At 71.0% G+C, this 112,796-nt stretch carries 110 protein-coding genes and 1 pseudogene (1 of these 111 running past the window's edge); 60 read left to right on the plus strand and 51 right to left on the minus strand.

Annotated elements, in window-relative coordinates:
* The 3 genes in view from M6B22_RS21245 to M6B22_RS21255 are tightly spaced (at most 13 nt apart) and all read left to right on the plus strand, a layout consistent with a single transcriptional unit that may run on beyond the window.
* Positions 1–1,140: the 3' portion of a choice-of-anchor P family protein gene (locus tag M6B22_RS21245; protein WP_269443565.1), read on the plus strand. The gene continues 396 nt to the left of window position 1, outside the view; the window shows 1,140 of its 1,536 coding nt (coding positions 397–1,536); the start codon falls outside the window, past its left edge; the stop codon is at positions 1,138–1,140.
* Positions 1,141–1,145: 5 nt separating this feature from the next.
* Positions 1,146–1,709, plus strand: a complete 564-nt coding sequence (locus tag M6B22_RS21250; RefSeq protein ID WP_269443566.1) for a hypothetical protein — start codon at positions 1,146–1,148, stop codon at positions 1,707–1,709.
* Positions 1,710–1,722: 13 nt separating this feature from the next.
* Complete coding sequence (locus M6B22_RS21255; protein ID WP_269443567.1) at positions 1,723–2,490, plus strand: glucose 1-dehydrogenase; 768 nt, start codon at positions 1,723–1,725, stop codon at positions 2,488–2,490.
* A gap of 17 nt (positions 2,491–2,507) precedes the next feature.
* Here the strand turns inward: M6B22_RS21255 and M6B22_RS21260 are convergent, their stop codons facing one another.
* The gene (locus tag M6B22_RS21260; RefSeq protein ID WP_269443568.1) at positions 2,508–2,942 is read right to left on the minus strand and encodes a VOC family protein; all 435 of its coding nucleotides are present in this window, start codon (positions 2,940–2,942) and stop codon (positions 2,508–2,510) included.
* A 33-nt stretch (positions 2,943–2,975) separates the two neighbouring features.
* Complete coding sequence (locus M6B22_RS21265; RefSeq protein WP_269443569.1) at positions 2,976–3,416, minus strand: VOC family protein; 441 nt, start codon at positions 3,414–3,416, stop codon at positions 2,976–2,978.
* Between the two features lie 114 nt (positions 3,417–3,530).
* Here M6B22_RS21265 and M6B22_RS21270 point away from each other — a divergent pair, with 114 nt between their 5' ends.
* The 3 genes from M6B22_RS21270 (at position 3,531) to prcA (ending at position 5,481) form a co-directional block, all read left to right on the plus strand.
* On the plus strand, positions 3,531–3,737 hold the full coding sequence (locus tag M6B22_RS21270) for a ubiquitin-like protein Pup (protein ID WP_269443570.1): 207 nt from the start codon (positions 3,531–3,533) through the stop codon (positions 3,735–3,737).
* A gap of 136 nt (positions 3,738–3,873) precedes the next feature.
* A complete protein-coding gene (gene prcB / locus M6B22_RS21275) occupies positions 3,874–4,704 on the plus strand; it encodes a proteasome subunit beta (protein ID WP_269445852.1) in 831 nt (276 codons plus the stop codon).
* Between the two features lie 12 nt (positions 4,705–4,716).
* Positions 4,717–5,481 (plus strand): proteasome subunit alpha, encoded by a 765-nt coding sequence (prcA, locus tag M6B22_RS21280; RefSeq protein WP_269443571.1) that lies wholly within the window; start codon positions 4,717–4,719, stop codon positions 5,479–5,481.
* Positions 5,482–5,491: 10 nt separating this feature from the next.
* Here prcA and M6B22_RS21285 read toward each other — a convergent pair whose 3' ends face one another.
* Positions 5,492–5,923, minus strand: a complete 432-nt coding sequence (locus M6B22_RS21285) for a QcrA and Rieske domain-containing protein (protein ID WP_269443572.1) — start codon at positions 5,921–5,923, stop codon at positions 5,492–5,494.
* A gap of 126 nt (positions 5,924–6,049) precedes the next feature.
* Here M6B22_RS21285 and M6B22_RS21290 point away from each other — a divergent pair, with 126 nt between their 5' ends.
* From M6B22_RS21290 to M6B22_RS21330, 9 genes are all read left to right on the plus strand, one after another.
* Entirely contained in the window at positions 6,050–6,580 is a 531-nt protein-coding gene (locus M6B22_RS21290) for a sigma-70 family RNA polymerase sigma factor (RefSeq protein WP_407935569.1), read from the plus strand.
* A complete protein-coding gene (locus tag M6B22_RS21295) occupies positions 6,577–7,242 on the plus strand; it encodes an anti-sigma factor family protein (RefSeq protein ID WP_269443574.1) in 666 nt (221 codons plus the stop codon). Before M6B22_RS21290 ends, M6B22_RS21295 begins: the two co-directional genes overlap by 4 nt.
* Positions 7,243–7,299: 57 nt before the next feature.
* On the plus strand, positions 7,300–8,661 hold the full coding sequence (pafA, locus tag M6B22_RS21300) for a Pup--protein ligase (RefSeq protein ID WP_269443575.1): 1,362 nt from the start codon (positions 7,300–7,302) through the stop codon (positions 8,659–8,661).
* A gap of 178 nt (positions 8,662–8,839) precedes the next feature.
* Positions 8,840–9,799, plus strand: coding sequence for a helix-turn-helix transcriptional regulator (locus M6B22_RS21305; protein ID WP_269443576.1), 960 nt, complete (start codon positions 8,840–8,842; stop codon positions 9,797–9,799).
* Entirely contained in the window at positions 9,796–10,743 is a 948-nt protein-coding gene (locus M6B22_RS21310) for a helix-turn-helix transcriptional regulator (protein WP_269443577.1), read from the plus strand. The genes M6B22_RS21305 and M6B22_RS21310 overlap by 4 nt, the downstream gene beginning before the upstream one ends.
* 9 nt (positions 10,744–10,752) lie before the next feature.
* The gene (locus M6B22_RS21315) at positions 10,753–10,959 is read left to right on the plus strand and encodes a hypothetical protein (protein WP_269443578.1); all 207 of its coding nucleotides are present in this window, start codon (positions 10,753–10,755) and stop codon (positions 10,957–10,959) included.
* A gap of 12 nt (positions 10,960–10,971) precedes the next feature.
* Positions 10,972–11,862: a twin-arginine translocase subunit TatC gene (gene tatC / locus M6B22_RS21320; RefSeq protein ID WP_269443579.1), complete on the plus strand. Its 891-nt coding sequence runs from the start codon at positions 10,972–10,974 to the stop codon at positions 11,860–11,862.
* A gap of 28 nt (positions 11,863–11,890) precedes the next feature.
* Positions 11,891–14,614: a DEAD/DEAH box helicase gene (locus M6B22_RS21325; protein WP_269443580.1), complete on the plus strand. Its 2,724-nt coding sequence runs from the start codon at positions 11,891–11,893 to the stop codon at positions 14,612–14,614.
* A 153-nt stretch (positions 14,615–14,767) separates the two neighbouring features.
* Positions 14,768–16,210 carry a DUF4333 domain-containing protein gene (locus tag M6B22_RS21330; protein WP_269443581.1) on the plus strand — a complete coding sequence of 481 codons (1,443 nt, stop codon included), beginning with the start codon at positions 14,768–14,770 and terminating at the stop codon, positions 16,208–16,210.
* Positions 16,211–16,276: 66 nt separating this feature from the next.
* Here M6B22_RS21330 and M6B22_RS21335 read toward each other — a convergent pair whose 3' ends face one another.
* Entirely contained in the window at positions 16,277–17,185 is a 909-nt protein-coding gene (locus tag M6B22_RS21335) for a 5'-3' exonuclease (protein WP_269443582.1), read from the minus strand.
* Positions 17,185–18,198: a LacI family DNA-binding transcriptional regulator gene (locus M6B22_RS21340; RefSeq protein WP_269443583.1), complete on the minus strand. Its 1,014-nt coding sequence runs from the start codon at positions 18,196–18,198 to the stop codon at positions 17,185–17,187. The genes M6B22_RS21335 and M6B22_RS21340 overlap by 1 nt, the downstream gene beginning before the upstream one ends.
* A gap of 63 nt (positions 18,199–18,261) precedes the next feature.
* Here M6B22_RS21340 and M6B22_RS21345 point away from each other — a divergent pair, with 63 nt between their 5' ends.
* The 3 genes from M6B22_RS21345 to M6B22_RS21355 are packed head-to-tail and all read left to right on the plus strand — an operon-like array spanning position 18,262 to position 22,242.
* On the plus strand, positions 18,262–19,842 hold the full coding sequence (locus M6B22_RS21345; RefSeq protein WP_269443584.1) for an amidohydrolase: 1,581 nt from the start codon (positions 18,262–18,264) through the stop codon (positions 19,840–19,842).
* Positions 19,820–21,475, plus strand: coding sequence for an apolipoprotein N-acyltransferase (gene lnt, locus M6B22_RS21350; RefSeq protein WP_407935570.1), 1,656 nt, complete (start codon positions 19,820–19,822; stop codon positions 21,473–21,475). The genes M6B22_RS21345 and lnt overlap by 23 nt, the downstream gene beginning before the upstream one ends.
* Complete coding sequence (locus M6B22_RS21355) at positions 21,472–22,242, plus strand: polyprenol monophosphomannose synthase (RefSeq protein WP_269443586.1); 771 nt, start codon at positions 21,472–21,474, stop codon at positions 22,240–22,242. Before lnt ends, M6B22_RS21355 begins: the two co-directional genes overlap by 4 nt.
* 62 nt (positions 22,243–22,304) lie before the next feature.
* On the opposite strand, the gene M6B22_RS21360 is transcribed toward M6B22_RS21355, so the two are convergent.
* A complete protein-coding gene (locus M6B22_RS21360; RefSeq protein ID WP_269443587.1) occupies positions 22,305–22,652 on the minus strand; it encodes an RNA polymerase-binding protein RbpA in 348 nt (115 codons plus the stop codon).
* Between the two features lie 210 nt (positions 22,653–22,862).
* On the opposite strand from M6B22_RS21360, the gene M6B22_RS21365 reads away from it, so the two are divergent.
* Positions 22,863–23,261, plus strand: coding sequence for a hypothetical protein (locus tag M6B22_RS21365; RefSeq protein WP_269443588.1), 399 nt, complete (start codon positions 22,863–22,865; stop codon positions 23,259–23,261).
* Here M6B22_RS21365 and M6B22_RS21370 read toward each other — a convergent pair.
* From M6B22_RS21370 to M6B22_RS21380, 3 genes are all read right to left on the minus strand, one after another.
* Positions 23,245–23,961 carry a thymidine kinase gene (locus tag M6B22_RS21370; RefSeq protein WP_269443589.1) on the minus strand — a complete coding sequence of 239 codons (717 nt, stop codon included), beginning with the start codon at positions 23,959–23,961 and terminating at the stop codon, positions 23,245–23,247. The two genes, M6B22_RS21365 and M6B22_RS21370, sit on opposite strands and share 17 nt — an antisense overlap.
* 28 nt (positions 23,962–23,989) lie before the next feature.
* Positions 23,990–24,733, minus strand: coding sequence for a glycerophosphodiester phosphodiesterase family protein (locus M6B22_RS21375; protein WP_269443590.1), 744 nt, complete (start codon positions 24,731–24,733; stop codon positions 23,990–23,992).
* A 134-nt stretch (positions 24,734–24,867) separates the two neighbouring features.
* Complete coding sequence (locus tag M6B22_RS21380; protein WP_269443591.1) at positions 24,868–25,467, minus strand: hypothetical protein; 600 nt, start codon at positions 25,465–25,467, stop codon at positions 24,868–24,870.
* Between the two features lie 130 nt (positions 25,468–25,597).
* Between M6B22_RS21380 and M6B22_RS21385 the strand changes: the two genes are divergently transcribed.
* From M6B22_RS21385 to M6B22_RS21395, 3 genes are read left to right on the plus strand one after another with little or no spacing between them, the layout of a single operon-like run.
* Positions 25,598–26,206: a TetR/AcrR family transcriptional regulator gene (locus M6B22_RS21385; RefSeq protein WP_269443592.1), complete on the plus strand. Its 609-nt coding sequence runs from the start codon at positions 25,598–25,600 to the stop codon at positions 26,204–26,206.
* On the plus strand, positions 26,190–27,821 hold the full coding sequence (locus M6B22_RS21390; protein WP_269443593.1) for an acyl-CoA dehydrogenase family protein: 1,632 nt from the start codon (positions 26,190–26,192) through the stop codon (positions 27,819–27,821). The genes M6B22_RS21385 and M6B22_RS21390 overlap by 17 nt, the downstream gene beginning before the upstream one ends.
* A gap of 50 nt (positions 27,822–27,871) precedes the next feature.
* Complete coding sequence (locus tag M6B22_RS21395) at positions 27,872–28,603, plus strand: ZIP family metal transporter (RefSeq protein ID WP_269443594.1); 732 nt, start codon at positions 27,872–27,874, stop codon at positions 28,601–28,603.
* Between the two features lie 36 nt (positions 28,604–28,639).
* On the opposite strand, the gene M6B22_RS21400 is transcribed toward M6B22_RS21395, so the two are convergent.
* Together M6B22_RS21400 and M6B22_RS21405 are read right to left on the minus strand one after the other, a co-directional pair.
* A complete protein-coding gene (locus M6B22_RS21400; RefSeq protein ID WP_269443595.1) occupies positions 28,640–28,891 on the minus strand; it encodes a DUF5999 family protein in 252 nt (83 codons plus the stop codon).
* Positions 28,892–29,059: 168 nt separating this feature from the next.
* Positions 29,060–29,527, minus strand: coding sequence for a phosphatase domain-containing protein (locus M6B22_RS21405; RefSeq protein WP_269443596.1), 468 nt, complete (start codon positions 29,525–29,527; stop codon positions 29,060–29,062).
* A gap of 42 nt (positions 29,528–29,569) precedes the next feature.
* On the opposite strand from M6B22_RS21405, the gene M6B22_RS21410 reads away from it, so the two are divergent.
* The 4 genes from M6B22_RS21410 to M6B22_RS21425 all read left to right on the plus strand — a co-directional run bounded on the left by M6B22_RS21410 (position 29,570) and on the right by M6B22_RS21425 (position 34,825).
* Complete coding sequence (locus M6B22_RS21410) at positions 29,570–31,003, plus strand: GuaB1 family IMP dehydrogenase-related protein (protein WP_269443597.1); 1,434 nt, start codon at positions 29,570–29,572, stop codon at positions 31,001–31,003.
* Between the two features lie 201 nt (positions 31,004–31,204).
* Complete coding sequence (trpS, locus tag M6B22_RS21415) at positions 31,205–32,221, plus strand: tryptophan--tRNA ligase (RefSeq protein WP_269443598.1); 1,017 nt, start codon at positions 31,205–31,207, stop codon at positions 32,219–32,221.
* Between the two features lie 64 nt (positions 32,222–32,285).
* The gene (locus M6B22_RS21420) at positions 32,286–33,239 is read left to right on the plus strand and encodes a cation diffusion facilitator family transporter (protein WP_269443599.1); all 954 of its coding nucleotides are present in this window, start codon (positions 32,286–32,288) and stop codon (positions 33,237–33,239) included.
* A gap of 206 nt (positions 33,240–33,445) precedes the next feature.
* Positions 33,446–34,825, plus strand: coding sequence for a WS/DGAT/MGAT family O-acyltransferase (locus M6B22_RS21425; RefSeq protein WP_269443600.1), 1,380 nt, complete (start codon positions 33,446–33,448; stop codon positions 34,823–34,825).
* Between the two features lie 10 nt (positions 34,826–34,835).
* Here the strand turns inward: M6B22_RS21425 and M6B22_RS21430 are convergent, their stop codons facing one another.
* The 3 genes from M6B22_RS21430 to M6B22_RS21440 all read right to left on the minus strand — a co-directional run bounded on the left by M6B22_RS21430 (position 34,836) and on the right by M6B22_RS21440 (position 37,601).
* Positions 34,836–35,630, minus strand: coding sequence for an exodeoxyribonuclease III (locus M6B22_RS21430; protein ID WP_269443601.1), 795 nt, complete (start codon positions 35,628–35,630; stop codon positions 34,836–34,838).
* Positions 35,631–35,680: 50 nt separating this feature from the next.
* Positions 35,681–37,090 carry a peptidoglycan DD-metalloendopeptidase family protein gene (locus M6B22_RS21435; protein ID WP_269443602.1) on the minus strand — a complete coding sequence of 470 codons (1,410 nt, stop codon included), beginning with the start codon at positions 37,088–37,090 and terminating at the stop codon, positions 35,681–35,683.
* Positions 37,091–37,337: 247 nt separating this feature from the next.
* Positions 37,338–37,601, minus strand: a complete 264-nt coding sequence (locus tag M6B22_RS21440) for a helix-turn-helix domain-containing protein (protein ID WP_269443603.1) — start codon at positions 37,599–37,601, stop codon at positions 37,338–37,340.
* 47 nt (positions 37,602–37,648) lie between these two features.
* On the opposite strand from M6B22_RS21440, the gene map reads away from it, so the two are divergent.
* Entirely contained in the window at positions 37,649–38,416 is a 768-nt protein-coding gene (map, locus tag M6B22_RS21445) for a type I methionyl aminopeptidase (protein ID WP_269443604.1), read from the plus strand.
* Between the two features lie 51 nt (positions 38,417–38,467).
* On the opposite strand, the gene M6B22_RS21450 is transcribed toward map, so the two are convergent.
* The gene (locus M6B22_RS21450) at positions 38,468–39,124 is read right to left on the minus strand and encodes a TetR/AcrR family transcriptional regulator (RefSeq protein ID WP_269443605.1); all 657 of its coding nucleotides are present in this window, start codon (positions 39,122–39,124) and stop codon (positions 38,468–38,470) included.
* A 112-nt stretch (positions 39,125–39,236) separates the two neighbouring features.
* On the opposite strand from M6B22_RS21450, the gene M6B22_RS21455 reads away from it, so the two are divergent.
* The gene (locus M6B22_RS21455) at positions 39,237–40,160 is read left to right on the plus strand and encodes an NADP-dependent oxidoreductase (protein WP_407935571.1); all 924 of its coding nucleotides are present in this window, start codon (positions 39,237–39,239) and stop codon (positions 40,158–40,160) included.
* Positions 40,161–40,579: 419 nt separating this feature from the next.
* Here M6B22_RS21455 and M6B22_RS21460 read toward each other — a convergent pair whose 3' ends face one another.
* Together M6B22_RS21460 and M6B22_RS21465 are read right to left on the minus strand one after the other, a co-directional pair.
* A complete protein-coding gene (locus M6B22_RS21460) occupies positions 40,580–41,980 on the minus strand; it encodes an alpha/beta hydrolase (protein ID WP_269443607.1) in 1,401 nt (466 codons plus the stop codon).
* Positions 41,981–42,105: 125 nt separating this feature from the next.
* Positions 42,106–43,149 carry a DUF2156 domain-containing protein gene (locus M6B22_RS21465; protein WP_269443608.1) on the minus strand — a complete coding sequence of 348 codons (1,044 nt, stop codon included), beginning with the start codon at positions 43,147–43,149 and terminating at the stop codon, positions 42,106–42,108.
* A 166-nt stretch (positions 43,150–43,315) separates the two neighbouring features.
* Between M6B22_RS21465 and M6B22_RS21470 the strand changes: the two genes are divergently transcribed.
* Positions 43,316–44,008: a response regulator transcription factor gene (locus tag M6B22_RS21470; RefSeq protein ID WP_407935763.1), complete on the plus strand. Its 693-nt coding sequence runs from the start codon at positions 43,316–43,318 to the stop codon at positions 44,006–44,008.
* A gap of 10 nt (positions 44,009–44,018) precedes the next feature.
* Positions 44,019–45,404, plus strand: a complete 1,386-nt coding sequence (locus M6B22_RS21475) for a sensor histidine kinase (RefSeq protein ID WP_269443610.1) — start codon at positions 44,019–44,021, stop codon at positions 45,402–45,404.
* Positions 45,405–45,453: 49 nt separating this feature from the next.
* Here M6B22_RS21475 and M6B22_RS21480 read toward each other — a convergent pair whose 3' ends face one another.
* From M6B22_RS21480 to M6B22_RS21495, 4 genes are read right to left on the minus strand one after another with little or no spacing between them, the layout of a single operon-like run.
* Entirely contained in the window at positions 45,454–47,865 is a 2,412-nt protein-coding gene (locus M6B22_RS21480; RefSeq protein ID WP_407935572.1) for an ATP-binding cassette domain-containing protein, read from the minus strand.
* Positions 47,844–48,455 (minus strand): VOC family protein, encoded by a 612-nt coding sequence (locus M6B22_RS21485; RefSeq protein WP_269443612.1) that lies wholly within the window; start codon positions 48,453–48,455, stop codon positions 47,844–47,846. Before M6B22_RS21485 ends, M6B22_RS21480 begins: the two co-directional genes overlap by 22 nt.
* A gap of 1 nt (position 48,456) precedes the next feature.
* Positions 48,457–48,867, minus strand: a complete 411-nt coding sequence (locus M6B22_RS21490) for a VOC family protein (RefSeq protein WP_269443613.1) — start codon at positions 48,865–48,867, stop codon at positions 48,457–48,459.
* A 5-nt stretch (positions 48,868–48,872) separates the two neighbouring features.
* Entirely contained in the window at positions 48,873–49,322 is a 450-nt protein-coding gene (locus M6B22_RS21495; protein WP_269443614.1) for a helix-turn-helix transcriptional regulator, read from the minus strand.
* Positions 49,323–49,433: 111 nt separating this feature from the next.
* Here M6B22_RS21495 and M6B22_RS21500 point away from each other — a divergent pair, with 111 nt between their 5' ends.
* From M6B22_RS21500 to M6B22_RS21510, 3 genes are read left to right on the plus strand one after another with little or no spacing between them, the layout of a single operon-like run.
* Positions 49,434–50,009 carry an ArsR/SmtB family transcription factor gene (locus M6B22_RS21500; RefSeq protein ID WP_269443615.1) on the plus strand — a complete coding sequence of 192 codons (576 nt, stop codon included), beginning with the start codon at positions 49,434–49,436 and terminating at the stop codon, positions 50,007–50,009.
* 5 nt (positions 50,010–50,014) lie between these two features.
* Positions 50,015–51,283 carry an MFS transporter gene (locus M6B22_RS21505; RefSeq protein ID WP_269445853.1) on the plus strand — a complete coding sequence of 423 codons (1,269 nt, stop codon included), beginning with the start codon at positions 50,015–50,017 and terminating at the stop codon, positions 51,281–51,283.
* 55 nt (positions 51,284–51,338) lie between these two features.
* Positions 51,339–51,830: an SRPBCC family protein gene (locus M6B22_RS21510; protein WP_269443616.1), complete on the plus strand. Its 492-nt coding sequence runs from the start codon at positions 51,339–51,341 to the stop codon at positions 51,828–51,830.
* Here M6B22_RS21510 and M6B22_RS21515 read toward each other — a convergent pair.
* Positions 51,821–53,404, minus strand: coding sequence for a phytoene desaturase family protein (locus M6B22_RS21515; protein ID WP_269443617.1), 1,584 nt, complete (start codon positions 53,402–53,404; stop codon positions 51,821–51,823). The genes M6B22_RS21510 and M6B22_RS21515 overlap by 10 nt on opposite strands.
* Positions 53,405–53,564: 160 nt before the next feature.
* Between M6B22_RS21515 and M6B22_RS21520 the strand changes: the two genes are divergently transcribed.
* Positions 53,565–54,212 carry a hypothetical protein gene (locus M6B22_RS21520; RefSeq protein WP_269443618.1) on the plus strand — a complete coding sequence of 216 codons (648 nt, stop codon included), beginning with the start codon at positions 53,565–53,567 and terminating at the stop codon, positions 54,210–54,212.
* Positions 54,213–54,219: 7 nt separating this feature from the next.
* On the opposite strand, the gene hsaB is transcribed toward M6B22_RS21520, so the two are convergent.
* The 3 genes and pseudogenes from hsaB to hsaA form a co-directional block, all read right to left on the minus strand.
* Complete coding sequence (gene hsaB / locus M6B22_RS21525) at positions 54,220–54,768, minus strand: 3-hydroxy-9,10-secoandrosta-1,3,5(10)-triene-9,17-dione monooxygenase reductase subunit (protein WP_269443619.1); 549 nt, start codon at positions 54,766–54,768, stop codon at positions 54,220–54,222.
* Positions 54,765–55,679 carry an iron-dependent extradiol dioxygenase HsaC gene (gene hsaC, locus M6B22_RS22035; protein WP_407935573.1) on the minus strand — a complete coding sequence of 305 codons (915 nt, stop codon included), beginning with the start codon at positions 55,677–55,679 and terminating at the stop codon, positions 54,765–54,767. Before hsaC ends, hsaB begins: the two co-directional genes overlap by 4 nt.
* Positions 55,676–56,855, minus strand: a pseudogene (gene hsaA / locus M6B22_RS22325) (3-hydroxy-9,10-secoandrosta-1,3,5(10)-triene-9,17-dione monooxygenase oxygenase subunit). The gene hsaC and the pseudogene hsaA overlap by 4 nt, the downstream one beginning before the upstream one ends.
* 209 nt (positions 56,856–57,064) lie before the next feature.
* On the opposite strand from hsaA, the gene M6B22_RS21535 reads away from it, so the two are divergent.
* Entirely contained in the window at positions 57,065–58,258 is a 1,194-nt protein-coding gene (locus tag M6B22_RS21535; protein ID WP_269443621.1) for a Rieske 2Fe-2S domain-containing protein, read from the plus strand.
* Positions 58,259–58,279: 21 nt separating this feature from the next.
* On the opposite strand, the gene M6B22_RS21540 is transcribed toward M6B22_RS21535, so the two are convergent.
* The gene (locus M6B22_RS21540) at positions 58,280–58,981 is read right to left on the minus strand and encodes a VOC family protein (protein ID WP_269443622.1); all 702 of its coding nucleotides are present in this window, start codon (positions 58,979–58,981) and stop codon (positions 58,280–58,282) included.
* Between the two features lie 170 nt (positions 58,982–59,151).
* Here M6B22_RS21540 and M6B22_RS21545 point away from each other — a divergent pair, with 170 nt between their 5' ends.
* The 3 genes from M6B22_RS21545 to M6B22_RS21555 are packed head-to-tail and all read left to right on the plus strand — an operon-like array spanning position 59,152 to position 63,969.
* Positions 59,152–60,792 carry a serine/threonine-protein kinase gene (locus tag M6B22_RS21545; protein WP_269445854.1) on the plus strand — a complete coding sequence of 547 codons (1,641 nt, stop codon included), beginning with the start codon at positions 59,152–59,154 and terminating at the stop codon, positions 60,790–60,792.
* Positions 60,793–60,826: 34 nt separating this feature from the next.
* Positions 60,827–62,524: a 3-oxosteroid 1-dehydrogenase gene (gene kstD / locus M6B22_RS21550; protein ID WP_269443623.1), complete on the plus strand. Its 1,698-nt coding sequence runs from the start codon at positions 60,827–60,829 to the stop codon at positions 62,522–62,524.
* Complete coding sequence (locus M6B22_RS21555) at positions 62,521–63,969, plus strand: FAD-dependent oxidoreductase (RefSeq protein WP_269443624.1); 1,449 nt, start codon at positions 62,521–62,523, stop codon at positions 63,967–63,969. The genes kstD and M6B22_RS21555 overlap by 4 nt, the downstream gene beginning before the upstream one ends.
* A 6-nt stretch (positions 63,970–63,975) precedes the next feature.
* On the opposite strand, the gene M6B22_RS21560 is transcribed toward M6B22_RS21555, so the two are convergent.
* Positions 63,976–64,257, minus strand: coding sequence for a HesB/IscA family protein (locus M6B22_RS21560; RefSeq protein ID WP_269443625.1), 282 nt, complete (start codon positions 64,255–64,257; stop codon positions 63,976–63,978).
* Positions 64,258–64,404: 147 nt separating this feature from the next.
* Positions 64,405–65,178, minus strand: a complete 774-nt coding sequence (locus tag M6B22_RS21565) for an HAD-IIA family hydrolase (protein WP_269443626.1) — start codon at positions 65,176–65,178, stop codon at positions 64,405–64,407.
* A 59-nt stretch (positions 65,179–65,237) separates the two neighbouring features.
* On the opposite strand from M6B22_RS21565, the gene M6B22_RS21570 reads away from it, so the two are divergent.
* Positions 65,238–65,507, plus strand: coding sequence for a DUF2277 domain-containing protein (locus M6B22_RS21570; RefSeq protein ID WP_269443627.1), 270 nt, complete (start codon positions 65,238–65,240; stop codon positions 65,505–65,507).
* A 15-nt stretch (positions 65,508–65,522) separates the two neighbouring features.
* Here M6B22_RS21570 and M6B22_RS21575 read toward each other — a convergent pair whose 3' ends face one another.
* Positions 65,523–65,984 (minus strand): tRNA (cytidine(34)-2'-O)-methyltransferase, encoded by a 462-nt coding sequence (locus M6B22_RS21575; protein WP_269443628.1) that lies wholly within the window; start codon positions 65,982–65,984, stop codon positions 65,523–65,525.
* Positions 65,985–66,160: 176 nt separating this feature from the next.
* Between M6B22_RS21575 and kstR the strand changes: the two genes are divergently transcribed.
* Positions 66,161–66,814, plus strand: a complete 654-nt coding sequence (kstR, locus tag M6B22_RS21580; RefSeq protein ID WP_269443629.1) for a cholesterol catabolism transcriptional regulator KstR — start codon at positions 66,161–66,163, stop codon at positions 66,812–66,814.
* A gap of 36 nt (positions 66,815–66,850) precedes the next feature.
* On the opposite strand, the gene M6B22_RS21585 is transcribed toward kstR, so the two are convergent.
* The 6 genes from M6B22_RS21585 to arc all read right to left on the minus strand — a co-directional run bounded on the left by M6B22_RS21585 (position 66,851) and on the right by arc (position 75,371).
* Positions 66,851–68,299, minus strand: a complete 1,449-nt coding sequence (locus M6B22_RS21585; protein ID WP_269443630.1) for an HNH endonuclease signature motif containing protein — start codon at positions 68,297–68,299, stop codon at positions 66,851–66,853.
* 330 nt (positions 68,300–68,629) lie between these two features.
* Positions 68,630–70,156 carry a depupylase/deamidase Dop gene (gene dop / locus M6B22_RS21590; RefSeq protein WP_269443631.1) on the minus strand — a complete coding sequence of 509 codons (1,527 nt, stop codon included), beginning with the start codon at positions 70,154–70,156 and terminating at the stop codon, positions 68,630–68,632.
* Between the two features lie 52 nt (positions 70,157–70,208).
* Positions 70,209–72,116: a M48 family metalloprotease gene (locus M6B22_RS21595; RefSeq protein WP_269443632.1), complete on the minus strand. Its 1,908-nt coding sequence runs from the start codon at positions 72,114–72,116 to the stop codon at positions 70,209–70,211.
* Positions 72,117–72,141: 25 nt separating this feature from the next.
* Positions 72,142–72,783, minus strand: a complete 642-nt coding sequence (locus tag M6B22_RS21600; protein ID WP_407935574.1) for a LemA family protein — start codon at positions 72,781–72,783, stop codon at positions 72,142–72,144.
* Positions 72,784–72,790: 7 nt separating this feature from the next.
* A complete protein-coding gene (locus tag M6B22_RS21605) occupies positions 72,791–73,543 on the minus strand; it encodes a sulfite exporter TauE/SafE family protein (protein WP_269443634.1) in 753 nt (250 codons plus the stop codon).
* Positions 73,544–73,601: 58 nt separating this feature from the next.
* Positions 73,602–75,371 (minus strand): proteasome ATPase, encoded by a 1,770-nt coding sequence (arc, locus tag M6B22_RS21610; RefSeq protein ID WP_269443635.1) that lies wholly within the window; start codon positions 75,369–75,371, stop codon positions 73,602–73,604.
* Between the two features lie 131 nt (positions 75,372–75,502).
* Between arc and M6B22_RS21615 the strand changes: the two genes are divergently transcribed.
* Positions 75,503–75,778 carry a ferredoxin gene (locus M6B22_RS21615; protein ID WP_269443636.1) on the plus strand — a complete coding sequence of 92 codons (276 nt, stop codon included), beginning with the start codon at positions 75,503–75,505 and terminating at the stop codon, positions 75,776–75,778.
* Between the two features lie 8 nt (positions 75,779–75,786).
* Here M6B22_RS21615 and M6B22_RS21620 read toward each other — a convergent pair whose 3' ends face one another.
* From M6B22_RS21620 to M6B22_RS21630, 3 genes are read right to left on the minus strand one after another with little or no spacing between them, the layout of a single operon-like run.
* Entirely contained in the window at positions 75,787–77,274 is a 1,488-nt protein-coding gene (locus tag M6B22_RS21620; protein ID WP_269443637.1) for a cobyric acid synthase, read from the minus strand.
* Entirely contained in the window at positions 77,275–78,168 is an 894-nt protein-coding gene (locus tag M6B22_RS21625) for a tRNA (adenine-N1)-methyltransferase (RefSeq protein WP_269443638.1), read from the minus strand.
* Positions 78,165–79,295: a site-2 protease family protein gene (locus tag M6B22_RS21630; protein WP_269443639.1), complete on the minus strand. Its 1,131-nt coding sequence runs from the start codon at positions 79,293–79,295 to the stop codon at positions 78,165–78,167. Before M6B22_RS21630 ends, M6B22_RS21625 begins: the two co-directional genes overlap by 4 nt.
* Before the next feature lie 49 nt (positions 79,296–79,344).
* Here M6B22_RS21630 and lepB point away from each other — a divergent pair, with 49 nt between their 5' ends.
* The 12 genes from lepB (at position 79,345) to M6B22_RS21690 (ending at position 93,610) form a co-directional block, all read left to right on the plus strand.
* Positions 79,345–81,228, plus strand: a complete 1,884-nt coding sequence (gene lepB / locus M6B22_RS21635; protein WP_269443640.1) for a signal peptidase I — start codon at positions 79,345–79,347, stop codon at positions 81,226–81,228.
* Between the two features lie 38 nt (positions 81,229–81,266).
* Entirely contained in the window at positions 81,267–82,130 is an 864-nt protein-coding gene (locus M6B22_RS21640) for a RecB family exonuclease (protein WP_269443641.1), read from the plus strand.
* 459 nt (positions 82,131–82,589) lie between these two features.
* The gene (locus M6B22_RS21645) at positions 82,590–84,074 is read left to right on the plus strand and encodes an HNH endonuclease signature motif containing protein (RefSeq protein ID WP_269443642.1); all 1,485 of its coding nucleotides are present in this window, start codon (positions 82,590–82,592) and stop codon (positions 84,072–84,074) included.
* 172 nt (positions 84,075–84,246) lie between these two features.
* Entirely contained in the window at positions 84,247–85,434 is a 1,188-nt protein-coding gene (locus tag M6B22_RS21650) for an AAA family ATPase (RefSeq protein ID WP_269443643.1), read from the plus strand.
* Positions 85,435–85,578: 144 nt separating this feature from the next.
* The gene (locus tag M6B22_RS21655) at positions 85,579–85,929 is read left to right on the plus strand and encodes a type IV pilin protein (protein WP_269443644.1); all 351 of its coding nucleotides are present in this window, start codon (positions 85,579–85,581) and stop codon (positions 85,927–85,929) included.
* A 77-nt stretch (positions 85,930–86,006) separates the two neighbouring features.
* Positions 86,007–87,119, plus strand: a complete 1,113-nt coding sequence (locus M6B22_RS21660; RefSeq protein ID WP_269443645.1) for a type IV pilus twitching motility protein PilT — start codon at positions 86,007–86,009, stop codon at positions 87,117–87,119.
* On the plus strand, positions 87,116–88,897 hold the full coding sequence (locus M6B22_RS21665) for a GspE/PulE family protein (RefSeq protein ID WP_269443646.1): 1,782 nt from the start codon (positions 87,116–87,118) through the stop codon (positions 88,895–88,897). Before M6B22_RS21660 ends, M6B22_RS21665 begins: the two co-directional genes overlap by 4 nt.
* Position 88,898: 1 nt before the next feature.
* On the plus strand, positions 88,899–90,104 hold the full coding sequence (locus M6B22_RS21670) for a type II secretion system F family protein (RefSeq protein WP_269443647.1): 1,206 nt from the start codon (positions 88,899–88,901) through the stop codon (positions 90,102–90,104).
* Between the two features lie 3 nt (positions 90,105–90,107).
* On the plus strand, positions 90,108–90,527 hold the full coding sequence (locus M6B22_RS21675; RefSeq protein WP_269443648.1) for a type IV pilus modification PilV family protein: 420 nt from the start codon (positions 90,108–90,110) through the stop codon (positions 90,525–90,527).
* Positions 90,524–91,168: a PulJ/GspJ family protein gene (locus M6B22_RS21680; RefSeq protein ID WP_269443649.1), complete on the plus strand. Its 645-nt coding sequence runs from the start codon at positions 90,524–90,526 to the stop codon at positions 91,166–91,168. Before M6B22_RS21675 ends, M6B22_RS21680 begins: the two co-directional genes overlap by 4 nt.
* Complete coding sequence (locus M6B22_RS21685; RefSeq protein ID WP_269443650.1) at positions 91,165–92,793, plus strand: hypothetical protein; 1,629 nt, start codon at positions 91,165–91,167, stop codon at positions 92,791–92,793. The genes M6B22_RS21680 and M6B22_RS21685 overlap by 4 nt, the downstream gene beginning before the upstream one ends.
* Positions 92,794–92,803: 10 nt before the next feature.
* Positions 92,804–93,610 (plus strand): prepilin peptidase, encoded by an 807-nt coding sequence (locus M6B22_RS21690; RefSeq protein ID WP_269443651.1) that lies wholly within the window; start codon positions 92,804–92,806, stop codon positions 93,608–93,610.
* Here the strand turns inward: M6B22_RS21690 and M6B22_RS21695 are convergent.
* The 4 genes from M6B22_RS21695 to metH form a co-directional block, all read right to left on the minus strand.
* The gene (locus tag M6B22_RS21695; protein ID WP_269443652.1) at positions 93,594–94,262 is read right to left on the minus strand and encodes a response regulator transcription factor; all 669 of its coding nucleotides are present in this window, start codon (positions 94,260–94,262) and stop codon (positions 93,594–93,596) included. The genes M6B22_RS21690 and M6B22_RS21695 overlap by 17 nt on opposite strands.
* A gap of 339 nt (positions 94,263–94,601) precedes the next feature.
* On the minus strand, positions 94,602–95,720 hold the full coding sequence (locus tag M6B22_RS21700; protein ID WP_269443653.1) for an alkaline phosphatase family protein: 1,119 nt from the start codon (positions 95,718–95,720) through the stop codon (positions 94,602–94,604).
* Positions 95,717–96,388 (minus strand): HAD family hydrolase, encoded by a 672-nt coding sequence (locus M6B22_RS21705; RefSeq protein WP_269443654.1) that lies wholly within the window; start codon positions 96,386–96,388, stop codon positions 95,717–95,719. The genes M6B22_RS21700 and M6B22_RS21705 overlap by 4 nt, the downstream gene beginning before the upstream one ends.
* A complete protein-coding gene (gene metH / locus M6B22_RS21710) occupies positions 96,389–100,180 on the minus strand; it encodes a methionine synthase (protein WP_269443655.1) in 3,792 nt (1,263 codons plus the stop codon).
* Between the two features lie 157 nt (positions 100,181–100,337).
* On the opposite strand from metH, the gene M6B22_RS21715 reads away from it, so the two are divergent.
* On the plus strand, positions 100,338–101,231 hold the full coding sequence (locus M6B22_RS21715) for a PAC2 family protein (RefSeq protein WP_269443656.1): 894 nt from the start codon (positions 100,338–100,340) through the stop codon (positions 101,229–101,231).
* 10 nt (positions 101,232–101,241) lie between these two features.
* Here M6B22_RS21715 and mshC read toward each other — a convergent pair whose 3' ends face one another.
* Positions 101,242–102,477, minus strand: a complete 1,236-nt coding sequence (gene mshC / locus M6B22_RS21720) for a cysteine--1-D-myo-inosityl 2-amino-2-deoxy-alpha-D-glucopyranoside ligase (RefSeq protein ID WP_269443657.1) — start codon at positions 102,475–102,477, stop codon at positions 101,242–101,244.
* Positions 102,478–102,507: 30 nt separating this feature from the next.
* On the opposite strand from mshC, the gene M6B22_RS21725 reads away from it, so the two are divergent.
* Entirely contained in the window at positions 102,508–102,945 is a 438-nt protein-coding gene (locus M6B22_RS21725; protein ID WP_269443658.1) for an SRPBCC family protein, read from the plus strand.
* 3 nt (positions 102,946–102,948) lie between these two features.
* Here the strand turns inward: M6B22_RS21725 and M6B22_RS21730 are convergent, their stop codons facing one another.
* From M6B22_RS21730 to M6B22_RS21750, 5 genes are read right to left on the minus strand one after another with little or no spacing between them, the layout of a single operon-like run.
* Positions 102,949–103,695 carry an SCO1664 family protein gene (locus M6B22_RS21730; RefSeq protein WP_269443659.1) on the minus strand — a complete coding sequence of 249 codons (747 nt, stop codon included), beginning with the start codon at positions 103,693–103,695 and terminating at the stop codon, positions 102,949–102,951.
* Positions 103,692–104,255 (minus strand): DUF3090 family protein, encoded by a 564-nt coding sequence (locus M6B22_RS21735; RefSeq protein WP_269443660.1) that lies wholly within the window; start codon positions 104,253–104,255, stop codon positions 103,692–103,694. Before M6B22_RS21735 ends, M6B22_RS21730 begins: the two co-directional genes overlap by 4 nt.
* A gap of 21 nt (positions 104,256–104,276) precedes the next feature.
* The gene (locus M6B22_RS21740; protein ID WP_269443661.1) at positions 104,277–104,981 is read right to left on the minus strand and encodes an MSMEG_4193 family putative phosphomutase; all 705 of its coding nucleotides are present in this window, start codon (positions 104,979–104,981) and stop codon (positions 104,277–104,279) included.
* Positions 104,982–105,833: an undecaprenyl-diphosphate phosphatase gene (locus M6B22_RS21745; protein WP_269443662.1), complete on the minus strand. Its 852-nt coding sequence runs from the start codon at positions 105,831–105,833 to the stop codon at positions 104,982–104,984.
* Positions 105,830–106,879, minus strand: coding sequence for an LLM class F420-dependent oxidoreductase (locus M6B22_RS21750; protein ID WP_269443663.1), 1,050 nt, complete (start codon positions 106,877–106,879; stop codon positions 105,830–105,832). Before M6B22_RS21750 ends, M6B22_RS21745 begins: the two co-directional genes overlap by 4 nt.
* Before the next feature lie 60 nt (positions 106,880–106,939).
* Here M6B22_RS21750 and M6B22_RS21755 point away from each other — a divergent pair, with 60 nt between their 5' ends.
* Positions 106,940–107,911: an aldo/keto reductase gene (locus tag M6B22_RS21755; RefSeq protein WP_269443664.1), complete on the plus strand. Its 972-nt coding sequence runs from the start codon at positions 106,940–106,942 to the stop codon at positions 107,909–107,911.
* A gap of 140 nt (positions 107,912–108,051) precedes the next feature.
* Positions 108,052–109,845: an AAA family ATPase gene (locus tag M6B22_RS21760; protein ID WP_269443665.1), complete on the plus strand. Its 1,794-nt coding sequence runs from the start codon at positions 108,052–108,054 to the stop codon at positions 109,843–109,845.
* A gap of 25 nt (positions 109,846–109,870) precedes the next feature.
* On the opposite strand, the gene M6B22_RS21765 is transcribed toward M6B22_RS21760, so the two are convergent.
* Positions 109,871–110,089 (minus strand): hypothetical protein, encoded by a 219-nt coding sequence (locus tag M6B22_RS21765; protein ID WP_269443666.1) that lies wholly within the window; start codon positions 110,087–110,089, stop codon positions 109,871–109,873.
* 103 nt (positions 110,090–110,192) lie between these two features.
* On the opposite strand from M6B22_RS21765, the gene M6B22_RS21770 reads away from it, so the two are divergent.
* From M6B22_RS21770 to M6B22_RS21780, 3 genes are read left to right on the plus strand one after another with little or no spacing between them, the layout of a single operon-like run.
* A complete protein-coding gene (locus tag M6B22_RS21770) occupies positions 110,193–110,432 on the plus strand; it encodes a DUF5703 family protein (protein ID WP_269443667.1) in 240 nt (79 codons plus the stop codon).
* Between the two features lie 39 nt (positions 110,433–110,471).
* Complete coding sequence (locus tag M6B22_RS21775; protein ID WP_269443668.1) at positions 110,472–111,014, plus strand: RNA polymerase sigma factor; 543 nt, start codon at positions 110,472–110,474, stop codon at positions 111,012–111,014.
* Positions 111,011–111,949: a CU044_5270 family protein gene (locus M6B22_RS21780; protein ID WP_269443669.1), complete on the plus strand. Its 939-nt coding sequence runs from the start codon at positions 111,011–111,013 to the stop codon at positions 111,947–111,949. The genes M6B22_RS21775 and M6B22_RS21780 overlap by 4 nt, the downstream gene beginning before the upstream one ends.
* 61 nt (positions 111,950–112,010) lie before the next feature.
* On the opposite strand, the gene M6B22_RS21785 is transcribed toward M6B22_RS21780, so the two are convergent.
* Together M6B22_RS21785 and M6B22_RS21790 are read right to left on the minus strand one after the other, a co-directional pair.
* Positions 112,011–112,472: a hypothetical protein gene (locus tag M6B22_RS21785; protein ID WP_269443670.1), complete on the minus strand. Its 462-nt coding sequence runs from the start codon at positions 112,470–112,472 to the stop codon at positions 112,011–112,013.
* Between the two features lie 6 nt (positions 112,473–112,478).
* Positions 112,479–112,652 (minus strand): hypothetical protein, encoded by a 174-nt coding sequence (locus tag M6B22_RS21790; protein ID WP_269443671.1) that lies wholly within the window; start codon positions 112,650–112,652, stop codon positions 112,479–112,481.
* Positions 112,653–112,796 lie beyond the last annotated feature (144 nt).

Raw genomic sequence — 112,796 nt, forward strand, 5'->3', positions numbered from 1 at the left:
GGGATGAGCACGTCGGCGAACGACACGAGCGCCAACGGGACCGTGTCGCTCGTCGGCCTGGGCGGTGGCGCCGACCCGCTCGGCGGATTGGGGTCCGGCCTGGGCACGCTGCTCGGCAAGACGTCCGCGCCGAAGGCACCCGCGGTGCCGGTCCCGGTCGCGGCGACCAAGCCGCTGGCCGCCTTGGTGACCGCGAACGGTGTCACGAGTGACAGCACCGTCACCATCGGCAAGAGCGCGATCACCTCGAGGGCGCACGCTGCCGTCGCCGACCTCTCCCTGCTCGGCGGAATCATCAAGCTCTCCGGCGTCGACGTGCTGAGCACCGTGGTCAGTGACGGCAGCCGGGCGACGGTCACCCAGCAGGCCGCTCTCGGCGGCCTCACCATTGCCGGTGTCGCCGTGAAGCTCGGCGACAAGGGCCTCGATCTCGCCGGTGCCGGCGCGAGGTTGCCGGCGCTCGGCGACACGCTCGGCGCGCTGCTGAAGACGCTGGGCATCTCATTCGCCGTGGTCCCCGTGGCCAGGAGCGTCGATGGCCCGACCGGCAGCAGCACCGCCCAGGTCCTGCAGATCAGCGTGGACACCACCCCACTGAAATCACAGCTCAACTCGCCGCTGAGCGCGATCGTCGCACTGCTGGGGCCCAAGCTGGCGACCCAGCTCGCGCCCGTCCTGCAACTGTCGCCGAAGATCGTGCTCACCGTCGGGGACGCGACCGCCTCGGCGAGCGCGTCACCTGCCTATGACCCCGGCAGCGGCGGCGTCGTGCCGCCACCACTCGGCTCCGGCGGCAGCTCGGGCGGCGACTCGGGCGGCGGCGCCGCGCTGCCGCCCGCGGGCGGCACCGGCGGCGCGGGCAGCGGCGTGCTGGGCGGCGGTACCGGACCCGGCTCCAGCGGCGGCGGCGGGCAGCCCGCGCTGGTGAACGGCCAGCCGGTTGCGGCCAGACCGGTCGCGCTGCAGGCGCCCGCGCTGCCGGCGCTCGGCACCGTGCCGCGACTGCTGGTACTCGGCGCGCTCGCGTTCGCGGGCCTGCTCGGCTGGCTACTGCGCAACGCCGGCGGCGCCGTGTTCGGGGGAGCCGGTAGCTGCGACTTCGGCCTGGCAACCGGCGTTCCCGACCTGCGAAAGGGATGAGCGGCATGACGACGACGACCACGATGGCGGTGCCGCGCGTACCGGCGGCGCGCGAGGTGCACGTGGCGAACCCCGCGGTTCGCCGCGACCAGCGGTACCGCACGCTCCAGCTGGTGCTCTTCGGCGTGGGCGCCGTGCTCATGCCGCTGGGCATCCTGGCGATCTGCCTCGGCTGGTACGGCACGGCGCACTCGCACTACGCGTACGACCAGGCGACCTACCTCGTCTCCGGCGGGATCCTCGGCCTGGGGCTGACCTTCCTCGGCGGCTTCCTGTACTTCGGCGCCTGGCTGGCGAAGGTGGCCGCCGACCAGCGCGACGGTGCCCGCCAGCTGGCCGACACCATGCTGGTGCTGGCCGACCTGGTGTCGCGACAGTCGGCAACCGCCGGCGGCGCGGCCGAGAGCACGCTGGCCGATCCGGGCGCGGTACCGGTGCTGGCCGGCGGCGGCACGACGGTGCACCGCCGCGACTGCCAGCTCATCGCGCACCGGGACGACCTGAAGGTCGTCAGCGGTAACGAGCGTGACGTCACGACCTGCCGGGTCTGCCGGCCGACACTGGTCTGAGGGGACGAGGGGCATGGGCATGCTCGAGGGCAGGGTCGCGATCATCACGGGCGCGGCACGGGGGCAGGGTGCCGCGGCGGCGCGGCGTTTCGTCGGTGAGGGTGCGCGGGTGGTGATCGCGGACGTCACCGACGACACCGGCAAGACCTTGGCCGACGAACTCGGCGCGGCCGCGCTGTACCGGCATCTGGACGTCTCGTCCGAGCAGGAGTGGGACGCCGTGGTCGGCGAGGCCGTCGAGCAGTTTGGTGGCCTGGACGTGCTGGTGAACAACGCCGGCGTGCTGCACTTCGCGGCGCTCACCGACACCACGCTCGCCGACTACCAGCGGGTCATCGGGGTGAACCAGATCGGGACCTTCCTGGGCATGCGCGCCGCAGCTCGCGTGATGCGGGCCGGCGGATCGATCGTGAACGTCTCGTCCGTCGAGGGCATGGCGGGCATGCCGTACGTGCTGGCGTACACGGCGAGCAAGTTCGCGATCCGAGGTATGACCAAGGTCGCGGCGCTCGAACTCGGGCCGCGGGGCATCCGGGTGAACTCGGTGCACCCGGGCATGATCGACACGAAGATGGTGCAGGACGCGATCGGTGGCCACGAGGTCGACGTCACGCCGGTGACGAACAAGCTGGCGCTGCGCCGGGTCGGCAGGGCAGCGGAGATCGCCGAACTGGTGCTGTTCCTGGCCAGTGACCGCAGCTCCTACTCCACCGGCTCGGAGTTCGTCGCCGACGGCGGGTCGCTCGCCACCCACGCCCTGAACGTGGGTGCCGGCGGCTGAGCCGGGTTCGCGCCGCTTCAGGGCAGCTGCGGCAGGCCACGCTCGTCCAGGGGCCAGAAGGGGTTGTGGGCGACCTCCCAGAGGTGCCCGTCCGGATCGGCGAAGTACCCGCTGTAGCCGCCCCAGTCGGTCGCCTCGGCCGGCTTGGGGACGGTGGCGCCGGCTCGCTCGGCCGCCTGAAGTGCGGTGTCGACCTGCGCGCGATCGGCGACGTTGAGGGCGAGCGCCACGCCTCGAAAACCGGTGGGCCGGCCGCCGGGTTGATGCGCGTCGGCGGCCAACTCGTCCTCGCCCCACACGGCCAGGATCGCGCTCGTGGTACGGAAGAAGCTCACCTCGCCGTCCACCGAGGCGCTGGAGCGTTCGAAGCCGAGCGATTGGTAGAAGGCGGTGGCCGCACGCACGTCGCGCACGCCCAGGGTGACCAGGCTGATCGCGGAGGGGATCGTCATGGCCGGCAGGCTAATCGCAGGTACCGACGTGTTCTAGTCGAGGCAGAACTCGTTGCCCTCCGGGTCGCGCATCGTGATGAAGCCGACCTCCAGCTGAGCCGGGTCCGGCTCGACCCGGTAGGCGCGGGTCGCACCGAGCGCCTGCAGCCGGTCGGCCTCGGCCTCGAGCGCGCTCATCCGTTCCTCGCCCTCGAGTCCCGGCGCGGCACGGACATCGATGTGCAGCCGGTTCTTGGCCGCCTTGTTCTCGGGTACGCGCTGGAAGAAGATGCGCGGACGCTCGCCCTCGACAGGCACGATCGCCGAGCGCGAGTTCCACTGCTCACGCGGCACGCCGAAGGACTCCAGCGCAGCCTCCCACGAGTCGAACCCCTTCGGCGGCGGTTGCAGCCGGTAGCCGAGTGCCGCGGCCCAGAACGTGGACAGCGCGGCAGGATCGGCGCAGTCGAACGTGATCTGAACGTCTCTGGTCATGGACTCACTCTCGCAGCGGCCACCGACTGCGCCCGGCGGCGCCGTCGATGTGCACCAGCGGGAAATCGTCCCTCGTGCGAGCTAGGGTGAATCAGAAGCGAGAGGGGACCACAGATGCCCACCCATGACAGCGGCCAGACCCGTCCACAGCGCGAGCGCGAGGACTCGGTCGAGGAGACCACCGAGGCGAGCACCGACGTTGCCGAGCGCCACGAGAAGCTGACCGAGGACGTCGACGCGATCCTCGACGAGATCGACGACGTGCTGGAGACGAATGCGGAAGACTTCGTCCGAGCATTCGTCCAAAAAGGGGGCCAGTAGCTGATCGTGGACGGGCCGACGAACCGCTGAGCGCGTGACGGCACCGGCTCGCGCGGCCCGGCCGGGCGCCAGTCGGTAGGGTCGCAGAGCGGGCTCGTCACCTCGGCGGGCCGAAGCGACGGGAGCCACGTTGAGTATGGATCGAGCCGGCGGCCTCGGTGCCGTCCACGGCATACTGCGCTATGCGACCTTGCCCGGTTCATCCTCGTTCACCGAGTTCCTCTCCGGCGCGGCGCCGGGCCTGATGCCGGCTGCGCCCTCAGCCGGAACGACCGTCCCGCACGGCACCACGATCGTCGCGGCGGCGTTCGCCGGCGGGGTCGTGATGGCCGGTGATCGCCGGGCTACGGCCGGCAACCTGATCGCCCAGCGCGACATCGAGAAGGTGTTCGCGTCCGACGACTACTCGCTGGTCGGCATCGCCGGTGCCGCGGGACTGGCGATCGAACTGGTCCGCCTCTACCAGGTCGAACTGGAGCACTACGAGAAGATCGAGGGCACCCAACTGACCCTGGACGGCAAGGCGAACCGGCTTGCCACGATGATCCGCGGCAACCTCGGCCAGGCGATGCAGGGGCTGGCCGTCGTCCCGCTGTTCGCCGGCTTCGACATCGACGCGACCGACCCGGCGTCCGCGGGCCGGATCTACAGCTTCGACGTCACCGGCGGGCGCTACCCGGAGCACTACTACCACTCGGTCGGCTCCGGCTCGCTGTTCGCCAAGGGTGCGCTGAAGAAGCTGTGGCGGCCCGGCCTGGACCGCGATGCGATCGTGCGTGTCGTGGTCGAGTCGCTGTACGACGCCGCCGACGACGACTCGGCCACCGGTGGACCAGACCTGACCCGCGGCATCTTCCCGATCGTCATGCTCGCGACCGCCGAGGGCACATCCCGCGTGGACGACGACGAGCTCGGCACGGTCGTGCGCGCCATCCTCACCGACCGTGAAGCCCGCCCGGGTGCCTAGGAGCCTGCAGTCATGAGCATGCCGTTCTACGCCTCCGCCGAGCAGATCATGCGTGATCGCTCGGAATACGCCCGCAAGGGCATCGCGCGCGGCCGCAGCGTGGTCGTGTTGACCTACGCAGACGGGGTCCTGTTCGTCGCGGAGAACGCCAGCTCCGCGCTGCACAAGGTCAGCGAGATCTACGACCGGATCGGCTTCGCCGCCGTCGGCAAGTACAACGAGTACGAGAACCTGCGGGTGGCCGGGATCCGGCTCGCCGACCTCCGCGGCTACTCCTACGACCGCCGCGACGTCACCGCACGTGCCCTGGCCAACGCCTACGCGCAGACCCTCGGCACGATCTTCACCGAGCAGCAGAAGCCGTACGAGGTCGAGATCTGCGTGGCCGAGGTCGGCGAGGCGTCCGAGAGCGACCAGCTGTACCGGCTCTCCTACGACGGGACGATCGTCGACGAACCGGACTTCCTGGTGATGGGCGGCGCGCAGGCCGACGCGGTCACCTCACAGATGCGCCGCACCTTCGCGGCCGGGCAGTCGCTGCGTGACGCGCTGGCCACGGCGGTCGCCGCACTCGGGTCGGTGGGCGGCTCGGACGGCGGCGGCCGGGCACTGCCGGCGAGCCAACTGGAGGTCGCCGTGCTGGACCGCACCCGCGGCAAGCGCAAGTTCCGGCGCATCGCCGGTGCGGCCCTGACCGAACTGCTGCCCGCCGACCATGGTGAGCCGGCCGGCGAGCCCGCGCCCGCGGACACCCCGCCACACGACGAGGAGCACTGAGCGGGCTCGGTCAGCCGGTGAGAACCCGGCCTCCGGCGACGTGCACGCTGACCTTGGCGAGCGCCCGCGGCGCTGGGCCGTGCACGACCTGACCGGTCGTGGCGTCGTACACCGAACCATGGCAGGGGCAGTGCAGTTGCCGGCCTGCGGGCGCCACCGTGCACCCCATGTGCGTGCAGATCGCGCTGAAGCATGCGGCGGTGTTCTCGGTGGGACGCGCGACGATCACCGGTGAACCGTCCGGCAGCTTCGCCGACGCGGCCTCCCCGACGGTGATGTCGGCCAGGGTCACCAACGGGGTGTCGGCCGCTGCGACGGGCGCGCCGGACCGCGCCGCGGACGGCGGCCCGCCGGATCCGCAGGCGGCGAGCGCGACGCTGCCGGCCCCCGCGGCGCCGGCGGCGAGGACGGTACGGCGGGTCACGACGAGGTCATGGTCCATGCCCACTGACACGATCCGGATGCGCCGTCGGTTCAACTGAACCGAACCGGGACCGCGCACGTGTATCCGGGCATGCAGGCGACCGTCACACTGGTACGAGGTGATGCGAGCCGACCCGGAACGCGCATGGTGGGCAAAGAAGGTGCGGTGACGGCGAGCCACGCGGACTTGCTGCGAACCCTGCACGACGAGCACGCGCACGTCCTGTGGGCCTATGTGGTGCGCCTGACGGGCGGCGACCGGGCCCGGGCGCAGGACGTGGTCCAGGAGACGCTGCTGCGCGCCTGGCGCAACCCGGCCGTGCTGGACCAGTCACACGGGTCGGCACGCGGCTGGCTGTTCACGGTGGCTCGTCGGATCGTCATCGACGACTGGCGCACCGCCCGCAGCCGCTCGGAGTTCGTCACCGAGGTGCTGCCCGAACACCCGGTGTCCGACGAGACGGACCACGCGCTGGACCGTCAACTGGTGACCGCGGCGCTGCGTACCCTGTCGCGGGAACATCGCGAGGTGCTGGTGGAGTGCTACTTCCGCGGGTCGTCGGTGGCCGAGGCCGCGGCCAGCCTGGGCATTCCGCCCGGGACCGTCAAATCCAGGACGCACTACGCCCTGCGCGCCCTGCGACTGGCCCTGGACGAGTTGGGGGGTGTGTCATGACCGAACCCGGAGGCCCGATGGGACCGGACCGGTTCGTGCACGACGACGCCCCGTACGTGCTGGGCATGCTGTCCGCCGACGAGCGTGCCGCGTTCGAGCAGCACCTGTCCGGGTGCGCCGAGTGCGCCGCCCGCGTCGCCGAGATCGCCGATCTGCCCGGCCTGCTGGCCACCGTCCCGCCGGACGAGATCGACGACGAGGTGCCTGCCACGCTGCTGCCCGGCCTGCTCCGGCGGGCCGGCGTCGAGCGGCGCCGCCGCAACTGGCTGACCGCCGGCCTGGCCGGTGTCGCCGCCGCCTGCCTGATCGCTCTCGCGATCGCGGTGTGGCCGTCGGGGCCGACATCGCCCGCGCCCCACCCGCGGGCGATGTCGGCCCTGGTGGCCAGTCCGGTGCGCGCGACGGCGGCACTCACCGACCGGGGCTGGGGCACCGAGATCGACCTGGTCTGCCGGTACGACAGCAGCACGCCACCCGGCGGCTACACGTACGGGCTCTCGGTGACCGACACCAGCGGCGCGACGACCCCACTGGGAACGTGGACGATCGAGCCCGGCAAGGACGTCACCTTCGCCAGCGGCACCGCGCTGCGTCGCGATCAGATCGCCAGCGTGCAGATCACCGTCGGTGAGACGCCGATCCTGCAACTGCGCACCGGATGAGCGCCGGCGTGGTCGCGCCCGAGTGACCGACCGGCGCGCACGAACTAGGGTGAAGGCGTGCACAAGCGCATCTTCGGGATCGAGAACGAGTACGGCGTCACGTGCACGTTCCACGGCCAACGGCGGCTCTCGCCGGACGAGGTGGCGCGCTACCTGTTCCGCCGCGTGGTCTCGTGGGGCCGCTCGTCCAACGTCTTCTTGAAGAACGGGGCGCGGCTGTACCTGGACGTCGGCAGCCACCCGGAGTACGCCACGCCCGAGTGCGACTCGCTCACCGAACTGGTGGCGCACGACAAGGCAGGCGAGCGGATCCTCGAGGGCCTGGTCATCGACGCCGAGAAGCGGCTGCACGACGAAGGCATCGCCGGTGACATCTACCTGTTCAAGAACAACACCGACTCGGCCGGCAACTCCTACGGCTGCCACGAGAACTTCCTGGTCGGGCGGCACGGCGAGTTCAGCCGGCTTGCCGACGTGCTGATCCCGTTCCTGGTCACCAGGCAGTTGATCTGTGGCGCGGGCAAGGTGCTGCAGACGCCGCGCGGTGCCGTGTACTGCGTCAGCCAGCGCGCCGAGCACATCTGGGAAGGCGTGTCGTCGGCGACAACGCGCAGCCGGCCGATCATCAACACACGGGACGAGCCGCACGCCGACGCCGAGCGGTACCGCCGACTGCACGTGATCGTCGGCGACTCGAACATGAACGAGTGCACCACGCTGCTCAAGGTCGGCTCGGCCGATCTGGTGCTGCGCATGATCGAGCACGGCGTCACGTTCCGGGACCTGACGCTGGAGAACCCGATCCGGGCGATCCGGGAGATCAGCCACGACATGACGGGCACGCGACCGGTGCGCCTGGCGGTGGGCCGCGCCGCGTCCGCTCTGGAGATCCAGCGCGAGTACTACTCGCGCGCGGTCGATTTCGTCGAGCGCACCGGCGACAACCCGGAGTCGGCCAAGCGGGTGCTCGAGCTGTGGGGCCGCACCCTGGACGCCGTCGAGCAGCAGGACCTGTCGCTGATCGACCGCGAGATCGACTGGGCGACCAAGTTCCAGCTGATCGAGCGGTACCGCGCCAAGCACGACCTGTCGCTGTCCTCGCCGCGCGTTGCCCAGCTGGACCTGGCCTACCACGACATCTCGCGCACCCGCGGGCTGTACTACCTGTTACAGCGTCGCGGCTCGGTCGACCGGGCGACGTCCGACCTGGCCATCTTCGAGGCCAAGAGCATTCCTCCGCAGACCACGCGCGCCAAGCTGCGTGGCGACTTCATCAAGCGGGCGCAGGAGAAGCGCCGCGACTTCACCGTCGACTGGGTGCACCTGAAGCTGAACGACCAGGCCCAGCGCACCGTGTTGTGCAAGGACCCGTACCGCAGCGTCGACGAGCGCGTCGAGAAGCTGATCGCCTCGATGTGACGCGGTTGCCGGCGGCGCTGGAGCCCGGTCCGCGGGCGATCCGGCCCGGATCACGCCGCGATCGGGCCTGAGCGTGCCACGGTCGCGCGATCTCGATGGCGGGATCGGCAAGAATGGGCGGATGCCGAGTTCGCGTGCCGCCACGCAACGCCGCCGCACTGGCATTAGTTTCGAGGACATGGCAGCGCGGCGGGCGGAACGACTGGTCAATCTGGTGATCTGCCTGCTGTCCACGCGCCAGTTCCTCACCGCCGAGCGCATCCGCAGCGCGGTGCCCGGCTACGAGTCCCCCGACGGCAGCCGTGAGACCGACGAGGCGTTCAAGCGCATGTTCGAGCGGGACAAGGCCGAGCTGCGTGATCTCGGCGTGCCGCTGGAAACCGGGCGCAACAGCGGCTTCGACGCCGAGGACGGCTACCGCATCAAGCGGGGCGAGTACGAGCTGCCGCCGATCTCCTTCGACGCGGGCGAGGCGGCGGCCGTCGGCCTTGCGGCGCGGCTGTGGCGCTCGGCGACGCTCGGTGCGGCGGCGCGCTCGGCGCTGCTCAAACTGCGCGCGGCCGGTACCGACGTCTCCCTCGCCGGCACGCCCGGCCAGGTGCCGCACCTGGACGCCAGCGATCCCAGCTTGCCCGCGTTGCTCGAAGCGGCCCGCACCTCGCAGCCGGTGCGGTTCGACTACCTCAAGGCCGGTGCCGACGCCGCGCAGCAGCGCACCCTCGAACCGTGGGGGGTGCTGTCCTGGCGTGGCCGCTGGTACGTCGCGGGGTTCGACCGCGACCGCAACGAGCCGCGCAGCTTCCGGCTGTCCCGCATCGTCGGCAAGGTGAGCGCGTTCGGCTCGCCCGCAGAGTTCAGCCGACCGGAGAAGGTGAACCTGCTCGAACTGGTCGCCGGTCGCTACGAGGACGCCTACGTCGCCCGGATCAAGATCACCGGCTCCGGTGCCGGCGAGTTGCGCCGGCTGGCCGAGTCCGAGCGCGACGGCGAGCTGACGATCGGCTTCAACGACGTGCAGTGGCTGGCGCGCCGCGTGGCGTCGGCCGGCACCAGCGCCCACGTCCTGGAACCGCCGGAGCTGGTCGACGCGGTGGTGGCCCGGCTCGCCGCCGCCGCGGGCACCAAGGGGGCCGAATGACCGGCTACGAGCAGCGACTGCCGCGGCTGCTGGCCATGGTGCCGTACTTCCTGGCCCGTCCCGGAATCGCCACCGCCGACGCCGCCGCCGACTTCGGCATCACCGAGAAACAGCTGATCAAGGATCTCGACCTGCTCTGGATGTGCGGCCTGCCCGGGCACGGCCCGGGCGACCTGATCGACCTCAGTTACGACGGCGGGACCGTCACGATCATCGACGACCAGGGCATGCGCAAGCCGTTACGGCTCACCGCCGAGGAGGCCCTCGCCCTGGTGGTCGCGCTGCGTACCCTGGCCGAGACCCCCGGCGTCGCGGACAGCGATGCCGTCCGGCGGGCGCTGGCCAAGGTGGAGACGGCCGCCGGCGGAGCCGTGGACGACGCGACGGTCGCGATCGAGCTGGACCGCACCGCGCGGCTGCTGCCCGCTCTGCGCCAGGCACTGGACGACGGCCGGGCGCTGCGGCTGCGGTACTACACCGCGGCTAGGGACGAGACGACCGAGCGCGTCGTCGACCCGCTGCAGGTGTTCGACGCGGACGGGCACAGCTACCTGGAGGGCTGGTGCCGCCGCGCGGAGGGCGTGCGGGTGTTCCGTGTCGACCGGATCGAGGACGTGCACATCCTGGACGAGCCGGCCGCCCCGCCGGCCGAACTCCAGCCGCGGGACGTCACCGAGGGCGTCTACCAGCCGGCGGCTGAACATCTGCTGGTCGACCTGCGGCTTACCGAGTCGTACGCCTGGGTCGCCGACTACTACCCGGTCGAGCGCGCGGTCGAGGATGAGGCGGGGCTGCACGTGAGCCTGCGGGTGTCCGAGCCGGCCTGGGTGCGGGCCCTGGTGCTCGGCTCCGGCGGCCAGGTCCAGGTGCTCTCGCCCGGCTGGCTGGCCGAGTCGATCCGCACCGACGCCGCGGCCGCGCTCGCGGCGTACGCCGCGAAGTAGGCTGGCCGCGTGCCCGTCGCCCTCATCGCGTGGATCGCCGCCCTGGCGTTCGCCGCGGTCGTGCTGACCTTCTGCACGTACGAGGTGCGGTGGAAGGCGCACCGGCTGCGCACCGACCTGGAGCGGTTGCGGCAACTCGCCGAGCAACTGCGCCGGGTGCAGAGCAGCCTGGCCGCCGCCCAGCGGCGGCTCGCGCGTCCCGGCGCCCCGGACTGATCGCGGCCGGCCATGCCCACATTGTTCCGCCGCACCCGTGCCCGCCGGGCGAACCCGGACGGGCGCATGTCCGTCATGGACCACCTGCGCGAACTGCGCCGCCGGCTGATCCTCGTCGTCGTGATCATCGCGCTCGGTGGTGTGCTGGGCTGGCTGTTCTACACGCCGATCCTGGACTTCCTCAAGCACCCGTACTGCTCGGTGTCACCGAAGTACCGGTACACGCCGCAGGGCGGCGGGAAGTGCACTCTGATCTACCACGGCGTGCTGGACGGCTTCACCGCGCGCCTGAAGATCTCCGTGATCGCCGGCGCGGTGCTCACCGGACCGTTCTGGCTCTACCAGATCTGGGCGTTCATCACGCCGGGCCTGCGCCGCAACGAGCGCAAGTACACCCGCTGGTTCATCACGATGTCCAGCCTGCTGTTCGTGTCCGGCATGGCGCTGGCGTATGTGGTCCTGGCCAAGGGCCTGAACGTGGTGCTGCACGCGGCGGGGCCGGGGACCCAGGCGCTGCTCACCGTGAACGACTACATCTCCTTCGTCACGCTGATGCTGATCGTGTTCGGCGCGGCGTTCGAACTGCCGCTGCTGGTCGTGATGGCCAACCTCGCCGGCGTGCTGTCGGGCAAGCTGCTGAAGAAGTCCCAGCGCCTCGGCGTGTTCCTGATCTTCCTGTTCGCGGCGGTGGCGACGCCGAGCACCGACCCCTTCACGATGTGCGCGATGGCGCTGCCGATGGTGCTGTTGTTCGAGGCGTCCGTGCTGTTCGCCGTCGTGCATGACAAGCGCAAGGCGCAACGCAAGGCAGCGGACGCGCGGCTGGAGCAGTTGGACGACGACACACCCTCGCACGTGGAGTCACTGCCCGAACCGCTCGAGTCGTGGTCGGACACGACCTGACCCTGCAGCCGATCCGTAGGCTGGGGGCATGTCCTCGCCGAGTGAGCGGTTTGCCGCCGCGCGGCGGCGGTCCCGGTATCCGGCGCTGACCGGCTTCCGCGCCCAGTACCCGTTCGCGCTCGACGACTTCCAGGTCGAGGCCTGCCAGGCGCTCGAGGACGGGTACGCGGTGCTGGTGTGCGCGCCGACCGGCGCGGGCAAGACGCTGGTGGGCGAGTTCGCGGCGCACCTGGCCCTGCAGTCCGGGCAGAAGTGCTTCTACACCACACCGATCAAGGCGCTGTCGAACCAGAAGTACAACGACTTCGTCGCGCGCTACGGCCCGGGCCAGGTCGGGCTGCTGACCGGCGACAACTCGATCAACGGCGACGCGCCGATCGTGGTCATGACCACCGAGGTGTTGCGCAACATGCTGTACGTCAGCAGCACGACCCTGGCCGACCTGGGCTACGTCGTCATGGACGAGGTGCACTACCTCGGTGACCGGTTCCGCGGCGCGGTGTGGGAGGAGGTGATCATCCACCTGCCCGAGTCCGTCCGGTTGGTCTCGCTGTCGGCGACCGTGTCCAACGCCGAGGAGTTCGGCGCGTGGCTGGTCACCGTCCGCGGCGAGACGCGGGTGGTGGTGCACGAGGAACGCCCGGTTCCGCTGTGGCAGCACCTGCTGGTCGGGACGCGGCTGTTCGACCTGCTCGCCGAGGACGGTTCGGGTGTCGACCCCGAGCTGAACCGCTACCTCAACGAGCGGATGCGCTACCTCGATCCGGGCGCCGCACGGCGCGGCGGCTCCCGCCAGCTGCGCGGCTGGCGGCCACCGCACCGTCCGGACGTGATCTCGCGATTGGACCGTGAGGGGTTGCTGCCCGCGATCACCTTCGTGTTCAGCAGGGCCGGATGCGACGCAGCGGTGCGCCAGTGCGTCTACGCCGGGCTGTGGCTCACCGACGAGGACGAGCGGAACGCGATCGACGCGCTGATCGACGAGCGCACCGCGGGCCTTGCGGCCGAGGACCTCGAGGTACTCGGCTACTGGGAGTGGCGCGACGGGCTGCGCCGAGGCGTGGCGGCGCATCACGCCGGGCTGATCCCGGCGTTCAAGGAGACGGTCGAGGAGCTGTTCGTCCGTGGCCTGGTCCGCGCCGTCTTCGCGACCGAGACGCTGGCGCTCGGCATCAACATGCCGGCCCGCACGGTCGTCCTCGAGCGGCTGACCAAGTTCAACGGCGAGGCACACGTCGACGTGACGCCGGGGGAGTACACCCAGTTCACCGGCCGCGCCGGTCGCCGTGGCATCGACGTCGAGGGGCACGCGGTCGTGCTGTGGAGCCCGGAGATCGATCCGGGACGGGTGGCCGGGCTGGCCTCGACCCGCACCTACCCGCTGCGATCCTCGTTCCGACCGTCGTACAACATGGCGGTCAACCTGGTCGGCCAGATGGGGCGGGACGCAGCCCGCACCCTGCTGGAGTCCTCGTTCGCGCAGTTCCAGGCAGATCGTGGCGTCGCCGGGCTGAGCAAGCAGATCCGCCGCAACGAGCAGACGCAACGCGAACTGGGCGAGCAGATGCGCTGCGAGCGCGGGGACTTCGCCGAGTACGCGGGCCTGCGCCGGCAACTGTCCGAGCGCGAAGCGCTGCTGTCGCGAGAAGGCGCCCGCAAGCGCAAGGCGGCTGTCGTGCAGTCGTTGGAGCAGCTGCGTCCGGGCGATGTGATCCGGGTGCCTGCCGGCCGGCGCGCCGGGCTTGCCGTGGTGCTCGACGCCGGGGTGCACCCGCGCGATGACCCCCACCCCCTGGTGGTCACCGAGGCACGCTGGGGCGGCCGGCTGTCGGTGCTCGACTTTCCGGTGGCGGTCGAGGTGCTCGGCAGCGTCCGGGTGCCGAAGCACGCGAACTACCGCTCGCCGCAGGAGCGGCGCGATCTCGCGTCCGGCCTGCGCGCGCTCGACCTGCCGCCCGAGGAACGCTCGCGCCGGCGGAAGGGGTCCGGCGCGGCGGACGACGAGCAGGTGATCGCGCTGCGGGCGGCTCTGCGGGCCCACCCGTGCCACGACTGCCCGGACCGGGAGGAGCACGCTCGGTGGGGCGAGCGGTTCAGCCGGTTGCAGCGTGAGAACGACGACCTGCGCCGCCGGATCGAGGGACGGACCGGTTCGCTCGGGCGCACCTTCGACCGGATCGCGCTGTTGCTCACCGACCGTGGCTACCTGGCCGGCGACGAGACGACGCCGCCGGGGCGGATGCTGGCCCGCATCTGGTCGGACAGCGACCTGCTGGTGGCCGAATGCCTGCGTGCCGGCGCCTGGGACGGGCTGGCCCCGGCCGATCTGGCGGCGGTGGTGTCGACGCTGGTGTACGAGGCGCGCCGCGAGGAGCGGCTCGCCGACCGGATGCCCACCGTGGCCGTGCGCGATGCGCTGGTGACGACGGCCCGGATCTGGGCCGAACTGGCCGACGAGGAAACCGCGCACGGCCTGGTCCACAGCCGCGAGCCCGAGCTCGGATTCGTCTGGGCCATCCATCGCTGGGCGCGCGGCGACTCGCTGGGGCAGGCGCTGGACGCCACCGTCCAGGTCGGCGCCGAGCTGTCCGCGGGCGATTTCATCCGCTGGTGCAAGCAACTGCTGGACCTGCTCGACCAGATCGCGGTGGCGCCGTCGGGATCCGGGGACGAGCCCCCGCTGGCGCGCCCCGCGCGCGCTGCCATCGCCGCCGTGCGCCGCGGGGTGGTCGCGCAGAGCATGATGCCGTGACCGGTGCGGCCGGGCACGAGATCGGCGCGTGCCGGGGCGGCTGTGCCGTTGGTCCGAAATTCGCAGTAGCGTGTGGCGAGCCAGCGCGCCCCGCAGTTCGACGTCGGGCGGCGCCGGCGGAGTTGGCGTACGTCTCGACGATGGGGGCTTTCGATGACCGACCAAGGCAGTCAGGACCAAGGCAGTCAGGACAACCAGCGGCAGCAGTGGCCGCAGCAAACACCCGCGCCGCCGGCGCCCCCAGCGCCCTACCCTCCGGAACAGCCGGACGGGCAACCGGCGGCCGAGGCGGCCCCGGCCGCGCAGCAGTTCGGCCCGCCACAGCCGGTGCAGGACCCTGTGCAGGACGCCGTGCAGGACGCCGTGCAGGACGCCGTGCAGGACCCGGTGCAGGACGCCGTGCAACAGCAGGCCGGTCAGCAGCACTGGCAGGCTCCTTCGCCGCAGTGGAGCGCACCCCAGCCGCAGGCACCTCAGGGCTGGGCGGGGCAGCCGGAGCAGCCACCGCACCCGCAGTGGGCGTCGCCGGCCGCTCCGGCAGCCGCCCAGCCGGAGTGGGCCCAGCCGCAGCAGGGCTGGCCGGCGCCGCAGCCCGAGCAGCAGCAGCAGCAGCAGCAGTGGGCTGCTCCGCCGCAGCCCGAGCAGCAGCAGTGGGCTGCTCCGGCGCCGCAGCCTGAGCAGCAGCAGTGGGCTGCTCCGGCGCCGCAGCCTGAGCAGCAGCAGTGGTCGGCACCGACCGAGACGCAGCACGCCGTACCGCCGGGCGCCGCGAGCGAGCAGTTGGGCGTCGCGGCGGGTATCGGGCAGTCGTGGCCGATCAGTCAGCCCGCAGATCAGCAGCAGACGTCCTACCTGCCGCCGGCCGAGCCCGGCCCGCACGGCGAGGCGCAGCCCACGGCGATCTATCCCGCCGTCGGTGACCAGGCCCAGGGTTACCAGCAGCAGGGCGGTTACGGCCCCGGGTACGCCCAGCAGCAGGACACCGCGGGCTACCAGCCCGGTTACGGAGCCGCACCGTCCTACGGCCAGCAGCAGGGTTACGCGCAGCAGCCAGGTGACGGTCAGCAGGGCTACGGTCAGCCGGGTTACGGGCAATACGGCCAGCCTGGCGTCGGCCAGCCGGGTTACGGGCAGGGTTACGGCCAGCCGGGTGATGGTCAGCAGGGCTACGGCCAGGCCGGTTACGGCCAGCAGGGCTACGGCCAGCCGGGTTACGGCCAGCCGGGTTACGGCCAGCAGGGCTACCAGCAACAGAGCTACGCGACCCAGGGTTACCAGCAGCCCGCCCAGCCGGCGAAGAAGGGCAGGGGTCTGCTGTTCTCGCTGATCGGGCTGGTGGTCGTAATCATCGCCGCGGTGTTGATCACCGGGTTCGTCACGCCCGGCTTCTTCAAGAAGACCGAGTTGAGCCACAGCGCCGTCGAGGGCTACATCGAGAAGAACCTCGGCGCCACGAACGTCACGTGCAACGGCGGCAGCAACATCGAGGTCAAGAAGGGCAAGACGTTCACCTGCACCGGCTCGGACAACGCCAAGTTCACCGTCACGATGACCGATGACAAGGGTGGCTACAGCCCGGTTCCGGACAACGGCTGACCCGCGCGCCGCGATTTGTCATGCGATCGTGGGGCTCCGGCGCCACGATCGCATGACAAAGTCCGTTCAGCCGACGCCGCGCGCGGCCGTGATCGCCGCCTGCACCCGCGCGACCGACGCGCCGATGCCCAGCTCGCCGACCAACCGGTCGAGCGAGCCGGCATCGCGCGGTTCGGCGGGAAGTTCGTCGGCGAGGACAGGCAGCGGCACGTCGGTTCGCACCCGCACCGCCCCGGGCGCGCGGGACAGGTACTCGCGAGCCGCACGGATCTTCGCGCCCGCCCCGGCCGGGAACCCGTCGGGCCCGGAATCGGCGGCGGCGAGGATGTCCTCGATCGAGCCGAAGCGCGCGACCAGGGCGGCGGCGGTCTTCTCGCCGACGCCGGCGACGCCGGGCAGCCCGTCGCTCGGGTCACCGCGCAGCACCGCGAAGTCGGCGTAGTGCGCTGCCGCGATGCCGTACTTCGCCTGCACCTCGGCGGGGCCCATCACCTCCATCTTCGCCAAACCCTTGCCGGTGTAGAGCACCCGCACCCGGTCGGTCGCCACCGCGAGCATGTCCCGGTCGCCGCTGACCACCTCGACCTCGTCGGTGTCCCGCGCGGCGAGGGTGGCCATGACGTCGTCGGCCTCGAACCCGTCGGCGCCGGCCGTCGGCAACCCGAGCGCGGCGAGCACCTTCAGCAGCAGCGGGATCTGCGGCAGTAGCGCAGCCGGGATCACCTCGCTGCCGTCCGGGGACGCGCGGTGAGCCTTGTACGACGGGACGAGCTCGACGCGGAAGTCCGGCCGCCACGACAGGTCCAGGCAGGCCACCCAACGGCTCGGCCGGCGCCGTTCGATGAGCGCGGCGGACATGTCCAGGAACCCGCGGATCGCGTTCACCGGCCGCCCGTCCGGCGCCGTGATCGACTCCGGCAGCGCGTAGAAGGCGCGGAAGTACAAGTTGGCCGCGTCCACCAATTGAAGGGTCATCAGGCGACGGACGCGGCGGGGTCGGTGCTGCCGCGGACGATGAGCTGGGTCGGCAGCACCACGTCGGTGGGGTTTGCCTCGTCGCCCGCCGCGACCGCGAGCAGCCGCGCGGTGATGTCCAGCGCCTGCTCGGTCACCGGCTGGCGGATCGTCGTCAGGTCCATGAGCGCCGCGGTCACGTGATCGTCGAAGCCGACGATCGCGACGTCCTCGGGAACACGCAGGCCGGCGCGGCGTACCGCCCGGATCGCGCCGTAGGCCATCTCGTCGCTCTCGGCGAAGATCGCGGTGGGCGGATCGGGCAGCGCGAGCAGCCGGTTCGCGGCCTCGCCGCCACCGTCGATCGTGAAGTAGCCGAGGACCTCGAGCGCGGGATCGGGGTCGACGCCCACCTCGGCCAGCGCGTCGCGGTAGCCGTCGCGGCGTCGAAGCGGTGGCGTGAAGCTCATCGGGTCGTCGGTGTCCCCGCCGATCAGCCCGATCCGGCGGTGCCCGAGCGAGGTGAGGTGCCGCACCGCGGCCTGCGCACCGCAGACGTCATCGATCCGGGTGGACAGGAAACCCGGCCGTTCCAGCCCGAGCAGGCCGACCGGACAGCTGAGCGCCCCGAGCGCCTCGAACTCGGCATCGTCGAGGACCAGGCTGGCGATCAGCACGGCATCGACGCGCTTGCGCATCGGCATCACGTCGAAGAAGCGGTCCCGGCCTTCGGCGTCGCCCAGGTTGTACAGCAGCAGGTCGAAGCCCGCCTTGCGCAGCGCGGCCTCGACCCCGTCGATCACCTCGGCGAAGAACCAGCGGTTCACGAACGGGACGACCACGCCGACGGTGGCGGTGCGCCCGCTGGCCAGCCGGGCGGCGAACGGCGAGGCCACGTAGTCCAGCTCGGCGGCTGCCGTCAGCACCCGGTCCCGGGTCGCAGCTGCGACGTCGGGCAGGCCGCGCAACGCGCGCGAAACCGTCGCGATGGACACCCCGGCGAGCCGGGCGACGTCCTCGATGCTCGCTGCCATCCATTCCCCCCGGTCTGCGGTCCCGTAAACGCTACCGCCCCGGACGCTGGCAGACTCGGCCGCGTGCGGATTCTTTACCGGAACGCCCGTGTGCATGCCCCGTCCCATCCGGATGCGTCGGCCCTGCTCGTCGACGGAGACATGATCGGTTGGATCGGCGACGAGCACGGTGCCGGCCAGTTCGGCGACGTGCGCGTGGTCGACGTGGCCGGCGGGTTCGTCACCCCCGCCTTCGTCGACGCGCACGTGCACGCCACGGCGACCGGGCTGACCCTCATCGGGCTCGACCTGTCCGGGGCGGGCACCTTGACCGAGGCGCTGGACCTGCTGGAGCGGGCGGCCCGGGCCGGCCGCGGCCGGCCGATCCTCGGCAGCGGGTGGGACGAGACACGCTGGCCGGAGGGGCGCGCGCCGACGCGGGCCGAGGTGGATCGCGCCGCGTACGGCGGGTCGGTCTACCTGGCCCGGGTGGACGCGCACTCCGCGGTGGTGTCCTCGACGCTGGCGGTCGCGGTGGACGGGTTGGCCGCGCGCGCCGGGTTCTCGCCGGACGGCCCGCTGACCCGCGATGCGCACGACGCGGTGCGCACCGCGGCCTTCGCCGCCCTGAGCCGGGGTCAGGTGCGCGACGCGCAGCGCGCCGCCCTGCAGCACGCGGCATCGTTCGGGATCGCCTGCGTGCACGAGATGGCCGGCCCGGCGATCTCCGGTGCCGACGACCTCGCCGGGCTGCTGGCCCTGGCCGACGCCGAGCCGCTGCCGGAGGTGATCGGCTACTGGGGTGAGCTGTTCGGCATCGACACGGCCCGCGAACTGGGTGCCGTGGGCGCGGCTGGGGACCTGTTCTGCGACGGCTCGCTCGGTTCGCACACCGCAGCCCTGCACGAGCCGTACGCCGACCTGCCGGCGATCTCGGGCGCCCTGCGCTTCGACACGCAGGATCTGGCCGAGCACATCGTCCGGTGCGCCTCGGCCGGGCTGCAGGCGGGATTCCACGCGATCGGCGACGCCGCCGTCGACCAGGTGCTGGACGCGGTCGAACTGGCCGGCGAACGGCTGGGCCGAAGTGGCGGTGCGGGACACCGGATCGAGCACGCCGAGCTGGTGCGCGATCCGCGCCGGCTGGCGGCGTCCGGGCTGCTGGCCTCGATGCAACCGGCATTCGACGCCGCCTGGGGCGGGCCGGACGGCATGTACGCCGAGCGGCTCGGGACGCTCCGCGCTCTTGACCTGAACCGGTTCAGCGAGCTGGCCGCGGCCGGCGTCCCGCTCGCCTTCGGATCCGACTCCCCGGTGACCCCGCTCGGGCCGTGGGCCGCGGTCCGGGCGGCTGCCTATCCGAGCGAGCCGGGCGCCGCGATCAGTGCACGCTCGGCGTTCACCGCGCACACCAGGTCCGGTTGGCGGGCGGCGGGCCGCGACGGCGGCGTCCTCGCCCCTGGCGCCGCAGCGACGTTCGCGGTGTGGCAGGCGGGCGAGCTGGGCGTGGACGCTCCGGACGAGCGGGTCGCGCGGTGGAGCACCGACCCGCGCGCGGCGGTGCCCGGGCTGCCGGACGTGGCGCCCGGCCGCGAGCTGCCACGCTGCCTGCTCACCGTCCGGGCCGGGAAGACGATCTTCGATGCCGGCATCGCGTCCGGCTGAGAACCGCCCGCCGCGATGCCCGTCGCACCGCGATACTGGACCGATGCCAGCCGCCCGCACCGCGCCGCTGTTCCGCGCGCGCTGGGCCGCGCTGCTGGCGGTGGCTGCCGGGCTGGCCGGGTGGCTGGCGTTCCCGACACCCGGCGTGTGGCCGCTCGCCTTCGCCTCGGTGGCCGGCCTGTCGCTCGCCGTCGATCGCCGGCGCAGCCGCACCGGCGCCTGGCTGGGCCTGCTCTACGGTGCCGCGTTCTTCTGCCCGCTGCTGCACTGGACCGGCGTGTATGTCGGGGCCGCACCCTGGCTGATCCTGGCGATCGCCGAGGCCGGGTTCTTCGCGGGCCTGGGTGCGCTGCTGCCGGTGGTGCAGCGGCTGCCCGGCGCACCGGCCTGGGTCGCCGCCGCGTGGGTGCTGCAGGAGGCGCTGCGGGACCGGCTGCCGTTCGGTGGCTTCCCGTGGGGCCGGCTCGCCTTCAGCCAGGCGTCCTCGCCACTGCGCTGGTTCGCCGCACTCGGCGGGGCACCGCTGGTCAGCTTCGCGGTCGCGCTCGCTGGCGCCCTGCTGGCGCTGGCGGCACGGGCCGGCTGGGCGATGCGTTGGCGCTGGGCCGCAGTGGCCGCTGCCGGTGCACTGGCGGTGCCGATGCTCGGCGGGCTGCTGTCGTGGCCGCTCGGCCCGGCCCCGGACGGCCAGGGGCGCACCGCGGTGGTGGCGCTGGTCCAGGGCAGCGTCCCGGATCGCGGGCTGGCGTTCGAGGACCGTGCCCGCGAGGTGCTGGACAACCACGTCGCGCAGACCGAGAAGCTGGCCGCCGAGATCGCCGCAGGGACGGCGCCGAAACCGGACCTGGTGGTCTGGCCGGAGAACTCCTCGGACGTCGACCCGTTCACCGACCGGGCTGCCTTCGCCGAGATCGACGCCGTCGTCAAACGGCTCGGCGTGCCCGTGCTGGTCGGGGCGATTCTCGACGGGCCGGGAGCCGACCACCGGCGCAACGCCGGCATCCTGTGGTCGCCGACCAGCGGCCCCGGAGCGCAGTACATCAAGCGGCACCCGGTGCCGTTCGGCGAGTACATCCCGCTGCGCAGCCTGGCCGAGAAGGTCACCTCTGCGGCGAAGCTGGTCGATCGCGACATGGTGGCGGGCACCGGCGACGGGCTGCTGCGCGGCGGGCCGTTCCCGATCGGCGACGTCATCTGCTTCGAGGTGGCGTACGACTCCCTGGTGCGCTCGTCCGTGGCCGCCGGTGCGCAACTGCTCGTCGTGCAGACCAACAACGCGACCTTCGGGCACACCGCCGAGACCTACCAGCAGCTCGCGATGAGCCGGTTGCGGGCGGTGGAGTCCGGGCGCACCGTGCTGCAGGTGGCGACGACCGGTGTCTCGGCCGTCATCGGTCCGGACGGCGGGATCCGGCAACGCTCGGGTGCGCTGTTCACCCCGGCCGTGCTGGACGCGAGCATCCCGCTGCGCAGCACCGATACCCTGGCCACCCGGGTGGGGGCCGTCCCCGAGTACGTACTGGCCGCGCTCGCCGTCGCGGCCTTCGGTGCGGCGGTGTGGCGGGTGCGCCGGCGCCGCCCTACCGACACGCCGCAGCTGGACCCCACCGACGAGGAAATGGTGAACACGTGAGCACGAACAGCCCTCGGGTGCTGGTGATCGTCCCGACCTACAACGAGCGGGAGAACATCGAACCGATCATCGAGCGGCTGCACTCGAGCGTGCCGGACGCGCACGTGCTCGTCGTCGACGACGGCAGCCCGGACGGCACCGGCGCGATCGCCGACAAGCTGGCCGAGGCCGACGAGCGGATCCACGTGCTGCACCGCACCGCGAAGGCCGGACTCGGCGCCGCGTACATCGCCGGGTTCGACTGGGGCCTGCAGGCCGGCTACGAGGTTCTGGTCGAGATGGACGCGGACGGCTCGCACGCCCCCGAGCAGTTGCCACGCCTGCTCGGCGCCACGGCACACGCGGGCCTGGTGATCGGCTCACGCTGGGTGCCCGGCGGTTCCGTCGTGAACTGGCCGCGGCGGCGGGAGCTGCTGTCGCGGGGCGCGAATCTGTACACCCGGATGGCACTGGGCGTCCCGGTGCGCGATGCCACCGGCGGGTACCGCGCCTACCGGCGCGAGGTGCTCGAGGCGATCGGCTACGCGACGGTCGCCTCCGAGGGCTACTGCTTCCAGATCGACCTGGCCTGGCGGGCGCTGCGTGCCGGGTTCGACGTCGTCGAGGTGCCGATCACCTTCGCCGATCGTGAGCGCGGCGAGTCCAAGATGAGCGGCTCGATCGTGCGGGAGGCGTTCTGGCGGGTGACCGAGTGGGGCGCGGTTCACCGTGGCCGGCAGGCTCGCGGCCTGGGCGGCTCGATCCGGAAACGGCGAAGCCGCGGCTGATCCGGGTTCGGACCCGGCAGCCGCGGCTTCGCGGGCGGTAGTTGGTGCGGGCTGGTCGGGCGCTACGCGCTCTTGGCACCACGTCGGGCGCGAAGAACGTCCAACCGCTCGGCGAGGACCTCTTCAAGATCGGCGATCGAACGCCGTTCCATCAGCATGTCCCAGTGCGTGCGCGGCGCCTTGACCTTCTTGGCCTCCGGTGCCGGCCCGTCGATGAGCACCGCGCCGGTCCCGTCGAGGCGGCACTCCCAGGTGCTGGGAATCTCGGCCTCCTCGGAGAACGGAACGCGGAACTCGTGGCCGCGCGGGCACCGATACGCCGCGATGTTCCGCGGAGCGGGCTCGGCGCCGTACTCGGTCTCGTAGCTGACTGCCCCCAGCCGACTGCCCCGCAGCGTCCTGTCTGCCATGATGGGCACCTCCTGGAATGGCTTGCACTCGTCCCAACGAACGGGGTTGAGTGATGATTCCCCGATCGTCCCCCGGGTAACCCGCGAGCCGGGTGCGTGGCTCAGGGCGGTGTCAGGCCGCCGGAGAGGCAGACCGACGTGCACCTGCGCCCCCGCCACAGCTCCGCGAGTGCCGAGGTCCTCCTACCTTCGACCGGGTCGGGCTCGCGCATGAGGGATTTGCTCGAACCGCGCACCCTCGCCCGGCTCATCGGGACGGGACGGGTGCTGCTCGGCGGCGCGTTCCTGGCCGCACCGGTCGGCTCGACCCGGGCGCTCGGCCTGGACTCGGCGACCGCCAAGCGGGTGAGCTTCCTGGCCCGGATGATAGCCGCGCGCGACGTGGCGATCGGGGCCGGTACGGCGGCGGCAGCGGGCCAGGGCGGGCGTCCCGGCGGTTGGCTGCTCGCCGGCGCGTTCGCCGACGCGGCCGACGCAGTCGTCATCGCCGGCGCGCTCAAGAGCGGGCGGGCGAGCGGTCCGGTCGCCGCCGGCGTGGCTGGGGGAGCGGTGGCGTTGGCCGCGGTCGCCGTTGTGGGCGGCGCGACCGCGCTCAGACGTCGAGGCTGAGCTGGCCGCGGCCGGCGTCGCCGCCGAGTTCGCCACGCCGGTGATGCATCCGGCACAGCACCTGGTAGTGCACGGTGGTGTCGCTGTCGCTGCCGGCCGCGGTGTCCGCGACGAGCACGGTGTCGCCGGAACGGACCACCCGTCCGTCGACGACGCGCGCGTTCAACATGCCCGGCCGGCCACACCAGCACAGCACCTCGACATGGACCGGCACGACCTCGTCGGCGAGCTCCATCAGACGCTTGGCGCCCGGCAGCAGCAGTGTGCGGAAGTCGGTGGACAGGCCGAAGCAGTAGACGTCGACGTGCCAGTCGTCGACCAGCTCGGCGAGTTGATCGACGTGCTGGGGTTCGAGGAAGCCCGCCTCATCCACGATCAGGTAGTCCACGGCGCGGCCGGCCGCCCACTCGCCGCGCACGAGCAGCCGGATGTCGGTGTCGTCCTTCAGCTCGAGCGCAGCGCGCGCCAGCCCGACCCGGGTGGTGATCTTCGGCGCGCCGGAACGGTCGTAGCGGACCAGCAGTAGCCCGTGCCGGCCCTGCCGCGCGTGGTTGTGGTCGATCTGCAGGGCCAGGGTGGACTTGCCGCAGTCCATCGGGCCGTGGAAGAACATCAGCCGGGCCGGCATCGGCAGTGCGCGCCGGTTCCCTGCGGCCGGCACGGACGCGAGCGCGCCGGACGGGGACTCGGGCTCGGGCACCCCGCGAGGCTACCGGGACGCGGGCCGGTCAGCGGGGCCAGGCCCCGCGCGCCGCCAGCACCTCGCGCAGCACATCCGCGCGATCGGTCATGATCCCGTCGACGCCGAGGTCGAGGGCGCGCTCCATGTCGGCGCGCGCGTTGACCGTCCACACGTGCACCTGCAACCCGAGGTTGTGGGCGATGTCCAGGTAGCGGGCGTCCACCAGGTCGAACCGGCCGATCCGGAACGGCACCTGCGCGCACTGGCCGGCCGGCGCTCGGCGCGGCCGGCCGGGCAGCCTGAGCCGCAGCGCCTCGAGCGGCCCGAGCGAGGTACACGCGGACGGCCCGAGCGCTGCCCGGATGGCGGCCACCCGGTCGTCGGCGAACGCGCCGACGCATACCCGCTCGATCGCGCGGCTCTGCCGGATGACGTCGATGGCGGCCCCGAGCGAGTGGTCGTCCTTCACGTCGATGTTGACCTGCACGTGCGGCCAGGCGGACAGCAGTTCGGCGAGCAGCGGGATCGGCTCGCGTCCGGCGATGCGCGCGGAACGGACGTCGGACCAGGGCAGTGCCCGGATCCGGCCGGAGCGATCTGTCGTTCGGTCCAGGGACGCGTCGTGGAACGCCAGCGCGACTCCGTCCGCGGTCACGCGGACGTCGGTCTCGAGGTAGCGGTAGCCGAGCGCGACCGCGCGCTCGAAGGCGGCCATCGAGTTCTCGTCGCCGTCGCGCGCGAAGCCGCGATGGGCGAAGGCAAGCGGCGTCGGGCCGTCGAGGAACGCCATGATCGCCCTATCCTGCCGGACCGGCGCCGGCCGCGCCGATCAGCCGGCGAAGCGCTCCGGGGCCCGGGGCGAGCCCGCGGTGGGTCCCGTCGACCACGTCAAGGGTGACAGTGTGTGGATGGGACGGGCGCGCCTCACCCCAGCGTGGCAGCGGTGACGTAGTACTTGCCGTCTGCCTCCTTGGTGGTGGTGACCTTGAGCTTGCCGTGTCCACCTACCTCGGTGAACGTGAAGGTTCCGCTTGCCCCGGTGTCGCTGTGGTCGTCGGCCGGTTTCTGGAACGCCCGCCCGGACAGCGACGCGGTCGTCGCCGGATCGACGGTGCCGGGGTAGACGCAGTCCTGCGCGTCCTGCGCCTGCTCGAGCGCGAGGGCGCCGACGAAGATGAACGCCGGGATCTCGGCGTCGGCCGCGCTCGGGCAACTGCTCGCCGGCGCGCCACCGTCCGTCGGCAGCCCGTCAGCCGACGGCGCTGACTCGCTGCCCGCAGGCGCGGCGCCGGTCGCGGTGGCCGTCGCGGTGCTGGCCTCGGTGATGGCGGCGGTGATGGCGGCGGTGACCACCCCTGGCGGCCGCAGCGGCTCCGTTCGCGCGGCGGTGCGCGGTGTGCCGGTGGCGACCCGCGAGCCGGACTGTCTCGACAGGGCGTAGCCGCCTACCGCGAGCGCCGCCGCGAGCAGCACGCTGAGCGCGACCAGCCGGCCCTGACCCGCGCGCGATCGGTCCTGCGTCATGCTGACCCCCCGAACCGCTGCGCCCGACAGCCCCCGACAGGCCGGGCGAGCGACCCAGATCCTGCCATGGGTGCACCGTGATGGGGAGCCTTGCTGGCGCAAGCGGTGAATCCGTGTTTCACTCCTTGGTGTGGCCTACCGGCGCACCCCTCGTATCCAGGCCCGGCTCGATGCCCAACGACAGGGCATCGTGCGGGCCGCGACCGCGCTGGTGTCCGAGTCGGGCTACGCCGCCTGCTCCATCGCCCGCGTCGCAGCGCGCGCTGGGGTCGCACCCGGCACGGTCTACAACCACTTCGCGAGCAAGGGCGACGTGCTGGCCGACGTCTTCCGTGCCGTCGTGACCCAGGAGGTCGCCGCGGTGCGCACCGCGGTCACGAGCGGGACGGCGGCCGAGCGGATCGCGGCCGTGATCGAGACCTTCGCCGGGCGCGCGCTGAAAGCCCCCCGGCTCGCGTACGCGCTGCTGGCCGAACCGGTCGACGCACGGATCGAGGCGCTGCGGCTGCAGTTCCGCCAGGCGTTCTGCGACATCGTCGCCGACGCCGTGGCCGACGGCGTGGCGCAGGGGCAACTGCCGCCGCAGAACCCGGCGGTGACCGCAGCGGCGCTCGTGGGCGCGATCGGCGAGGTGCTGGTCGGCCCGCTCGACACCGGCGCCGCCGAGCCGGACACCGTCCCCACCCTGATCGGATTCGCACTGCGCGGGATCGGAGCCCTCGATGACACACACGCATGAGGTGAGCAACCAGGTGCCACCGCACACCGGTCGCGACATCGCGGCCCATCCGGCCCTGTTCGAGGGGCTGCACCGGGAGGGGGCCGGCTGGGCCGAGAGCGAGGTGCGCGCGCTCGGCGCCCTGGCGAACAGCGAGCCCGCGCAGGAGTGGGGCCGGCTGGCCAACGAGCATCCGCCGGTGCTGCGCACCCACGACCGGTTCGGCAACCGCATCGACGAGGTCGACTACCTGCCGCAGTACCACGAACTGATGCGCACCGCGGTCGAGCACGGGCTGCACGGCGCCCCATGGGCAGATGAGCGGGCCGGCGCTCACGTCGCGCGGGCCGCCAAGGTGATGGCCTGGGGGGTGGCCGACGCGGGCCACCTGTGCCCGATCTCGATGACCTACGCGGTCGTGCCGGCCCTGCGCGCGACGCCTGAACTCTCCGCCCGGTACGAGCCGCTGCTGACCAACCGCGTCTACGACCACGGGCTGCGCCCGCCGCTCGGCAAGGGCGGGCTGATCGCCGGCATGTCGATGACCGAGAAGCAGGGCGGCTCGGACGTGCGCGCCAACACCACCCGCGCGGTACCGCAGCCCGACGGCAGCTATCGGCTGACCGGACACAAGTGGTTCACCTCCGCCCCGATGTCCGACCTGTTCCTCACCCTTGCGCAGACCGACGGCGGCCTGTCCTGCTTCCTGGTGCCCCGCGTGCTGCCGGACGGCGCGCGCAACGCGTTCTTCCTGCAGCGGCTCAAGGACAAGCTCGGCAACAAATCCAACGCCTCGGCCGAGATCGAGTATGCGGACGCCGTCGGGTGGCTGGTCGGACCGCAGGGCCGCGGCGTGCGCACCATCATCGAGATGGTCAACATGACCCGGCTGGACTGCGCGCTGATGGCGGCCTCGGGCATGCGCATCGGTGTGGCCAATGCGGTCCACCACGCGACCCACCGCAGCGTGTTCGGCGCCCGGCTGCTCGAACAGCCCGCGATGGTCAACGTGCTTGCCGATCTCGCGATCGAGTCCGAGGCCGCGACCACGGTCGTGCTGCGGCTGGCCGGGGCCGTCGACCGTGCGATCCGTGGCGACTCCCAGGAGGCCGCCGTCCGTCGCGTCGGCCTGGCCGTCACGAAGTACTGGCTGTGCAAGCGCTGGTCCGCCCATGCGGCTGAGTCGCTCGAGTGCCTCGGCGGCAACGGCTACGTCGAGGAGTCCGGTCTACCCCGGCTGTACCGCGAAGCGCCGCTGGTGTCGATCTGGGAGGGCTCGGGAAACGTCGCCGCGCTGGACACGCTGCGTGCCATGGTGCGCGAGCCGGACACGATCGAGGCGTTCTTCGGCGAACTGGAGCTGGCCGCCGGGACGGACGCCCGTTACGACGACGCGCTGGCCCTGCTGCGCAAGGAGTTCGCGGACACCGATGACCTGCAGTATCGCGCACGGCACGTCGTCGAGCGGATGGCCTTGCTGCTGCAGGGTGGGCTGCTGCTGCGGCATGGCGACCCGGCGGTAGCCGATGCGTTCGCCGCTTCTCGGCTTGCGGGGGACTGGGGCGTCGCATTCGGCACGCTGCCGCGCGGTCTTGACACCGGGCGTGTGCTCGCTCGGGCACGCGTCGCTGACTGAAGCTTCGCCCCTTATCGGGAACGGTTTTCATATCGAGTATTGTTCGCGGCATGGCTGTGCTGCTCGCGCTCGGATCGCTGCTCTCGACCCTGCTCGGCGGTGTGCTCGCCATGCGGGCGCGCGACAAGCTGCACCTGATCCTCGGCCTGGCCGCAGGCGTGATGCTCGGGGTGGTGGGCTTCGACCTGCTGCCGGAGGCGATGGAGCTGTCCGACCAGGTCGTCTTCGGGGTGCCCGCCGTGATGCTCACGACGATCGGCGGCTTCTTCACGATCCACCTGATCGAGCGGTCGATGGCCATTCACCGGGCGCACGAGGGGGAGTTCGGCGGCCATCACCACGGCCTGGAATCCGTCGGCCTCCTCGCGGGGGGCGGCCTGGTCGCGCACAGCTTCCTGGACGGCGTCGGCATCGGGCTGGGCTATCAGGCCGGTGCCGCGGTGGGTCTGGCGGTGGCCATCGCCGTCATCGGCCACGACTTCGCCGACGGCTTCAACACCTTCACCATCACGACGTTGTACGGCAATGCGCGCCGACGCGCCCTGATCCTGCTCGGGCTGGACGCGCTCGCGCCGGTCGTCGGCGCCGCTGCGGGGATGGTGCTGCCGATCCCGCAGAGCGCGATCGGGCTCTACCTCGGCTACTTCGCCGGCTTCTTGCTGTACCTGGCTACGGCGGACATCCTGCCTGAGGCCCACGCGCGCCACCCGTCCCGCTTGACGCTGGCCTGCACGGTGGGCGGCGCGGCGTTCATGTGGCTCGTCGTCGGCCTGAGTCAGTAGGCGGGCGCCACCCCGGTTGCCGGCGTCCGCCGGCGATCAGCTGGCGCGGCGGTGCGGGGAGGCCAGCAGCAGGTCGCTGCGGCGCGCGGCGCAGCTCTGCCCGTCCGGCAGCAGTTCGCCGAAGTCCTCGAACAGGACGACGCCGTTGCACAGCAGGCTCCAGCCCTGTTCGGGGTGGGCTGCCACGACGTGCGCGGCATCACGGTCCGTGGCGTCGGCGGTGGGGCACGGCGGGGTGTGCCGGCAGTGGGGCGGAGCCGGGATTGCCGACTCACTGTGCGTGGTCATTTCGGTGTCCTGTAATCGCTTCCGGTAGAGAGCTACGTCACAAGTGTGCGCCCTGGCGCGATCTTGTCCAGTAGCCACGCGGGCCTGTGGACAGTAGTTCGGGACAAACCCGGACAGGTCTGTGTGGTTTTCGTTAGATCGTTATGTTCTTGTTATGAACAAATTGTCTCAAGTGCGTCCTTCCCGCTCCTGTGCGTCGCGTAACGCGTCGTCCCGCGGCACCCAGTCGGCGAGCACGGCGGGCACTCCGGCGTCGAGCGCGGCGTCGATCACCTCACGGTCGTCGTCGACGAACGCCGCGATCTCCCGCGACGCGAGCCCACCCAGGACGTCCAGCTTGTAGACCCGGGCCGGGCGGTAGTCGCCGTCCGGGCGCATGTGCAGCTCGGTTCCGGGCAGGGCGTGTTCGGTGAGCCATTCGCGAGTGACCCCGCGCAGCCACTCCGGGCGGCCGGTCAGCCACACGATCTCGTGCCGGTCCGCCAGTTCGCGCACCAGCCGGGCGCCGACTGCCAGCAGCGAATCGGCGTGGGCCGCCTCGAAGAACGCGCCCCACGCCTTGTGCCGGTGCAGGTGGTGCAGCCGGTGCCGGACGTCGGCGACGACGCCGTCGATGTCGAACACCGCGAGGCTCACCGGGCGAGTCTGCCAAAGTGGCGCACCTGGGATGCTGAAGGCATGCGATTCGTCGACGCGGTGCCGCCGTACGAGCTGACCTACAACGACGTGTTCATGGTTCCGGGCCGTTCGGACGTGACCTCACGCTTCGACGTCGACCTGGCCACGGCAGACGGCAGCGGCGCGACGCTTCCGCTGGTGGTGGCCAACATGACCGCGGTCGCCGGCCGGCGGATGGCCGAGACCACCGCCCGCCGTGGCGCGCTGACGGTGCTTCCCCAGGACATCCCGGCAGCCGTGGTGACCGAGGTGGTGAGCTGGGTGAAGACACGGCACCTGGTCGTCGAGACCGCGCTGACCCTCGCTCCGCACAGCCCGGTCGGCGACGCGCTCGCCCTGATCCACAAGCGCGCCCACGGCGTGGTGGTGGTGGTCGAGGACGGCCGTCCGGTCGGCGTGGTCACCGAGGCCGACTGCACCCGGGCGGACCGCTTCGCCCAGCTGCACCAGGTGATGAGCGCCAACCCGCAGACCCTGACGGACCCGGTCGACCCGGTGCACGCGTTCGCCGAACTCGACCGCAGCCGGCGCAAGCTCGCACCGGTGGTCGGTGCCGACGGCCGGCTGGTCGGGGTGCTCACCCGGACGGGTGCGCTGCGCTCGACGATCTACCAGCCCGCTGTCGACGCCGGCGGCCGGCTGCGCGTGGCAGCCGCGGTCGGCGTGAACGGGGACGTCGAGGGCAAGGCCGCCGAACTGCTCGCCGCGGGTATCGACGTGCTGGTCGTCGACACCGCCCACGGGCACCAGCAGCGCATGCTGGACGCGCTGTCGGCCGTGCGCGCGCTCGACCCGCAGGTTCCGGTCGTCGCGGGGAACGTGGTGTCCGCCGAGGGGGTACGCGACCTGGTCGACGCCGGCGCGGACATCGTGAAGGTCGGGGTCGGGCCCGGCGCGATGTGCACGACCCGGATGATGACCGGTGTCGGGCGGCCGCAGTTCTCCGCCGTGCTCGAGTGCGCCACTGCGGCCCGCAAGCTCGGCAAGCACGTCTGGGCTGACGGGGGAGTGCGGCATCCGCGAGACGTCGCGCTGGCACTGGCCGCGGGCGCGTCGTCGGTCATGATCGGCTCCTGGTTCGCCGGCACGTACGAGTCGCCGGGGGATCTGCACATCGCGCCGGACGGCCGTGCGTACAAGGACAGCTTCGGCATGGCATCGGCGCGGGCAGTCGCCAACCGCACCAGCGGCGAGAGCGCGTTCGAGCGGGCCCGCAAGGCGCTGTACGAGGAGGGGATCTCCTCCGGGCAGCAGTTCCTCGACCCGAGCAGGCCGGGTGTGGAGGACCTGCTCGACGAGATCACGGCCGGTGTTCGGTCGGCCTGCACGTATGCGGGAGCGGCCACCCTCGAGCAGTTCCACGAGCGGGCCGTGGTCGGTGTCCAGTCGGCCTCGGGCTTCGCCGAAGGGCGTCCCCTCTACGCGGGCTGGTGAGCCGTCCGGCTCGGCCCGCGAAATCGCTGCCGCCGGCCGTTACCGTGGAGCCATGACCAGCCGCAGCACGACCTGGTGGCCGCCCGACTAGGACGGCCACCTTCCGCTGCACCCGTGGGCCGTCCGTGTCGGACGGGCCCACTCGCAGCCGGCGAGGTGCGCGGACGATGCGGACGCCCTGACGATCTCAGGAGCCACATCATGTCCCGCATCCTCAGCGGCGATCGCCCCACCGGCGCGCTGCACCTCGGCCACTACTTCGGCACGCTCGCCAATCGCGTGCGGTTGCAACAGCAGGGGCACGAGCTGTTCGTGGTCGTCGCCGACTACCAGGTCATCACCGATCGGGCCACGCCCGGGGCGGTGCGTGACGCGGTCACCAGCCTGGTGCTGGACTACCTCGCCTGCGGGCTCGACCCGGACGCAACGGTCGTGTTCGCCCACAGTGCCGTGCCGGCGTTGAACCAGTTGCTGCTTCCGTTCCTGTCCCTGGTGAGCGTCGGCGAGCTGTCTCGCAACCCGACGGTCAAGCAGGAGGCGCGGCAGTCCGGGAGACGTGCGGTGAGCGGGTTGCTGCTCACCTACCCGGTGCACCAGGCCGCGGACATCCTGTTCTGCAAGGCCGATCTCGTGCCGGTCGGGCGCGATCAGCTGCCGCACCTGGAGCAGACCCGATCGATCGCTCGCCGGTTCAACGAGCGGTACGGGCCGGTGTTCGGGCTGCCCGAGGCGCTGCTCGGCGACGCGCCCGTGCTGCTCGGCCTCGACGGCCGCAAGATGTCCAAGAGCCTCGGCAACGCGATCGCGCTGAGTGACCCACCCGATGTGGTCGCGGCGAAGGTGCGCGCGGCCCGCACCGACTCGGAGCGGACGATCAGCTACGAGCCCGAGCGCCGTCCGCAGGTGGCCAACCTGCTGCGGATCGCGGGCCTGTGCTCCGGCACCGAGCCCGCAGCGCTCGCGGACGAGGTGGGCGACGGTGCGGGCCGGCTCAAAGCGCTCGTCACCGAGGCGATCGTCCAGTTCCTGCGCCCGCTGCAGGACCGGCGGGCCCGCTTCGACGCCGCGGACGTGCACGACGTGCTCGCCCGCGGCACCGCGGTCGCCAACGCCGTCGCCGATCGCACGCTGGCGCATGTGCACGCGGCCATGGGTTTCGCGGAACGCCGGCACACTGCGATCCGGACGTCGTCGGCGCGATCGCCTGGTCCGCGGTGACCGAGTGGCCCGCACGTCGCGGATCGGCTGTCCCTTCGCGGCGTGACTGTGTGACAGTGGACTGGTGAGTCATGACCACCACAGCCACTCTCCGGGCGCGGGCGCGGACCGTCGCTGGCTGCTCGCAGCGCTCGCCGTGGTCCTGGCGTTCATGGTCGCCGAGATCGTCGCCGGCCTGCTGGCGCACTCGCTCGCTCTGATCACCGACGCCGGGCACATGATCACCGATGCCGCGGCGATCGGCGTCGCGATCGTGGCAGTCCGGATCGGGCGGCGGCCGGCACGCGGTGCGTACACCTACGGGTTCGCGCGCGTCGATGCGTTGTCGGGGCAGGCGAACGGCATCACCCTGGTGCTGCTCGCGATCTGGTTCGGCGTGGTCGGCATCTCGCGGCTGATCTCACCCGGCGCAGTGCACGGCGGGGTGGTGAGTGTCGTCGCCGCGGTCGGGGTGGGCGTGAACCTGCTCGCCACCTGGCTGGCCGGCCGGGCGGACCGGTCCAGCCTGAACGTGCGCGGCGTGCTCGCCCACCTGATCACGGACGTCTGGGCCTTCGTCGCAACGTTTGCCGCCGGCCTGATCATCGTGTGGACAGGGTGGACCCGCGCCGACGCGATCGCGTCGCTGCTCGTGGCCGCGCTGATGGCGTGGACCGGGTGGGCGCTGATCCGCGCTGCCGGCCGGGTCTTCCTCGAGGCGGCCCCGTCCGACATCGACCCGTTCGAGGTCGGGGAACGGCTCGCGGCTGTCGATGGTGTGGCCGAGGTCCACGACCTGCATGTCTGGCAACTGGGCGCCGCGGAGCGGGCGATGTCCGCGCACGTCCTGGTGAACGCGCCGTACGACTGCCACGAGGTGAGCACCCGGCTGCGCGCGATCCTGGCCGAGCACTACGGAATCGGGCACGTCACGCTGCAGGCCGATCATGCCGACGCGACCGACCGGCCCGGTTGGCACGATGCGGGGCACTGCGACGATGCGCACGGCCAGGTGCACGTGGCGCCGGCAGCTCAGTGAGCCGCGGATCCTTCAGTCACAGGCGGGTCACTCGCCGCCCGGGAGCAGGTCCGTGAGCTTGTCGGCACCGGCGTCGATCGGCCGCCTCCGCGCTGAGAATGCCCCGCGCTCTGCGCTGAAATGCCCCGCGTTGCCGGGATAGTGTTCCGACGGTACCCACTGCTGTCCCGTCCTACCAGCGGTCCGGATGCACAGAAGGGTGAGCGATGCTGCTGCCGATGTCGCCGACCAGTTCGATGTTCCTGCTCGGCGAGACCCGCGAGCACCCGATGCACGTCGGGGGCCTGCAGCTGTTCCAGCCGCCGGACGGCGCCGACGCGCTGGACGTGCGCGCCATGTTCGAGGCGGCGGTGGCCGACGGCGATGTCGCGCCGCTGTTCAGCAAGCGCGCGCGTCGTGCCTTGACCACGTTCGGCCAGTGGGGCTGGGAGCCGGACCGCAGCTTCGACCTCGAGCATCACGTTCGCTTCAACGCGCTGCCGCGCCCCGGCCGGGTTCTCGAGCTGCTCGCGCTGTGCTCGCGGCTGCACTCGTCCCTGCTGGACCGGCACCGTCCGCTGTGGGAGATGCACTTGATCGAGGGGCTGGAGGACGGCAGGTACGCCACCTACTTCAAGGTGCATCACTCGATGGTCGACGGCGTCAGTGCGCTACGCCTCATGCAGCGGATGCTCAGTGAGGATCCTGACGAGCGGCACATGCCCGCGCCGTGGGCGTTGCGCTCTCCGGCGCCGCGTCGCGCAGACGGGGTCGATGTCGCGCAACTGCCGGGCGCCCTCGCTCGTGGTGCGCTCGAGTTGGCAGGCGCCACACCGGCGATCCTGCGGCTGCTCAACCGGAGCCTGTCCGGCCATGACGAGGTCGTCGCCGCGGCACCGAAGTCGATGTTCAACGTCCCGATCACCGGAGCCCGCCGGTTCGCCGGGCAGTCGTGGTCGATCGATCGCATTCGTCGAATCAGCAAGGCGGGCGAGGCGACGCTGAACGACACGGTGCTGGCCATGTGCTCGGGCGCGCTTCGCAGCTACCTGCTCGAGCTCGGGGCCCTGCCGGACGTCCCGCTGATCGCGATGGTGCCTGTCTCGCTGCACACGAGCGAGTCGTCCGCGGAGGGCGACGGCGGGGGCAACGCGATCGGCGCGGTGCTCTGCAACCTGGGAACGCACCTGGACGACGCGGGGGAGCGGTTGCGGACCGTGCACGCCTCCATGCAACGCGGCAAGGAGTCGTTGCAGGGGATGAGTCAGCTGCAGATCCTGGCGGTCAGCGCTGTCGCGATGAGCCCGGTGGTGCTCGAGTGGCTACTGCGTGCACACGGCCGGATGCGGCCGGTGTTCAACCTCATCATCTCGAACGTCCCGGGCCCACATAGCCAGCTGTACTGGAACGGGGCGCGGCTGGACGGCGTGTACCCGTTGTCGGTTCCGATCGACGGCCAGGCGCTGAACATCACCTGCACCAGCTACGCCGACGAACTCGCATTCGGGCTCACCGGCTGCCGCCGGACCGTGCCGCACCTGCAGCGGCTGCTGACTTTCCTCGACGACGAGTTGGCGGCGCTGGAGCGGGCGACCGGGGTGGCCTGAAGCGGCACGATCAGCCGAGTTCCACCACCACCGGCGCATGATCGGACGCGCCCGTACCCTTGCGTGCCTCGCGATCGACGAACGCGTCGGTCACCGCGTCGGCGAACGCGGCGTCGGCGTAGACGAGGTCGATGCGCATGCCGCGGTTCTTGGGGAAGCACAGCTGGCGGTAGTCCCAGTAGGTGAAGGGGACCTCGTACTTGAGCGCGCGTGGGTACACGTCGCGCAGCCCGGCCTCGCGCAGTGCGGCCAGCGCGTCGCGCTCGGGGGCGGTGACGTGGGTGCTCTCGGTGAACTGGCTGATGTCCCAGACATCCGCGTCGGTGGGTGCGATGTTGAAATCGCCCAGCACCGCGAACGGCCGCGCGGAGTCGAGTTCCTCGACCACGGTCGTGCGCAGCGCGCCGAGCCAGCGCAGCTTGTACTCGTAGTGCGCATGCTCGACCGTGCGGCCGTTGGGCACGTACACCGACCAGAGCCGCACCCCGTTGCAGGTGACGCCGATCGCGCGCGGCTCGACGGCCTCGATCATCGCGTCCTCCGGCTGGAACCCGGGCTCGCCGGACAGGCCGCGGCGGACCCCCTCGATGCCGACGCGCGACAGCACGGCCACGCCGTTCCACCGCCCGGTGCCGTGCACGGCCGACTCGTAGCCGAGCCTGCCGAGTTCATCGGCCGGGAAGTCGGCCTCGCTGCACTTGATCTCCTGCAGGCAGAGGACGTCCGGTTCGGCCGTCCCCAGCCAGTCGAGCAGCCGTGGCAGCCGGGCGCCGATCGAGTTGATGTTCCACGTCGCGATTCGCACCCGCACAGCCTGTCATGCGGTGCCGACGCGGTGTGCGGAGCGGTCTGCCGTCAGTGCCGCGCCGTGGTGCGGTAGTGCCTCGCCATCCAGGGGCCGTAGACGCCGGTGTTGGTCCGTGCACGCACGGTCACGCGGTACCGCGCGCCTGCGCGGGTGTGCGTCCAGGTGTGGCTCGGGGTCCGGCCGGTCGTCGTGTACGACCAGCGCGTCCAGCCGGAGCGGGTCTTGCGGCTGATCGCCACCTGGTAGCCGGACAGCTTGGTGCCGTGCAGGCTGGGTGCCGTCCAGATGAGCACGACATGGTGCGCGTAGCCACGCAGCCGGTGGTACACCGGCGCGCTCGGCCGTGGAATGAGCGAGCGCCAGGAGCTGGCGATGCTCCACCCGGCCGCGGTGTGCGCGCTCAGCCGTACCCGGTAGCTGCGGCCGGCCAACAACCCGCGCAGCGTGTAGCGCGACGCGGAGCCGGCGATCGGGTAGTAACCCACGCTGCAGGAACTGGTGATGTAGGGCGAGCACGGCGCGTCCCACGAGTGCGTGCTGGGCCGCCAGATCTCGATCTGAGCCTCGTAACGGTTGGCGCCCCGCACAGGGGTCCACGCCAGCCCGGCGCTGGTGGTGGCACGCGAGGTGCGCGGAGCCGCCATCCGCCCCGGCGTGGCCGGCGTCCCAGCGGGCAGGCACGACCGCCCGGACGGGGTGTTGAGCAGGGTGAGGTACGGGACGTCGACCCAGCGGGCGGGAAGCGGTGAGCCCATCGCTTGCGCGTACACGCTCCGCCCGAGCGCCGCCGGCCAGTTGACGGCGGAACCACCCGCACAGCCGCGCAGCGTGTTGATCGCCGTGGACGTCGCCGTCAGGTACTGTCCGCCGTTGCGATGGACCTGGAAGTCGAGGTAGGACTTCACGGTTCGTTGGCACGGCGCGCCGGTGGAGCCGGCCCGGCCGATCGCGGTGCGCGGCGCGACAGCGCTCCCGACCCGGACGCTCACCGAATAGAGGTGCTGGTACACCGACACGATGCCGCCGCCGTGATCGATGACCACCTCGCTGCCGCCGCCGGTCCGCCCGCCCGTCGGCACGCAGGCGCTGCTCGCCCGGGTGGCCTGGATCACGATGCCCGCGCCGGCGGCGTAGACGTACGGGTGCGGGTTCGCCGGATCGGTGATGTTGAAGTTCATCGCGAAGTAGCCGCGGTGATCTCCGGCGCAGTTGTTCGTGCCGGTGCTGGGCCCGTTGTTGTTCACGTGGTCACCGATGCAGCCGACCCGGACCGGGACGTGCAGCGGGAACCAGACCGGGTCGGAGTACGGGTGTGTCGTGCTGACGGCTGCAGCGGCGAGGGCGACGGCGGGGGTAGGTGTGCCGCGGCGCGGTACCGGCGCTTGCATCACGGTGATCGTGAGCAGCGCGGCGAGCCCGAAGACGCCGAAAACACGCGGCAGACGTCTGACCTGCATTGCAGTTCCTCCACGGGAGTCGTTCGGACCGCCCCCGCGGCATGTCGGCCGCACACTGTCTGCGGCAAACGTCCAGATCGTACGGCACCCGCCCCCCGGTTTGCACCGTCGCTGAACACTATCGGCCGCGCGGGCGGCTTGCTGAGCCGGCCACAACTGGCGGTCGGCTCTGCTCCACCCACCCGGTTACCGGATCCGGGGCCGAATTCTGGTAACCGCAGGGGGAAGCGGCGCCGTCCACCCAGGCTCAGGCCGTCGCGGCGTCCTCGGCGGGCACGACGTGGGCAGCCAGCGCGGCGAGGTCGAGCCCGAGCGTGCTGCCGAGGGCCGCAACGGTGAAGAAGGCCGGAGTGGCGATGCGGCCGGTCTCGATCTTGCGCAGGGTTTCGACCGGAATGCCGGATGCGGCGGCGACGTCGACCATGCTGCGGTCGCCGCGCGCCTGACGCAGGGCAGCACCGAGCCGGCGGCCGCGGTCGCGTTCAGCGGGGGAGAGGATCGGGCGAACCATATCCGTGATACTAATACCGGTATAACTATCACGGTGTGGAGGACGCGATGCTGGAACTGAAGACGCCCGGCGAGATCGACGCGATGGCCGCGGCCGGAGCAGTCGTGGCCCGTGCGCTCGCCGGGACACGTGCCGCCGCGCAGCAGGGGGTTCGCCTGGTCGAACTCGATCAGCTCGCGCGCGCGGTGCTGCGCGAGGCGGGGGCAACCTCGCCCTTCCTCGGCTACCAACCGTCGTTCGCCCACAGCCCGTTCCCGGGGGTGCTGTGCCTGTCCGTCAACGACGCCGTGCTGCACGGCATCCCCACCGGCTACCGGCTTCGCGACGGTGACCTGCTCAGCGTCGACTGCGGCGCCACCGTCGACGGCTGGACGGGCGACGCAGCGGTGTCGTTCTGCGTCGGGCACGCCACCGACGCCGCCGGCGCCCGGCTCCTGGAACGCACCGAGGCGGCACTTCGCGCCGGGATCGCCGTCGCGCAGCCCGGCGCCCGGATCGGCGACATCTGCGCTGCGATCGGCGCCGTCGCCCGTGCGGCCGGATACGGCCTGCACACCGACTTCGGCGGCCACGGCATCGGTCGCACCATGCACGAGAGCCCGCACATCCCGAACGACGGTCGTGCCGGCCGTGGCATGCGGCTGCGGCCGGGCCTCACGATCGCCATCGAACCGTGGTTCCTCGCCGGCGGACAGGACGCCTATCGCGTCGACGACGACGGCTGGACGCTGCGCAGCGCCGACGGATCCCGCGGCGCGCACTTCGAGCACACCGTTGCCATCACCGACGAAGGGCCGCGCATCCTCACCGTGTGAGCAGGCATCGGCTCACACCGACTCACACCGACTCACACCGACTCGCTCGGATCACGGCGCGCGCGGGGACACGTCGGCGTCCGGAGACGTCGCGAAGGTCTGCACGTGGTCGACGGCTGTCTGCAATGCGTCCCTGAGCGGAGTGATCTCCTGAGCGACCTGGGCGAGCAGCATGCCGCCCTGGAACGCGGCCAGCAACAGGTTGGCCAGCCGAGTGGGGTCCGCTGCGGCGCTGAGGCGGCGCTGATCCTGCATGCGCTGGAGCCCGTCACGGAAGATGGCCCGCCACTGATCGAACGCACCGGCCAGTTCGTCATGAACGTCCAGGTCCGTCTTGATGATCTCGCTCGCCAGGGAGCCGAGGCTGCAGCCTTCCTGGTAGGCGCGCTCGTAGGCGACGTAGTGGTCCGTCCAGGCCCGAAACGCCTCGAGGTCGTCGAAGCCGGCGAAGCGCTCACCTCGGTGGAACGCGAGGACGCGTTCGGCCTGCCACGCGATGACCGCGAGGACGAGGCTCTCCTTGGTCGGGAAGTAATGGTTGATCTGCGAGCCACTGACGCCGGCGGCACGGCGGAGCCGGTCGTTGTTCGTGGCGTGCACGCCGTTTGCGTAGATCAACTCCGCAGCATGCTCCAGGATGCGCGCGCGTGTCGCCTGCCCCTTGTCGGTGAGCTTGCGGGGTTCCCGGGTTCCGGTAGTGGTCGGCACGACGCCCACGATACCGTAAATTGGGCTTGACAGCCCAGTCGCTGCGGCGTCTACTAAAGAAGTGGGCTAGAAAGCCCAAACAGTCGAGCCGTGAGGCAGGGGAGAGCCGTCGATGAAAGCAATCGTGGTAACCGATCAGGCTGCAGGACTGGGCGGGATGACGCTGACGCAGCGGCCGGAGCCGTCGGCGGCGATCAACGACGTCGTTGTCGAGGTCAGGGCCTCGGGATTCGTCCCGACGGAGTTGGAGTGGCCGTCCACGTGGACCGATCGTGCGGGCCGGGACAAGACACCGTCCATCCCGGGCCACGAGCTGGCCGGCGTGGTGCATTCGCTCGGCTACGGCACGACCGGGCTGTCGGTGGGGCAGCGGGTCTTCGGCCTGGCGGACTGGCACCGCGACGGCACCCTGGCGGAGTACGTCGCGATCGAAGCACGCAACCTCGCGCCGCTGCCCGGCGATGTCGACTTCACGGTGGGTGCGAGCCTGCCGATCTCGGCCTTGACGGCGTGGCAGGGGCTGTTCCAGCACGGCCGGATTCAGGCTGGTCAGAGCGTTCTCGCGCACGGCGCGGGCGGCGCAGTCGGGACGATGGTGACCCAGCTCGCGCGAGAGGCCGGCGCGTACGTCATCGGCACCGGGCGCGCGGCCGACCGCCAGAAGGCACTGGACTACGGTGCGCATCAGTTCCTCGATCTTGGCAACGATGCGCTGGAAGACGTCGGCGGTGTCGATCTGGTGTTCGACGTCATCGGCGGCGCCATCCAGAGGCGGTCCGCGGCGCTGGTCCGGGCCGGGGGGACGCTGGTGAGCATCGTCGGGCCGCCCGAAGCGCGGCCGGTGGATGGCCGGGCGATCGACTTCGTGGTCGAGGCCGATCGCAGCCAACTGACTGAAATCGTCCGGCGGGTGCGAGACGGTCGGCTGCGCGCGAACATCGGCGACGTCGCAGAGCTCGATGATGCCGTTGCCGCCCTCAACCCGAGCGAGCGACGTAGCGGCAAGACGATCATCCGCCTAGGTGCTGCCACGTAGCCGTCAGGGGAAGGCCGTCAGCGAAGACGGCCAGTTGACATAATGTACATTATCGGCGATGTGCTAGTGGCGCCATGCGGATCGGCGGCGCATCAGCCGCTCAATCCGGCGCGACAGCTTTCGTATACTCGGGTCGCCGGCATCCAGTCCAGCCCGGCGGAGCTCGGCGCGCGCGAGTTGCAGCCGGAGCGCTCGATCGATGCGTCGTCGTCTACGACTCGAACGACCGCGTGGGTCGGCGGGCTCGTAGTCGACGGACGACACGTTATGCAGCGTAGGCGGGACTGCAGCTGTCGTCGCGGCAAGCGGCCGGTTCCGCCCCCTAGGGCCCGGACCGGGTGGGCTGCGCGAATGCGTGTGGAACTGTCATAACGTGTGGCGGTCGACGCGCCAGGGCGCCGACGCGAGCACCGAACCCATCAGGGGACGATCGTGCGAAGGCATGCGCGGAAGGCCGGTCGCCACACGCTCCAGGTGTGCTTGCCGGGGTAGGTCCGCAGCACCACGTGCTTGCCCGCCGATCGGAGCGCGTCCGCGAACCGGGCCGTCTGCGCTTTGGTGCGGCGGTCGTCATTGCCGTAGGCCAGGAAGACGAGCGCGGGTTCGCGTTTGGCGTGCAGGAGGGCGCTCGCCGCGCGTTGCGCGCCGAGATCATGCCCCAGCGGCGGCGCGGCGCCGGTGTAGTAGCCGGACAGCCCGCACACCGCGTGTACCGGCTGGTGGTCGAGCAGCGGCAGGTAGGCCGCACCGAAGCCTCCGGACGAGAGCCCGGCATAGCTGTAGCTGCTGTTGGTGCGGAAGGTGCCGGCGACCCACCTGCGCAGGTCGACCGCGACCGAGGTGCCGATCTGCTGCTCGGCGGTGTTGACGTACCAACTGCGCTGGACGGCCGGACCGTTTCCGTCGGGGAGCACACCGATGAACGGTCCGACCCCGGACGCGGACTGTGCGGCCTGCAGGTCGCCGAGCTTCAACAGACCTTGTGGACTGCCGGGGTCGCCGTGCAGCAGGACCACGACGGGGTACCGCTGAGTGCTGTGCGCGTAGCCGGCCGGCAACATCACGATCACCTTGCGGCTCTCGTGCAGCGCGGGCGAGGGATAGGTGGTCTCGAGCAGTTGCGGCGCACTGACGACCGCGCCGCCGGCACTGTGGTAGACCCGATCGGGCGGGAGCACGCCGCGTGAGGCGGCGACACCGATCCCGCCGAGGAGTGCCGCGGCGATTGCGTAGGCGAGGAGCCGGCGCCGGGACTGCCGCCGCGGCGCCGGGCCACGTCCGAAGACGCGGCCGGCGAGCAGTCCCCACGGGAAGACCGAGACGTGCTCCCAGTCGGCCAGCTGGTGATGGACCAGCAGGCCGCCGAACAGGAACAGCACGAGGCCGACGGTCAGCCGCCGGTCCCGGACGATCCCGGCGAGCGCGCCCGAACTGGCCGCCACGATCGCGGACGCGCCGATGTCCAGGGTGTCCATGCGGGTCAGCGCCCACTGGCTCCCCCCGGCCGCGAGCAGCCCCAGTTCGGCGGCCACGCTCAGCGGCCCGGCAACGGCGGCGAAGACGGCCAGCACCGCGGCCCGCGTGTGTCCGGCCGCGACCTCATAGCTGCCCATCGTCACGAGCAGGCTCACGCAGATGCTGACCACCATGAACAGGTCGCGCGTGAGCAGGGTGGAGCTCACCAGTACCCCGTAATGGCCCCCGGTAACCGCGTGCACCGAGAACGCGCCGTCCACGAACCGGGCCGTCGGCAGTTCGAGCCCGCGCTGCAGCCGCACGAACGTGGCGATTACCGCGGCGACCAGCGCCAGCGTGACCACGGGTGGGCGCCGACGGATCGCGGGCCACGCCCGGTCCGCCGCTGTGCGGATCAGCGGTCCCAGCTCGCCGCGGACCGGTGCCCATCCCCCGTTGCGCAGCCCCGCGCGCCACCACCGGCCGCGCTTCAGTGGTTGCGGCGCAGCGCGCGGCGCAGCCCCAGCGGGCAGTACGCACGCGCGATCGCCAGTTGCGCGAACGGTTCCTGGGCACGATGCGGAATCGCCAACCACCTGGGCTCCCATCGAGGTGCGAACTTCTGCTTGTACGACCGCAGCGAGCGCGTCGGGTAGATCCGCTCCCCCAGCTCGCCGTGCGGACGGGGAACACTGGCCAGGCTGGCGAGCTGCACGCCGTTGTCCCGGTAGTGCGCGAGCGTCGTGGCGAGCAGGTAGTCCATCGCCGGGTTCGGCGCGTCCGGCCGGCGCCGCATGACGTCGATGACGCGGGCGCGCCCGTCGCGGTAGTGCCGCCAGGTGCACCAGGCCCAGATCGTTGCGTCGGGGGCGGCGACGCACCACAGGTCGGTTGCCCCGTCGGCCAGCTGCTCCAGCACGTCGCCGTGGCGCGAGAGGGTGAAGCCCAGCTCGCCGCCACGCTTGGTCCGCAGCCACTGCTGGGAGATCTCGGCGAGCGCGGGAGCATCGGGGGGCTCGAACGGCCGGACCTGCAGCCCGGCGCGGCGGGCCGAGGCGACCGCGTGCCGGATGCCTGCGCGCGGGCTCCCGGCCAGGGTGAAGTCGGCCAGGTCGAGCACGGCCTCGTCGGCGATCTCGCAGACGGCGAAGCCGCGACGGCGGAACGGTTCGGGATCCGACACCGCGACGAAGGCGGGGCGGAGCCTGCGGCGGCGCAGCTGGTGCAGGTACTGGTCGAGCGCGGTGTCCGCGAGCGCGTCGGGCGCGACCACGTCGCCCGCGGTGACCGCCCAACGTCCGGACCGCAGGTATCCGCCGGCCGCCCAGCCGTCCAGCACATCGATGACCTCGACGTCGCCGGCGGCGAGGAACGGCGCGACGCCGGTGGTGCCGAAGCGGGCGGCGAGGCGGGCGTGCGCGCGCACCTGCTCGCGATTACGCGTCGAGGGTGGCGCGAATGCCAGCGGCCCGGCAGCGACGGCGACCTGCGGCGACGCTGCACCGGGATCAGGTGGTGGCAGCAGCGTGGTCATCGCGACCGACTCCTTCGTGGACGAGCGTTCCGGCGGCGCGGCGGGTCGCGCCCGCCGCCAGGATGCGGCCGGGTTCATGTACGGATCGTGTCGTGATCATGAGAATTGGATATGCGGCGCGCGATTACCCAGCCAGTTCCTCACGTGCGCGCACTACGGTGCGCTCGTGCGCGCTCTCGTCGTCGAGGACGATTCGCGGATGGCCGACCTGCTTCGCCGCGGCCTGACCGAGAGCGGCTACGGCGTCGACGTCGTCCGCACCGGACCGGATGCCCTCTGGCAGGCCGGCGAGGTCGACTACGACGTGATCCTGCTCGACGTCGCGCTGCCCGGCATGGACGGGTTCACCGTGTGCCAGCGGCTGCGAAGCGCACAGTGCTGGACGCCCATCCTGATGCTCACCGCGCGCGCGGACGTGGCCGATCGGGTGACCGGGCTGGATGCCGGTGCCGACGACTACCTGGCCAAGCCGTTCCGCTTCAGCGAGCTGCAGGCGCGGTTGCGTGCGCTGTTGCGCCGCGGAACCGCGCCCCGGCCGTCCGTCCTGGTGGCCGGGACGTTGCAGCTCGATCCGGCCACCCGCGTCGCCCGGCGCGGCAGGACGCAGCTCGACCTGTCCGCCAAGGAGTTCGAGCTGCTGAGGCTGTTCCTGAACCATCCCGGCGACGTGCTGAGCCGCACCTACATCCTCGAGCACGTCTGGGACTTCGCCTATCAGGCCGGGAGCAACGTGGTGGACCAGCACGTGAGCGCGCTGCGGCGCAAGGTCGACCGGCCGTTCGGTGTCGAACAGTTGGAGACGGTGCGCGGGGCGGGCTACCGGTTGCTGCCCGAGGCGCGACCCGCCGCGGAGCAATGAGTCCGGCCCGATGAGCATCCGTGCGCGCCTGGCGGCGCTGTTCGCGTTGGCCACCCTGGTGCTCGTGTGGGCGGGAGCGGCGCTGTTCGTCAGTCGCCTTCAGCAGGGCCTGGTGGGCAACGTGGATCAGCGCCTCGAGACGCGCGCCGCCTCGCTCGCCGCGGAGGTCGCCGCACACCATGGCTCGCTTCCGCGGCGCCTGAGCAGCGCCAACGGCATCTATGCGCAGGTGCTCGACAAGGCCGGGCAGATCGTGGACACCTCGTCCCGTCTGCTCAACCGGCCACTGCTCGATCCCCACCAGCTGCGCGCAGCACGCGCCCGGGCCACCAGCTCGGACAGCACCGTCGGCGTCGACATCGGCGATGACACCGTGCGCCAGTCGATGCGGCTTCGGGGCGAGCCGCTGGCCGATGGCTCGGACGTGCTGGTCGTCGCGACGAGCCGGGAGGACGTCGACACGGCCGTGCACAGTGCCACCGTGCAACTGGTCGAGCTGAGTGCGGCGGTGACCGTTGTCGCGTTCGGGGGCGGCTGGCTGCTGACCCGGGCCGCCCTGCGGCCGGTGGAACGGATGCGGCGCGAGGTCGCCGCGCTGGGCGCCGGGCAGATCGCCGAAGGCATCGCGGTACCCAGGACCCGTGACGAGCTCGCACGCCTGGGCCGGACCTTCAACGGCCTGCTGGGTCGGCTGCGGGCCGCCGCCGAACGTGAACGCGCCTTCATCAGCGACGCGGGCCACGAGCTGCGCACTCCGCTCGCCGTGCTGCAGGGTGAGCTCGAGCTCGCCCAGCATTCCGGCCGCACGCGCGAGGAACTGCGCGACACGGTCGCCGTCGCGGCCGAGGAGACCGAGCGCTTGGTCCGGTTGGCGGAGGATCTGCTCTTCCTCGCTCGCGGTGACGAGGAGCCCGCGCGGCCGCTCGCCCAGTTCGACCTCGTAGCGCTGGTGGAGCAGGCCGTGCGCGGGCCGGCCGGCAGGGCGCGGGCCGGCGCGGTGTCCGTGCAGGTGACGGCACCGGCGAGCCTGCAGGTGCACGCCGACCGTGACCGGATCAGGCGAGCGCTCGACAATGTTCTGGTGAACGCGTTGCGGTTCACGCCACCCGGTGGCGTGATCGCGGTCGATGTGCGTGCGGACGATACCGACGTGGTGCTCACGGTTCGCGACACCGGCCCGGGTTTTCCCGAGGACTTCCTGCCCATGGCGTTCGAGCGCTTCTCGCGAGCCCCTGGCCAGGACGACGCGGGTGCGCAGCCGAGCGGCAACGGCCTCGGACTGGCGATCGTGCGCTCGGTGCTGGTGGGACTCGGCGGTACCGCGAGCGTGGTCAACGCAGCCGGTGGCGGGGCGATCGTCACGCTGCGCTGGCCGCCCGATCCCGGCGCCGCCTAGCACGGGTCGCCGCGCGATCGGCGCGTGGTGCCCTGAGTCCGGTGCCGGCTCAGTCCGTTGCGACGTACGCCGCGAGATGCTCGCCGGTGAGGGTCGATCGTGTGGCCACGAGATCGGCAGGCGTGCCCTGGAAGACGATCCGGCCACCGTCGTGACCGGCGCCGGGACCGAGGTCGATGATCCAGTCGGCGTGCGCCATCACCGCCTGATGGTGCTCGATCACGAGCGCCGACTTGCCCGAGTCGACGAGCCGGTCGAGCAGGCCGAGCAGCTGCTCGACGTCTGCCAGGTGCAGGCCGCTGGTCGGTTCGTCGAGGACGTACACGCTGCCCTTGTCGGCCATCTGCGTCGCCAGCTTCAGCCGTTGCCGCTCGCCGCCTGACAGCGTGGTCAGCGGCTGGCCGAGACTTAGGTAGCCCAGCCCCACGTCGGCGAGGCGCTGCAGGATCTGGTGCGCCGCCGGCGTGCGCGACTCCCCCGCGCCGAAGAACTCGGCGGCCTCGGTCACCGGCATCGCCAGCACCTCGGCGATGTTGCGGCCCGCGTACCTGTACTCCAGCACCGAAGCCTGGAAGCGCCTGCCCTCGCACTCCTCGCACACCGTGGCGACACCGGCCATCATCGCCAGGTCCGTGTAGATCACACCGGTGCCGTTGCAGGTCGGGCAGGCCCCCTCGGAGTTGGCGCTGAACAGCGCCGGCTTGACGCCGTTGACCTTGGCGAACGCCTTGCGGATCGGGTCGAGCAGGCCGGTGTAGGTCGCCGGGTTGCTGCGCCGCGAGCCCTTGATGGCGCCCTGGTCCACGCACACGACGCCGTCGCGCCCGGCCACCGAGCCGCTGATCAAGGAGCTCTTGCCGGAGCCGGCCACGCCGGTCAGCACGCACAGCACGCCGAGCGGGATGTCGACGTCGACGTCCCGCAGGTTGTGGGTGCCGGCGCCGCGGACCTGCAGCGTTCCGGTCGGGGTGCGTACCGACGGCTTCAGCCGGGCGCGATCGTCCAGGTGCCGGCCGGTGACCGTTCCGCTGGCGCGCAGCCCCTCCACGGTGCCTTCGAACATGACCTCGCCGCCGGCCGCGCCCGCGCCGGGACCGAGGTCGACGACCCGGTCCGCTATCGCGATCAGCTCCGGTTTGTGCTCCACGACGAGGACCGTGTTGCCCTTGTCGCGCAGCCGCAGCAGCAGCCCGTTCATCCGCGCGATGTCGTGCGGGTGCAGGCCGATCGTCGGCTCGTCGAACACGTAGGTGACGTCGGTGAGCGAGGAGCCGAGCTGGCGGATCATCTTGGTGCGCTGCGACTCGCCGCCGGACAGCGTCCCCGACTGCCGGTCCAGACTCAGGTAGCCCAGCCCGATCTCGACGAACGAGTCCAGCGTCTCCCCCAGTGCTGCGAGCAACGGCGCCACCGACGGCTCGTCCAGTTCGCGCACCCACTCGGCCAGGTCACTGATCTGCATCGCACACACGTCGGCGATGCTGACCCCGTTGATCTTGGACGATCGGGCAGCCGCGCTGAGCCGCGTGCCCCCGCAATCAGGGCAGACGCCGAAGGTGATCGCGCGGTCCACGAACGCGCGGATGTGCGGCTGCATCGCCTCCTTGTCCTTGCTGAGCATGGACTTCTGGATCCTGGGGATCAGCCCCTCGTAGGTCAGGTTGATGCCCTCGACCTTGATCTTGGTCGGTGCCTTGTAGAGCAGGTCGTTCAGTTCCCGCTTGCTGAACGTGCGGATCGGCTTGTCCGGGTCGAAGAACCCGCAGCCGGTGAAGATGCGCCCGTACCAGCCCTCCATGCTGTAGCCCGGTACCGTCAGCGCGCCCTCGCTGAGCGACTTGCTGTCGTCGTACAACGCGCTCAGGTCGAAGTCGGAGATCGTGCCCAGCCCCTCGCAGCGCGGGCACATGCCGCCGGTGATGCTGAAGCTCCGGCGCTCCTTCACTGTCTGTCCGCCGCGTTCGACGGTGACCGCGCCGGCACCGCTGATCGAGGCGACGTTGAAGGCGAACGCCTGGGCCGAGCCGATGCGCGGCCGTCCGAGGCGGCTGAACAGGATGCGCAGCATCGCGTTCGCGTCGGTGGCGGTGCCGACCGTGGAGCGCGGGTTGGCGCCCATCCGCTCCTGGTCGACGATGATCGCGGTCGTCAGCCCGTCCAGCACGTCCACCTCGGGCCGGGCCAGCGTCGGCATGAAGCCCTGGACGAACGCGCTGTAGGTCTCGTTGATCAGCCGCTGCGACTCGGCGGCGATCGTGTCGAACACCAACGAGCTCTTGCCCGAGCCGGAGACCCCGGTGAACACGGTCAACCGCCGCTTCGGCAGCTCGAGGTTGACGTCTTTGAGGTTGTTCTCCCGCGCGCCGAGCACGCGGATCAGATCATGGCTGTCGGCGACGGGCTGCGCGGTCGGCGCGGCCTTCGCCTGGGCGGCCGGGGTCACTGGTCTGCTGCCTCCCATACGAAACCGTCCGGGTCGACGAAGGGGCCCGCGGATCCGGCGATAGCGATCCGATGCGATCCGCTGCCGTCCGGCGGAACGCCCGCATCCTTGGCGAGGGCGCGACGTCCGTAGAGCGCGAACTTGACCGGTGCGTCGGCCGTGTCGAACTGGACGTACTTGCTGCCGAAGCTCTTCCCCACCACGAGGCCGCGATCGACGTAGAACCGTTTGGTCGCCTTCACGTCGGCGACGCCGATCAGGAGCACGAGCTCGTCGATCGCCCGGGTCGGCGGCCCGGTGTCCTTCTTCGCGGACGTCGCCACCTTCCAGATCGTGCCGTCGGGTGCCTGCACGACGCCGCCGTAGCCCCACAGGCTCTTGTCGGCCGGCTTCAACGCAGCGGCGCCGTGCTGCAGCGCGGAGTCGAGCAGGCTGTCGACGGTGCTCGGCTGGGACACCACGAGCGAGAGGGTGAACCCGCGGAAGCCGCTCGTCGCCGCCTCGGACGCACGCGCGCGCACCTGGGCGCCCACCCCGAGCGCGGAGCAGAACGACTCGGTCGCGGCCGGATCGGGAACCTCCAGGATCAGCGCCTCGATGAACGCCATCTCAGCGCAGTTCCTGGATCCGGACCATGTTGCCGGCCGGATCGCGCAAGGCGCAGTCGCGCATGCCGTACGGCTGTTCGGTCGGCTCCTGCACGACCTCGGCAGCGCTGGCCTGGACCTGCTCGAAGGTGGCGTCGAGATCCCTGGTGGCCAGCAGGATCCAGCCGTAGGTGCCCTTGGCCATCATCTCGGCTATGGTGCGGCGCTCGTCGTCGGTGATGCCGGGATCGGCGCCGGGAGGCGCCAGCAGGATGGAGGTCTCGGGCTGGCCGGGCGGACCCACGGTGATCCAGCGCATCGTGCCGCTGCCGACGTCTGTGCGCACCTCGAAGCCGAGAACGTCGCGGTAGAAGGCCAGCGATGCGTCCGGATCCTCGTGCGGGAGAACGGTGGTGTGAATGCTGATGTCCATGCCGATCACGCTAGCTGCGGCTCGAGCGCCGGTGCTTCTCGATTCCTGACCGGTCTGGTCACCTTCTTCGCCACGCACGCCGGGAGCCCGGGCGTGGCCTGCGCCGCACGGCGTCGGTACGCGCTCGGTGACATGCCGACGAGCTCGGTGAACCGTGTGCTGAAGGTGCCGAGGGACGCGCAGCCCACCGCGAAGCAGATGTCGGTGACGCTCAGATCGCCTCGGCGCAGCAGCGCCATCGCGCGCTCGATGCGCCGCGTCATCAGATAGGAGTACGGCGATTCGCCGTACGCGCGCCGGAACTCGCGGCTGAGATGGCCGGCGGACATGTGTGCGTCGCGCGCGAGCGCCTCGACGTTCAGCGGCTGCGCGTACTCGCGGTCGATCCGGTCGCGAACCCGGCGCAACCGTGCGAGGTCTGCCAGTTGCTGCTTCGCGGCGGTGCTGCTCGTCACCCGCACGATGGTGCCACACTGCTCCCCTGGCGGCTCCCTCGTCGGAGATCGCGCCGTCCATGCTGCAAAGCACAGTTTGCAAAGATTGCTTTGCAAAGCTATCTTGGCTCCATGGCAACGGCGAAGCGGCTGGAGATGGACGCGGCCGCCCTCAAGGCACTGGCCCATCCGATGCGGGTGCAGATCCACCGGATCCTCGCGCTGCGCGGCCAGGTGAGCGTGACCAGCCTGGCCGAGGAGCTCGGCGAGAGCACCGGGGCGACCAGCTACCACCTGCGTCAGCTCGCCCGGCACGGACTCGTCGAGCAGTGCGACCCACCCGAAGGCGGCGGGCGCCAGCGCTGGTGGCGGATGGCGGTCGACGAGATCCACATGAAGGGCTTCGAGTTCCTGGAGAACCCCGAGACGAGCGAGGCGGTCGGCTTCCTGCTGCGCGAATACCAGCAGGACCGCAGCCGCAAGTTGGCGAACTGGTACGCGACGGCGACCCAGTGGCCGGTGGAGTGGCAACGGGCCTCGAGCGATGCCGACGGACGCCTCGAGCTCAACCCCAAGCAGACGCGCGCCCTGTCCGACGAGCTGCATGCCGTGATCGAGAAGTACAACAAGCTCAAGCCGGGGCGCGGCGCCCGCCAGGTCGACGTCCAGTACGCCGTCTTCCCGTCCGACACCGGGGAGCGTCCGTGAAGGCGATGGACGCCGGGTTCTGGCGCCTGTACAGCAGCAGTGCCACGTCGAACCTCGCCGACGGCGTGGGCCGGGCGGCGCTTCCGCTGCTGGCGACGCACTACACGCGCAACCCGGTGCTGATCTCCAGCCTGGCCAGCCTGTCCTTCCTGCCGTGGCTGTTCTTCGCGCTCCCGAGCGGGGCGCTCGTCGACCGCGTCGACCGCCGTTACGCGATGGCGGCCGCGAATGCGGTGCGCGCGGCCGCGGCGCTCACCCTCGGCGTGCTCGCGGCCGCCGGTGCCGCCAACATCGTGGTGCTGTACGTGGTCGCGTTCGCTCTCGGTCTCGCCGAGACCGTCTACGACAGTGCGATCCGAGCGATCCTGCCGCAGCTGGTGCGCAAGGATCGGCTCGATTCGGCGAACGGCCTGCTGACGGTCGAGGAGACGCTCGGTCAGGTGTTCCTCGGCGCACCGCTGGGTTCGGTGCTGCTGGTGCTCGCGATCGCCGCGCCGTTCCTGATCAACGGGGTCGGCTTCGTCATCGCGGCGCTGCTGGTGTTGAGCCTGCGCAGCAGCTTCCGCCCGGTCCGGGCGAGTGCGCCGGTCTCGATCCGCCGCGACGTCGCCGACGGGGTGCGCTGGCTCGTGCGGCACCGCTTCCTGCGCAACCTGACACTCGTCTCGGCCGCGACCGGGTTCCTGCAGAGCATGGCTTCTGCGTTGCTGGTGCTGTACGTGCTGGAGATCTTGCATCTGCCGCAGGGCGACTTCGGGTACGTCCTGATCGGCGCCGGGATCGGCGCCGTCATCGGCGGGACAACCACGCCGGTGCTGGCCGCGCGGCTGGGCAAGGGCCCGATGTTGGTCCTCGGAGCCGTCGTGTCCGCTGCCGGGCTGCTGCTGATGGGGCTCGTCAGCAACGGGTACGTGGCGGGGGTCCTGTTCGCGGTGTCCAGCTCGGGCGTCATGGTCTGGAACGTCCTGACGATGTCGCTGCGCCAGGCGCTCATCCCGCACGAACTGTTCGGCCGCGTGCAGGGCGCCTACCGCACGCTGGTGTGGGGCGCCATCCCGCTCGGCTCGCTGACCGGCGGTGTGGTCGCACACGCGTCCGGACTGCGTTGGGTGTTCGTGACCTCCGGCGCGGGCCTGCTGCTGATGGCGGTGGTGCTGGCGCTCGTGTTGCGCGGACACGCCGACGAACTGACAGCCGAGCCGGTGACCACCGACGGCGCGGTCGACGCGGTCGACGCGGTCGGCGCGGTCGGTCCGGCCGCGCCCGTCGCCTGACGGATCGGTTCAGCCAAGCGGTTTGGTCCGTGCCGCAGGCGGTTAGTGTCAGGCCATGGGGCGTGGTGAGCGGGAACGGGTGGGCGTCTCGCGCGCCATGGCCGTGACACCGGAGCGGGTCTTCGCCGAGCTTTCGGACGCCTGGATGTTCACCGGCTGGGTGGTCGGCGCGTCGCACATTCGCGACGTCAGCGACGACTGGCCGAACCCGGGCAGCCGGCTGCTGCACACCGTCGGGCCGTGGCCACTGACGATCAGCGATCACACCGAGGTCCTGGAACTGGATGCGCCGCGCCGGTTGGTGATGCAGGCGCATGCGTGGCCGGTCGGCGAGGCGCGCATCGAGGTGGTGGTGGAGCCGACCGCCGAAGGCTCCGTGGTGACGATGACCGAATGGCCGGTACGTGGCATCGGCCGTTGGCTGCGCAACCCGCTGCAGGATCTCATCCTGCGCCGCCGCAACCTCGAATCGCTGGCCCGGCTCGCCTCGATCGCGGAGAAGCGCCCTGATCCGGCGGCGGGCAAGCGGCCCGACGCTCAGCGGTAGATGCGCCGGTGCGCCGCGTTCACCAGCGCTGCCCGAGCCCGGCCACGCAGCCCGTCGCGACCGAGCGCCGCCCGCGCCGCATTCGCCCCCGGGCCGCCGTGCACTCCCCCGCCCGGATGGGCCGATGCGCCGGCAAGGTAGAGCCGCTCGATCGGCGTCTCGCTGCGTGCCAGCCCGGGGACCGGCCGGAAGATCAACTGCTGATGTAGCGATGCGGTACCGGCGTTGATCGCCCCGGCCCGCAGGTTGGCGTCGGCCGCCTGCAGGTCCGCCGGCGCCTGCACCGATCGGGCCAGCACGGACCCGCCGAACCCCGGAGCGTGCCGCTCGATCACGGCCTCGACCCGCTCGACGTGTTCGGCGATCTCCTCGGGCCGGTACTCCGTGCGCCGGGCCGGCAGGTGCGTGTAGGCCCACGCCGACTCGGTACCGGCGGGCGAGCGCGTCGGGTCCGCTGTGGTCATCTGGCCGAGCACCACGAACGGCTGGTGCGGAATGTGCTTGGTCGCCAGGTCGGCGGCGTAGTGCGTGAGGCCGTCCAGGTCCACGCCCAGGTGGACCGTGCCCGCGTCGCGCGCCGCCTCCGCAGTCCAGCGGATCGGCGCGTCCAGCGCCCAGTTCACCTTCAGGGTGGCCATGTCCCATTCGAAGGCGTGCACATCGTCGGCGAGCCGGGCCGGTAGCCGGTCCAGTCCGACCAGGTCGCGGTACAACGCCGGCGCGGCGACGTCGGCCAGCACTGCCCGCCGCGCCGCGATCCGTTCGCCGGACTCCAGCACCACCGCGTCCGCCCCGTCGGCGCCGATGCCGATGCGCACCGCCCTGGCGCCGGTGCGCAGCTGCCCGCCGCGGGCGAGCAGCCGGGCGAGCAGCGCTTCGGTGATCCGGCCGGAACCGCCGACCGGCACCGGGAAGCCCACCTGTTGCCCGAGCATCGCCAGCAGCCAGCCGTACAGCGCGCTGCCGGCACCCTCCGGCGGCAGGTCGGTGTGCAGCGCGTTCCCAGCCAGCAGCAGCGGGGCGCCGGCGCCGGCGAACCGCTCCTCGCCCGCCCGGCGTACCGGCGTGAGGCCGAAACGCGCGAGGCGCAACGCATCGGCTGCGCCGAGCCGGCGGAGCAGCCGCAGGGCCGGACGCACCGGCGGGAAGGGGGTGAACAGGGCGTCCAGCAGGGGTTCTCGGATCCGCTCGAACTCGGCGTACATGGCGCGCCAGACGGCGCCGTCGCCGGGCGCGAACGCCTCGAGCGAGGCGGCGGTGCGGTCCAGCTCGCGGTACAGCGTGGCGGCGCGATCGTCGGGCAGGACATGGCTGACCACTGCGGGGGCGTGCACCCAGCGCACGCCGTACGCGGGCAGGTCCAGCCCGTCCAGCACGGGCGACGCGGCGCCGAGCGGGTAGAACGCGCTGAACAGGTCCGTCACGAAGCCGGGACGGACCGATTCGTCCGATCGCACCGCTCCCCCGGGCGCTGAGTTCGCCTCCACGACGACCACGTCCCAGCCCGCATCCGCGAGCAGGTTGGCTGCGACCAGACCGTTGTGCCCGGCGCCGACCACGACCGCGTCAGGCATGCCGGTCAGCGCCCTGCGGAGAACTCATCCTGCTCATCCTAGGCAGTTGTTCGCGGATCAGCTGTGACAGCGGCGGCCCCACCGGCTCGGCGCCGTACTCTGGACAAACAGGTCCAGACCGGCGCCGAGCGCCGACCAAGTCCGTAGGAGTACATCAAGAGTGAGCGATCTCCTCGAGCCGGACGCGCAGTTCGACGACGAGCCGGAGCCGGGCTCCCGCAGGCACGCGGTGTGGGCGCTGGTCGTGCTCGGCTGCCTGGCACTGCTCATCGCGAGCCTGATGGTGTTCCTCGGCGGCGGCAAGGACAACAAGAAGGCGAATGCCGGCCTCACCGCACCACTCGTCACGGGGCCCGCGGTGACGACGACCCCCTCAGCCACCCACACGAATGCGGCGGCGACCAGCTCGCAGGCCGCCCCGACGACGCAGGCTGCGCCGAGCACGACACCGGCCGGACGCACCCGCAGCGGCAACCCCTGCCCGAACCGGGCGGCCTCGTGCGCGGTGGACGGCGACGGCGGCGCGATCGCGGCGGTGAACGCGTTCCGGACCAAGCACGGGCAGCCGGCGGTGCAGGGATCCGTCACCCAGGCGGCGCAGACCTGTGCGGCGAAGAACGGCAGCGGAGCCACCTGCGTCCCGCACTACGCCTACACCTCGCTGCCGAGCCAGGACGGGACGAAGGCGGTCGCCAAGATCGCCGACTTCGCCCAGAAGTGGCTGCTGGATCCGAAGATGAGCACGTTCAGCGTCGGCTGGGCCTACGTGCGGGGCACCTACGAGTGCGTCCTGCTCAAGGCGCCCTGACCGGGACTCAGAACCAGTCGTCGTCGCGCGACCAGGTGATCAGGTTGTCCAGGATCCCCGGCGTCGGCTCGGCCGGCTCGGTGGCGGTGTAGGCGCCGCGGTAGAACAGCAGCGGGCGCTCGTCGCGGTGATCGCCCAGCGCGAGCACCCGGCCGAGGACGATCCAGTGATCGCCACCGTCGAGTACCTCGTGCACGGAGCAGTCGAGCCAGCTGAGCACCCCGCTCAGCACGGGTGCGCCGGACGGGGCGGCGGACCAGGCCACGCCGGCGAACTTGTCTGCCCCGGCCCGGCCGAACGCGGCGCTGACATCGCGCTGCGAGTGGGCCAGGACGTTCACGCTGAACCGCCCGGCCGCCTCGATCAGCGGCCAGGTGCGTGAGGACTTGCCCGGGCAGAACAGCACCAGTGGCGGGTCGAGTGACAGCGCCGCGAACGACTGGCACGCGAAGCCGACCGGCTCGTCGCCGGAGATCGCCGCGACGACCGTGACGCCGGTGCAGAAGTGGCCCAGCGCCCTGCGGAACGTGCCGGCGTCGATCGTCGGCGGGCTCACCGGTACCGCGCACCCAGGGTGAAGTCGTGGCCCCACAGGCTGACCGCGGTGCTCTCCCGCGCCACCCACGAGCCGTCGTCGACCTGCCGCCCCTCGCAGCCGAACTCGACGTCGAAACCACCAGGTGTCTTCAGGTAGAACGAGAGCATCAGGTCGTTGACGTGCCGCCCCAGCGTCGCGGACATCGGCACCTTGCGGCGCAGCGCCCGGTCCAGGCACAGCCCGACGTCGTCCGGCTCGGCAACCTCGAGCATCAGGTGCACGATGCCGGACGGCGTGGGCATCGGCAGGAACGCCAGGCTGTGGTGCCGGGGGTTGCAGCCGAGGAACCGCAGCCACGCGGGCCGGCCGTCGGCGGGTCGCCCGACCGCCTGGGGTGGCAGCCGCATCGAGTCGCGCAGCCGGAATCCCAGCACGTCCCGGTAGAAGCGCAGCGACTCGGCGTCGTCGGTGCACGACAGGACGACGTGCCCCAGCCCCTGCTCGCCGGTCACGAAGGTGTGCCCGTACGGGCTGATCACTCGCCGGTGACGCAGCGCCAGGCCGTGGAAGACCTCCTGCAGGTTTCCGGACGGGTCCTCGAAGCTGATCAGCTCGTCGACCCGCCGGTCGGCGAGCTCCTCGGCGGTGCCCGCCTGGAACGGCACGCCGGCGGCGTCCAGCCGCTCGCGCACCTCCTGCAGTGCGGCGGCGTCGGCGGCCTCCCACCCGCTCGCGGCCAACCGGTCACGCTCGCCAGGGACGATCACGAGGCGGGACGGGAAGTCGTCCATGCGCAGGTAGAGCGCACCGGGCGTCGTGCCCTCCCCCTCGATCAGGCCGAGGACCTTCAGCGCGTACTGCCGCCAGGCCGGCACATCGGTGGCCTCGATGAGCAGGTAGCCGAGCGAACGGATGGCACTGCTGGTCACAGCCACGCGTCCTGGACCTTCAGCCCCAGCTCGTACCGGCCGAACAGCACGCCGGCCTTCTCCGGGTCGTTGATCGCGTGCACCCGGCCGGCGTGCGCGTCGCGCCAGAACCGCTGGATCGGCGTGCCGGCCCGCAGCGCCCGCCCGCCCGCGCTCTCGAACAGCCGGTCGACGGCCGCGATCGCAGCCGCCGTGGCGGCTACCTGATCGCGCCGCGCCCGCACCCGAAGCGGCATCGGCAGCCGCTCCCCCGCACCGGCGAGCTCGAGCCCCTCGGTGATGTTGCGCTCGATCGCCAGCACCGCGCCGTCCAGGCTCGCCGCGGCCTCCGCGATGCGCAACTGGTTGAACGGGTCCTCTGCCGCGCCCGCCGGTGGAGGCGCGGACCCGTTCGCGTGTCCAGCCGACATAGGCCTCGTAAGCCCCGGTGGCCATGCCGACGACCGGCACCGAGACGGAGTTGGAGAAGACCATCGCGAACGGCAGCCGGTACAGCGGCGCGGTGTTCTGCTGCTGGCCCGGGCCGTAGCACCGCCCGGTGTCCAGGAAGCTCAGCGTGCGGTACTCGGGGACGAAGGCCCGGTCGACGATGATGTCGTTGCTGCCGGTGCCGCGCAGCCCGATCGTGTCCCAGACGTCCTCGATCAGGTAGTCCGAGCGGGGCAGCAGGAACGTGCGGAAGTCGGCGATCGAGCCGTCGTCGTCGGTGACCAGCCCGCCCAGGAAGATCCACTGCGCGTGGTGGCAGCCGGAGGAGAAGCTCCAGCGCCCGCTGAACTCGAATCCCCCGCCGCCGCCTGCCGGAGTCGCCCGGCCCATCGGTGCGTAGGAGGAGGAGATCAGCGCGTTGCGGTCCGCTCCCCAGACCTCCTGCTGCGCGCGGTCGTCGAACAGCGCCAGCTGCCACGGGTGCACGCCGAGCACCGAGCTGACCCAACCGGTCGAGCCGCATGCGCCGGCGATCGCCCGCACGCCGCGGTAGAACTCGATCGGCGAGGCTTCCAGGCCACCGAAGCGGGCCGGTTGGAGCAGCCGGAAGAAGCCGGTGTCCTGCAGCGCCTTCACGCTGTCGTCCGGCAGCCGGCGCAGGTCCTCGGTCTCCTGCGCACGCTCACGCAGCACCGGGAGCAGATCTTGGACCGCGGCCAGGACCTCGTCAGTAGCGCGACCCGTCATCGTGACCTCCGCCGTGCGCAGCTGACCATTCATCCGGCAAGACTAGAACCAGTTCTTGTCTCTGTCGATCCGGCGGCATGCCGCATGTGCCAGGCAGCTAAGCGACAGCTTGCGTTGACCGCGGCAGTGCGGCACGATTTCTGTAACGTGTTCTTATTGTGAGTTCACCCGATTCCCTGGTCATTGGGGACGGTCTGCCGGGAGGTGGCATGGTGCCAGCGGCCGAGCTCGATACCGATCCGGTTCGCGCGATCGACGCCGGTGCGGTCCCCGAGCGATTCGCGCGCGGCTGGCACTGCCTGGGGCTCGCGGCGTCCTTCCGGGACGGGCGCCCGCACGCGGTGCAGGCGTTCGGCACCAAGCTGGTGATCTTCGTGGACGAGCAGGACGCGCTCTGCGTGCTGGACGCGTACTGCCGGCACATGGGCGGTGACCTGAGCCAGGGCACAGTCAAGGACGGCAGGATCGCCTGCCCGTTCCACGACTGGCGCTGGGCCGGCAACGGGCGCTGCGCCGCGATCCCGTACGCGCGGCGGGTGCCGCTGCGTGCGCGCACCAGGGCGTGGACCACGCTGGAGAAGAACGGGCAGCTGTTCGTCTGGAACGACCCCGAGGGCAACCCGCCTCCGCCAGAGGTCGAGATCCCCGCGATCGAGGGAGTCGGCTCGGGCGAGTGGAGCGACTGGGTCTGGACCACGATGACGATCGAAGGCTCCAACTGCCGGGAGATCATCGACAACGTCGCGGACATGGCGCACTTCTTCTACATCCACTTCGCCTTTCCGACGTACTTCAAGAATGTCTTCGAAAAGCACGAGGCGACGCAGTACATGCAATCGCGCGGCCGGCCCGACCTCGGTGCCGGCTCGAACTACAGTGCCAACTCGAACTACAGCGGCGACAACGAACTCAGGTCGGAGGCGACCTACTTCGGCCCGTCGTACATGATCAACAGGCTGTGGAACGACTTTCAGGGCACCACCGTCGAGTCGGTCCTCGTCAACTGCCACTACCCGATCGACGCGAACTCCTTCGTGCTGCAGTACGCGGTGATGGTGAAGAAGATGCCGGGTGTCGACTCGGAGTTGGCGAACACGATCGCGGGCAAGTTCGCCAAGAGCTTCAAGGTCGGCTTCGAGCAGGACGTGGCGATCTGGCAGAACAAGAGCCGGATCGACAATCCGCTGCTGTGCGAAGAGGACGGGCCGGTGTACCAGCTACGCCGCTGGTACCAGCAGTTCTACGTCGACGCCGCCGACGTCACCGACGAGATGACCGCCCGCTTCGAGTTCGAGATCGACACGACGCGCGCCGTCGAGGCGTGGGAGCAGGAGGTTGCCGACAACCTCGAGCGCCGGCGTGACGACGGATCCCGCGAGGGCGTCGAGGCCGCAGCGCGGTAGCAGCAGCGGGGTGACGGTGCGCTACTGCTGGACCGGATCACGCCCCTGCCAGGTGCACACGCACACCTCGTTGCCCTCGGCGTCGGCCAGCACCCAGAACGCCGGGGCGCGGCGGTCGGACACCATCGTGCCGCCCGCGGCGAGTGCGGCGCGGATCCGGTTCGGCGCCTCGTCGTGTGGCACCGCGACGTCGAAGTGGATGCGGTTGCGCTGCGCCCTCGGCGCGTCCATCTGTTGGAACCAGACGGACGGGCCCTGCCGCTGCGGGTCGACTATCGGGTCCTCGGGACCGTCGTGCCCGGGCTCGCAGGCGTAGCCGAACACGGCGCGCCAGAACGGTCGGACCGCGGCGATGTCCATCGCGTCGACGGCGATCTCGATCACCTGGGTCGAGCGGGTCTGCTCCGTGCCGACCCCGCCCGCTGGGCACAGGCCGGCGGCGAGCAGCGCCTCGCTCACCCGACGGGCCGTTGCTACGTCGGTTTCGGTGACCCATGACGTGGCCGGGTCCTGCAGGGTGAGCAGGGCGCACTCGGGCCGCAGGTCCATCCGTAGGCTGCCGGCGCCGGAGCCGGCTTCGGCCGCCACGATTGCGGCGACGGCGGCCGCGTGGGCGACGGACTGCACCGGCACGGCGGTGCGCAGTTCGCCCAGGACGAAGCGCCAGCCGTGCGCGCCCACCGCGTCGGAGATCTGCTGCCTGGTCAGTGCGGGCTCGGTCACGGCATAACGATCGCATCGCGGTGGGACAACGCGCCTGCAGCCCGTCCGGAATCTGCCGATTGCACGGGTCCAAGGTTCCCGGAACTGAACGGCGATCTGATCTCGGCGTGTTCGCGACTCTCGCTCAGATAAGGTGCAACCTGGACGGTCGGAGGTCTTGTCAGGTGGCGATGCATACGCGTGCGGGCGCGTCGCCGAACCATGCCGACGAAGACTTCGCCGGCTACAGCGACATCGTCCCGGTGCACGCCGGACTGCACAGCGGGGTGTTCCACGCTCGCGAGGACGTGTCCGGGCGACCGGTCGCGCTGAAGGTGCTCACCGTCGACGGGGTCACGCCGCGTGGCATGGAGTCCTTCGCGCGTGAATCGGCGATCCTGGCCGCGATCAGCGCGCACCCAAACATCGTGACCTTGTACCGCTCGTACCGGCTCGCCGACGGCCGCCCAGTGCTGGTGCTCGAACGGTGTGGCGGGTCCTTGGCCGACTGGATGCGTGATGGCAAGCGGCCGGCCACCGATCAGTCCGTCTCGATCGCGATCAAGATCGCCGGCGCCCTGGAGACGGCGCACCGCGGAGGCGTGCTGCACCGGGACGTACGCCCGGCCAACATCCTGCTCACCGAGTTCGGCGAGCCCGCGCTGTCGGACTTCGGGGTCGCCCGGCTGCGCTCCACCGCACCCGCGCCGGCCGAACTGTTCGACTTCCCGAGCGTGCACGTCGCCCCTGAGCTGATGATGGGTAGCGAGGCGAGCGCGGCGACGGACGTGTACGGACTGGCGTCCAGTCTGTACGAACTGCTCGCCGGGCAGCCGCCGCTGGCCGCCTATCAGGGCGAGTCACCGGCCGCGACGATCCTGCGGATCCTGCGCGACCCCGCCCGGCCGATCGTGCGCGACGACGTGCCGATCGAACTGTCCGACCTGGTGCTGTGGGGCCTGGCCAAGGACCCGGCCGACCGGCCGCCGAGCGTCATGTGGTTCGCCGAGGAACTGGGCCGGATCGAGGCGCAGAACGGGTGGCCGCGGACCCGGATCATGGTGCGCGAGCCGGAACGGCCGGTGACGGCAGCGCCGGTACGCCGGCACAGCGTCAGCGTGCGCCCACCCGGCGGCCGGCCCGTTCCGCCGCCGGCCGCGCCCGACCAGCCGGTCGCCGGACCACCGCCCGCGCCGCCCACCGCTCCGCCCGCCGCTGATCCGGCGACCGGAGCCGACCCGGCACCGCTACTCGCGACGCCGGTCCCGGCACCCGGCCCCCCGGCATGGACCCTGCCACCGCCACAGGCGCCACCGCCACAGGCGCCACCGCCGCCGCCGCCGCCGATGCCATCGACCGCCCGCCGCCCGACGTCCCGGCGACGGGTGGTGCTGCGCGCGCCGCTGCTGTCCGCCGGCCGGGCCTTCCTCGCGCTGATGGGCCCGTTCTGGGCCGTGTTGGCCGTAGTGCTCGCGCTGACCGCGCCGTCGGCCACGGTGCTGGCCTGGACGCTCGGCTGCGCTGCGGCGCTGAGCGCGCTAGCCGGCTGGTTCGTCCGGCCCAGCCTGCAGCTCGACGCGTGCCACATGCAGCACCGTGACGGACTGGCCCGCGTGCTCATCCCGTGGGACGCGGTGGTGTCCTTGCAGCCGCGCTACGAACCGTCGCGCCGCCCGGGCGCACCACATGGGCTGATCGTGGTGCTCGGCACTCACGAGGCGATGCCGCTGACCGCGACCCGGCGCTCGGCGTGGGAGCTGGCCGACCTGGTCGCGACGCTCGAAGCCTTCCGGTCAGCCGGTGCCGGTGCGGATCAGATCGCCTTGCAGTAGCGCACATCCCACGCAAAACTATAACCTGTTCTACATGCACCGGGACAGGTACGACGTGATCGTCGTGGGTAGCGGCGCAGCCGGCATGACCGCGGCGCTCGCCGCGGCGAAACATGGCCTGCGTGCGGTGGTCGTGGAGAAGGCGACGCACTTCGGTGGCTCGACGGCGCGCTCGGGCGGGGGCGTGTGGATCCCGAACAACGAGGTGCTGCGCGCGAGCGGTGTCGCCGACACCCCGCAGGCGGCCGCCCGGTACCTGCACGCCATCGTCGGCGACGTCGTGGCCGCCGATCGCATCGACACGTTCCTGCAGCGCGGGCCGGAGGCGCTGTCGTTCCTACTGGCGAACACGCCACTGCGGATGCGCTGGGTGCCGGGCTACTCGGACTACTACCCCGAGTCCCCCGGTGGCCGCGTCGGCGGCCGTTCGGTCGAGCCGGTGCCGTTCGACGGGCGGCGCCTCGGCCCGGACCTCGCCGAGCTCGAACCGCCGTACGGCGCGGCGCCGTTGAACGTCGCGGTGACCCAGGGCGACTACCGCTGGGCCACCCTGGTCCTGCGCCACCCGCGCGGGATGGTGCGGGTGCTGCGGATCGGGCTGCGCTGGATGCTGGCGACGCTCACCGGCAAACGGCTACTGGTCATGGGCCAGGCGCTCGCTGCCGGTTTACGCGCGGGGTTGCGCGAGGCAGGGGTGCCGGTGTTGCTGGAGACGCCGCTCGTGGACCTGCACGTCGAGGACGACGACCGCGTGACGGGTGTGCTCGTCGCAACCGGCGCGGACCGGCGGGTGCTGCATGCGCGTCACGCCGTCGTCCTGGCCACCGGCGGGTTCGAGCACAACGCGGCATTGCGCCAGCGGTTTCAGCGGGCCCCGATCGGCAGCGACTGGACGGTGGGTGCGGCCGCGAACACCGGTGACGGCGTCCTGGCCGGCCGGCGGATCGGCGGCGCGCTCGAACTGATGGACGATGCGTGGTGGGGGCCGTCGATCCCGCTGCCCGGTGGCCCGTGGTTCTGCCTGGCCGAGCGCACCCTGCCGGGGTGCATCCTCATCGACCGTTCGGGCGAGCGGTTCGTCAACGAGGCGGCGCCGTACGTCGATGCGGTGCACGCGATGTACGGCGGGCGGTACGGGCAGGGCGACGGACCGGGCGAGCACATCCCGTGCTGGCTGGTGCTGGACCAGCGGTACCGCAACCGGTACTTCTTCGCCGGGTTGCGCCCCCGTGCGCCGTTCCCCCGGCGGTGGTACCGGTCGGGCGTGGTTGTCCGGGCGCCGTCGCTGGAGCGGCTCGCCGAACAGCTCGAGGTCAACCCGGCCGCGCTCGTCCGCACGGTCGAGACCTTCAACGGCTTCGCCCGCGCGGGGCGCGACGCCGACTTCGGTCGCGGCGAGAGCGGGTACGACCGGTACTACGGCGATCCGCGCAACAGGCCCAACCCGTGCCTCGGCGTGATCGACACGGCTCCGTTCTACGCGGTCAGGATCGTGCCGGGCGACCTCGGCACCAAGGGCGGCCTGCGTACCGATGTGCACGGGCGGGTACTGCGCCCGGACGGTTCGGTCATCGCCGGGCTGTTCGCGGCGGGCAACGCGAGCAGTCCGGTGATGGGGCACACCTACGCCGGTCCGGGCGCGACGATCGGTCCCGCCGTCACCTTCGGCTACCTCGCCGCGCTGGAGATCGCGCGGCAGGCAGCCGAGCAGGTCGCCAGTGGGGCGCAGTGAGCCGCCCCTTCGCGCCGGTGGATGCCTCGACGGTCGGGAGCTGGGCCGACGACGCGGATGTCGTCGTGGTCGGCTTCGGCGCGGCCGGTTCGTCGGCGGCGTTCGAGGCTGCCACCGTCGGCGCCCGCACGCTGGTGCTCGAGCGGGCCGGCGCGGCCGGCGGCGCGGCCGCCCTGTCGGACGGCTTCATCTACCTGGGTGCCGGTACGCCTGAGCAGGTGGCGGCGGGCTACCCGGACACCGTCGAGAACATGCAGGCGTTCCTGCTGGCCGCGTGTGGTCCGGCTCCGGACCGGGCGAAGATCGAACGGTACTGCGCGGCCATCGCCGAGCATCGCGAGTGGCTGCTGGCACGGGGCGTCGAGTTCCTGGGAACCGTTCTGCCGCACGCGAACGGCACCTCACCCGTCGACGGTGAGGGCCTGATGTTCACCGGCGGCGAGAATGCCCATCCCTACCGTGACGTCGCGACCCCCGCGCCGCGCGGTCACGTCGTGCAGGGCGGGCGTCCGGGCGGGAAGGTGTTGATGGCGCGACTGAGCGGAGCAGCGGTGGAGGCGGGCGCGCGCACGTCGTTCGACACCCGGGCCGAACGTCTCGTGGTCGACGGCACCGGGCGGGTGTGCGGGGTGATCGCCCAGCGGTACGGCGAGCAGGTGGCGATCCGCGCGCGGGCCGGCGTGGTGCTGGCGGCCGGTGGCTTCATCCAGAACCCGGCGATGGTGGAGCAGTACGCACCCGTCGTGCAGGTCACGCCGTTGCGGCTCGGTACCGACGGTGACGACGGAAGCGGGATCCGGATGGCGCAGGCGGTCGGCGCGCAGGTGAAGCGGATGGACGCGATCGAGTGCGCGTTGCCGTTCAACGCGCCGCGCTCGCTCGTGCACGGCATCATCGTCAACCGCGCCGGGCAACGGTTCGTGAACGAGGACACCTACATGGGGCGGGTGGGACAGGCCGCGCTCGTGCACCAGGGCGCGGTGGCGTACCTGATCGTCGACGAGGAGCACTACGCGCCGAACTGGCTGAACATCCCGGCGACCTGGGTGTGCGCCACGGCGTCCGAACTCGAGGGCGAGATCGGGCTTCCGCAGGGTGCGCTGGTCGCGACGCTGGACTATTACAACGAGCACGCGCGCTCCGGGCGCGATCCGCTGTTCGGAAAGGACGCCACAGTGCTCACCCCGCTGCGCGGTCCGCTCGCGGCGTTCGACCTGCGGGCCGGGTCCTTCGTCTACGCGCCGTTCACACTCGGCGGCCTGCACACCTTGCCGGACGGCGAGGTGTTGGATCTGGCCGCAGCGCCGATCCCCGGGCTGTTCGCGGCGGGCCGCACCACCTCGGGCGTTGCCGCTCAGGGCTACTGCAGCGGGCTGTCACTGGGTGATTCGACGTTGTTCGGCAGATGGGCCGGGCGCCGCGCCGCGAGTGCGGCGCGGCGCTGATCGGGCTCAGGCGTCGGCGGCGACGGTGAAGCGCAACTGCCCGTTGTCGTCGTGCGCCGCGTCGAGTGCCTTGTCATCGAGCATCATCGCGGCCTGGGGCTCGAGGAAGACCCGTGCGCCGTTCTCGTCGAGGACCTGATCGTCCTCCGCGGGTGCGGTGGCCAGGGTGAGCGTGAGGCCGCCCGCGGCCGGGTCGTTGGCGATGCGCAGCCCGCAGCCGTCGGGTACCTCCGGGTCGGCGATGATGTTGCGGATCTCGGTGCTTGCGGTGTCAGTCAGGGTGAGCACAGTGCTTCTCCTTGTCGCTCTCGAATGTCGTGAGGACGCCGGATCGTGCTGACGCCCGGGTGGACGGGCCACCCGCTGTGCCCCCTCCACGGTTCCCGGCCAAGCCGTGAAGGTCAAATGTCGGCGTGTCGCGCGCTTGCCGCGCTCTCAGATCAACTCGATCGCGTCGGCGACCGAGTTGAGAACCCGGCCGGGCCGATAGGGAAAGCGGTCGAGGTCGTCCGGGTGGGTCGAGCCGGTGAGCACCAGGATCGTGTCCAGCCCTGCCTCGATGCCGGCGACGACATCGGTGTCCATCCGGTCGCCGATCATGATCGTGGTCTCCGAGTGCGCCTCGATCCGGTTCAGCGCGCTGCGGAACATCATCGGATTCGGTTTGCCCACGAAGTACGGCTGGCGCCGGGTCGCGGCGGTGATCAGCGCGGCGACCGAACCAGTGGCCGGCAGCGGGCCTTCGGCGGACGGACCGGTGACGTCAGGGTTGGTCGCGATGAACCGGGCGCCGCCGAGGATGAGCCGGATCGCCCTGGTGATCGCCTCGAAGCTGTACGTGCGCGTCTCGCCGAGCACGACGAAGTCCGGCGCGGTGTCGGTGAGCGTGTAGCCGACCTCGTGCAGCGCGGTGGTCATCCCGGCCTCGCCGATCACGTACGCCGAGCCACCCGGCTGCTGGTCGGACAGGAACGCTGCCGTGGCCAGGGCCGACGTCCAGATCGCACGCTCGGGGACGTCCAGGCCGGAGCGCGCCAGCCGGGCGGACAGGTCACGCGGGGTGAAGATCGAGTTGTTGGTGAGCACCAGGAAGCGGCGCTCGCGCTCGATCAGCCGGGCCAGGAACTCGGCTGCGCCCGGGATCGCGTGATCCTCGTGCACGAGGACACCGTCCATGTCGGTCAGCCAGCTCTCGGCCGGTTGCCTCATCGGCCCGCCCTTCACGCATTCGGTGGAAGCATGCAGGGCAACCGTGTCAGGCTGGGGGCATGTGCCGCAACATCCGGGTCCTGAACAACTTCGAGCCGCCCGCCACCGAGGACGAGGTGCACGCGGCGGCGCTGCAGTACGTGCGCAAGGTCAGTGGGTCGAGCAGGCCGTCGGCGGCGAACCAGGCTGCGTTCGACCGGGCGGTGCACGAGGTGGCGCACGCGACGCAGCACCTGCTTGACGCCCTGGTGACGACGGCGCCACCGAAGGATCGCGAGGTCGAGGCCGCCCGTGCCAGGGCACGCAGCGCTGCGCGCTTCGAGGCATAGCGCTTGCGGACGTGATCAGCTTCCCGCGAAGCGGAGCTGGCGCCAGGCCTCGTAGGCGGCGACGGCGGCCGCGTTGGACAGGTTCAACGAGCGGCGCCCCGCCAGCATCGGGATACGCAACCGGTCGGTGACGTTCGGATCGGACAGCACGTCGGCGGCGAGGCCGGTCGGTTCAGGACCGAACATCAGCACATCGCCCTGCCGATAGGAGATGTCCGCGTACGAGGTCTCGGCCGCGGCGGTGAACGCGAACACCCTGGCCGGCAGCACGTCAGCCCAGAGCGCCTCGCGTGTCGGATGGACGGTGACGGTAGCCAGGTCGTGATAGTCCAGCCCCGCACGCCGCAGCTTCGCATCGGTCATAGTGAAGCCGAGCGGCTCGACCAGGTGCAGGTGCGCGCCGGTCACCGCGGCGAGCCGAATGGCGTTACCGGTGTTGGGCGGGATGCGCGGCTCGACGAAGACTAGGTGGAACACGCGTCGAGCTTAAGGGGTATGCATCGACTAGAACGAGTTCTAGTCGATGACTGTTCGGCGAACGGCAATCGCCCAGCGGATATTCTGCCGCCTGCGCCGTATCAAATGGAACACGTTCCGCGTGTTCACGGTGCTAGGCTGACCTGGTCTTCACACTCGACGACGAGGGGCTTTCGATGACATCCGCTCCACGCACGCGCGACGATCACGGTGCGGTGAGCGCGCTCACTCCCGAGGATCTCGGCTCGTCGGCGCAGCGTGAGCGGCGCAAGCGCATCCTCGATGCCACCTTGGCACTCGCGTCCAAGGGCGGTTACGAGGCCGTGCAGATGCGCTCGGTGGCCGAGCGGGCCGACGTGGCGCTCGGCACGCTGTACCGCTACTTCCCGTCCAAGATTCACCTGCTGGTCTCGGCGTTGGCGCGTGAGCTCGCGCGGACCCAGGACCGCACGGAGCGTTTGGCCCTGCCCGGAGACACGCCTTACGAGCGGTTGATGTTCATCCTGTCGCGGATCACGAAGGCGCTGCAGCGCGATCCGCAGCTCACCGAGGCGATGACCCGTGCCTTCATGTTCGCCGATGCTTCCGCGGCCGCCGAGGTCGATCAGGTCGGCAGGCTCATGGATCAGATGTTCGCGCGTGCGTTGCTCACCGGCGACGGACCGGCCACCGAGGAGCAGCTGGCGATCGCCCGAGTGATCAGCGACGTGTGGCTGTCGAACCTGGTCGCCTGGGTCACCCGCCGCGCCTCGGCGACCGACGTCGCCAACCGGTTGGAACTCACGATCGGCCTGCTTCTGGGCGTGCGGCAGGCTTCCGACTCGCTCTGAGTAGCTCTGAGTAGCTCGGCCCTTTGCCGCATGTGACTAGAACGGCGGTGGTTCGTCGTTGGGGTCGGGTCCGGTTCTCGCCGCCGGTGGTGGTTGCGGTACTGGTAGTTCGGGTGGCCGGTAGCGGTAGCGGTGCCGGGTTGCGCTGGTCCAGTGGTAGGTGCCGTCGGGGGTGCGGGTGAGGGTCCAGCCGGCGTGGTGTTTCAGGTCGTGATGCCGCTTGCAGAGCGGTTCGAGGTTCTCGGCGCTGGTCGCACCGGCCGGCCAGGGCAGGCGGTGATCCAGCTGGCAGCGGTGCGCTTTGCGCCTGCAGCCGGGCATCACACACCGCTGGTCGCGGGTGATCACATGCCGGGCGATCGCGGTGGTGGGGTGGTAGCGGTGGGTGATCAGGCTGCTGTCGATCACCGGACCGGTCGGCTCCGTGGGTGTCTGGGATGCGTCGGGCGCCTGGGGGCAGGTCTGGTCGAGGAGCCGACCGGCCTGATCGACAGGCCAGTAGTGGTAACGGGCGCCGGGCTGGTTCGCCATCCGGCGGGCGACATCTGCGGGGACGGGTTCCCCGTTCACATACCCGGGTTGGTCGTCCTGTCCGGCGAGGGTGGAGGCGGCGAGGGTGACGTTCACGCTCGGCCGCAGTCCGTGCTCGGCCGGCAGGCCGGGCATCGCCAGCGCGGCGGTGCAGATCTCCACCAGTGCGTCGGCACGGCGTTGGTCCGCGGTGCGGGTGTCGTCGCGGCTGGTTCGCTGTCCCCAGGCGTTGACGGCGGTCCAGATGGTTTCGATGCCGTCGGCCGGCGCGAACAGGTTCAACCAGCCCATCCCATCGTCCACATGTTCCTTGCGGACGTGCCGCTGCGCCGCAGCCTCGCGGTGCCTCTCGTTCTGGGACTTCGCATCTTGTTTCGCGATGGCTCGCCGGACGGCGGCGCGGAACTCACCGGGTGTCTGTCCCGGCGCCCGCTTGAGCACCTGGGCTTGTACCTTCGCGACGATCGGGTCGGGGAGCTCTGCGCATGCGGTCGCGAGGATGCGGGCGTGCACCGCGGACAGGTGCCCGTCCCGCAGCAGCTCGAAGGTGTCCCACAACCGGAAGGTCAGCTCAGCGGCAGTATCCAGCCGGTCCTGCGCGGTGCCCGGTGCCAGGTGCAACGCCAAGGCGACCTCGTCCTGCAGGAACTGGGCACCGTCACTGTCCCGCTGCTGCAGTTCGGCCAGCAGTTCGACCTGCTTGGCATCGACCAGGGCCCGCAGCCGGTCGCACGCCTCCAGGGCGTCGATCAAGCCGGTGCCCGACAGCCGCGTGGGTAACAGTGATTCCATCGCGGTCAGTACCGCTCCGGACGGGGTGAGCACGGTGGCGGCTTCGGCGACCTGATCGGGCCGGTGCAGCACGTCCGACGCAGTGGGGAGCGGGGTGTACAGGGCGGGGTCGACCAGGTCGACGGTGATCCCGTCGACCACGATCCGATCTGAATCGCCCATGCGTCTGATTCTACAGCACCAGCCCGCCGTGTCAACCAGTATTGGTGGACTTTCGCCTTATTTTATCGACTGATTCCGACAGAACGAGCGCAACCAGACCGGTGCAAACCAACCACGAAAGGCAACCGGCAGCGCAAGCCGACCGAGCACCCAACCTGCCGTCGCTGCGCTCTTGGACGCAAAGCAACCAACAGCAAACGGCGAGTCAGCGGACCGCGCCGGGAGCGCCCCCTCGTCGCTGCGCACTTCGACGTGGAGCAACCACCGCACGAAGTAGCCCGGGAGCGGCGGTCCCCAGCGGCCCCCTCGGGTAGGTGTGATTCGCCGAGCTCAGCCGGGGCCGACGAGCGCGTCGATGAGTGCTTGTGCCGTGGCGTTCTGCTCCAGCAACTCCCCCACGTGTGCCTTCGTGCCGCGCAGCGGTTCGAGCATCGGCACCCGCACCAGCGACTCGCGACCGACGTCGAAGATCACCGAGTCCCAGGACGCGGCCGCCACCGACTGCCCGTAGCGGCGCAGGCATTCGCCGCGGAAGTAGGCGCGGGTGTCCTCGGGCGGGTGGTTGACCGCGCGCGCGACCTCCTCCCCGGTGACGAGTGTGGTCATCGCCCCGCGCGAGACGAGCCGGTGATACAGGCCCTTCTCCGGACGGACGTCCGAGTACTGCAGGTCGATCAGTTGCAGCCGGGACGAATCCCAGTCCAGCCCGTCGCGTTCTCGGTAGCCGTTGAGCACGCGCAGCTTGGCCACCCAGTCCAGCTCACCGGCCAGTTGCATCGGATCGACGGCCAGCCGGGTCAGCACCGACTCCCAGCGGGACAGGACGTCGAGCGTCTGCTCGTCGGCGTCGTCGCCGTAGCGATCGTCGACGAACTTGCGGGCCCGGTCCAGGTACTCCCCCTGCAGGTCGAGGGCGGTGATCCGCCTGCCGTCCGCGAGGACGATCAGATGGGTCAGCGACGGGTCGTGGGAGACCTCGTGCAACTCTCGCACCGGCTGGGCGATCGCCAGGTCGTCGGCGAGAACGTTCGCCTCGATCATGGCGAGCACCAGCGCCGTCGTCCCGACCTTGAGGTAGGTGGAGATCTCGGCCAGGTTCGCGTCACCGACTATCACGTGCAGCCGCCGGTACCGGTCGGCGTCGGCGTGCGGCTCGTCGCGGGTGTTCACAATGGGCCGCTTGAGCGTCGTCTCCAGCCCTACCTCGACCTCGAAGAAGTCGGCGCGTTGGGAGATCTGGAAGCCCGCGATGCGCCCGTCCTGGCCGATGCCGACGCGGCCGGCGCCGCACATGACCTGCCGCGTGGTGAAGAACGGCACCAGGTGCCGGACCAGCGAGGCGAACGGGGTGTCGCGGCTGCACAGGTAGTTCTCGTGCGCGCCGTACGACGCGCCCTTGTTGTCGGTGTTGTTCTTGTACAGGTTGATCGGCCCGTTCACTCCGGGCATCGATGCGATTCGCCGGGCCGCGTCGAGCATCACCAGCTCACCGGCCTTGTCCCAGCGCACCACGTCCAGGGGGTTGGTCACCTCAGGGCCGGAGTACTCCGGGTGGGCGTGGTCGACGTAGAGCCGCGCGCCGTTGGGGAGGATGACGTTCGCCATCCCGGTGTCTTCCTCTGCGTCGATGAACTCCTGGGCGATCGCCCCGCTGCCACCGAGGTCGAAGCCGCGCGCATCGCGCAGCGGCGACTCCTCCTCGAAGTCCCAGCTGGCCCGCCGCGCGCGGCCGGCCGGCAGCGAGCCGGCGTAGGCGTTGACCACCTGCGCGGACAGCAGCATCGCGTTGGCGGTCGGCTGGCCGGGCAGGCTGACGCCGTATTCGACCTCGGTGCCCATCACACGTCTGACGCTCACAGTGACCAGGCTACGGCGCCGGGCCGCGGACCGGCGGCCGGCGCGTGGCGGGTCAGGCGATGAAAGCCGGAAGCGGGCAGTGCAGCAGCGCGCACGCAGTCCGTAGCAGCTCCGCCTCGTGCAGGGTGAGCACGCCGTCGTCGCGCACCGCGATCACCATCGCCTGTACCAGCCGCTGCTTGTGTGGCGCGGCCACCGCGTCGAGGTCGGCCCAGCCTGCGTCCAATGCGCGCCAGGTATCAGCCGGCGGTGCGTACGGAACGCTTTCGCCGGGAAGCAGCGCAGCGAGGCCTCCGGCGAACGCATGCGCCGCCTGTTCGGGATTGTCGTTCCCCGCCGCGGCCAGCGCCGCCAGCAGGGTCAGCGCGGCGTCGCGGGCACCGGCCACGCCGGCCCGTCCCGGCTTGGACCGCCCAGCCGGATCGCCCGCGTCCTGAACGTAGGACGACACCAGCCGGGTCAGGCAGTATTCGAAGAGCGTGATCCGCCCGTCCGCCCGGGCAAGCTCGTCCAGGGCGTCGAGCAGCGCAGCCAGGCTCGCCCGCGGCCGTGCGGTGATGAGCGGCACCGCGATGGACAGCACCGGCAGCCGCAGTTCAGGCGCGAGCGCGGCCAGTTCCGCGGCGAGACGCTCGGCGGCGTCGGCGGCGTCCACACCGATCCGGGAGCGGGCGATCCCCAGCTGCCGATCGCGCACGTCCGGCTCTGCATTGAGCAGCATCGCGAGGATCAGCGGGACGGCGGTGCTCGGCTGGCTTGCGTCCTGGCGGAACCGCACCGGGATCCGCGCGCTCAGCTCGGCGCCGTGGGCCAGGTCCTCGGGCGTCAGCGTGCCCACCCGAGCGGTGACCGCCGCCGGCTCGACCCGGCCGGCCGCGGGTTCTTGAGGTGGCGGCGGCGGTGTTCCGACCAGCCCACGTGCGACGTCTTCGGCGAGACCGTTCGGCGGGGCGGCTTGCCATTGCTGGGCGAGCTGCTGGAGCTCGCCCGGGTCGAACGCCGGATCCAGCGCCTTGATCCGCTCGACCAGCGGCGGGTGCGTGGCGAACAGCTGGCTGAACGAGCGGCCGCCCTCGCCGAAGAGCATGTGGCTGACCTGGCTGGCGCCGTGCGCGTTGTCGAGCCGCGAGCCGGTCGGCAGGCCGCCGATCTTCTTGAACGCACCCTCGAGCCCGACGGTCTGCCGGGTGAACTGCACGGACGACGCGTCCGCCAGCCACTCGCGCTGTCGACTCACCGCCGCCTTGATCAAGCTGGCGAAGAACTGCCCGACGAAGCCCAGGATCATCATCGCCAGCGCGACCAGCAGGATCGGCGCCGCGCCGTTGTCCTTCTTGCCGTTGGAGCGCCCGCCGCCGCCGAAGGCGAGCACGCGCAGCCCGATCAGGCCGAGCAGCAAGATGCCGTTCAGCAGGCCGATCAGCCGGACGTTCATCCGCATGTCGCCGTTGAGCACGTGGCTGAACTCGTGCCCGATCACACCCTGCAGCTCGTCGCGGTTGAGCGAACGCAGCGCTCCCCCGGTGACCGTGATCGCCGCGTCGGCAGCGGTGTAGCCGGCCGCGAACGCGTTGATGCCCGCTTCCTGTTCGAGCACGAACAGTCGCGGCATCGGCACGCCGGACGCGATCGACATCTCCTCGACCACATTGACGAACCGGCGCAGTTGCGGATCGGTGGTGGTCGGATCGATCGCGACGGCGCCGACCGACAGTGCGACGGCCGATCCGCCCGAGCGCAGCGCGATCGTCTTGCTGAGCATGCCTGCGCCGATGACGAGCAGGGTGCCGACGCTGGCGGCGATCAGGTAGCCGGTGATCGTGCCGGCCGGCTGGTTGCGCACCAGGTAGAGCACCACGACGTCCAGCACCGCGACGATCGCGACGACGGCGATCGTGAACAGCACGATCAGCTTGAGCGTCGTTCCGCGCGCATGACGCTGCCGCTCGAAGAAGTTCACCGGTCCGGTCCTGGTCAGATCCGGTTCAGAACTGCACCTTCGGCGCCTCACGGGTCTCGGGCTTGTCCGGCGCGATCTCCCACTGGGCCGCGGGCTCGAAGTGGAACATCCCGGCCACGACGCTGGTGGGGAACGTCTCGCGCTTGTTGTTGTACGTCATCACCGCGTCGTTGTAGGCCTGCCGCGAGAACGCGACCTTGTTCTCCGTCGAGGTGAGCTCCTCGGACAGTTGCATCATGTTCTGGCTGGCCTTCAGGTCCGGGTAGGCCTCGGCGACCGCGGTGAACCGGCTGAGCGCCGCGGTGAGCGTGCCCTGCGACTCGGCCAGTTGCTTCATCGCGGCCGGGTCGCCCGGCTTGGCCTGGGCTGCGGACAGCCCGGCCATCGCCGCCGAACGCGCCGCGGTAACCGCCTCGAGCGTCTCGCGCTCGTGCGCCATGTAGGCCTTCGCCGTCTCGACGAGGTTCGGGATGAGGTCGAACCGGCGCTGCAGCTGCACGTCGATCTGCGCGAACGCGTTCTTGAACGCGTTGCGGGCGCGGACCAGGCCGTTGTAGCCGCCGATCAACCAGAATGCGATCAGCAGGACGACGACCACGATGACGATGATGGCGATGACCACTTCGAACCCTCCTCGGGACCGGCGTTCGGCCGAGCCTATCGGCATGGCTCGTTCAGAGCAGCAGCTTGACGATCGCGGCTACCCCGATCACCACGATGACCGCGCGCAGCGCCGCGGGCGGCAGCCGCCGGCCGATGCGGGCGCCGAGCACGCCGCCGACCATCGCGCCGAGCGCGATCAGGCCGGCGGCGGCCCAGTCGACCTCGGCGGTGAGGGAGAAGACGATCGCCGCCACCAGGTTCACCAGGCCGGCCATCAGGTTCTTCAAGCCGTTCTGCCGCTGCAAGGGCTCGGCCAGCAGGATTCCGAAGATGCCCATCAGCACCACGCCTTGTGCCGCGCCGAAGTACCCGCCGTAGATCCCGCTGGCGAGGGTGAGGCCGAGCAACAACGGCGTGGTTCGTTCGCTGGGCCGGTGCTTGGTGTGGGCCAGCCGGGCGGTGATCTGCTTGCCGAAGACGACCAGCACCAGGGCCAGGAAGATCAGCGCCGGGACGATCGCCTTGAAGGCGTCGGCAGGCAGGACGAGCAGCAGGATGGCGCCGATCACCGCGCCGATGACCGAGGCTGTGCCGAGTTTGATGCCCCGTTCGCGTTGGCCCGCCAACTCGCGGCGATAGCCCCAGGCGCCGACCATCGAGCCCGGGAACAGCCCGACGCTGTTGCTCACGTTCGCCGTGACGGGCGGGACGCCGACGCCGAGCAGCACCGGAAAGGTCACCAGAGTGCCGGACCCGACGACGGTGTTGATCGTGCCTGCGCAGATGCCTGCGACGAATACGAGCGCCGCCTGCCAGCCGTTCACTCGCTCAGCTCAGGGATCGGCACCCGTCCAGTCTCTCAGGACGGGTACCGCGCACCGTTTACAGGTACTGGCCGGTGTTGCCGACGGTGTCGATGGAGCGGCCCGCGTCGCTGCCCTTGCCGGAGACGAGGGTGCGGATGTACACGATCCGTTCGCCTTTCTTGCCCGATATGCGGGCCCAGTCGTCCGGGTTCGTGGTGTTCGGCAGGTCCTCGTTCTCGCGGAACTCGTCGACACACGCGGCGAGCAGGTGCTGCATGCGCAGGCCGCGCTGACCGGTCGTCAGCAGGTCCTTGATGGCCATCTTCTTGCCGCGGTCGACGATGTTCTGGATCATCGCGCCGGAGTTGAAGTCCTTGAAGTACAAGGTCTCCTTGTCCCCGTTGGCATAGGTGACCTCGAGGAAGCGGTTCTCGTCAGCCTCGGAGTACATCCGTTCCACGGTGTGCTGGATCATCGCCGCCACGGTGGCCTCGGTGTCGCCACCGTGCTCGGCCAGGTCGTCGGCGTGGATCGGCAGGCCGGCCAGGATGTACTTGCTGAAGATGTCCCGCGCGGCCTCGGCGTCCGGACGCTCGATCTTGATCTTCACGTCGAGCCGGCCGGGGCGCAGGATCGCAGGGTCGATCATGTCCTCGCGGTTGGACGCGCCGATCACGATGACGTTCTCCAGCCCCTCGACGCCGTCGATCTCGGACAGCAGCTGCGGGACGATCGTGTTCTCGACGTCGGAGGACACGCCCGAACCGCGGGTGCGGAAGATCGAGTCCATCTCGTCGAAGAACACGATGACCGGCGTGCCCTCGGACGCCTTCTCGCGGGCGCGCTGGAACACCAGCCGGATGTGTCGCTCGGTCTCGCCGACGTACTTGTTCAGCAGCTCCGGGCCCTTGATGTTCAGGAAGTAGCTGGTCGCCTTCTCGTCTCCCCCGCGGACCTTCTGCACCTGCTTGGCGAGCGAGTTCGCGACGGCCTTGGCGATCAGCGTCTTGCCGCAGCCGGGCGGCCCGTACAGCAGGATGCCCTTCGGCGGCCGCAACTGGTGCTCGCGGAACAGGTCAGCGTGCAGGAACGGCAACTCGACCGCGTCCCGGATCGCCTCGATCTGCCGGCTCAGGCCACCGATGTCGGTGTAGTCGATGTCGGGGACCTCTTCGAGGATCAGCTCCTCGACCTCGCTCTTGGGCACCCGCTCGTACGCGTAGGACGAGCGGGTCTCCAGCAGCAGCGAGTCACCGACGCGCAGCGGCTTGTCGCGCAGCAGATCGGCCAGGTAGACGACCCGCTCCTCGTCTGTGTGGCCGATCACGAGGGCACGGTCGCCACCGTCGAGGATCTCCTTGAGCATGACGACCTCGCCGGCCCGCTCGAAGCCGCGCGCGGCGACGACGTTCATCGCCTCGTTGAGCATGACCTCCTGGCCGTGCTGCAACTCCTCGATGCTGACCTCGGGTGAGACCGCGACGCGCAGCTTGCGCCCGGAGGCGAAGATGTCGACGGTGCCGTCGTCGAAGGCGTCCAGGAACACGCCGTAGCCGCTGGGCGGCTGGGCGAGCCGGTCGATCTCCTCCTTGAGCGCGACCATCTGGTCGCGGGCCTCGCGCAGCGTCTCGGCGAGCCGGTCGTTGCGGTCGCTGAGCGCGGAGATGCGGCCCTGGGACTCGGCCAGCCGGTCCTCGAGCAGGCGCATGTGCCGCGGCGATTCGGACACCTTGGCACGGAGCAGTTCGATCTCCTGCTCCAGGAACGCGGTGCGGCGAGAATCGGAATCGCCGGCAGGCTCGTGCGAGCGCGGACTGCCCTGCGTGTCGCGCGGCTCGATCGCCATGCGGTCACCTCCAAATTCCGTGGAGTGTTCGCGAGAACTCACCCTACACACGAGATCCCATCCAGGTAGGGAACTACCCTCGATACCGAAATCGGCAAACAGCCCGCCAGAGTTAGGAGCCCGGACGAATCGTGAGTGAGCCGCTGCAAGTGTGGATCGACCAGAGCCTGTGCACCGGTGACGGGTTGTGCGTGCAGTACGCGCCCGAGGTGTTCGAGTTCGACGTCGACGGGCTGGCGTACGTCAAGGACGGGGCGGACGAGCTGCTGACCGAACCGGGCGCGCGCGCGGACGTCCCCGCCGGACTCGTCCAGGACGTGATCGCCTCGGCCAAGGAGTGTCCCGGCGACTGCATCCACGTGGTGCGGGCGCGTGACGGAGTGGAGATCGCCGGCCCGGACGCCTGAGATCCCGTTCAGCCCAGCAGCAGCCGCAGCCGCGGACGCGCGGACGCGCCGCCCTCGATCAGGGCCCGCAACGCCGTGGTGTCGGCGTGCCCGGCCACCAGGTCGGCGAGCCGGTCCAGCCGCGCCTCGCGCACGGCGGCGAACGAGGTGTCCGGCGCCGGCACGAAGTCCCGGCCCGCCGCCTCGGCCACGCCGCGAAGGAAGTCCCGGCGGAACTCGTCGTTCTCGAACAGGCCGTGCCACAAGGTTCCGGTGACGCAGCCCCGCCGGCAGCCGCCGGGGAAGCCGCCGTCGCCGCCGCGTACCCGTCCATGGTGGATCTCGTAGCCGTGCACCTCGTACGGCGGGTCGGCGTCGACCCAGGCCGACGGGCGGGCGAGTGTCTTCTCCGCAGCGAACCGGGTGCGTACCGGTAACAGTCCCACTCCGGGCACCGAGCCGGCACGGCTCTCCACGCGGTCCTCGATCGACTCGCCGAGCAGCTGGTAGCCGCCGCAGATGCCGAGGATCGGGCGGCGCCGGGCGGCGCGGTCGCGCAGCACCGCCGCGAAGCCGCGGCCGCGTAACCAGCCGAGGTCCTCCACCGTGGCGCGGGTACCCGGCAGCACCACCAGGTCGGCGTCCGCGAGCTCCTCGGGCCGGGTGACGAAGCGCACCAGCACACCCGGCTCGGAGGCGAGCGCGTCCAGGTCGGTGTGGTTGCTGATCCGTGGGTACGTCACCACGTGCAGCCGCAGCACGTCGCTGCCGCGTGGCGGCGCCGGGTCGGCGAACGCGCGCACGTCGATGGCGTCCTCGGCGTCGACCGCGAGCCCGGGAAGGTACGGCAGGACGCCGTAGGTGGGCCGTCCGGTGAGGCCGGCGAGCATGGCCAGCCCTGGCTCGAGCAGCGCGACGTCCCCGCGGAACCGGTTGATCAGGAACCCGGCGATCAGTGCCTGGTCGGCGGCGTCCAGCACCGCCAGCGTGCCGGTAAGCGCCGCGAACACGCCGCCCGGGTCGACGTCCCCGATCACGACGACCGGGACGCCGGCGGCTCGCGCGAAGCCGAGGTTCGCGATGTCGCCGCGGCGCAGGTTGATCTCGGCCGGGCTGCCGGCGCCCTCGCAGATGACCACGTCGAAGCGGCTGCGCAGGTCCCGGTAGGCATCGACGACGACGTCCAGCAGCTCGTGCTGCGTGCCCCAGTACGCGCTCGCCTCACGCTCACCGATCGCGTGGCCCATCACGATGACCTGGCTGCGGGTGTCGGACCCGGGCTTGAGCAGCACCGGGTTCATCGCCGCTTCCGGTTCGACCCGGGCGGCCTGGGCCTGCGCGGCCTGGGCCCGGCCGATCTCGGCGCCGTCGCGCGTGACGAACGAGTTCAGCGACATGTTCTGCGCCTTGAACGGGGCGACCCGCACGCCCTCGCGCACCAGCCAGCGGCACAGCCCGGCCACGACCGCGCTCTTGCCCACGCCGGAGCCCGTCCCGGCGATCAGCAGCGAACCCATTCAGGGCAGGTCTGGACGGAACGGGACGTCCGGGGCGCGCGGCGGCGCCTCGGCCACGACACCCTTGGCCGGCCGGCGCTGTCGCGGCGGGGCGGTGACCCCGGGGGCGAGGCGGCGGGAGCTGACCAGGAACGCGGTGTGCCCGATCATCCGGTGCTCCGGGCGCACGGCCAGGCCCACCACGTGCCAGCCGCGCATGAACGTCTCCCAGGCATGCGGCTCGGTGAAGCCCTTGTGCTCGCGCAACGCCTCGACCAGGCGGGACACCTGCGTGGTGGTGGCGACGTAGCCCAGGAACACCCCGCCCGGGTTGAGCGTGTCGGCCATCGTGGGCAGCACGTCCCACGGGCTGAGCATGTCCAGGATGATGCGGTCTGCACGCTCGGCACTCGGGTGCGCGGCGGCGTCGCCGATGTGCAGCGTCCAGTTGGGCGGCCGCTCGCCGAAGAATGCCTGGACGTTGCGGACCGCCACCTCGGCGTGGTCCTCGCGCACCTCGTAGGAGATCACCTGGCCGGTCGGGCCGACCGCGCGCAGCAGCGCGCAGGTGAGCGAGCCGGACCCGGCACCGGCCTCGAGCACGGTCGCGCCCGGGTAGATGTCGCCCATCATGATGATCTGGGCGGCGTCCTTGGGGTAGATGACGGCCGCGCCGCGCGGCATGGACAGCACGAAGTCGGTGAGCAGCGGGCGCAGCGCGAGGTACAGGGTGCCGGCGGTCGCGGTGACCACGCTGCCCTCGGGCGCGCCGATCAGGTCGTCGTGCTCGATCGCGCCGCGGTGGGTGTGGAACTGCTTGCCGGCCTCCAGCGTGACCGTGTGCAGGCGTCCCTTGGGGTCGCTGAGCTGGACCCGCTCCCCCTCGCGGAACGGGCCGCCGCCGGGCGGCTTCACGCCGGGCTCTTCAGCGCGCTCGCCAGGTCGGCGGTCGCCAGGATCCCGGCGGGCGAACCGTCGGTGTTCACCACCAGGTACTCGTGCGCCGGGGTAGCGCGCACGGCGGCGAGCAGGTCCTCGCCGCTGAGGCCCCGGTCGAGGACCAGGCCGGGTTCGAGCGGGCGCGCCACCGTGTCGATCAGCGTCCACGGCCGGCGGTCCGGCGGGACGGCGCCGATGCGGGCCTCGTCGACGATCGCGCGCGGGGCGTCCGTCGCGTCGACGACGACCAGGCCGCGGGCGCTGCCGGTCCAGGCCCGGCGCAGCGCCTCGGCCACCGATACGTCCGACGGCACGAGCAGGCCCGGCCGCAGCAGCCGCTCGAGGTCCACGCGCGGCACGCGCTCGATCAACTCGGCGGCGCGCAACGACTGGCCGGCGCCGAACCACATGTACGCCCCGAGGGCGACGCCGAACAGGCCCGCGGTCAACCCCCAGTTGCGGTTGTCCAGCACCAGCCCGCCGACGGCGATGCCGACCGCGACGAAGCGCCCGGTCCAGGCGCTGATCCGGGTACCGACCAGCCGGTTGCGGGCCATCGCCCAGACACCGGCGCGCAACAGCCGGCCGCCGTCGAGGGGAAGGCCCGGCAGCAGGTTGAACAGCGCGACCACGAGGTTGCTCCAGAACAGCAGCACCACCAGGACGCCGAGGGCACTGTCGGACGCCAGCAACTGGTAGCCGCCGAACGCGGCGGCGGACAGCAGCAGCGACACGAGCGGACCGGCAGCGGCGATCAGGAACTCATCGCGCGGGCGCACCGGATCGCGCTCGATCTCCGAGACGCCGCCGAGCAGGAAGATGACGACCCGGCGCACGGGGCTGTGCAGCATCAGGCTCACCGCGGTGTGGCCCAGTTCGTGGGCAAGGACACAGAGCGCGAACAGCACCGCGAACGCGAACCCGAGCAGGTAGGCGGTGCTCGTGCTGATCCCGGTGACGACTTCGTCGATCAGCGGCGCGTAGTAGAAGGTGAGCAGTGCGGCGATGATCAGCCACGACGGCGCGAAGTAGATCGGCACGCCGAAGAACCGGCCCACGTTCAGCAGGCGCGGGGCTCGCAGCCTTGGCCGGTTTCCGCTCACACCTCGATGCTACGGGGCGCTCCTTCGCCATCCGCGTTACCGTTTGCCGGTGACGGATGAGCGGGAGCCGGGCGGGCGGACCGACGCGCCCGTCGCCGCCGCCGGCCCGGAGGGTGTCGAGGGCCCCGAGGCGATCGCCGACGACAGCCTGCACGGTTTCGCGGACGCCGCGCCGCCCGTGCTGCAGCCGGTTCGCCCCTGGCTCGAGCAGGGCGCCGACGGGTCGACTCCGTCCCCCGTGTCGTCCACCCCGCAGGCTGTTCCACCCGCTGGCGCCGGCCCGGCGCCCACCCGCCAGTGGCCGGTCGCCGGCCGCCCGGCCGGTGCTCGTCCGGACCCGGGCACGCGCCCCAGACCTGGTGCGCGCCCCGCCCCGCTCGCGGCCGGCCCGGCGCCGTCGAACGAGGAGTCGGTGCTGGCGGCACTGCAGGCAGGCAGTGCCGCCGGGACGCGGGGGGACGCCGCGGGCACCGGTGATCCCGCGCCGGCCGGACGACTGCGGCGGGCCGGGCGCTGGCTGTTCGAGAGGGCGCCGGCGGACGGTTCCGAGCCGGGACACGAGGCCACGGACGATGCGGAGCCCACGCCAACAGAGTCAACGGAACCCACGGAGTCAACGGAGCTAACCGAGTCAACCGAGCCCACGGAGTCAACGGAGCTAACCGAGTCAACGGAGCTAACCGAGTCAACGGAGCTAACGGAGCAAACTGGGGTTCAGGACGGTGCCGCCTCCGGGGACCTTCCGGAGGCGGCTGCGGCCGATGCTGCGAGCGACCCGAAGGACGACGGCTGGACGGCCGCCGAACTGGCGGCCCTGCGCGCGGACGCCGAGCCGGAGCGCAGCATCACTGTCGATCGATCAGTCACCTCCCGCGCCGAACTGGCGCGCCGGTTGGCCGCGATCCACGACGATCCGGACTACGACCCGGCGGGCGAGCCCGTCGAGCCCGGCAAGCCCGTCGACGGCTCCGAGGTTCGCCCGACCGTCGCCTGGGACGACCTGGCGACAGCGACGCCGCTGACCGGGACTGCGGCAGCGACTGCCGCACCCGAGCCCGCCGCCTCGTCCGAGCCACTAGCCCCTCCGGCAGCGCCATCGTCAGCGCCTCTGGTTCCTCCGGCGAAGCAAGCAGCCGGCCCCGCGAACGAGGCAACGGCGCGGCGCCGCCCGCGGCCGCGTCCGTATGCCGGGGCGCCGGTGCACTACCTGGACGAGCCGCTACCCGAGGCCGATGCGGAGCGCACGGTCGAGACGTCCCGATCCGCCGGCGCGGCGCCCGCGCGTGAGCTCGGGGCGGCGGCACGGTCGCGATCCGAGGAACCGGCCGGGCAGGAAAAGCTCGAGAAAGGCGGACCGGTACGTGGGCGCCGCACGGCGCGATGGCTGATCCGCACCGCGGTCCTGCTCGCCATCGCGGTGGTCACCGCGTTGTTGCTGCGCGCCTATGTCGTCTCGCCGTACTACATCCCGTCCGCGTCGATGGAGCCGACGTTGCACGGCTGCTCGGGGTGCAACAACGACCATGTCCTGGTCGACAAGCTCTCCTATCGTATGCACGACGTGCACCGTGGCGATGTCGTCGTGTTCCACCGTCCGGATACCTGGCCGGTACCGGAGAAGACGCTGATCAAGCGAGTCGTCGGCCTGCCCGGTGATCGGCTGGCCGTCCGCGACGGCAAGGTGTACGTCAACGGCTTGCAGTTACAGGAGTCGTACCTCAACGCGGCTTGCCCGCCGATGACGTCCCTGTCGGAGGACCCGGGTTCGCCGGTGCGGACGTACGGCCCGGTGCCACCCGGGGAGCTGTACGTGATGGGCGACAACCGGTGCGATTCGGCCGACAGCCGGGCGTTCGGTCCGGTTCCGACCGCTGACGTGATCGGCCGGGCGTTCGTGATCATCTGGCCGCTCGGACGGGTCCACTGGCTGTGAGCGCGGAACTGTCGGAGGGACGTTCTACCGTCGATGGCATGACCGAAGTCGATCTTCCGGTGGCCATCGTGGGCTCGCTGTCGCCGTCGCGGGCGGCCGACTTCAAGACCTGCCCGCTGCTGTACCGGTTCCGGACGATCGATCGGTTGCCCGAAGCGCCGTCGCGTGCCGCGACGCGCGGCACCCTGGTGCACGCGGTGCTGGAGGAGCTGTTCGACCTGCCCGCTGCGGCGCGGACGCTGGACGCGGCGCGGTCGATGGTGCCCGCTGCGTGGGCGCGGGTGCTGGCGGAGGCGCCGGAGGCCGCGAGCCTGTTCGCCGACGATGCGGATGGCTCCGATCTGGCCGAGTGGCTCTCCTCCGCCGGCGACCTGCTCGGCAACTACTTCGCACTGGAGGACCCCCGGTGCCTGGAACCGGCCGCGCGTGAGGAGCGGGTCGAGGTCGTCGTCGACGGGCTGCGGCTGCGCGGCTATGTCGATCGGCTGGACGTCTCGCCGGCCGGCGACCTGCGGGTTGTCGACTACAAGACCGGGACGACGCCGCGCGAGGCGTTCGAGGGCAAGGCGCTGTTCCAGATGAAGTTCTATGCACTCGTGCTGTGGCGCACGCGCGGGGTCGTTCCGCGGCAACTGCGCCTGATGTACCTGGCCGACACCGACACGCTCAGCTACTCCCCCGACGCCGACGAACTGGTCCGGTTCGAGCGGACCCTCAAAGCGATCTGGGCCGCGATCGAACGGGCGACCGAGAGCGGCGACTTCCGCCCGAGCCCCAGCCGGCTGTGCGACTGGTGCGATCACCAGGCGCTGTGTCCGGCGTTCGGCGGGACTCCGCCGCCGTTCCCGCACGATGCGCTCGCGAACATCGGCGATGACCGCCGGGCAGCAGCGGCGGACTGACCCTGCGGCCACTGGGCCTTCCGATCGGACTGGTCGCGCCGAGGACGACGAGCGCAGCGCCGAACGTGATCGGCTCTCGGTGGGTTCGCGCCGCCGGGGCGCCGCTGTGCTGGTTGTCGCGCGACGTCAGGAACCAGCAACGAGGGACTCGCTCGTGGTCGGTTGCCGCTGCCGGGTCGCCTCTCGTGCGGGTTGCGCTGCCTTGAATTGCGCCGCGACGGGGACCCGCTCGTGGTCGGGTTGCCGCTGCTGGGTCGCGGTCCGGTCGTGGTTGCGCTCCGTCAAAGACGCTGCGACGAGGAGTCGGGTGCTGGCTTGGCTTGCGTTGCTGGGTCGCCTTTCGTCGGGGGTGTGCATCCGGTCCGGACGTCGTGGTTCTGTCGGGACCTGCCGATAAAATAAGGCGAAAGTCGGTCCAAACGGGTTGACATGTCGGGATGATGCTGTAGAATCAGACGCATGGGCGAATCCGACCAGATCGTGGTCGACGGGATCACCGTCGACCTGGTCGACCCCGCCCAATGCACCCCACTACCCACCGCCTCGGACGTGCTGCACCGGCCCGACCAGGCCGCCGGCGCGGCGAGCGTGCTGCACCCGTCCGGTGCGGTCCTGACCGCGATGGAGTCGCTGCTGCCGGGCCGGCTCTCGGACACCGGCCTGATCGACGCCCTCACCGCCTGTGACCGGCTGCGTGCGCTGGTGGATGCCAAACAGAGCGAACTGCTCGCCGAACTCGCCCACCGCGACCCCGGCGGTGAGCAGTTCCTGTGTGAGGAGGCGGCGCTCGCGCTGCACCTGGCACCGGCCACCACCCAGGAGCGCCTCCAGTGCGCCAGCGAACTGAGCTCGCGGTTGTGGGACACGTTCGAACTGCTGCGCTCGGGGTACCTGTCCGCGGTGCACGCCCGCATCCTGGCCACCGCCACCGTCGACCTACCCGATCCGGTGGCCGCGAAAGTCCAGGCCCAGGTCCTGAAGCGGGCACCCGGACAGACACCCGGTGAGTTCCGCGCCGCCGTCCGCCGCGCGATCGCCAAACACCACGCCAAGAGCCAGAACGAGAAACACCGCGCTGCGGCCGCGCAACGGCACGTGCGGCGCGAGCAGGTCGAGGACGGCATGGGCTGGCTCACCCTGTTCGCCCCGGCCGACGGCATCGAAACCGTATGGACCGCCGTCAACGCCTGGGGCACGAAGACCAGCCGCGAGGACCAGCGCACCGCCGACCAACGCCGCGCCGACGCCCTCGTCGAGATCTGCACCGCCGCCCTGGCCCTGCCCGGACTACCCACCGAACACGGACTCAAGCCCACCGTGAACGTCACCCTCGCCGCCAGCACCCTGGCCGGGACCGACAACCAACCCGGCTACCTCAACGGCGAACCCGTCCCCGCCGACATCGCCCGGCGCCTCGCCACCCAACCCGGCGCCCAGCGCCACTACTGGCCCGTCGACCAGACCGGACACCTCCTCGACACCGCCTGCCCACACGCACCCACAGCACCCACAGCACCCACAGCACCCACAGCACCCACAGCATCCACAGCATCCACGGTGCGGACCGGGCCGGTGCTCGACAGCAGCCTGATCACCCACCGCTACCACCCCACCACCACGATCACCCGGCACGTCATCACCCGCGACCAACGCTGCATCATGCCCGGCTGCCGGCGGCGCGCCCACACCTGCCAGTTGGATCACCGCACACCCTGGCCCGACGGCCCCACCAGCGTGACCAACCTCGAACCCCTCTGCAAAAGGCACCACGACCTCAAACACCACGCCCGCTGGACCCTCACCCGCACCCCCGACGGCACCTACCACTGGACCTCGGCAACCCGACACCACTACCACTACCGACCACCCGAACTACCCGTCCCCGAACCCGAACCACCGAAGCAGACCGGACCCGACCCCAACGACCAACCACCACCGTATTGACGTCAGGTGTCCGCTCACTCATGTCGACCGAACGGTCGACAGAGGTCGTCCGATCGGCGATCGATCGGCTGGCTAAGACCGGTCGACCGCCGCGACTGATCCGCCCGTTCGCCCGCTGACCTCGCGCGAGCGCAAGCCGCACTCTGCTGTATGGAGCGCAGACGCTCCGATCATGCGGGGAGCGCGAGTGACGATCCTGTGCGAGCCTGAGGCGACTGCCGCCTCGCTCCTGGCGCCGTTCCTGGGCGACGACGTGCGAATCGTTGTCAGCCTGCGCGCTGCGACGAGAGCACTCGCAGCGGATCCGGCGGAAAGACTGGTCGTCATCGGCAGCGGCGTACGCGCGGAGAACGCCCTGGAGTTCGCCGCACACGTATCACGCTCGGCGGCCGGCACGGACATCGTGCTCATGCGCGACACCGTCGACTCCGATCTGCTCAGCCGGGCCTTCGACGCCGGGATCCAGACCGTCCTGCCCACGCATGAACGCCATGCCCTCGCCGAGGCGTGCACCCGCCTGGCCGCGTCGCGCCGGCCGGCAGCCGCCCCGCCGCAGCCCGGCCCAACTGCAGCGCCGAACGGTGTCATAGTCGCCGTGGTCGCAGCCAAGGGCGGCTGCGGCAAGACCACCTTCGCAATCAACCTGGCCCTTGCCCTGAACGCGGGCGGCGAGGTCCGTGTCTGTCTCGTCGACCTCGACCTCGAGTTCGGCGACGTCGCCAGCTCGCTTCGCCTGGACGTCGAACGCACCCTGCTCGACGCGGTACCCGGCCGCGCGCTCACCAGGGCGGACATCGCAGCACTCGTCACGACGTACCACCCAGGGCTGGACTGCATCCTCGCGCCCGTCGGACCCGGCGAGGCCGAACGCGTCACGCCCGCAGTCGCCCGCGAGGCGCTCAACGCCCTCGCGCAGCTGTACGACTACATCGTCGTCGACACACCCGCGCGCATGTCGCATCACGTCCTGGCCGCTCTCGACACCGCCGACCACCACGTCCTGATCACCGTGCCAGAGGTACCCGCCGTCAAGAGCCTGCGCAGGACCCTCGACGTGCTGGACCTGCTCGGCTACCGGCGCGAGTCGCGTTCGATCGTCGTCAACCGCACCGACCCACGCGTCGTGCTCACCGCGCGCAACGTCGAGACGCTCGCCCGCAGCCCCATCGCCGGTCACATCCCGTTCAGCTGGGACGTACCCGCCTCGATCAACCACGCTGCACCGCTCGTGACCGCGGAGCCGGACCACCCGGTGAGCAAGGCGATCCGCGCGTTCGCGCGCGCCCGCATCGGCACCGGTGCCGCCGCCACGCGGCGTCCGGGTGTCCCTCGTCGATCAGTGCGGGGGTGGTCCAGGTGAGACACCACGACTGGGCGCGCGACCCGCCTTGACGCGCTGCACGGCACCTACCCAGCACGCCAGCTTCATCCCGGCGCTACTCGGCACCGGGCCACAGGACACGGCCGCCACGCGGCGACCGATCACCATTCGGGGGAACCCACCATGTACCAGCGCATTCGCAAGGCCATGAAGGAAGAAAGCGGCTTCACGCTCATCGAACTGCTCATCGTCATCGTCATCCTCGGCATCCTCGCCGCTGTGGTCGTCTTCTCGGTCCAGGGCATCACGAACCGTGGGGACGCCTCGGCTTGCAAGTCCGATGTCGCAACGGTCACCACGGCAGGCGAGGCCTACTACGCAAAGAACTCGAGCTATGCCGCAGATATTGCAGCGCTCAAGGCGGGCGGCTTCCTGCACTCGGACACCGCGGACAACGTCACTTACACCGTGACGGGCACCGGCTTCACGGCAGTCGGAGCTACCGGTAGCGCCTGCGCGGGCTTCACCTCCTAACCCGCTCCGCCGGGGAGGGCCGTCTTGGCCCTCCCCGGCATCACCACCAACGCATGCCAGGTCTTTCAGGGGGAGCCATGACCGAGGTAGGACGCCGCATCGGCGAGCGGATCGACGAGCTGCTGGAATCACTCTGGGACGCCGGCGGCACCGATCTGCTCCTGACGGTCGGCACCCCGCCACTGCTGCGCGTACACGGCGAACTGCACCCGGTCGCCGACCACCCGCCGCTGAGCGCCGAGGACACCGAGGCGCTGCTCGTCGAGCTGTTGAGCGAGGACCAGCACAAGAGCTGGCAGGTGAGCAACGAGTACGACTTTTCCTTCAGCTGGGGCGAAGAGGCGCGCATCCGCGGCAACGCCTTCACCCAGCGCGGCGTCACCGCCATCGCGCTGCGGATGATCCCCAAGGAGATTCCCGGCCTGGCCGCTCTGGGCGTCCCGCCGGTGCTCGCCCACTACGCGCGCCAGCACCAGGGCCTGGTGCTGATGACCGGCCCCACCGGCTCGGGCAAGTCCACCACGCTGGCCTCGGTCATCGACCTGATCAACACCGAGCGGGCCTGCCACATCATCACCGTCGAGGACCCGATCGAATACGTGCACAACCACAAGCGTTCGGCCGTGAACCAGCGCGAGGTCGGCACCGACACGGACAGCTTCCCGGACGCGCTGCGGTCGGTCCTGCGTGAGGACCCCGACGTGCTGCTGGTCGGTGAGATGCGCGACCTGGACTCGATCCGGTTCGCCCTGACCATCGCCGAGACCGGTCACCTGGTCTTCGCGACCTTGCACACCAACGACACCGCGCAGTCGCTCGCGCGCATGATCGACGTCTTCCCCGCCGACCAGCAGGCGCAGATCCGGGTCCAGCTCGCGAGCGCGCTCAGCTGCATCGTCTACCAGCGGCTGATCCCGCGCGTCGGTGGCGGGATGGTCGCCGCGTACGAAGTGCTGGTCGCCAACTCCGCCGTCCGCAACCTGATCAAGGAGAGCAAGACCCACCAGCTGCGGAACTCGCTCGTCACCGGGCAGCAGGACGGCATGGTGACGCTCGAGCAGTCGCTCTCCGGGCTGGTGCAGGCCGGCCTGATCAGCTACGACGACGCGGTCAAGCGCAGCCTGTACCCCAAGGACATCGAGACCCGGCCGCGGCTACGGGCCAGCGCCAGCGCCAGCGCAAGCGCATGAAGCTGCACCGCGGCCGCCACGCCGAAGCGCCGCCGCCGCAAACGCCACCAGCCCGTCCCACGGCGCCCCGCGACCTCGACGTGCGCCCCGGCGGCCGGCGTCTCGGCGAACTGATCGTCGCCGCCAATCTGGCCAGCCACGACGTCGTCGTCGCGGCGCTCGCCGAGGCCCAGCGTGCAGGCGACGGCAAGCGGCTCGGCCGCATCCTGCTCGATCGCGGCACCATCACCGACCACGACCTGGCCGAGATCCTCGCCGAGCAGCACGCCCTGCAGGTGGTCGACTTCCGCACCGTCACGCCCGACCCGGCCGCCGTCGAACTGATCACCGAGGCGATCGCACGCACCCTCGGCGCGCTGCCCATCTCGATCGGTGAGGACACCGTGCACGTCGCGGTCATGGACCCGACGCCGGAAGCGCTCGCACGGATCACCCACGCGATAGGGCGACCGGTCACCGCCGCGGTCGCCCCGACGCAGGACCTGATGCGGGCGATCGGCACCAGCTACCGGGCGCTGACCGGCGTGGACGAACGCGTCCACGAGTTCGAGGTGCGCGACGCGCTGCGGCGCGAGGCGGGCCGGCTCGACGAGGTGAACGCAAGCGACGACGCCCCGGTCGTCCAGGTGGTGCAGATGCTCGTGACCCAAGGGCTGCGCGACCGCGCGTCCGACATCCACATCGAGCCGCACGACGACCGGATCCGGGTCCGCTACCGCGTCGACGGGGCGCTGCACGACGTGCTCTCGCTGCCCGGCTCGATGGGGCCGGCCGTGGTGAGCCGGATCAAGATCCTCGCCGGGATGAACATCGTCGAGCGGCGGCGGCCGCAGGACGGCCAGATCAGCCAGCAGGTCGAGGGTCGCGACGTCGACATCCGGGTCTCGACCACAGCCGTTGTCGGCGGCGAGAAGGTCGTCATGCGGCTGCTGGACAAGAGCCGTCCGCTGTACCAGCTCGCGCAGCTCGGCATGCCGGACGACACCGCGGCCCGCTTCCGCGCGCTGCTGCACTCGCCGTACGGCATGGTGATCTGCGCCGGGCCGACGGGCAGCGGCAAGACCACCTCGCTGTACGCCTCGCTCGGCGAGCTGAACAGCCCGGAACGCAACATCATGACGATCGAGGACCCGGTCGAGTACACGTTCGCCTCGATCAACCAGATCCAGATCAACGAGGCGGCCGGGATCACCTTCGCCAACGGCCTGCGCTCGATCCTGCGGCAGGACCCGGACGTCATCCTCGTCGGCGAGGTACGCGACGTGGACACCGCCCGGATCGCGGTGCAGTCCGCCCTGACCGGCCACTTCGTCCTGTCGTCGCTGCACGCCACCGACTCGATCGCGGCGCTGTACCGCTTGCTGGACATGGGGATCGAGTCGTTCCTGGTCGCCTCGTCGGTCACGGCTGTCGTCGCGCAGCGACTCGTCCGCCGGATCTGTACGTACTGCCGCGAGCCCTACGAACCGTCACTCGAGGAGCTCGCCTTCCTGCGCGCGTTCGGCTCGGCCGCACCCGACCACGGTTTCGTCCACGGGGCGGGCTGCAACTTCTGCGCACACACCGGCTACCTCGAGCGGATCGGGGTGTACGAGCTGATGGCGATCACCGACGCGATCCGCGAGCTGGTCCTCGACCAGGGTTCGCACGACGAACTGCGCAAGCTGTGCCGCGCCGAGGGCATGCGCACCCTGCAGGAGGAGTCGATCGACCTGGTCGCCGCCGGGATCACCACGCCGGCCGAGGTCATGCGCTCGATCTACGTAGTGGAGGTCTGACATGCCCAGGTTCGCGTACGCCGCCACCACCCGCGACGGCGGGCGATCGAGCGGCGTCCAGAAGGCCGACAGCCGCGCAGCCGCCGAACTCGCCTTGTACGACAGGGAGTTGCGGGACATCCAGGTCACCGAGAAGAAGAGCCTGCTGCAGCTGGAGATCAGCGGGCCGCGCGTCAAGCGTGACGACCTGATGCACCTGTCGCGGCAGATGGCCGCGTTCATCCGGGCCGGCCTGCCGATCCTCGATGCCGTACACACCATCGGTGAGGAGTCGGAGAACTCCTCGATACGGCGGATCATGACCGACATCGAGGACGGGCTGCGCTCGGGCGAGCGGTTCTCGGACTGCCTGGACCGGCACGCCAAGATCTTCCCGGACTTCTATCGAGGGATCGTCCGCTCCGCAGAGCTCACCGGCGAGCTGGACACGGTGCTGGCCCGGCTCGCGCTGTACATCGAGCGGGACCTCGAAGCCCGGCGGAAGATCAAGTCGGCAACCATCTACCCGACCGCGGTGGCACTGATGTCGATCGTGACGATCGTGGTGCTGGCCGCGTACGTGCTGCCCAAGTTCAAGGTGTTCTTCGAGAGCCTGAACGCCAAACTGCCGCTGCCCACCCGGATGCTGCTCGCGGTCACCGACTTCCTGAGCCAGTGGTGGTGGGCCCTGCTGGTCGGCCTCGGCGTCGTGATCCTCGCGATCGTCGCCGCGCTGCAGAGCGAGGGCGGCCGGTTTGCGAAGGATCGCTTCCTGCTGGCGGTGCCGGTGCTCGGCCAGACCATCCAGTACGCGCTGGTCGAACGGTTCTGCCGGGTGCTTGCCTCGATGGTCAGCGCAGGCGTGGCGCTCCCGGAGGCGCTGCGCGTGGCGTCCGATTCGCTGCGCAATCGCGTGTACACCCGTGGGCTCGCCGGCGTGAACGAGGCGATGCTCGAAGGTGAGGGGATTGCCGCGCCGCTCGCCAAGACCGGGCTGTTCCCGCCCACCGCGTCGCAGATGCTGCGGGTCGGCGAGGAGACCGGAACCCTGGACGGGCAGCTCGAGGTCACCGCCCAGTACTACGAGACCGAGCTGGACTACAAGCTCAAGAAGCTCACCGCGCTGTTCGAGCCCGCGATCATCGTCGTCATGGGCCTGCTCGTCGGTTTCGTCGCGGTAGCGCTCGTGTCGGCGATGTACGGCATCTTCAACCAGGTCAAGGTCTGAACCATGTCCCGGCTGCAGCGCCTGAACGACGATCGGGGCGACACGCTGATCGAGGTGATCGCTGCCGTCTTCGTCCTGGGCATTGCTGCAGTCGCGATCGTGTCGGCGATGACCATGAGTGTCAAGATCTCCGACTACCACCGCAAGCAGGCCGACGCGTCCGCCGTCCTGCACAACTACGCCGAATCGCTGGTGGCCGGCTACCGGCCGTGCACGAGCGCCAACTCCCAGCCGTACACGCTCGCCGCCCGCTCCGGCTTCGCGGCCCCGTCGGTCACCGTCAGCTACTGGACCGGCACCAGCTTCGGATCCACCTCGTGCCCCGCCGGCGGTGACCCGGGCGTGCAGCGCGTGCAGCTTGCCGTGTCGAGCATCGACAGCCGCGCCAGCGAAACCCTGACCGTCGTCGTGCGGCAGCCATGAGCACCCGACGTGAGGGCGACGCGGGGTTCACCTTGATCGAGCTGCTGTTGGTCGTCGTGATCCTGGGGATCATCGCCGCTCCCCTGGCGAACGTCGTCACCAGCTTCTTCATCAACAGCGCGACCACGACCGCGCGGCTCAGCGGCTCACACGACGAGCAGCTCGCGACCGCCTACTTCGCCCAGGACGTCGCGAACCTCGGGACACGTGACCAGACCTCGCTGGTAGCCGCCCAATCGGTGTGGACCGGAGCGTTCCCGGCCGGCACCTGCGGTGCGGGCGTCGGAACGCCGGTCGTGCTCCTCGCGTGGGACGACGTCGCCTGGACCGGCTCGGCCGCACAGGCCACCGTCGACCAGGCCGCGTACGTCCTGCAAGCGGTGTCCGGCCAGACGCAGCTGCACCGGCTGTTCTGCACCGGTGCGTCGCTCACCAGCCAGAGCGTCAGCAGTGACGCAGTCATCGCCCACAACATCGTCGCGCCGTTACCCATCGTCGCGTGTGCGGGCACCGGCTGCCCGACGTCCGGGCCCACCGTGCCGGCGTCGATCACGCTGACGCTCAACCTCAGATCCAGCGACCCCGGTAACCGCGGCCAGACCCTGCAGGTGACCCTGACCGGTCAGCGGAGGCAGACATGACCCGACGCGCCCGACCCTCCGGTGACGGCGGGGTGACGCTCATCCTCGCCTTGATCATCATCACGACGATCGCCCTGGTCATCGGTGCGACGCTGTCGCTGGCGACGACCAACGTGAAAGCGACGGTGGCCCTTCGCGACCAGGCCGCGACCTCCTACTCGGCCGACGGCGCCGCCCAGGTCGCGGTGAACCAACTCCGCACCGGCACCTTCCCCGGCGCCAACTGCACGGCCACCGCGACGCAGTCCCTGCTCGGCTTCTTCCCGGCCACGTCCACCGTTGCGGCGGGCAACGCGGCCGTGCAGTGCATCCCGGATCCGGGCAACACGAGCAACGGCGGCGGGTCCAACAGCTCGCCCGGCAGCGCCATCCTGACCCTGAGTGACGGCACCGGCGGTGAGCGCGGCATCTACGTGAACACCAGCAACAACGCGAGCGTGAAGGTGAACGGCGGGATCTTCTCGGACTCCACGATCTTCCTGGAGGGGAACAAGTCCGACCTGCAGAACACCAACACCACGAACAGCTATGTGTACGCGATGGGCAACTGCTCCAGCAGCGGAACCTCGAGGATCATCAGCACGCCCGCGCCGGTGTGCAACTACAGCACGAATCCGCTGTCGGCAGTCGACCGCCGCGGCAAGGACCCCGGGACGATCACGGGCCACGGCAGCTCCTTCGACGCACCAGCAGCGCCGACCGCCAACGGCACGGTCGCTCCCGCCAGCTGCTCGGCGAAGACCGCGTTCGAGTTCCTGCCCGGGCTGTACCGCAGCGCCGCAGCCCTCAACGCGCTCACCAACGGTGCCGGCGCATGCTCCGGCAGTGTCTGGCACTTCAACCCGGGCACGTACTACTTCGACTTCACCGACCCCGGCGTGCACCAGTGGATCGTCAGCTCGGGGTTCCTGGTCGGCGGCACCGCGAACGTGAGCGGTGCGCTCACCGTCGCCAAGATCCAGAACCTGCAGAACGCCGGCCAGCCGTACTGCATCGCCCCCACCGTCGGCGGCACCACCCTCAACGGCGGCGTCAGGTTCGTCTTCGGTGGGGACAGCCGCATGTACGTCACCAAAGGCCTCGCGTCCGCGAACCCGAACGTCCAGATCTGCGCGTCGAACAGCCCGTCCGGCCCGCCGATCGCGATCTACGGGCTCAAGAGCGGCATCGGGTCCGGGGCGTTCGCGGTCGCGGCCGAGTCGGGTTGCATCACCAATACCGGCTATGTAGCTCAGGGCGGCGATGCCACGCACTGTGCGGTCGTGCAGACCACCAACGATCCGAACCCCGCGCTGACGGTGTACGGCACGACCTACGTCCCGCGAGCAGTCATCGACCTGTACCTCAACAACAATACGGTGCAGGTCTTCCGGTGGGGCCTGGTCACCCGGGCGTTGCTGGTCGGATCCACCGGCAGCACGAACCTCGCCAACGCTGTCATCGACGTCCCCAACGACGCGCCCGCGCCGTTCGCCGTGCCCAGTGTCTTGTACCTCAACGTGTTCGTGTGCACCGGGCCGAGCGCGTGCTCGACCGCAGGCACGCCGAAGCTGCGGGCGAAAGTACAGCTGTCGACGACGACGCCGACGACCGCCACCGTCCTGAGCTGGAGCCAGCAGCGCTGAGGAGGCGATGATGTCCGCGTATCCCCTGACGCTGTGGGTGATCCTCGCCGGTGCCTTCGGGCTGGCCATCGGCTCGTTCCTGAACGTGGTGATCTACCGCGTTCCGGCGGGCGAATCTGTGATCAGCCCGCCGTCACGCTGCCCGGCCTGCCGCACCCCGATCCGCAGCCGGCACAACGTGCCTGTCCTCGGCTGGCTGCTACTGCGCGGCCGGTGCGCCGACTGCGCCCACCCGATCAGCGTGCGCTACCCGCTCGTCGAGGCGATGACGGCGCTGCTCTTCGCGGTGGTCACCGTTCGCGTCGCGCAACTGCACCTCGACTCCGCGCTACCGGCGTACCTCTACCTCGTTGCGGCCGGGTTCGCCCTGGCGCTGATCGATGTCGATCACAAGCGGCTTCCGGACAAGATCGTGCTGCCGTCGTACGCGGTCGTCACCGTGCTGCTGCTGATCGCATCGGCGGCCTCGCACGACTGGTGGGCACTCGCGCGGGCCGGCATCGGTGCCGCGGCGCTCTTCGCGTTCTACTTCGCCCTTGCGTTCGGCTACCCGGCGGGCATGGGCTTCGGCGACGTGAAGCTGGCAGGCGTCCTGGGCGGCCTGCTCGGCTACCTGTCGTGGTCGGCGCTGGTCGTCGGCGCGTTCGCCGGCTTCCTGTTCGGAGCCGTCGTCGGCGCCGGGCTGCTTGCCGCCGGCCGGTGCGATCGCAAGAGTGCGATTCCGTTCGGCCCGTTCATGATCGCCGGCGCGCTGGCCGCCCTGTTCGTCGCCGAACCCCTGGCCCGCGGCTACCTGCGGCTCACCGGCCGGCTGTGACCCGCGCCTGAGCGATCGGGTTGGCACCGGACGGAGCGATCAGCCCGAGTTGGACCGACGACATCAGCGCCTGGGCCCGATTCGTCGCGCCCAGCTTCTCGTAGAGCCGCGCCACGTAGGTCTTGGCCGTGGACAGGCTGACGAACAGCGTGCCGGCGATGGCCGGCACCGACATCCCGTCCTGGAGCAGGGCCAGTACCTGCGCCTCGCGAGGACTCAGCCGCAGCCGGTCCGGAGCCTGGTCGCGATTGCGCAAAGCCTCGGCCAGGCCGGCCGCACTGAACGAAGAGGCCGCCACGGCGGAGTGCCGGATGGCGGCGAGGATCTCGGTGGCCGGCGCGAGCTTGGACACGAACGCGGACGCCCCCGTCTCCAGCGCGCGGAACAGCACGTCGTCGTGCCCGTTCGAGGTCAAGATGACGATCCCGAGATCAGCACGCAGGTCGCGCAGGTCGCGTGCCAGTGCCCAGCCGCCGTCGAGTTCGGTATCGATGCTCACCACATCCGGACGCAGCGAATGGGCCAGCTCGAATGCGGTCGACGCGCAGTCCGTTTCGCCGACCGTCTGCAGGTCAGGCTGTTCGTCGACCATTCGGGCCAGGCCGAACCGCGTTATCGGATGGCTCTCCAGAATAAGCAACCGGACCGTCATGCTTCCCCCCTGGCGCGCGGCGCGAGCAGCGGCATACCTTCCTCGTCGCTGCCCGCGCCGTGCATTTCCCCCTGTTGTCAGCCGGGCCCTCCACGTGGTAGTGGGCCAAGCCGTGCGGGGACGCTAACACCCGATCATCCGGGCAGAAAAGCGTTCGTACACGCTTTCACCGAGTGGCAGAAGTGTCGATTGACCAATTCGCGAGGTGTTTGCCGTCGGTATGCCCATATTGCTAGTTTGTTTCCGCGACAGACATCTCGGCCGCGGCGGCCGGTGATCGCGCATTTGGCACGCGAACTCCGGTTCGCCGCGCAGTCACACCCGGCGGCGCGTGCCCGATCAGCCGTGGAACGACAGCAGCGGGATCGCGGTCTCGACGGGCGTCCACGACCCGTGATAGGCGACCAGGTTGCCGACCAGGTCCGGTTCGTAACCACGCGCCAGGATCACGGTGTCGCCCTCACAGACGACGACCACATCGCCGATGCGCGCCAGGTGATCGGCCGGCACGGCGCCGAACAGCCCGCGCGCGACAGCGTCCGCGCGCAGCAAGACCGTCGCCCGCTCCCCCAGCACGCCGCGCCACGTGTCGGCGACGTCGGCAGCCGCACCGTCGACGGTGTGCAGGTAGCGCACCCGCGGTTCGCCCGCCACGACGCGTACCCCGGCGGCCAGCAGCGGATCGTCGGCCAGGTCGATCCGTGCCGACGGCGGGACGTCCAGCGCGCCGTGGTCGGCGGTGACGAGCAACGCCGCGTCGCCCGGCAGCCCGGCCACGACGCGCGAGATCAACCGGTCCACCGACCCGGCAGCGCGCTGCCACTGCGGCGAGGCGATGCCGTGCGCATGCGAGACCGAGTCCAGCGTCGGGTGGTAGCCGTACACCAGCCCCGGGCCGGCGTCGAGCTCGGCGAGGATCCCGGCGGCGAGCTCGGCGCTCCGCGCCGCTCCCACGTACCGCGGGTCCCCGTAGGCGGCCACCGTCAGCCCGCTGCCGACGAACTCCGGACGGGAGACGACGGCGGTCCGCACGCCGGCCGCAGCGGCCCGCGAGAGCAGCGACGGCACCGGCTGCCACTCCCGTGGCGGCGGGTCGTCACGCCAGCTGATGTGGGTGAGCACCCGGTCGGTGCCCGGAACGTTCAGGGTGAAGCCGAGCACACCGTGCGCGCCGGGCAGCACCCCGGTACCCAGCGTCACCAGGCTGGTCGGCGTCGTCGACGGAAAGGCGCACGCCAGCTCGGTCAGCACACCGGCGCGGCCGGCGACCGCCTCGGCCAGGATCGGCGCCGAGCGGCCGGCCTCGTCCAGCAGGTGATAGCCCAGCCCGTCCACCAGCAGCACGGCGATCCGGCGCACCTCACCGAGCCGCTCGGCCAGGCACAGCCGGTCGGCGGTGCCCGGCACGCCGAGCAGGGCGCAGGCACTGGACAGGACGTCCCGCAGGCTGCCGGTCACGAGGCGCGCTCGCGCATCAGGGCGGCGAGCCGGTCGACCGACAGCTCGGTCAGCGAGTCCACCAGCACCCGGCCCGGCCCGAGCGGGATCGGCACGTTGTGCGGCACCGCGACGACCAGGGCGCCGGCTGCCTCCGCCGCGGCGATCCCGGTGGGCGAGTCCTCGATCGCCACGCAGCTACGCGGGTCGACGCCGAGCCGCGCGGCGGCGGTCAGGTACGCCTCCGGGTGCGGCTTGCCGTCGACGACCTGGTCGCCGGTCACCACGGTGGCGAACGCGCCGGCGTGCAACCGGTCGACCACGGTGGCCGCGAGCCGCCGGTAGGACATGGTCACCAGCGCGCACGGCACGCCGCGCTGGCCCAGCTCCGTCAGCAGCTCGACGGCACCCGGACGCCACGGCACGGACGCCTCGGCGGCGCGCACCACCTCGTCCAGCAGCCGGTCGACGATCTCCTCCGGCGGCAACGGCACCGAAGCGTGCTCGCGGATGTAGACCGCCGAGTCGATCAGCGCGTTGCCGACCAGCGCGTAGGCGTGCTCGTCGGTCCATACGCCGCCGTAGGACTCGACCAGCGCGTACTCCGCGGCGATCCAGTACGGCTCGGTGTCCACGATCGTGCCGTCCATGTCGAACAGCACCGCGGCCAAATCGGGCGGACCGGCCACCTACTCGTTGTCCGAGCGGTAGCCCAGGTTCGGCGAGAGCCAGCGCTCGGCCTCGGCGACCGTCCAGCCCTTGCGCTCGGCGTACTCGGTGACCTGGTCGCGGCCGATCTGGCCGACCACGAAGTACTGCGACTGCGGGTGCGAGAAGTACCAGCCACTGACGGCGGCACCCGGCCACATCGCCATGTTGTCGGTGAGCTCGATCCCGGCGTTCGCGTGCACGTCGAGCAGGTCCCAGATCGTGCGCTTCTCGGTGTGCTCCGGGCAGGCCGGGTAGCCGGGCGCGGGGCGGATGCCGACGTACCGCTCGCCGATCAGCGCGGCGTTGTCGAGATCTTCGTCCGGCTGGTACCCCCAGAACTCCATGCGGACCCGCTGGTGCAGCCGCTCGGCGAAGGCCTCGGCCAGGCGGTCGGCGACCGACTCCAGCAGGATCGCGCTGTAGTCGTCCAGGGCCGCCTTGAACTCGGTGATCTTCTCGGTGCTGCCCAGCCCGGCCGTGACGGCGAACGCGCCCATGTAGTCGCGCAGCCCGGTGTGCTTCGGTGCCACGTAGTCGGCCAGGCTGCGGTGCGGGACGCCCGGGCGGTGCTCGGTCTGCTGGCGTAGCGAGTGCACCGTCGTGAGCACGCTCTGGCGCGACTCGTCGGTGTAGATCTCGATGTCGTCATCGACCGCGTTCGCCGGGAACAGCCCGATCACCGCGTTGGCGGTGAGCCACTTCTCCGCGATCGCCGAATCGAGCATCCGCTGCGCGTCCTCGAACAACCTGCGCGCAGCCTCGCCGGACACCGGGTGGTTCAGGATGTCCGGGTACTTGCCCTTCATCTCCCAGGCGTTGAAGAACGGCTGCCAGTCGATGAACTCGCGCAGTTCGGCCAGCGGGTAGTCGTGGAACGCCTTGACGTACTGCATCGGCGCGCTGCCTGGGTGGAAGTCGTCGGTGTGCATGTCGCGCGCCTGCTGCGCGAGCAGGTGCGGGCGCGGCGGGTGGTAGTTCGACCAGTCGATCGGCGTGCGGTCCTCGCGGGCGGCCTCGATCGGCAGGATCACCTTGGAGTTGGCGCGCGCCGCGTGGCGTTCGCGCAGCGAGTCGTAGTCGGCCTGCAACTCGGCCAACAGCGCCGGCCGCTGCTCGTCGCTGAGCAGCGCCGCGACCACCGGCACCGAGCGCGAGGCGTCCTTCACCCAGACGACCGGGCCGTGGTACTTCTTGTCCACCTTGACCGCGGTGTGTGCCCGCGAGGTCGTGGCGCCGCCGATCAGCAGCGGGATCTCCAGGCCCTGCCGCTCCATCTCGGCCGCGAAGTTGACCATCTCGTCCAGTGACGGCGTGATCAACCCGGACAGCCCGATCGCGTCGGCACCGTGCTCCTTCGCCGCGTCCAGGATCTTCTGCGCGGGCACCATCACGCCGAGATCGATCACGTCGTAGTTGTTGCACTGCAGCACTACCCCGACGATGTTCTTGCCGATGTCGTGGACGTCGCCCTTCACCGTCGCCATGACGATCGTCCCGTTGCTGCGGCCGGCGTCCTCGGGCGACTTGCCCGCCTCGATGAACGGGATCAGGTAGGCGACCGCCTTCTTCATCACCCGCGCGGACTTCACGACCTGCGGCAGGAACATCTTGCCGGAGCCGAACAGGTCACCGACCACGTTCATGCCGTCCATCAGCGGGCCCTCGATCACCTCGATCGGCTGGCCGCCGCGCTCCTCGATGAGCTGGCGCAACTCCTCGGTGTCGGTCTCGGCGAAGTCGTCGATGCCCTTGACGAGGGCGTGTGTGATCCGCTCGGCGACCGGGAGCTGGCGCCACTCCTCGTTCGCCGGTTCGATCTGGGCACCGTCGCCGGCGAATTCGGTCGCGATCTCCAGCAGCCGCTCGGTCGCGTCATTGCGGCGGTTGAGGATGACGTCCTCGATCCGCTCGCGCAGCCGCTCGTCAACCTGGTCGTAGACGGTCAGCGCGCCGGCGTTGACGATGCCCATGTCCATGCCGGCCGCGATCGCGTGGTACAGGAACACCGCGTGGATCGCCTCGCGCACCCGGTTGTTCCCGCGGAAGGAGAACGAGACGTTCGAGACCCCGCCGGAGACGAGCGCCCCGGGCAGGTTCTGCTTGATCCACCGCGTCGCCTCGATGAAGTCCACACCGTAATTGGCGTGTTCCTCGATGCCGGTCGCCACCGCGAAGATGTTCGGGTCGAAGATGATGTCCTCGGCCGGGAAGCCCACCTCGTCGACCAGGATCCGGTAGGCGCGCTCGCAGATCTGCTTGCGGCGTTCGAGGTTGTCCGCCTGGCCCTGTTCGTCGAAGGCCATCACCACGACCGCCGCGCCGTACTTGCGGCAGATGCGTGCCTCGCGGCGGAACTTGTCCTCCCCCTCCTTCATCGAGATGGAGTTGACGATCGGCTTGCCCTGCACGCAGCGCAGTCCGGCCTCGATCACCTCGAACTTGGACGAGTCGATCATGAGTGGGACGCGGCTGATGTCCGGCTCGCTGGCGATCAGCTTGACGAAGCGGTCCATCGCCGCGACACCGTCGATCATCCCTTCGTCCATGTTGACGTCGATGACCTGCGCGCCGTTCTCGACCTGCTGCCGCGCGACCGAGAGCGCGGCGGTGTAGTTGCCGTCGCGGATCAGGTTGCGGAAGCGGGCCGATCCGGTGATGTTGGTGCGCTCGCCGACGTTCACGAACAGCGACTCGGCCGTGATGGTCACCGGCTCCAGCCCGGCCAGCCGCAGCGCCTGCCGTGGCTGCGCGGGAATCCGCGGGGCCATCCCGGAGACCGCGGCGGCGATCTCCGCGACGTGCGCGGGAGTCGTGCCGCAGCAGCCGCCCAGGATGTTCACCAGTCCGCTGCCGGCGAACTCCTTGACGATCTCGGCGGTCTGCGCGGGCAGCTCGTCGTACTCGCCGAACGCGTTCGGCAGCCCGGCGTTGGGGTAGCACGACACGAAGCAGTCGGCCACCCGGCCCAGCTCGGCCAGATACGGCCGCATCTCCGCCGCGCCGAGCGCGCAGTTCAAGCCGACCACGAGCGGGCGGGCGTGGCGCACCGAGTTCCAGAACGCCTCGGTCACCTGCCCGGACAGGGTGCGCCCGGATGCGTCGGTGATCGTCCCGGAGATGAACACCGGCCACCGGCGCTCGCGCTGCTCGAACAGCGTTTCCAGCGCGAAGATCGCTGCCTTCGCGTTCAGCGTGTCGAAGATCGTCTCGATCAGCAGGACGTCCGCCCCGCCGTCGACGAGCCCGTTCGCCTGCTCCAGGTAGGCCTCGACGAGCTCGGTGTAGCTGACGTTGCGGGCACCCGGGTCGTTGACGTCCGGCGAGATGGACGCCGTGCGGTTGGTGGGGCCGAGCGCGCCCGCAACGTACCGCGGCCGGCTCGGATCTGCCGCGGTCGCGGCGTCGCAAGCGGCACGCGCCAGCCGCGCAGCCTCACGGTTCAGCTCGTAGGCGAGGTCCTGCATGCCGTAGTCGGCGAGCGAGATGCGCTGGGCGTTGAACGTGTTCGTCTCGATGATGTCCGCGCCGGCGTCCAGGTACGTGCGGTGGATCGTGCTGATCGCCTCGGGCTGGGTGAGCGTGAGCAGGTCGTTGTTGCCCTTGAGGTCACCCGGCCAGTCGGCGAAGCGCGCACCGCGGTACTCGTCCTCGCCGAACTGGGACTGTTGGATCATCGTGCCCATGGCCCCGTCGAGGATCAGGATGCGGGACGTCAACGCGGCGGTGAGCGCTTGCGTCGCGTCGGGACGGAGCGACGAGGCTTCGGGCACGGAACGGATCCCCAGTACGAGTAGGTGAGGTGAGCGTCCAGCATACGGTCAGCGGCTGCACGGTTACGGCTCAGTATCGCCGCGTGTGCAGGAGGTCGCATCCTGAAGCGGGCGCGGCTGGCCCTGGCACGGCGCGGCACGGTCGTAGGCTGGGCGAATGGACGATGCGGGCTGGCCGACGCTGACCAATCCCGTGGTGGTTGCCGCGTTCGAGGGCTGGAACGATGCAGGCGACGCGGCTACGGGCGCCGTCGAGCATCTGGAGCTGGTGTGGGACGCCGAGCAGCTCACCGAGATCGGGCCCGACGACTACTACGACTTCCAGGTCAACCGGCCGACGGTGTCGCTGGTCGATGGCGTGACCCGGCGCATCACCTGGCCGACGACGCGGTTCTCGGTGTGCCGGCCGCCGGGTGCCGAGTTCGACGTGGTGCTGATCCGCGGCATCGAGCCGAACATGCGCTGGCGCGAGTTCTGCGCCGAGCTGCTCGCGGTGCTCAACGAGGTGGGGGTGCAGCACGTCGTGACGCTCGGTGCGTTGCTGTCGGACACGCCGCACACCCGGGCGACGCAGGTCAGCGGAACCGCGTACGACGCCGAGTCCGCCGCACGGTACGGCCTGGAGAACTCGCGGTACGAGGGGCCGACCGGCATCGTCGGGGTGTTGCAGGACGCGTGCGTCGGGATCGGCATCCCGGCGATCTCGTTCTGGGCCGGCGTGCCGCACTACGTGTCGCAGCCGCCGAACCCCAAGGCCACGCTCGCCCTGCTGCACGCGGTCGAGGAGGTGCTCGACCTGCCCGTCCCGCTGGCCGAGCTGCCCCAGCAGGCCGACGAGTGGCAGAAGCTGGTGGACGAGATGGCCGCCGAGGACGACGAGGTCACCGAGTACATCCGCAACCTGGAAGAACGCGACGACGAGATCGACCGCACCGAGTTGAAGGCGACCTCGGGCGACGCGATCGCGCGCGAGTTCGAGCGCTACCTACGGCGCCGCGACCGCGGGCACGGCGGTTCCGGCGGTCATGCCGGGCCCGGCGGGCACGGCTGAGCCGTCGCGGTCAGGCCGGCCGGACCGCGACGCCGAGCAGGGCGTCCACCAGGTCACGCACCAGACCCGGCGCGCCCTCGTCCTCGCCCCCGCCGCCCAGGGCCCGCTCGGCCCACCCGTCGATCGCGGCGAGCGCGCCGGCGGTGTCCAGGTCGTCGCTGAGCCGGTCGCGGACCTCGCCGAGCAGGGTCAGGGCATCGGGCCCGGCGTCCACCGCCACGGCCGAGCGCCAGCGCGCCAACCGGGCCTCCGCCGCCGGCAGCCGTCCTCCGGTCCACTCGCGGTCGGCGCGGTAGTGGCCGTCCAGCAACGCCAGCCGGACCGCCATCGGATCCACCCCCGCGGCCCGCAGCTTGGACACGAGCACCAGGTTGCCGCGGGACTTGCTCATCTTCTCCCCGTCCAACCCGATCATCCCGGCGTGCACGTAGTGCCGCGCGAACGGGTGCTCACCGGTGAGCGCCTCGGCGTGCGCCGCCGAGTGCTCGTGGTGCGGGAAGATCAGGTCCGAGCCGCCGCCCTGGACGTCGAAGGACATCCCGAGCCGGTTCAGCGCGATCACCGAGCACTCGATGTGCCAGCCGGGCCGCCCGGCGCCGAGCGGCGTGTCCCAGTACGGCTCGGTCGGCCGCTGGCCCCGCCAGAGCAAGGAGTCCAGCGGGTCCCGTTTGCCGACGTGCTGTGGATCGCCGCCGCGCTCGCCGAACAGCCGCAGCATCTGCTCACGGTCGTAGCCCGACTCGTAGCCGAAGTGTCCGCTGGCGGTGATGTCGTAGTAGATGTCGGTACCGACGTGGTAGGCGGCGCCGCTGTCGAGCAGCCGGGCGATCGCCTCGGTCAGCTCCGGCACCGACTCGACCGCGCCGATGAACTCGTCCGGCGGCAGCACCCGCAGGGCGGTCATGTCGTCGCGGAACAGTTCGATCTCGCGCTGTGCCAGGTGCATCCAGTTCTCGCCGGTGTGCGCCGCACGCTCCAGCAGCGGGTCGTCGACATCGGTCACGTTCTGCACGTACTTGACCGCGTGGCCGGCGTCACGCCACACCCGCTGCACGAGATCGAACGCCAGGTAGGTCGCGGCATGGCCCAGGTGCGTCGCGTCGTACGGCGTGATGCCGCAGACGTACATCCGCGCGACATCGCCGGGTTCGGTGGGCCGGATCTCGCCGGCGGCGGTGTCGAAGAGCCGCAGCGCCGGTCCCGTGCCGGTCAGCGTCGGGACAGGTGGCGCGGGCCAGGCATCCATACCGTCAACTTATCGGGCAGACTCTCCCGGGTGAGCGCCTACCTCGTGTCAGAGAGCAAGGTCATCGCGGCACCGGCCCGGCGATTGTTCGACATCGTCGCCGATCCGGCGATGCATCCGGTGATGGACGGGTCGGGCTCGGTGCAGGCGTCGCGCTCCGGCGGCCCGACGCGGCTGGAGCTGGGGTCGAAGTTCGGGATGGACATGAAGCTGGGCGCCCCGTACAAGATCACCAACACGGTGATCGAGTTCGACGAGCCGAACGTGATCGCCTGGCGGCACTTCAACGGCCACGTGTGGCGCTATCTGTTCGAACCCGTCGACGGCGGCACCCGCGTCACCGAGCAGTGGGACGCGCGGCCGGCGAAGAACCGGCTGTTCCTGCGCATCTCGGGCTTTCCGGCGCGCAACCGGGCCGGCATCATCGCGACGCTGGACAAGCTGGCCGAACTGGCCGCGACCGGCTGAGGCTCACAGCGGCGGCCAGGGCACCGGCGGCCAGTCGCCGGACGGTTCCGGGTGCCGGCCGGTCGCCAGCAGGTCGTCGACCCGGCGAATGGTGCGCTGCACCTCGCCGGTGGTGAGCAGCTCGCGCAGCCGCTCGCCGAGCCCGCGGTCCAGCGCGGCGCGCAGCTCGATCAGGTCGTCCAGGAGGTGTTCCGGAATCGGCCTGCCGGCCCACTGCCAGAGCACGGTGCGCAGCTTGTTCTCGACGTGGAAGCTCACGCCGTGATCGACGCCGTAGACCGTGCCGCTCGCGGTCGGCAGCAGGTGCCCGCCCTTGCGGTCGGCGTTGTTGACCACCGCGTCGAACACGGCGATGCGGCGCAGTGCGGCGGAGTCACGGCGGCGCGCCAGGCGCAGTTGGTCGACGCTCTCGTCCGTCTCGATCCACAGCTGCACCATGCCGGGACCGGCCGGCCCGTCGCGGTAGACGGTTGGTGGCACGATCGACCAGCCGGACGCCGCCGACACCTCATAGGCGGCGACCTCGCGCTCGGCCAGCGTGCCGTCCGGGAAGTCCCAGAGCGGCCGCTCCCCCGCCACCGGCTTGTAGACGCAGGCCGCGCTCACCCCGTCGGCGCTGACCGAGCAGTACAAGGTGGCGTTGGACGCGTCGACCAGCCGGCCCTCGACCTCCAGCTCGCCGCGGCGCAGCAGCTCGAGCGCGGCCGCGTCGGGCAGGACGAGCGGCGGCGTCAGCCCGTCGGGGATCACGGAGCCGGTGTGGGCGCGCGGTGGTACCCGTTCTGCCGCGGGCAGATGTGTCCGGCCGGGTCGAGCGGCTGCCCGCACAGCGGGCAGCTCTCGCGGCCGGCCGCGAGCACGAGGCGGGCCCGCTGCACGAAGGCCCGCGCCCGGTTCGGTTCGATGCGCACCCGCAGCGCGTCCGGCCCGTCATCGACGTCCTCCAGCAGCGTCTCCTCGGCGACCTCGGGGTCCTCGGCCGCGCTCTGTGCCTCGATCACGACCAGGCCGGTGTCCCCGTCCCAGGCCAGCGCCATCGCGCTGACCCGGAACTCCTCGTCGATCGGGATCTCCAGCGCCTCGGTGTCCGGCTCGGACGCCGGCAGCGCGGTGCCGGTGCGGGTGACGATCTCGTCGAGTAGCTGCTCGAGCCGGTCGGCAAGGACCGCGACCTGCTGCTTCTCCAGTGCCACCGACACGATCCGCCCGTCGTCGGCCGCCTGGAGGAAGAAGGTGCGGTCGCCGGGCTCGCCGACGGTGCCGGCGACGAAGCGGCGGGGACGGTCGAAGTGGAACAGTTGGCGCGCCATGATGGTCGTGAATTCTAGTCGTCAGACCTGGCCGCTGCCCGCGCCGCCGCCCACCGTGGCGTCGGCTGCCTTGCGGCGGCGCCCCTTGCGGGCCGGCGGCACGAACGCGGTCAGGTCGGCACCGACGTCGTTCGAGCGCAGCACGTAGGGACGGGTGTCGGTATAGCGGACGACCGATACCGAGCACGGATCGACCACGATGCGCTGGAACTGGTCCAGGTGCAGGCCGAGCGCGTCGGCGAGGATCGCCTTGATCACGTCGCCGTGGCTGCAGGCGACCCAGATCGCGTCCCCCCCGAGCCGCGCGTCCCAGTCGCGGACGGCGGCCACGGCGCGTGCGGAGACGTCGGTCATCGCCTCGCCGTCGGGGAACCGAGCCGCCGACGGCTGGGTCTGCACGATCTTCCAGACCGGGTCCTTGGTCAACTCCTTGATCGGACGGCCGGTCCAGCTGCCGTACCCGCATTCGATGATCCGCTCGTCGACGTGCCACTGCGGCGCGCGCCCGGCCGCCTGTTGCGCGTCGCGGATGAACCCGGCCGTATCGGTGCACCGCTCCAGCGGGCTGGTAACGATCGCCGCGACCGGCAGCGCCGCGATGCGTTCGGCGACCGCGGCGGCCTGCTTCTGCCCGCGCTCGTCCAGGTGCACGCCCGGGGTCCGCCCGGTCAGCACCGGCCCGGTCTGCGCGGTCAGCCCGTGACGCACGAGCAGCAGGGTGGACATCTACTTGGTGGCGGACAGGACGCCGGTGCTGAGCAGCACGATCAACAGCACACCGAGGGCGATCCGGTAGTAGATGAAGATGAACGTGGAGTGGTTCGCCAGCCAGCGCATCAGCCAGTGGATCGAGGCCAGGCCCACCACGAACGCGACCACCACCGCGACGCCGATCAGGCCGGCACCCGGGCTGTTCTCGTGCTTGCTCCCCATCCGCGCGGCCTCATACAGCCCGGACAGCACTACCGCCGGGATGGACAGCAGGAACGAGAACCGCGCCGCCGCCTCGCGGGTGAGTCCACGGAACAGGCCGGCGGTGATCGTGGTACCCGAGCGGGACGCGCCCGGGATCAGCGCGAGCGCCTGCGCGGTGCCGACCACGACCGCGTCGGCCGTGGTGATCTGCTCCTCGACCCGGTCGCGCCGGCCGACCTTCTCCGCCGCGAACAGCAGCACGGCCAGGCCGATCAGCGCGCCCGCGATCAGCCACAGGTTGCGCGCCCCGGTCTCGATCTGGTCGCTGAAGATCAGCCCGAACACGCTGACCGGGACGGTCGCGAGGATCAGGTACCAGCCCATCCGGTACTCCAGCGAGCCGCGCACGCTGCGGTCGTACAGCCCGCGGATCCAGGCGACGGTGACGTGCAGCAGTTCGCGCCAGAAGTACACGACGATCGCGAGTGTCGTGCCCAGTTGCACGACCGCGGTGAAGGCCGCGCCCGGGTCGTTCGTCGAGCCGCCGTAGAAGTGCCAGCCGAAGATCGCGGGAACGATGCGCAGGTGGGCGGTGGACGAGATGGGCAGGAACTCGGTCAGCCCCTGGACCAGCCCGAGGACGAGCGCTTGAAGCAGCGTCATTCGGCCAGGCCAGCCTGCTCCAGGGCCGCGACGGCCACCTGCAGCGTGCGCAGCCGATCGTCGATGCCTTCGCCGTAGGGCACGATCGACAAGGTGGTGACGCCCGCCGCGGCGAACCCGGCCATCCGTTCGGCGATGCGCGCCGGCGGACCGAGGAGCGAGGTGGCGTCGACGAACTCCGCCGGGACGGCAGCGGCGGCCGCCTCGTAGTCGCGCCGCAGGTAGTGATCCTGGATCGCCGCGGCCTGCTCGCCGTAGCCCATCCGCACCGCGAGCGCGTTGTAGAAGTTCTGCTCGCGGCTGCCCATGCCGCCGATGTAGAGGGCGTTGTAGTTGCGCACGGGGGCGGCTGCTTGGGCGAGGTCCTCGTGCACGCTCAGCGGCACGGTTGGGACGAGGTCGAACCCGTCGAGCGTCTTGCCGGCCCTGGCCCGCCCCGCCGCCAGGTGGGTACGGATCTCGTCGGCGTGCTCCGGTGCGAACAGCACGCCGAGCCAGCCGTCGGCGATCTCGCCGGTGAGTTCGAGGTTCTTCGGGCCGATCGAGGCGAGGTAGATCGGGATGTGCTCGCGAGCCGGGTGCACGGTGAGCTGCAGTGCCTTGCCCGGCCCGTCCGGAAGCGGCAGCTGATAGGTCTGGCCGTCGTACCGTACGCGCTTGCGAGCCAGCGCCAGGTTCACGATGTCGACGTACTCGCGGGTGCGGGCGAGCGGCTTGGCGAACCGCACGCCGTGCCAGCCTTCGGACACCTGCGGGCCGGACACGCCGAGACCGAGCCGGAACCGGCCGCCGGACAGGCTGTCCAGGGTGGCGGCGGTCATCGCGGCCATCGCCGGGGTGCGCGCGGGGATCTGCAGGATCGCGCTGCCGACATCGACGTGCGCGGTCTGCGCGGCGACCCAGGTGAGCACGGTGACCGCGTCCGAGCCGTACGCCTCGGCCGCCCACACGACGGAGAAGCCCAGCCGGTCGGCCTCCTGGGCGAGCACGAGATTGTCCTTGTCCGTGCCCATGCCCCAATAACCGAGGTTCAGTCCCAGCTTCACCGCGCCACCATAGCGAGCACCCCGCGCCGGGTCCCGGCGGCGAGCCGGTAGTTTCGCGGCGTGAAGCAGCGCAGCGTGGGCAACAGCGGGCTCAAGGTCAGTGATCTCGGTCTCGGCACGATGACCTGGGGGGTGGAGACCGACGCGGACGAGGCCGCCGCCCAACTGGTCGCCTTCCACGACGCGGGCGGGACGCTGGTCGACACGGCGGCCTCGTACGCCTACGGCGAGACCGAACGGCTGGTCGGCCAGCTGCTCGCCGACGTCGTCCCGCGCGCCGACCTGACGATCGCGACGAAGGCGGGCATCGCGCGCCTCCCGGACGGGCGCCGGATCGTGGACTGCTCGCGCGGCGCGCTGCTGCGGCAGCTGGACAACTCGCTGCGCGCGCTCGGCACCGACTACGTCGACCTGTGGTACGTGCACTGGGTCGATGACACCGCCCCGTTCGAGGAGACGCTGTCCGCGCTGGACGCCGCGGTCGCCGCCGGCAAGGTGCGCTACGCCGGGGTGTCCAACTACTGCGGCTGGCGGCTCGGGCGCGCGGTCACCTGGCAGCGCGCGGTGCCCGGCCGCGCGCCCGTGGTCGCCGACCAGGTGCGCTACTCGCTGCTGGATCGCGGTGTCGAGCGCGAGGTGGTGCCGGCTGCCGCCGCGCTCGGCGTGGGGCTGCTGCCCTGGTCGCCGCTCGGTGGCGGCGTGCTCACCGGCAAGTACCGCGCCGGCGTCCCGGCCGACTCGCGGGCCTCGGCCTCGTCCCGCGCGTTGCCGATCGACCAGCGCCCGCAGGCCGCCGGCATCGTGGAGGCCGTGGCCACCGCGGCGGACGGGCTGGCCACCTCCGCCGTCGCGGTCGCGCTGGCCTGGCTGCGCGACCGTCCCGGCGTGACCGCGCCGATCCTCGGCGCCCGCACGCTCGGCCAGCTCACGGCCGCGCTCGCCTGCGACACGCTCGACCTGCCCGCCGAGATCCGCGACGCGCTCGATGACGTCTCGGCCCCGCCGGTCGGTTACCCGGAGGACGTCAGCTGAGCCCGGACCCGGTCTTCGTCGCGTTCTGCGACGCGCGGCTGTGGCCCGGTCTGGGCCCGACGCTCGCCGCGTCGCTCGCCGACGCCGGTATCGACGGGCCCGAGGACGTCAGCGCCTCGAACCTCGCGCTGCTGCCGAAGGTGGGGCCCACGCGCGCGGGCCGGCTGCTGTCGGCGTTCATCGCCGCCGGCCCGGTCTACGACGTGGTCGGCGAGCTCGTGCCCGCCGGGCTGGACGCGCGGCTCGCCGGCCGAGTCGTGGACGCCCTCGGGCCAGGGGCTGCCCGGCTGCTGCGCGATGACCCGTGGCAGCTGCTCGTCGTCTGGGGCGCGACCCCGGCGGACGCCGATCGGCTGGCCCGGGCGCTGATCCCGGACGTGCGCCGCGACGATCCACGCCGCGGCCGGGCGCTCGTCGGCTACGTGCTCGCCCGCCAGGCGCGCGACGGGCACACCGTCTCACCCGCGGGCCTGGTCGGCGACGCGTTGCGCGAGTTCGGGGCCGGCGACGGCGCCGCCGCGGTGTCGGCCGCGCTGGAGTCCGGTGCGGTGCTCGAGCTCGACGATGATGACGACGACGACCTCATCGGGCTGGCCCGATACGTCGAGGCGGAGGACGGCATCGCGCAGGGCATCGCCCGGCTCGCAGCGACCGCCGAGGCGATCGGCATCGACCGCGGCCGCCGGGCGCACGGCAGCCTCGATGACGCGCAGCAGGCCGCGGTCGCCGCCGCGCTCGAGTCCGGCGTCAGCGTCCTGACCGGCGGCCCGGGCACCGGCAAGAGCCGGACCGTCGCCACCCTGGTCGCCCTCGCCGAGGCTGCCGGCAAGTCGGTCGCGCTCGCCGCGCCGACCGGCCGGGCCGCCAAGCGGCTCGAGGAGCTGTGCTCGTCCCCCGCCTCGACGCTGCACCGGCTGCTCGGTGCCCAGCCGAGGCAGAGCGGCGGCGAGGTCAGCTTCGACGGCGGCTTCGCGCGCAACGAGGAGTGGCCGCTGGACGAGGACGTCGTGGTGGTCGACGAGGCGTCCATGCTGGACGTCGACCTGGCCGACGCGCTGCTCACCGCCTGCCGCGACGGCACCCACCTGGTCTTCGTCGGCGATGCCGCACAGCTGCCCTCGATCGGTCCCGGGCGCGTGCTCGGCGACCTGATCGACTCCGGCAGCGTCCCGGTCACCGAGTTGCGCACCCTGTACCGCCAGGACGAGGGCGGCTCGATCGCGCGGCTGGCCCGGGCGGTGCGCGAGGGCGAACTGCCACCCGTCGACGACCCGACCCGCGAGGTGGTCGTCGTCCCGGCCCGCGGTTCGGCCGAGGCCGCGCATCGGGTGGTGCAGCTGGTCACCGACTCGATCCCGCGTGCCCTCGGGATCGCGGCCGACCAGGTGCAGGTGGTGACGCCCGTACACCGCGGAGCAGCCGGGACGCTGGCCCTGAACAGCGCGCTCAAGGCGAAGCTGAACCCGGGCAGCGGCAAGGGGCGCTTCGACGTCGGTGATCGCGTCGTGGCCACCGCGAACCACCTGGAGGCCGAGCCGTTCGGATACGCCAACGGCGAGGTCGGGGTGGTCGACGAGGTCGAGCGCGACGGCACGGTGACGGTCGAGTTCGCCTCGGGGCCGGCGGTCGTCAAGGGCAAGGCGCTCGCCGATCTCGTGCACGGCTGGGCGATCACGGTGCACCGGGCGCAGGGCTCGGAGTTCCCGGCCGTGGTCGTGGTGGTCCCACCGGAGGCCGGCGGCATGCTGTCGCGCCCGCTGGTCTACACCGCGATGACCCGCGCGCAACGGCACCTGTCGGTGGTGCACGGCGCCGGGCCGCTGCTCGCGCGCGCGGTGCGCCAGATCGGGACGCTGCCGCGGCGCACCCGGCTACAGGTCATGCTGCGCGAGTACCTGGACGGCGGCGGGCCCCCGTCGGCCGATCCTTCCTGAGCTCGGCTCGTCCGGCCACGGGCGCTCAGATCTCGCCGACGACGACGCCGGGGTACGCATCCTCCACCCGGACGACGGTGGCCTGCGGCGGGTCGCCCTGCTGTGCCTCCCACTTGTCGACCAGCGTCTGAGCGAAGCTCTGCGCGACGTCGTAGCTCTCGAACGGGCCGACGGCCCGCGGTGGCGTGAACTGGCCCTCTTCGGTCAGCACGACGACGAACAGCGGGTTTTCGGTGGTGGTCATGGCGATGACCTACCCGCTGCCGGGTCCTGCCTCCCATCCCGGTGACAGACCGGGCCGCGGGGCGCAGTGGAGTTGGGGGGCCAAGGAGCGTTCAATGTCTGGCATGAAGACGTCGGCCTCCGCGGAATCGGAGGGCACGGATCCCGACTGGGAGTACGCGCCGCTGCGGATCCCGGCCGACGTGGGCCGGCTCTCCGCAGCGGCGCAGCTGTCCCTGCACGCCGAGTTCGGCGGCTGGGAGCTCGCCCGGGTGCAGCGGTACCACGACGGCACCCGCCGGGTGGTGCTCCGCCGCCGCCGCAGATCCTCGCCCGCCCTGCCACTTCCCGTCCTTTCGGTCTGACCGGCGTAATCACCGCGGGCCGGCCGGACAGTACGAGGTGTGAGCAAGCACGAGAGTGACGCGGCGCGGTTCACCGCGATCTTCGAGCAGTTCGGCCGGCGCGTGTACGCCTACGCCCGGCGGCACAGCGACCCGGCGATCGCCGACGACGTGACCGCCGAGACGTTCCTGGTGGCCTGGCGCCGGCTCGGCGACGTCCCGTCCGACCCGTTGCCCTGGCTGCTGGTGGTGGCGCGCAACACGCTGGCGAACCACCGCCGCACGGTGGCCCGTCACGAGCGGCTCCGCCAGGAGCTCGCCGGGCTGGAGCGGCTCGCTGCGCCGTCGCCGGCCGTGGACGGCACGGTGCTCGAGCGGTCGGCCATGCTGCGCGCTCTCGCAGCGCTCACCGAGCTGGAACGCGAGGCCGTGTTGCTGGTCGCGTGGGACGGGCTCTCGCGCAGTTCGGCGGCCCAGGTCGCCGGCTGCTCGGAGCGCTCGTTCGCCGTGCGCCTGCACCGTGCCCGCAAGCGGTTGGACCGCCTCAGCGACTCCAGCGAATCGCCCGATGACCTGCTGACCCTGCTGGAGGAGATCTCATGACCATGGATGACATCGCGGCCTACCGGCCCACCGACGCACTGCTGGACGAGGAGTGGAGCGGCCGCACCGCCGTGCTCGAGCGTGTGCTCTGCGCCGACGCACGGCCGGCCGCCGGTGACGTGCTCGCCGTGCGCCGCGGCCGCCGCCGCTGGATCGGCGCCGCTGCGGTCGCGTCGGCTGCTGCCGTCGCGCTGGTGCTCGGCCTCGTGCTCCCCTCGGGGACGCCGGGTGCGGCCCCGAACGCCGCCGCCGCGACGCTGGAGAAGCTCGCCGTGCGCGCCGCCGCCTCGCCGGCGGACCTCGTCCGGCCCGGCCAGTTCCGGCACCTGCGGGACAAGGAGGTGCAGACCGGCGATCAGCCGCACACGACCGTCATCGAGGACTGGACCTCCTACGACGGCACGGTGTGGTCCAAGCGCATCGGCTTCCCGTTCGCGGGACAGACGGCGTACCTGCAGTTCCTCGCTGCCGATCGTGGGAGTGACTTCTCCTCGCCGTCGCCGAAGTTTCTCGCCGGCCTGCCCACTGATGTCGGCGGCCTGCGCGACTACCTCCGCTCGCACGTGAGCGGTTCGTCGTCGCGGGACGAGGCGGTGTTCGTGGCGGTGGGCGACATGCTGCGCGGCGGGATGGCCTCGCCGGAACTACGCGCCGCCGCGATCCGGGTTCTGGAGCGGACGCCGCACATCACCGCCGCGTCCGGCGCCGACTCGCTCGGCCGGCCGGCGCTCGTGATCACGTTCTACGACCGGAAAGCCCGGGCGAACGAAACCCAGGCGCTGCTGTTCGACCCGAACACCTCGGTGTTGCTCGAGGAGCAGCAGCGGGCGACTGACGGTGGCAGCTTCGGCTTCACCAGCACCTACACCGAGGCGAGCACGGTGGACGCGGTCCCGGCCGCGGTGATCGCCAACGCTGAGGTGCAGACCGACTGAGCTGACCCGATTTGCGCAACCGCTGCGACCTCAGGGCGCAGCCGGTTGCGCAATCGGCTGTTCAGCCGAAGTCGGTGGCGGTCTGCAACTCGTCGGCGAACTTGAGCAACGTGGTCGACAATGCTTTCAACTGCGGCAGGCTTTTCGACCTGGAGAAGAATCCGGACTTTGCCTTGACGACGGCGACGACGTCCAGCTGGAGTTTCACCGCCTCGGCCCGGATTGCCGCTACCTTCTTCGTTATCGGGACCAACAGGGCGTGACGGTCCGCCAGCAGCATCTTGCGCTTCTCGATTTCCTCCAGCGTGCCCATGACGCCGTGATTCTTCGCCGCTCGCGGATCTGCGGCGGATTTGACACCGAGGTCCTTCAGCTGGCCGGCCAGCTGGTCCAGCAGGATCGACACGGTGTCCCTCATGATGATGTAGTCATTGCCGAATTGGGCCAGGTCGTGCAACAGCGGCTTGACCTGGGTCTGCAAGCTGTTGTAGCGGCCCACGACACGAGCGAGCTCTTTGGGCATCTCGGCTCACTCCTCCGGGTTCTTCTTGCTGAGGTCGGCGACCGCCGCGCCCGCCTTGGAAAGGTCGTCGGCGCTCTTGCGGACCTTCATCAAGTTGGACTTCGCGCGGGCACTCTTCTGCTTTTCCGTCAGCGCGAGCTTCTTGAGCTGATCAACAGTTAGCTTTGCCGTATCCGTCACGATTAGGCCCCTCCCGTTAGGGCGGGATTTCCGAGGGCTCACCGATTCGCGGGCACTGTCCGTTCGCCGCCAACGGTGAGCTTAGGGGCCGCCGATAAAGGTGGTCAACGGACCGGCCGGCGTGCCCGCCGGGGAAGCCGCCTT

This window comes from Jatrophihabitans cynanchi, assembly GCF_027247405.1.
Lineage (GTDB): Bacteria > Actinomycetota > Actinomycetes > Mycobacteriales > Jatrophihabitantaceae > Jatrophihabitans_B > Jatrophihabitans_B cynanchi.

Excerpts from the sequence above, each read along its gene's own strand:
- M6B22_RS21515 (WP_269443617.1), bottom strand. The coding sequence starts at position 53,404 with ATGCCTGACGCGGTCGTGGTCGGCGCCGGGCACAACGGTCTGGTCGCA.
- M6B22_RS21785 (WP_269443670.1), bottom strand. The coding sequence starts at position 112,472 with ATGCCCAAAGAGCTCGCTCGTGTCGTGGGCCGCTACAACAGCTTGCAG.
- M6B22_RS21665 (WP_269443646.1), top strand. The coding sequence starts at position 87,116 with ATGAAGCTGCACCGCGGCCGCCACGCCGAAGCGCCGCCGCCGCAAACG.
- M6B22_RS21765 (WP_269443666.1), bottom strand. The coding sequence starts at position 110,089 with ATGACCACCACCGAAAACCCGCTGTTCGTCGTCGTGCTGACCGAAGAG.
- M6B22_RS21390 (WP_269443593.1), top strand. The coding sequence starts at position 26,190 with ATGACACACACGCATGAGGTGAGCAACCAGGTGCCACCGCACACCGGT.
- M6B22_RS21440 (WP_269443603.1), bottom strand. The coding sequence starts at position 37,601 with ATGGTTCGCCCGATCCTCTCCCCCGCTGAACGCGACCGCGGCCGCCGG.
- M6B22_RS21640 (WP_269443641.1), top strand. The coding sequence starts at position 81,267 with ATGACCGAAGTCGATCTTCCGGTGGCCATCGTGGGCTCGCTGTCGCCG.
- M6B22_RS21490 (WP_269443613.1), bottom strand. The coding sequence starts at position 48,867 with ATGGACATCAGCATTCACACCACCGTTCTCCCGCACGAGGATCCGGAC.
- M6B22_RS21310 (WP_269443577.1), top strand. The coding sequence starts at position 9,796 with ATGACCGGCTACGAGCAGCGACTGCCGCGGCTGCTGGCCATGGTGCCG.
- kstR (WP_269443629.1), top strand. The coding sequence starts at position 66,161 with ATGACATCCGCTCCACGCACGCGCGACGATCACGGTGCGGTGAGCGCG.
- M6B22_RS21695 (WP_269443652.1), bottom strand. The coding sequence starts at position 94,262 with ATGACGGTCCGGTTGCTTATTCTGGAGAGCCATCCGATAACGCGGTTC.
- M6B22_RS21305 (WP_269443576.1), top strand. The coding sequence starts at position 8,840 with ATGGCAGCGCGGCGGGCGGAACGACTGGTCAATCTGGTGATCTGCCTG.
- M6B22_RS21680 (WP_269443649.1), top strand. The coding sequence starts at position 90,524 with ATGAGCACCCGACGTGAGGGCGACGCGGGGTTCACCTTGATCGAGCTG.
- trpS (WP_269443598.1), top strand. The coding sequence starts at position 31,205 with ATGTCCCGCATCCTCAGCGGCGATCGCCCCACCGGCGCGCTGCACCTC.
- M6B22_RS21410 (WP_269443597.1), top strand. The coding sequence starts at position 29,570 with ATGCGATTCGTCGACGCGGTGCCGCCGTACGAGCTGACCTACAACGAC.
- map (WP_269443604.1), top strand. The coding sequence starts at position 37,649 with ATGCTGGAACTGAAGACGCCCGGCGAGATCGACGCGATGGCCGCGGCC.
- M6B22_RS21435 (WP_269443602.1), bottom strand. The coding sequence starts at position 37,090 with ATGCAGGTCAGACGTCTGCCGCGTGTTTTCGGCGTCTTCGGGCTCGCC.
- arc (WP_269443635.1), bottom strand. The coding sequence starts at position 75,371 with ATGGCGATCGAGCCGCGCGACACGCAGGGCAGTCCGCGCTCGCACGAG.
- M6B22_RS21455 (WP_407935571.1), top strand. The coding sequence starts at position 39,237 with ATGAAAGCAATCGTGGTAACCGATCAGGCTGCAGGACTGGGCGGGATG.
- M6B22_RS21535 (WP_269443621.1), top strand. The coding sequence starts at position 57,065 with ATGGTGCCAGCGGCCGAGCTCGATACCGATCCGGTTCGCGCGATCGAC.
- M6B22_RS21265 (WP_269443569.1), bottom strand. The coding sequence starts at position 3,416 with ATGACCAGAGACGTTCAGATCACGTTCGACTGCGCCGATCCTGCCGCG.
- M6B22_RS21375 (WP_269443590.1), bottom strand. The coding sequence starts at position 24,733 with ATGGCGTTCCTCGACGGCCCGACGCCGCTTGCCTTCGCCCATCGCGGC.
- M6B22_RS21740 (WP_269443661.1), bottom strand. The coding sequence starts at position 104,981 with ATGTCCACCCTGCTGCTCGTGCGTCACGGGCTGACCGCGCAGACCGGG.
- M6B22_RS21745 (WP_269443662.1), bottom strand. The coding sequence starts at position 105,833 with ATGACGCTGCTTCAAGCGCTCGTCCTCGGGCTGGTCCAGGGGCTGACC.
- prcA (WP_269443571.1), top strand. The coding sequence starts at position 4,717 with ATGAGCATGCCGTTCTACGCCTCCGCCGAGCAGATCATGCGTGATCGC.
- M6B22_RS21255 (WP_269443567.1), top strand. The coding sequence starts at position 1,723 with ATGGGCATGCTCGAGGGCAGGGTCGCGATCATCACGGGCGCGGCACGG.
- M6B22_RS21735 (WP_269443660.1), bottom strand. The coding sequence starts at position 104,255 with ATGGCGCGCCAACTGTTCCACTTCGACCGTCCCCGCCGCTTCGTCGCC.
- prcB (WP_269445852.1), top strand. The coding sequence starts at position 3,874 with ATGGATCGAGCCGGCGGCCTCGGTGCCGTCCACGGCATACTGCGCTAT.
- M6B22_RS21660 (WP_269443645.1), top strand. The coding sequence starts at position 86,007 with ATGACCGAGGTAGGACGCCGCATCGGCGAGCGGATCGACGAGCTGCTG.
- M6B22_RS21335 (WP_269443582.1), bottom strand. The coding sequence starts at position 17,185 with ATGACCCTTCAATTGGTGGACGCGGCCAACTTGTACTTCCGCGCCTTC.
- M6B22_RS21465 (WP_269443608.1), bottom strand. The coding sequence starts at position 43,149 with ATGACCACGCTGCTGCCACCACCTGATCCCGGTGCAGCGTCGCCGCAG.
- M6B22_RS21585 (WP_269443630.1), bottom strand. The coding sequence starts at position 68,299 with ATGGGCGATTCAGATCGGATCGTGGTCGACGGGATCACCGTCGACCTG.
- M6B22_RS21400 (WP_269443595.1), bottom strand. The coding sequence starts at position 28,891 with ATGACCACGCACAGTGAGTCGGCAATCCCGGCTCCGCCCCACTGCCGG.
- M6B22_RS21395 (WP_269443594.1), top strand. The coding sequence starts at position 27,872 with ATGGCTGTGCTGCTCGCGCTCGGATCGCTGCTCTCGACCCTGCTCGGC.
- M6B22_RS21480 (WP_407935572.1), bottom strand. The coding sequence starts at position 47,865 with ATGGGAGGCAGCAGACCAGTGACCCCGGCCGCCCAGGCGAAGGCCGCG.
- M6B22_RS21650 (WP_269443643.1), top strand. The coding sequence starts at position 84,247 with ATGCGGGGAGCGCGAGTGACGATCCTGTGCGAGCCTGAGGCGACTGCC.
- M6B22_RS21780 (WP_269443669.1), top strand. The coding sequence starts at position 111,011 with ATGACCATGGATGACATCGCGGCCTACCGGCCCACCGACGCACTGCTG.
- mshC (WP_269443657.1), bottom strand. The coding sequence starts at position 102,477 with ATGGATGCCTGGCCCGCGCCACCTGTCCCGACGCTGACCGGCACGGGA.
- M6B22_RS21325 (WP_269443580.1), top strand. The coding sequence starts at position 11,891 with ATGTCCTCGCCGAGTGAGCGGTTTGCCGCCGCGCGGCGGCGGTCCCGG.
- kstD (WP_269443623.1), top strand. The coding sequence starts at position 60,827 with ATGCACCGGGACAGGTACGACGTGATCGTCGTGGGTAGCGGCGCAGCC.
- M6B22_RS21330 (WP_269443581.1), top strand. The coding sequence starts at position 14,768 with ATGACCGACCAAGGCAGTCAGGACCAAGGCAGTCAGGACAACCAGCGG.
- M6B22_RS21675 (WP_269443648.1), top strand. The coding sequence starts at position 90,108 with ATGTCCCGGCTGCAGCGCCTGAACGACGATCGGGGCGACACGCTGATC.
- M6B22_RS21295 (WP_269443574.1), top strand. The coding sequence starts at position 6,577 with ATGACCGAACCCGGAGGCCCGATGGGACCGGACCGGTTCGTGCACGAC.
- M6B22_RS21670 (WP_269443647.1), top strand. The coding sequence starts at position 88,899 with ATGCCCAGGTTCGCGTACGCCGCCACCACCCGCGACGGCGGGCGATCG.
- M6B22_RS21340 (WP_269443583.1), bottom strand. The coding sequence starts at position 18,198 with ATGGCAGCGAGCATCGAGGACGTCGCCCGGCTCGCCGGGGTGTCCATC.
- M6B22_RS21485 (WP_269443612.1), bottom strand. The coding sequence starts at position 48,455 with ATGGCGTTCATCGAGGCGCTGATCCTGGAGGTTCCCGATCCGGCCGCG.
- M6B22_RS21425 (WP_269443600.1), top strand. The coding sequence starts at position 33,446 with ATGCTGCTGCCGATGTCGCCGACCAGTTCGATGTTCCTGCTCGGCGAG.
- M6B22_RS21290 (WP_407935569.1), top strand. The coding sequence starts at position 6,050 with ATGGTGGGCAAAGAAGGTGCGGTGACGGCGAGCCACGCGGACTTGCTG.
- M6B22_RS21500 (WP_269443615.1), top strand. The coding sequence starts at position 49,434 with ATGGCAACGGCGAAGCGGCTGGAGATGGACGCGGCCGCCCTCAAGGCA.
- M6B22_RS21690 (WP_269443651.1), top strand. The coding sequence starts at position 92,804 with ATGTCCGCGTATCCCCTGACGCTGTGGGTGATCCTCGCCGGTGCCTTC.
- M6B22_RS21600 (WP_407935574.1), bottom strand. The coding sequence starts at position 72,783 with ATGCCGATAGGCTCGGCCGAACGCCGGTCCCGAGGAGGGTTCGAAGTG.
- M6B22_RS21545 (WP_269445854.1), top strand. The coding sequence starts at position 59,152 with ATGCATACGCGTGCGGGCGCGTCGCCGAACCATGCCGACGAAGACTTC.
- M6B22_RS21475 (WP_269443610.1), top strand. The coding sequence starts at position 44,019 with ATGAGCATCCGTGCGCGCCTGGCGGCGCTGTTCGCGTTGGCCACCCTG.
- M6B22_RS21260 (WP_269443568.1), bottom strand. The coding sequence starts at position 2,942 with ATGACGATCCCCTCCGCGATCAGCCTGGTCACCCTGGGCGTGCGCGAC.
- M6B22_RS21715 (WP_269443656.1), top strand. The coding sequence starts at position 100,338 with ATGGACGATGCGGGCTGGCCGACGCTGACCAATCCCGTGGTGGTTGCC.
- tatC (WP_269443579.1), top strand. The coding sequence starts at position 10,972 with ATGCCCACATTGTTCCGCCGCACCCGTGCCCGCCGGGCGAACCCGGAC.
- M6B22_RS21250 (WP_269443566.1), top strand. The coding sequence starts at position 1,146 with ATGACGACGACGACCACGATGGCGGTGCCGCGCGTACCGGCGGCGCGC.
- M6B22_RS21505 (WP_269445853.1), top strand. The coding sequence starts at position 50,015 with ATGGACGCCGGGTTCTGGCGCCTGTACAGCAGCAGTGCCACGTCGAAC.
- M6B22_RS21285 (WP_269443572.1), bottom strand. The coding sequence starts at position 5,923 with ATGGACCATGACCTCGTCGTGACCCGCCGTACCGTCCTCGCCGCCGGC.
- M6B22_RS21510 (WP_269443616.1), top strand. The coding sequence starts at position 51,339 with ATGGGGCGTGGTGAGCGGGAACGGGTGGGCGTCTCGCGCGCCATGGCC.
- lnt (WP_407935570.1), top strand. The coding sequence starts at position 19,820 with ATGCCGGCATCGCGTCCGGCTGAGAACCGCCCGCCGCGATGCCCGTCG.
- M6B22_RS21655 (WP_269443644.1), top strand. The coding sequence starts at position 85,579 with ATGTACCAGCGCATTCGCAAGGCCATGAAGGAAGAAAGCGGCTTCACG.
- M6B22_RS21360 (WP_269443587.1), bottom strand. The coding sequence starts at position 22,652 with ATGGCAGACAGGACGCTGCGGGGCAGTCGGCTGGGGGCAGTCAGCTAC.
- M6B22_RS21365 (WP_269443588.1), top strand. The coding sequence starts at position 22,863 with ATGAGGGATTTGCTCGAACCGCGCACCCTCGCCCGGCTCATCGGGACG.
- M6B22_RS21620 (WP_269443637.1), bottom strand. The coding sequence starts at position 77,274 with ATGGGTTCGCTGCTGATCGCCGGGACGGGCTCCGGCGTGGGCAAGAGC.
- M6B22_RS21270 (WP_269443570.1), top strand. The coding sequence starts at position 3,531 with ATGCCCACCCATGACAGCGGCCAGACCCGTCCACAGCGCGAGCGCGAG.
- M6B22_RS21570 (WP_269443627.1), top strand. The coding sequence starts at position 65,238 with ATGTGCCGCAACATCCGGGTCCTGAACAACTTCGAGCCGCCCGCCACC.
- M6B22_RS21685 (WP_269443650.1), top strand. The coding sequence starts at position 91,165 with ATGACCCGACGCGCCCGACCCTCCGGTGACGGCGGGGTGACGCTCATC.
- M6B22_RS21380 (WP_269443591.1), bottom strand. The coding sequence starts at position 25,467 with ATGACGCAGGACCGATCGCGCGCGGGTCAGGGCCGGCTGGTCGCGCTC.
- M6B22_RS21770 (WP_269443667.1), top strand. The coding sequence starts at position 110,193 with ATGAAGACGTCGGCCTCCGCGGAATCGGAGGGCACGGATCCCGACTGG.
- M6B22_RS21565 (WP_269443626.1), bottom strand. The coding sequence starts at position 65,178 with ATGAGGCAACCGGCCGAGAGCTGGCTGACCGACATGGACGGTGTCCTC.
- M6B22_RS21645 (WP_269443642.1), top strand. The coding sequence starts at position 82,590 with ATGGGCGAATCCGACCAGATCGTGGTCGACGGGATCACCGTCGACCTG.